Genomic DNA, 112,372 nt, shown 5'->3' with positions numbered 1-112,372 from the left:
CTCGTTGTGCCGCTGCGCGCCCGAAAATAAGCGGATAACGCGGGCGCGCGTGCAACACGCCGAGCGCGACACGCCCGGGTTGCAGCATGCCCGAGAATGTGGCAAACTCGTCTAGTTCAACATTTCACCGCCAGCGTGCGCGTGAATCACTTCCAGGCAGTGCATAGCGGGTCTCCAAGGGGCCGGCGCTAGGCCGCGGGAAGCAGAGCCGAAGTTTCAACCCCTCCCGAAAGTAACGCGTCTAGAACTATGCGCGTGCTCGGGCGAGGTGATGACAGCAACGTTTGACACATAAACAGTGGTGCGACAGCAGAAGTGCTCGAGCTAACACCAGCATCCAATAGCAACTGTGCCTTCGAAAGAAGGCGGAGCGGCCATGATGCATTACAGAGAGAGAGTTCGACATGGCGGGACAGAAGATCCGCATTCGACTTAAGTCGTATGACCACGCAGGTCTCGACGCATCGGCACGCAAGATCGTCGACACGGTAACCCGTGCAGGCGCGACTGTCGTCGGCCCGGTGCCGCTGCCGACCGAGAAGAACGTGGTTGTAGTAATCCGTTCGCCTCACAAGTACAAGGACAGCCGCGAGCACTTCGAGAAGCGCACCCACAAGCGTCTGATCGACATCATCGACCCGACGCCCAAGGCCGTCGACTCGCTTATGCGTCTCGACCTGCCGGCCGACGTCAACATCGAGATCAAGCTCTAGGGAGGCGACTGATGGCAAACAACAACACTTCCACCAAGGGTCTCCTGGGCAAGAAGCTCGGCATGACGCAGGTCTGGGACGAGAACAACAAGCTCATCCCCGTCACCGTCGTTGAGATCACCCCCAACGTCGTCACGCAGGTTCGCTCTCCCGAGGTCGACGGCTACAGCGCCGTGCAGATCGCTTACGGCCAGATCGACCCCCGCAAGGCGAACAAGCCGGCAACCGGCCACTTCGACAAGGCAGGCGTTACGCCTCGCCGTCACCTCACCGAGGTCCGCACCGCGGACGCAGCTGACTACAGCCTCGGCCAGGAGATCGCAGTGGACATCTTCGCCGCAGGCCAGCTTGTCGACGTCGTCGGCACGAGCAAGGGCAAGGGATTCGCCGGTGTTATGAAGCGTCACAACTTCAAGGGTGTCTCCTCCTCGCACGGTTCGCACCGCAACCACCGCAAGCCCGGCTCGATCGGTGCCTCCTCGACCCCCAGCCGTGTCTTCAAGGGCATGCGCATGGCCGGCCGTATGGGTGGCGACCGCGTCACTGTCCTGAACCTCAAGGTTCACGCCGTCGACCTCGAGAAGGGTCTCATCCTGGTCAAGGGTGCAGTTCCCGGTGCTCGTGGCCGCATCGTCTTCGTCCGCAACGCAGTGAAGGGAGCGTAATCCTCATGGCTAACGTCTCACTTGACGTAATCGATGCCTCGGGCAAGAAGGTCGACTCCGTCGAACTTCCCGCCGAGATCTTCGACGTCCAGACCAACGTCCCGCTTATCCACCAGGTCGTCGTCGCGCAGCGCGCAGCGGCTCGCCAGGGTACGCACAACACGCTTCGCCGCGGTGAAGTCTCCGGTGCCGGCCGCAAGCCGTTCAAGCAGAAGGGAACCGGTCGCGCTCGCCAGGGCTCGATCCGCGCTCCCCAGATGAAGGGTGGTGGAATCGTCCATGGACCCCACCCCCGCGACTACTCGCAGCGCACCCCCAAGAAGATGATCGCAGCAGCGCTCCGCGGAGCTCTCTCCGACCGCGCCCGCGGCGAGCGTCTCCACGTCGTCTCGCAGCTCGCCGTCGGCGAGGTGCCCTCGACCAAGGCCATCGCAGCTCTCTTCGCATCGATCTCGCCGAGCAAGAACGTGCTCGTCGTCATCGAGCGCGAAGATGAGATCAGCTACAAGAGCGTTCGTAACCTCAGCACCGTTCACGTGCTGCCCTACGACCAGCTCAACGCCTACGACGTGATCGTCAGCGACGACATCGTGTACACGAAGGGTGCGTTCGACGCATTCGTCGCGTTCAACACGAAGTCGACCAGCAACAAGGAAGAGGTCAGCGCATGACCATCGAAACGAACAAGGACCCGCGGGACATCATCCTCTCGCCCGTCGTCTCCGAGAAGAGCTACAGCCTGATCGATGACGGCAAGTACACCTTCGTTGTGGACCCCCGTGCGAACAAGACGGAGATCAAGCTCGCTATCGAGAAGATCTTCAACGTCAAGGTCGACTCGGTCAACACGCTCAACCGCACGGGCAAGACCCGCCGTACCAAGTTCGGACTCGGAAAGCGCAAGGACACCAAGCGTGCCATTGTGACCCTGAAGTCCGGTTCCATCGACATCTTCACGGCTGTCGGCTAGGGACTCAGGAGATAACTCATGGCTATTCGCAAGTACAAGCCCACAACGCCCGGTCGCCGCGGTTCATCCGTCGCCGACTTCGCAGAGATCACCCGGTCAACGCCGGAGAAGTCGCTGCTGCGTCCGCTGCCCAAGACCGGTGGTCGTAACAACGCCGGTCGCATCACGACCCGTCACATCGGTGGTGGCCACAAGCGCCAGTACCGCATCATTGACTTCAAGCGCAATGACAAAGACGGCGTGAACGCCAAGGTCGCCCACATCGAGTACGACCCCAACCGCACGGCGCGCATCGCGCTGCTGCATTACGTTGACGGTACGAAGCGCTACATCATCGCTCCGAACAAGCTCAACCAGGGCGACATCATCGAGTCGGGTCCCGCGGCTGACATCAAGCCGGGTAACAACCTTCCGCTGAAGAACATCCCGGTCGGAACCGTCATCCACGCGATCGAGCTCCGCCCCGGTGGAGGCGCCAAGATGGCCCGCTCCGCCGGTGCATCGGTTCGTCTCGTCGCCAAGGACGGCCCCTACGCGCAGCTTCGCCTGCCGTCGGGTGAAATCCGCAACGTTGACGTGCGTAACCGCGCGACGATCGGCGAGGTCGGCAACGCCGAGCAGTCGAACATCAACTGGGGTAAGGCCGGCCGCATGCGCTGGAAGGGCGTTCGCCCGACCGTCCGTGGTGTTGCCATGAACCCGGTCGACCACCCCCACGGTGGTGGTGAGGGTAAGACGTCCGGTGGACGTCACCCCGTCAGCCCCTGGGGCCAGAAGGAAGGCCGTACGCGTAAGCGCAACCTTCCCAGCGACAAGCTCATTGTTCGCCGACGCAACGTCGGCAAGAAGCGCAAGTAGGAGACGTAGAGATGCCACGCAGTTTGAAGAAGGGCCCCTTCGTCGACGACCACCTGCTTCAGAAGGTTGTCAAGGCGAACGAGGCCAGCAGCAAGAACGTGATCAAGACCTGGTCGCGCCGTTCGATGATCGTTCCGATCATGCTCGGCCACACCATTGCGGTGCACGACGGCCGCAAGCACATCCCGGTCTTCGTTACCGAATCCATGGTGGGCCACAAGCTCGGCGAGTTCTCGCCCACCCGTACCTTCCGCGGCCACGTGAAGGATGACAAGAAGGGTCGCCGCCGCTAGCGCGGGGCGTAAGGAGGAGAGAGAAATGGTTGAATCCATCGCTCGCGTGAAGCACATTCGCGTCACCGCCACCAAAGCTCGTCGCGTCGTCAACCTGATCCGCGGCAAGCAGGCAATCGAGGCACTGGCAATCCTGAAGTTCGCACCCCAGGGTGCGAGCGAGCCCGTCTACAAGCTCGTCGAAGCAGCAATCGCGAACGCTCGCGTCAAGGCTGATGCTTCGAACAGCTTCTTCGACGAGCAGGACCTGTTCGTTTCGCAGGCATTCGTTGACGAAGGTACGACCCTCAAGCGGTTCCAGCCGCGTGCACAGGGTCGCGCCTTCCAGATCCTCAAGCGCACGAGCCACATCACGATCGTCCTGGCTACGCCGGACGAGTTCGCTGGTGCGGCTTCGGCCGGCGCCAAGAAGGCAGGAAAGAAGTAATGGGCCAGAAAGTAAATCCGTACGGCTTCCGCCTCGGTATCACCACCGACCACGTGTCGCGTTGGTTCTCCGACAGCACGAAGGCCGGCCAGCGTTACAGCGACTACGTCGCCGAGGACATCAAGATCCGTAACCTGCTCAAGACCTCGCTTGACCGCGCTGGTGTTGCACGCATCGAGATCGAGCGCACCCGTGACCGTGTCCGCGTGGACATCCACACGGCGCGTCCCGGAATCGTCATCGGACGCCGTGGAGCAGAGGCCGAGCGCATCCGTGCCGACCTCGAGAAGCTCTCGGGCAAGCAGATCCAGCTCAACATCCTCGAGGTCAAGAACCCCGAGGCTGAGGCTCAGCTCGTTGCCCAGGGCATCGCGGAGCAGCTCTCCGCTCGTGTGGCCTTCCGCCGCGCGATGCGTAAGGGCCTGCAGGGCGCACAGCGCACCGCGAGCGTCAAGGGTGTCCGTATCCAGGTCTCCGGTCGACTGGGTGGCGCAGAAATGAGCCGCTCGGAGTTCTACCGCGAAGGTCGTGTGCCGCTGCACACGCTCCGCGCGAACATCGACTACGGCTTCTACGAAGCCAAGACCACCTTCGGCCGCATCGGCGTGAAGGTCTGGATCTACAAGGGTGACATCACCAACAAGGAGCTTGCTCGCGAGCAGGCCAGCCAGAAGTCGACGCGCCCCGAGCGTCGTGACGACCGCCGTGATGGCGGAGACCGTCGCGACAGCCGTGCGCCCCGCGCTGCAGCAGCCCCCAAGGCTGACGCACCGGTCGCAGCAGCAGGAGTTGAGGCATAACAATGTTGATTCCACGTAAGGTCAAGCACCGCAAGCAGCACCACCCCGGTCGCTCCGGTCACGCCACTGGCGGAACCGTTGTGTCGTTCGGTGAGTACGGCATCCAGGCGCTGACCCCCGCATACGTCACGAACCGCCAGATCGAGGCGGCTCGTATCGCAATGACCCGTCACATCAAGCGTGGTGGAAAGGTGTGGATCAACATCTACCCCGACCGCCCGCTGACCAAGAAGCCCGCCGAAACCCGCATGGGTTCCGGTAAGGGTTCACCCGAGTGGTGGGTCGCGAACGTCAAGCCGGGCCGCGTGCTCTTCGAACTGAGCGGTGTCAATGAGACAGTCGCTCGCGAGGCACTCACCCGAGCAATTCACAAGCTGCCCCTCAAGGCACGCATCATCAAGCGCGAGGAGGGCGACGCATAATGGCGATCGGATCCAAGGAGCTCGCCTCAGTCGAGCTCGACACTTTCGAAGACGCACGCCTGGTCGACGAACTCAAGAAGGCCAAGGAAGAGCTGTTCAACCTGCGCTTCCAGTCGGCAACCGGACAGCTCGAGAGCCACGGCCGCCTGCGCGCCGTGAAGCGCGACATTGCCCGTATCTACACGGTTCTCCGTGAGCGCGAGCTGGGCATTCGTGCCACGCCCGTTGCAGTCGAGGCACCGGCCAAGGCCGCAAAGAAGACCACCAAGAAGGATGCAGCAGCTGCTGAGTCCACCGATGACACGAAGGAGGCGTAAGTCTCATGGCAAAGATTGAAGAGAAGGCCGAGACCGCCGAGCTCGCTCGCGGTTACCGCAAGTCGCGTCGTGGCTACGTCACGAGCGACAAGATGGACAAGACAGTCGTCGTCGAGGTTGAGGACCGCGTCAAGCACCCCCTCTATGGCAAGGTCATCCGTCGCACGTCCAAGGTCAAGGCACACGATGAGGCCAACGCGGCCGGCATCGGCGACCTCGTCCTCATCAGCGAGACTCGTCCGCTCAGCGCCACGAAGCGCTGGCGCATCGTCGAGATCCTCGAGAAGGCCAAGTAGTCGCCCCGGCGTCTACTTAGGAATAAGGACACAGAATGCTTCAGCAGGAATCACGAGTCAAGGTTGCCGACAACACCGGCGCCAAGGAACTCCTCACCATCCGCGTTCTCGGTGGCTCAGGCCGTCGTTACGCGGGACTCGGTGACGTCATCGTCGCGACCGTCAAGGACGCGATCCCCGGTGGAAACGTCAAGAAGGGTGATGTCGTCAAGGCGGTCATCGTCCGAGTCATCAAGCAGACGCGCCGTCCCGACGGCTCGTACATCAAGTTCGACGAGAACGCCGCAGTGATCCTGAAGGCTGACGGAGACCCCCGCGGTACCCGCATCTTCGGACCGGTTGGTCGTGAGCTTCGCGACAAGAAGTTCATGAAGATCATCTCGCTGGCACCGGAGGTCATTTAGTCATGGCAAACATCAAGAAGGGTGACCTGGTTCAGGTCATCACCGGCCGCACCCAGGCCCGTGGCGGAAGCCGCGGCAAGCAGGGTCGTGTCATCGAGGTCTTCGCCGAGAAGAACCGCGTGATCGTGGAGGGTGTCAACTTCGTCACCAAGCACTCTCGCGTCGGCCAGACCCAGCGCGGCACCAAGACCGGCGGCATCGAGACCTTCGAAGCCCCCATCCACGTTTCCAACGTTGCACTCGTCGACCCCGACTCGAAGAAGCCGACCCGCGTCGGTTTCCGCGAAGAGGTCGTCGAGAAGGACGGCGTCAAGCGCACCGTCCGCATCCGTTACGCCAAGAAGTCAGGTAAGGACCTGTAATGACCGACACCGCAGTAGCTGGCAAAATCCAGCCGCGCCTCAAGCAGAAGTACCGCGATGAGATTGCTCCGCAGCTCAAGAAGGACTTCGGCTTCACGAACGTGCACCAGGTTCCCGGACTCGTCAAGGTAGTTGTCAACACCGGTGTCGGTGAGGCAGCCCGCGACGGCAAGATCATCGACGGTGCCATCAAGGACCTCGTTGCGATCACCGGCCAGAAGCCGCAGGTCACCCTTGCCCGCAAGTCCATCGCGCAGTTCAAGCTCCGCGAGGGCCAGGCCATCGGCGCACACGTCACCCTCCGCGGCGACCGTGCGTGGGAGTTCCTCGACCGTCTGATCTCGCTGGCGCTTCCGCGTATCCGCGACTTCCGCGGCCTGAGCCCCAAGCAGTTCGACGGCAACGGCAACTACACGTTCGGCCTCACGGAGCAGTCCATGTTCCACGAGATCGACCAGGACAAGATCGACCGCGTGCGTGGCTTCGACATCACTGTCGTCACCACCGCGAAGAACAACGACGAGGGGCGCGCGCTGCTCAAGGCGCTCGGCTTCCCGTTCGTTACGGAAGACAAGTAACAACCCACCAGTAACACCGATCGACCAGGTCGGCCCTCATGTAATGAGTGTCGAAACCGGGCGAGACTAGGAATATCAACTCATGACAATGACAGATCCGGTAGCAGACCTGCTCACCAGACTGCGCAATGCGAACTCGGCGTACCACGACAGCGTGTCACTGCCGAACAGCAAGCTCAAGGCGCACATCGCCGACATCCTCAAGACCGAGGGTTTCATCACGTCGTGGAAGGTCGAAGACGCTCGCGTCGGACAGACCCTCACCATCGACCTCAAGTACGGCCCCAACCGCGAGCGCTCCATCGTGGGCATCAAGCGCGTGTCCAAGCCCGGTCTTCGCGTCTACGCGAAGTCGACCGAGATCCCTCGTGTTCTCGGCGGACTCGGTGTCGCCATCCTGTCCACCTCCTCCGGTCTGCTCACCGACCGCCAGGCTTCCTCGAAGGGCGTAGGTGGGGAAGTCCTCGCCTACGTGTGGTAATCCGTCATGTCACGTATTGGAAGACTTCCGATCGACGTCCCCGCGGGCGTCGACATCAAGATCGACGGCTCAGCCGTCACCGTCAAGGGCCCGAAGGGTGAGCTTTCGCTCACCGTCGCCAGCCCCATCGAGGTCAAGCTGGAAGACGGACAGGTGCTCGTCACCCGTCCCGACGACGAGCGCGCATCGCGTTCGCTCCACGGCCTGACCCGCACCCTGATCTCGAACCAGATCGTCGGCGTGACCGAGGGTTACTCCAAGGGTCTCGAGGTCGTCGGCACCGGTTACCGTGTCGCCGCCAAGGGTGAGTCCCTCGAGTTCGCACTCGGCTTCTCGCACTCGATCACCGTCGACCCGCCCGCAGGCATCAGCTTCGCGGTCGAGGGAAACACCAAGGTCACGGTTCTCGGCATCGACAAGCAGGCCGTCGGCGAAGTCGCGGCCAACATTCGTAAGTTGCGCAAGCCAGAGCCCTACAAGGGCAAGGGCGTGCGTTACGCAGGCGAGGTAGTCCGCCGCAAGGCCGGAAAGTCAGGTAAGTAATCATGGGTCTCGGAACTAGAGGCAAGAGCAAGTCGGCAGCCAAGGCTCGCCGTCACACGCGACTGCGCAAGAAGGTCGTCGGCACCGAGCTGCGTCCGCGCCTCGTCGTCACGCGCAGCGCCCGTCACGTATTCGTCCAGGTCGTCGACGACAGCAAGGGTTTCACCCTCGCATCGGCATCGACCCTCGAAGCTGACATGCGCACCTTCGACGGCGACAAGACCGCCAAGGCACGCAAGGTCGGCGAACTCGTCGCAGAGCGCGCCAAGGCCGCCGGCGTCGAAGCCGTTGTATTTGACCGTGGCGGCAGCAAGTACGCAGGACGCGTAGCTGCAATCGCCGAGGGAGCTCGAGAGGGTGGATTGAACCTGTGAGCGACGCAACCAACAAGGAGCAGGACGTGACGTCCGAAGTAACCACCGAGGCTGCGGCCACGACCGAGACCGCAGCGGCAACCACCGCTGACGCCCCGGCCACCGACCTCACGAACGAGCCCCGCGAGGCTCGCCGTGGCGGTCGCGAGCGCAACCCCAACCGCGAGCGTGGCAACAGCCGCGACGCCGAGAAGAGCCAGTTCCTGGAGAAGGTTGTCACCATCAACCGCGTCTCCAAAGTCGTCAAGGGTGGTCGTCGCTTCAGCTTCACCGCTCTCGTCGTCGTCGGAGACGGCAACGGCATGGTCGGCGTCGGCTACGGCAAGGCACGCGAAGTCCCCACGGCCATCTCGAAGGGCGTCGAAGAAGCCAAGAAGAACTTCTTCCGCGTTCCCCGCGTCGGTGCGACGATCCCCCACCCCGTCCAGGGTGAGGCCGCCGCAGGCGTTGTCCTCCTTCGTCCGGCTTCCGCCGGTACCGGTGTTATCGCCGGTGGACCGGTCCGCGCCGTACTCGAGTGCGCTGGCATCCATGACGTTCTGAGCAAGTCGCTTGGTTCGTCGAACACGATCAACATCGTGCACGCGACAGTCGCTGCCCTCAAGCAGCTCGAGGAGCCCCGTGCGGTCGCCGCACGTCGTGGCCTCGATGTCGAGCACGTTGTTCCGGCTCGCCTCCTGCGCGCCGAAGCAGAAGCTAAGGCAGGTGTCTGATGGCCGCAAACCTGAAGGTGACCCAGATCAAGTCCAAAATCAGTGAGAAGCAGAACCAGCGCGACACCCTGCGCAGCCTCGGGCTGCACCGCATCGGTGACGTAGTGGTTCGCGAAGACAACAAGCAGAACCGTGGCTATGTCCGCACCGTCGCTCACCTTGTCAAGGTCGAGGAGATTGACTAATGGCTGAAGAAAAGAAGGACGCCCCTAAGAAGGCGCCCGCTGCGAAGGCTGCTGCCGAGAAGGCTCCGGCCAAGGCTGCTGCCCCCAAGAAGGCCGCTGCCGACAAGGCTCCGGCCAAGGCTGCTGCCGACAAGGCACCCGCCACGAAGACGGCTGCTGCCGAGAAGGCTCCCGCCGCAAAGGCCCCCAAGGCTGCCGCTGCGAAGTCCGACGACACGAAGGCTGCCCCCAAGGCCGCTGCCCCTAAGAAGGCCGCTGCTGAGAAGGCTCCCGCCGCGAAGGCTGCCGACAAGGCTCCCGCCGCGAAGGCTGCTCCCAAGGCTGCTGCTGCGAAGTCCGACGACGTCGTTGCCGAGGCTCCCGCCAAGAAGGCTCCTGCCGCCAAGAGCGCCAAGACGCCCAAGGCTGATGTCGCCGTTCGCCCGCAGGTGCTCAAGGTCCACCACCTTCGTCCCGCTGAGGGCGCGAAGAAGGACCGCACCCGCGTTGGACGCGGTGAGGGCTCGAAGGGTAAGACCGCGGGCCGCGGTACCAAGGGAACGAAGGCTCGTTACCAGATGCGTGTCGGTTTCGAGGGTGGTGGCGTCAACTTCGTCATGCGCTCACCGAAGCTGCGCGGGTTCAAGAACCCGTTCCGTGTCGAGTACCAGGTCGTCAACCTCGAGAAGCTCGCCGAGCTCTACCCGAAGGGTGGGGATGTAACCATCCTCGACCTCGTGGCAAAGGGTGCCGTTCGCAAGAACGAGAAGGTCAAGGTTCTTGGCCAGGGTGACATTGCGGTTAAGCTGAACGTTGCAGTCGACAAGGTCTCGAGCTCAGCAGAGCAGAAGATCGTCGCAGCTGGCGGTTCAGTAAAGTAGTACCTGGCGCGTAAGCGCCACTGTGCCGCCCTAGCGGCTGCCAGTTCGGTTTCGAGTGGAGTTCCTGGAGAGATTCGGGAGCTCCACTCGCGCCGCTGGCCCCAATAAACCTGGAGGACCTCGTGTTTAGAGCCGTCGCGCGGATATTCCGCACGCCTGACTTGCGCAGGAAGATCGGGTTCACGCTCGGCATCGTCGCGCTGTTCCGCCTGGGATCCTTCATCCCGGCGCCGTTCGTCGACTTCATCAACGTGCAGGCCTGCCTCGCGGGCAACGCCGGCGCCTCGGGCCTCTACGAGCTCGTCAACCTCTTCAGCGGTGGTGCACTGCTGCAGCTGTCGGTCTTCGCGCTCGGCATCATGCCGTACATCACGGCCTCGATCATCGTGCAGCTGCTGCGCGTGGTCATCCCTCACTTCGACACCCTCTACAAGGAGGGCCAGACCGGCCAGGCGAAGCTGACGCAGTACACGCGTTACCTCACCATCGCGCTCGGCGTCCTGCAGTCGACCACCCTCATCACCGTCGCCCGTAGCGGCGCGCTGTTCCCGAGCAACTCGGGAACCCCCGCCTGCAGCGACCTGATCACCAATGAGGCGTGGTACGCCATCCTGCTCATGGTCATCACGATGACCGCCGGCACCGGCCTCATCATGTGGATGGGCGAGCTCATCACCGAGCGCGGCATCGGCAACGGCATGTCGCTCCTCATCTTCACGTCCATCGCGGCGACCTTCCCGAGCGCACTGTGGAGCATCCAGCTCTCCAAGGGCATCAACACGTTCATCCTCGTCATTGCCGTCGGTTTGGTGATCATGGCGGCCGTCGTCTTCGTCGAGCAATCACAGCGGCGCATCCCCGTGCAGTACGCGAAGCGTATGGTCGGTCGACGCACCTACGGCGGCAACAACACGTACATCCCGATCAAGGTCAACATGGCGGGCGTTGTGCCGGTCATCTTCGCCTCGTCGCTGCTGTACCTGCCCGCCCTCATCGCGCAGTTCAACCAGCCAGCCGTCGCCGGTGAGGCTCCTGCCGCATGGGTCACCTGGATCAACAACAACCTCGTATCGGGTGACAACCCGCTCTACATGGCCGTGTACTTCCTGCTCATCGTCGGCTTCACCTACTTCTACGTCGCTATCACCTTCAACCCCGAAGAGGTCGCCGACAACATGAAGAAGTACGGCGGGTTCATCCCCGGCATCCGTGCGGGTCGCCCGACGGCCGAGTACCTCGACTACGTGCTCACCCGCGTGACACTTCCCGGTTCGCTCTACCTCGGCCTGATCGCGCTCATCCCGCTCATCGCCCTGGCGACGGTCGGTGCCAACCAGAACTTCCCGTTCGGTGGCGCGAGCATCCTGATCATCGTCGGTGTCGGTCTTGAGACCGTCAAGCAGATCGACTCGCAGCTTCAGCAGAGGCACTACGAGGGCCTGCTCCGTTGACCCGGTTTTTGATTGTCGGTCCGCCCGGCGCCGGCAAGGGGACACAGTCCGCTCGCCTGACAGACACCTTCGGTATCCCCGCGATCGCCACGGGTGACATCTTCCGTGCCAACATCAAGAACCAGACGGAGCTCGGCCAGCAGGTCAAGGCCATCATCGACGCCGGGGACTACGTGCCCGACTCGCTGACGAACGACCTCGTGGCCCACCGCCTTCTCGAAGAGGATGCGGTCGACGGCTTCCTGCTCGACGGTTACCCGCGAACCCTCGACCAGTTGGGGTTCCTCGACGGCGTGCTCGCCAAGTCGGACACCGCACTCGACGCCGTGATCCAGCTCGTGGTCGACCCGAACGAGGTCGTCTCGCGACTGCTGAAGCGCGCCCACGAAGAGGGCCGCACCGATGACACCGAAGACACGATCCGCCACCGCCAGTCGCTGTATAAGCGAGAGACCGCGCCGCTGATCGCCGTCTACAAGGATCGCGGCCTGGTCATCGAGATCGATGCCCTCGGCGAGGTCGACGAGGTGGCCTCGCGCATCGCTGCAGCCCTCGCCGATCGCGGCATCGCGCTGCCTGACGCCGCTACCAAGTAGTTCGTGCGCTTCAACATCTACAAGTCACCCGCTGATCTGCGGGCGATGATCGCACCGGGTGTGCTGACCGCACTGGCTCTCGATGCCGTGCGCAGCGAGATCCGGGCCGGGATGACGACCCTCCAGCTCGACGCGATCGCGGAGAGGGTCATCCGCGACGGCGGTGGCGGGCCCAACTTCATGCTGGAACCGGGCTACCGCCACACGATCTGCGCCTCGGTGAACGAGGCGATCGTGCACGGAATCCCGAACGACCGCCCGCTCGAGCCGGGCGATCTGGTCTCGATCGACTGCGGTGCGATCGTCGACGGCTGGAACGGCGACTCTGCGTTCTCGATGGTCGTTCCCGGTGAAGCCGACAGTGAACGGGTCGCTGTGCGGCAGGCGCTGTCGGATGCCACGGAACGCTCTCTCTGGGCCGGCATCGCCGCGCTGGCTCAGGCCAGGCACCTCAACGACATCGGTGGTTTCATCGAAGACGTCATCGTGGATGCGAACCCAGGCTGGGGAATCATCGAGGACTACGTGGGGCACGGCATCGGCCGCTCCATGCACGAAGATCCGCCCGTGTTCAACTACCGGGTTCGCGACAAGGGCCCGAAGGTGAAGCCCGGGCTCGTCGTGGCGATCGAGCCGATGGTGACCGAGGGAACCATCGACTCGCACACCCTCGCCGACGACTGGACGGTCGTCACTGACGACGGTGGCTCCGCGGCGCACTGGGAGCACTCGATTGCCGTGCACGGCGGCGGCATCTGGGTGCTCACCGCGATCGACGGTGGCGCGGCAGGACTCGCGCCGTTCGGCGTTGTGCCGACGCCGGTCGCCTAGGCGTGCTCTATACACCTAAGTTGGCGAAACGCCCGGGAATGACCTAAGCTTGATCTTTGGTGTTTCTGGCCGCCTTTGGCGTGCCTGCGCAGCCTTCCGGCAACGTCGTACGGCGGCGCGAGAACACCACATCCCGCACGACCAGCAAACAACTTTTAGCGACGAAGAGGCAATGGCCAAAAAAGACGGTGTCATCGAAATCGAAGGCGCAGTAGTCGAAGCTCTGCCCAACGCAATGTTCCGCGTTGAGCTGACCAACGGCCACCGCGTTCTTGCCCACATCTCGGGCAAGATGCGCCAGCACTACATCCGCATCCTTCCCGAGGACCGCGTGATCGTGGAGCTGAGCCCGTACGACCTGACCCGCGGCCGGATCGTTTACCGGTACAAGTAACTACGCCGCTACAAGTAAGCCGCAAGGCGCTGCTGGAAAGTAACGGCCCCGGCAAATCGGGGCACGACGACAGCGAATACAAGGAAAACATCATGAAGGTAAACCCCAGCGTCAAGCCGATCTGCGACCACTGCAAGGTGATCCGTCGCAACGGAAACGTCATGGTCATCTGCAAGTCCAACCCGCGTCACAAGCAACGCCAGGGCTAACTCTCGGCTTCGCTCGACCTGGTCTCGACCATCGCAGACTGACAACTGAATAACGAAAACAGCAGTACCAAGAACCCTCCTCGGAGGCGGACACCCTGGGTTGAAGGCCCCGGCACCGGTACTGTCCACACCTTCACTCACTCACAGGAGAAGCCACCATGGCACGTCTAGCCGGCGTCGACATCCCGCGCGACAAGCGCGTAGAGGTCGCACTGACTTACATCTACGGTGTTGGCCGTACGAGGGCCCTCAAAACCCTCGCCGACACCTCAATCAGCGGGGAGATCCGAGTCAAGGATCTGACCGATGACCAGCTCATCGCCCTGCGCGACTACATCGAGCTGAACTTCAAGGTAGAGGGTGACCTCCGCCGTGAGGTCGCCGCCGACATTCGCCGCAAGGTCGAGATCGGCAGCTACCAGGGAATCCGCCACCGTCGCGGCCTGCCTGTCCACGGACAGCGCACCAAGACCAACGCTCGTACCCGCAAGGGCCCGAAGCGCACCGTCGCCGGCAAGAAGAAGGCCCGATAGACGCTGGGCTCACCCCCACGTCGTCGCCATACACGTTTTAGGAGAACACCATGGCAGCACCAAAATCGGCCGCTCGTAAGCCGCGTCGTAAAGAGAAGAAGAACATCGCGATCGGACAGGCTCACATCAAGAGCACGTTCAACAACACGATCGTGACCATCACCGACCCTACCGGCGCCGTCGTCAGCTGGGCCTCGTCGGGAACCGTCGGCTTCAAGGGATCGCGTAAGTCGACCCCCTACGCCGCACAGCTCTCCGCAGAGTCCGCAGCGCGCCAGGCGCAGGAGCACGGCATGAAGAAGGTTGACGTCTTCGTCAAGGGACCGGGATCGGGCCGCGAGACCGCGATCCGTTCACTCCAGGCCGCTGGCCTCGAGGTCGGCTCCATCAGCGACGTCACCCCGCAGGCGCACAACGGATGCCGCCCGCCCAAGCGCCGCCGCGTCTAACGCATCACCTTGATTGAGTGGGCGCGCCACTGGCGCGTCCACTCGACCAGTACAGCTTTTTCCTTCACATAACTCAACAACCGTCGGGCCAGCCACCCGACGCACCCCAGGTGTCATATAGCGGACACCTCGCCGAAAGGAATCACCGTGCTCATTGCACAGCGCCCCACTCTTGCCGAAGAGAACATCTCCGAGTTCCGTTCGCGGTTCGTCATCGAGCCGCTTGAGCCCGGTTTCGGTTACACGCTCGGAAACTCCCTTCGCCGTACCCTCTTGTCATCCATCCCCGGTGCCGCTGTAACCAGCATCCGCATCGATGGTGTGCTGCACGAGTTCAGCACCGTTCCCGGTGTGAAGGAAGACGTCACCGAGGTCATCCTGAACATCAAGGGCCTCGTCGTCTCGAGCGAGCACGACGAGCCGATCACCGCCTACCTGCGCAAGCAGGGTGCCGGCCAGGTCACGGCCGCCGACATCTCCGCACCTGCCGGTGTAGAGATCCACAACCCCGAGCTCGTCATCGCCACCCTGAACGACAAGGCGAAGTTCGAACTCGAGTTGACGATCGAGCGTGGCCGCGGCTACGTCTCGGCGACCCAGAACCGCAGCGAGTTCAGCGAAGCCGGCCAGATCCCGGTCGACTCGATCTACTCGCCCGTGCTCAAGGTGACCTACCGCGTCGAGGCAACTCGTGCCGGTGAGCGCACCGACTTCGACCGCCTTGTCGTCGACGTGGAGACGAAGCCGGCCATCTCGCCGCGCGACGCCATTGCATCGGCCGGTCGCACCCTCACCGAGCTGTTCGGCCTCGCACGCGAGCTGAACACTGCGGCCGAGGGAATCGAGATCGGCCCGGCACCCGTCGACGCCGTGCTCTCGAGCGAGCTCAGCATGCCGATCGAAGACCTCGACCTGTCCGTGCGCAGCTACAACTGCCTCAAGCGCGAGGGCATCAACACCGTGAGCGAACTCGTCGCCCTGTCGGAGACGCAGCTCATGAACATCCGCAACTTCGGACAGAAGTCGGTGGATGAGGTCAAGGACAAGCTCGTCGAGATGGGACTCAGCCTCAAGGATTCGGTTCCCGGATTCGACGGCGCCCACTTCTACGGCGGATACGACGACGAAGAGCCCACTGCCTAGGTCGTCGTTCCCGACAACCTGACTTCTTATCTAAGAGAGAAAAAACAATGCCTACACCCACCAAGGGACCGCGCCTCGGCGGCGGACCGGCGCATGAGCGCCTCATGCTCGCGAACCTCGCAGCTGCCCTGTTCACCCACAAGAGCATCAAGACCACGGAGACGAAGGCCAAGCGCCTGCGTCCCGTCGCGGAGCGCCTCGTGACGTTCGCCAAGAAGGGCGACCTGCACAACCGCCGCCGCGCGCTGTCGATCATCGGTGACAAGAACGTCATCCATGAGCTCTTCACGGAGATCGCGCCGCTCGTTGCGGACCGCGAGGGTGGCTACACGCGCATCACCAAGCTCGGCTTCCGCAAGGGAGACAACGCTTCGATGGTGCAGATCGAGCTCGTTCTCGAGCCCGTTGCTCCCAAGCCGAAGTCGGCCAAGAAGTCCGCAGCGACCGAGAAGGCAGCGCCCGCCGCAGCCGCCCCGGCTCCCGCCGAGGACGAGGCCGTAGCGGACGACGCAGCAGTCGAAGAGACCCCTGCCGAGACCGTGACCGAGTCTGAGGTTGCCGCCGACGAGGCTGTTGCAGCCGACGAGGACGCAGCCAAGTAGTACTGCTTTTCAGGTAAAGCCCCGCTCCCCGGAGCGGGGCTTTACTGTTTAACGCATGACCGAGACACCCCTCAGCTCCCGTGTGACAGCGCCGTCCACCCTCGACCTTCCGGTCAGCAACGGCTACGAGTGGCGGCCCGCGACCAGCGCCGACGTCGACGCGATAACCGACTGCGCGCGGGCGAGCAGCCTCGTCGATCATCCGAACTACATCATTCCCCGCGACGACATCGAGGAGGAGTTCGAGCACAGCTACGTCGATCCCACCGTCGACTCGATCGTGGCCGTCACGCCCGATGGGCGCATCGACGCCTGGGGCTTCGTGACACTCAGCCCCGGGCAGGAGACGCTCGTGCGCTCGATCCTGTTCGGAGGGGTTCGGCCCGAGTCCCGCGGTAACGGGTTGGGCCGACGTCTGGTCGCCTGGCAGGAGGGGCGCGGGATGCAGCAGCTCGCGACGTCCTCAAAGCCACTGCCGGGCTGGCTCATGGCGTACGCCGAGACGCGCGCGCCGTCCGCGATCTCGACCCTCGAGCGCGCTGGATTCGCGATCAGCCGCTACTACCTCGAGCTGCGTCGCGACCTCTCCGAGCCGATCGCCGAACGACCGCTCGCCGAAGGACTCGACCTCACGACCTGGAAGCCCGAGTTCGACGAGGCTGTGCGTGACGCCCGCAACGATTCGTTCCGCGACCACTGGGGCAGCCAGTCCACCAACGAGGAGCAGTGGCGGTCCTATGCGACCAGCCAGCACACGCGACGCGACCTCTCCGTCGTCGCGCTCACGGCCGGGGGTGAGGTGGCCGGCTTCGTGCTGACCTCGGTGACCGAGGAGGACTGGGCCGGCCAGGGCTTCTCCTCCGGCTACATCGGGCTCGTCGGGGTGCGTCGCGCGTGGCGAGGCAAGGGCATCGCTCCGAGCCTGCTTGCCTCGGCGATGGACCTGATGCGGGATGCCGGCCTCGAGATGGCCGTTCTCGACGTCGACGCCGAGAACCCGAGTGGAGCGCTCGGGCTGTACGAGGCCGTCGGTTTCGCCGAGTCGAACCGCAGCGTCAATCTCCTTAAGACGTTCTAGACCAGTTGACCGCTAAGCCGGGCGGGGGGTGAGCCCGTAGTCGTTGGTGCCGAGCAGCGGGGGAAGTTCGGCGAGGCGTTGCAGCGCATCCCGGATCGCGCCCGCGTAGATCTTTCCGCCGGTCGGCCCACCGGGGTGCACCTGGTCCCGGGAGAGCACATCGAGTCGGGGCTGGATGGCGTCGTGCCAGTTCGCGAGCTCCACGGTGCGCTGCTGCTGGGCGTAGCGCGAGACGATCTCGTTGACCTCGGGCACCCAGCCGCGCGGCGCCTGCACGTTCACGAGAACGAGCTGCACCTTGGGGCCGATGATCGACTTGACCTCTTCGATGGTCTTCAGGTCGATCGGCCCATTGGTGCCGAGGCCGAGCACAAGGATCGGACGCATCTTGCCTCGCTTGACCAGGCCGCGCACGATCTCGGGCGCCTGCGACATCTGGCGGGATACGACGGCGTCGATCAGGATTCCCGGGAACGTCTCCTGCACGGTCGGCGTCGCAGCGAGCATCACCGAGTCGCCGACGGCGACGATCTGCTCACCGCCCGGCAGTGCTGCGGGCGCGGGCTCTGTGGCGGGCCCGGTCGGTTCGGGTGTCGGAGTCTCGCCGATGGCCTCCTGTCCGGCCTCGATCTGCGACTGCGCGACACCGGCTGCGGGTGCCGTCACCACGGCGGCGGCGCTCAGGCCTCCGAGCGCGATGGTCAGCACCGCTAAAGCGGAGGCCCCGAGGGCGGCAGGCCGACGGATGCCCAGCGCACCCCGCCACCGTCGCACGGTACCCCGCAGCCCGCCCCTGCGGATCGGGGTTTCGACGTACCGGTAGGAGAGCGTCGCCGCGGCCACGGTGAGCACGAGCGCGATGCCGCCGAGCAGCCAGGCTCCGGCGGGTTCACGCTCCCAGCCCGGGATCGCCGCCGACACGAGAACGAAGACGGGCCAGTGCCAGAGGTAGAGGCCGTAGGAGCGCTCGCCGATCCAGCGCAGGGGACGGGCGTCGAGCAGGCGAGCGAGGGGTGCTCCCGGCACCACGGCTCCCGCGATGGCAACGGCGGTGAGCAGGGCGACGAGGGCGAGTCCGCCGAAGTAGCTGATCGGTTCATCCGCCGACATCAACACCGAGAGCGCGATGAGGGCGAGGATTGCGACCGAGCCGAGAGTGGGCAGCCACAGGCGTGAAGCGCGCGACCACTCGAGCTCGCGCGGCGACCAGGCGGTGTTGAGCAGGGCGAGCAGCGCACCGATCGCGAGACCGAAACTGTGGGTGTCGGTGCCGTAGTAGACCCGCGTCGCGTCGAACGTCGCGCCGAGCACCCCGCTGTGCAGCAAACCCATCGCGAGAGCGGATGCCGCAGCCACCCCGCCCACGATGGCCAGCCTCCAGCGGGGCTTCGCGAGCGCTACCAGCCCGAGCACCACGATCGGCCACAGCAGGTAGAACTGCTCCTCGACCGCGAGAGACCACAGGTTGCGGAACAGCTCGGGCGTCGTCGCGTCGAAGTAGCTCGCGCCGCCGGCGAGAGCGAGCCAGTTGTAGCTGAAGGTTAGGGCGCCCAGCAGTTGCGCGCCAAGGCCCACGAGCACGTCACCCCCGACGAAGAAGGCGGCGCTGCAGCAGACCAGCAGCAGAACCACGAGTGCGGGGAGCAAGCGCCGGGCGCGCCGACGCCAGAAGTCCGACAGGGAGATGCGCCCCGTCGACTCCTTCTCGCGCAGCAGCAGGCCGGTGATGAGGAAGCCGCTGATCACGAAGAAGATGTCGACGCCGATGTAGCCGCCCTCGAGCGCGCCGGGAGTCAGGTGGTAGAGGATCACGAGGGTGACGGCGAGGGCGCGCAGCCCGTCGAGTCCGGGCAGGCGGCTGCTCACGGCGGCGAGCGGCGGGGCAGTTTTCGCAGGCCGTGCTGGGGAGCGGGGCTTGGTCGGTGTCATGGGTCGGTCGTCCCAGCCTAGACTCGCAGCGTGAGTGAGCACGCTACTACCCGCTTGCGGCTGGACATCGCCTACGACGGCACCGACTTCCTCGGCTGGTCGAAGCAGCCGGGGCTGCGCACCGTGCAGGGAGAACTCGAGGCGAACCTCGCGATCCTCCTGCGGCGGTCGGGGCTGAAGCCCGTCATCCACGTCGCCGGGCGCACCGATGCCGGCGTGCACGCGCTTGCCCAGGTCGCCCACGTCGACCTCAACGACGAGCAGCTGCGCAGCCTCGACACGAGGCGCGGCAAGGGCGACCCGGTCGCCGGCGCGAACCTGCTCGCGAAGCGGCTCAACGGCATCGCCGGGCTCGATACCGACGTGCACGTCATCCGGTCGTCTGTCGCGCCCGAGGGGTTCGACGCCCGCTTCTCGGCGACCTGGCGCCGCTACGAGTACCGCATCGCCGACGCGACGGCACCCCGAAACCCGCTGCTGCGCAACCACACGCTCTGGCACCCCTCCGTGCTCGACGTCGACGCGATGGCCGCCGCCGCCGCCTCGCTCACCGGCCTGCACGACTGGGCGAGCTACTGCAAACCGCGCGAGGGCGCGACGACGATCCGCAACCTGCAGGAGTTCACCTGGCGGCGCCTCGACGACGGCCTGATGGTCGCGCACGTGCGGGCGGACGCGTTCTGCCACTCCATGGTGCGCGCCCTCGTCGGGGCGAGCGTCGCCGTGGGGGAGGGCAAGCTACGAATAGAGGATGTCGTCGACCTGCGCGACGCCCACGAACGCACCGCGGCCTTCAAGGTGATGCCCGCGAAGGGACTCGCGCTCGCCGAGGTGGGCTACCCGGCCGACTCTGAGATGGGCGCGCGGGCCGAACTGACCCGCCAGCGCCGGGACCCGGCAGCCCTGCGTTTGACCGAACGGCCGGAAGCCGACTAACATAGACCCTTGGTGTCCACGCCCCTGTGCGCGACATCCGATCATGAGCCCTCCACCGGTTCGATTCTCCCCACATCGTGCGGACAATCTCCACGGAGCGGGATTCACGAACACCTCACTCGATCAAGAAGGCAGTACAACTGTGACTCGTACTTATTCACCCAAGTTGGAAGATGTCCAGCGCGACTGGCTCATCATCGACGCAGAGAACATCGTTCTCGGCCGTCTCGCCAGCCACGTTGCAGCGCTCCTGCGCGGCAAGCACAAGCCGACCTTTGCTCCTCACATGGACATGGGCGACTTCGTCATCATCATCAACGCCGAGAAGGTCGCACTGACCGGCTCCAAGCTGCTGCAGAAGAAGGCGTACCGCCACTCGGGTTACCCGGGCGGACTCACGGCGACGACCTACGCGGAGCTGCTCGAGAAGCACCCGACCCGCGCCGTCGAGAAGGCCGTCCGTGGAATGCTCCCGAAGAACTCGATCGGTCGCGCTCAGCTCACGAAGCTCAAGGTCTACACGGGTACCGAGCACCCTCACGCTGCACAGCAGCCGAAGACGTACACCCTTTCCCAGGTCGCTCAGTAGCGCCGGCTTAGAAACTTTAAGGACTAACTACCGTGGCCCAGATCTCAGACATCATCGAAGAAGCTCCCGAGAGCTACTCGACCGAAACCCCCGCAGAGAGCGCCCCCAAGGCACCCCGCGCGGTTCTCAACGTTCCCGGCGCAGCCGTTGGACGTCGTAAGCAGGCCATCGCCCGCGTGCGCATCAAGCCCGGAGCCGGTTCGTTCACCGTCAACGGCCGCACGCTCGAGGACTACTTCCCCAACAAGCTTCACCAGCAGCTCATCAACGACCCGTTCAAGGTCCTCGACCTGCTCGGCAGCTACGACGTGATCGCCAAGATCACCGGAGGTGGCCCCTCCGGCCAGGCAGGCGCACTGCGTCTCGCCATCGCGCGTTCGCTCAACGAGATCGACCGTGAGAACAACCGCCCGGCACTCAAGAAGGCCGGCTTCCTGACTCGTGACCCCCGTGTCATCGAGCGCAAGAAGGCCGGTCTCAAGAAGGCTCGTAAGGCTTCCCAGTTCTCGAAGCGCTAACCAGCGCTTCTTAGCTGGCAGTCAGGATGCCACGGCTATTCGGCACCGACGGAGTTCGGGGTCTTGCAAACAGCGACCTGACGGTCGAGCTCGCTCTCGGGCTTGCTCAGTCGGCTGCCGTAGTACTCGGCAAAGGACGTCACGCTGACGGTCGGCGCGCCTCGGGGCGCCGACCTGTCGCGGTCCTCGCTCGTGACCCCCGGGTCTCGGGCGAGTTCATTGGCGCGGCGGTCGCTGCCGGCCTCGCAAGCTCCGGCGTGGACATCTACGACGCGGGCGTCATCCCGACTCCCGCTGCTGCGTTCCTCGTCGCGGACTTCAAGGCCGACTTCGGCGTGATGATCTCCGCCTCGCACAATCCGGCGCCCGATAACGGCATCAAGTTCTTCGCCGTCGGCGGCACCAAGCTCCCCGACATCGTCGAGGATCGCATCGAGGCCGCCCTTGCACAGAAGAAGCTCGCGCCCACCGGAGTGGAGGTCGGACGCATCCGTCGCTTCGCCGACGCCGAGGACCGATACGTCGTTCACTTGCTGTCGACGCTCCCTCAGCGCCTCGACGGAATTCACGTCGTGCTCGACTGCGCCCACGGCGCTGCCGCCGGCGTGTCGCCCCAGGTCTTCACCGACGCAGGCGCGACGGTCACGGTCATCGGCGCGGATCCCGACGGCTACAACATCAACGACGGGGTCGGCTCGACCTACCTCGATCAGTTGTCTGCGGCCGTCCTCGAGCACGGGGCCGACGTCGGCATCGCGCACGACGGTGACGCCGACCGCTGCCTCGCCGTCGACCGTGACGGCAATGTCGTCGACGGTGACCAGATCATGGCCATCCTCGCCGTCTCGATGAAGGAACGCGGCCTGCTCGCGCACGACACCCTCGTCGCGACGGTCATGAGCAATCTCGGTCTCAAGCTCGCCATGGCGGAGCACGGCATCTCGCTCGTGCAGACCGCGGTCGGCGACCGCTACGTGCTCGAAGCTCTCAACGAACACGGCTACAGCCTTGGTGGTGAGCAGTCCGGTCACGTCATCATGAGCGACCACGCCACCACGGGTGACGGCATCCTCACCGGCCTGCAGCTGCTCGCCGAGATGGCCCGCACCGGCAAGACCCTCGCCGAGCTCGCCGCGGTGATGACGGTCTTCCCGCAGGTCATGATCAACGTCAAGGGCATCGACCACCACGGCCTGAAAGACAACCAGGTCATCGCCGAGGCGGTGCGTGTTGCCGAGTCTGAACTGGGCGAGACCGGCCGGGTGCTGCTGCGTCCCTCGGGCACCGAGCCGATGGTTCGAGTCATGGTCGAAGCCTCCGACCAGGCGACGGCGGATGCCACGGCGCACCGCCTCGCCGAGATCGTGCGCGAGCAGCTCAAGCACTGATTTCCCGTTTGCCCTAGCGCAACACGCCGGTTCCACTGATACTGGTTTCGGGGTACAACGTTTTTTCGGGGGACAAACTCTTATGCTTTCAGCGCGCGCACGCTCATTCGGGCGTTCCATCGTCACCATTCTCGCCGTCGTCGCGGTCACGGCAGGACTGTCACTGACGGCTCCGGCACAGTCCGCGAGCGCCGCGAGCACGACCCTGTGCACCGGTTACGCCCAGTGCACGGCGCTTGGGATGTCGAACCACGGCTACTCGACCCGCTCGGGCAACTCCTACTGGAGGATGTACGGCGGCCACAACTGCACCAACTACGCCGCCTACATGATGGTGAGCGCGGGCATGGCCAACGTACGCCCCTGGACGAACGCGACCGGCAACGCGAGCGGATGGGGCGTGGGCTACAAGAAGGCGACGAACCAGACGCCGACCGTCGGCTCCATCGCCTGGTGGACGCCCAACTCGGGTCACGTCGCCTACGTCGAGGCGGTCATCTCCCCGACCGAGATCCTCATCTCCGAGGACAGCTGGGGAGGCGACTTCCACTGGCGGCACCTCACCAAGGCGAACGGCGGGTGGCCCGAGGGCTTCATCCACTTCAAGGACGCCTCCGGCGTCGGATCCGTTCCGGAGTTCCGCGGCAAGGCCTCGACGACCACGGTGTACACCGACTCGAGCAAGGCGAATCTCGCGGACACGACGGTGATGAAGCCGGGCACGACCGCATGGGTCGACATGAAGTTCGTCAACACGGGTCGTACGGCCTGGACCGGGCTCTCCCTTGCCACGCAGGCTCCGAACGATCACGACTCCGTGCTCGCACAGGGTTGGACTGCAGCGAATCGGGCCGCCGTGCAGAGCGAGGCGATCGTCAGTCCGGGGCGCACCGCGAGCTTCGGGTTCTCGATCCGCATCCCCACGGGGCTGGCCGATGGCACCCCGGTCGTGGAGAACTTCGCACCCGTGCTCGCCGATGGCACCCGGGTCATCGCTGCGGCAGGCAAGCTGAGCGTCGTGGCGGATTCGCGCAACCTGTTCACCACCAAGCCGACACCGACGATCAGCGGACTGCCCAGGGAGGGCCAGGTGCTGAGCGCAGCCGCGGGAAGCTGGAAGCCGAACGGCGCGACCTACAAGTACACGTGGATGCGTGATGGCGCCGCCATCGCCGGGGCAACCGCCCCCACCTTCGCGCTGAGCGCGACGGATGTCGGACGCAAGATCTCGGTGAAGGTCACCGCCTCCGCCAACCGCTACCTGTCGACGGCGAAGACCTCGGTCAGCACGGCCCCCATCGCCAGCACCCGCCCTGCGACCATCGCGCTCGGTGACCGCTGGAAGGTCAACAGCCAGATCGTCTCGCCCAACGGCCGTTACCGGGTGGTGCTCAGCTCGAAGGGCGTGCTCGTGCTGCAGGACCGCCTCAAGGGAACCAACCTCTGGAAGAGCAAGAGTGCCGGGGTGGGCGCCACCATGCACATGCTGCCCAACGGCACCTTCGCCGCGTACAACAAGAAGGGCAAGCTCGTCTGGAGCACGAAGTCCCACAAGAACGGCGTCACGCAGGGCATCGTCACCGACAACGGGTCCTTCCGCATGATGACCACGCCGGGCAAGTACGTCTGGATCGTTCGCTAGCGTCAACCGCTGCATCCTGACCCGTTCTGAGCAACGATTGCTCAGGCCGGTACTACGCTGTCGCTGCGACGATGAACGCAGGGCCGAACGGTCCGCGGAAGAGGGTGAGCATGAGCATCTACGACCAGGTCGGCGGCCAGGCAGTGGTCAAGTCGGCCGTGACGGTGTTCTACAACCGTGTGCTCGACGACGAGAGTCTCGCGCGGTGGTTCGATGGCGTAGACCTCTCCCGGCTCAAGGCCCACCAGCGCGCCTTCCTCACCGCGGCACTCGACGGACCCGAGATCTTCACGGGGCGCGACCTTGCGACAGCTCACGCACACATGGCGATTACGGATGACGCGTTCAGCACGATCATCGAACATCTCGTCACGGCGCTCACCGACCTCGGTATCGACCAGACCGCCATCGCTGCTGTCGGCGTGCGCCTGCAGGGACTGCGCAGCGCGATCGTCACGGCCTAGAGACCGGTCAGCTCGCTCCGCCGGCGGATGCCGAGCTTCGCGTAACTCGCCTGCAGGTGGTTGTTCACCGTGCGCGGGGAGAGGAAGAGACGTTCCGCGATCTCCACGCTGCTCAGCCCCTGCGCGGCGAGGGCGGCGATCTCCCGCTCGCGCTTGGTGAGCGGTTCGGTCGAGTCGGCGAACTGCAGCAGGGGAGTCGACGCTCCCTCGCACTGGGCGGAGAGGGCATCCGCGCGCTGCTGGAGCGCCGCCGCCTGCCGGGCTGACCCGTCGCGACGGGACGCCGCGGCGGCCGACGCGAAGCATTCTGCGGCGAACAGCAGGTGGCCCGAGGCCTCCCAGGTCTCCCCGGCGGCCTCGAGCATCTCGATGCCCGCCGCCGATTCCGCCGCAGAGTGCGCGTGCTGCGCGCGCACCAGCGGGCTGTCGCCGTTCGCGGCGAGTTCGGCGAGAAGAGGGGTCGCTGCAGCCGCCGCACCGAGCCGGGAGGCGGAGTGGGCGAGAGATGCCGCGAGCACGTAGTGACCGCGAGCCTTCGTCGCCCTGGCTGCGGCGATGAGCCCCGACGCTGCAGTCGCACGGTCGCCCGAGACGGCTTCGAGCCAGAGCATGGCCAGCGTCGCGTTGGAGTGCTTCTCGATGAACTCGGCGGGCAGGGTCGCGAGCACCGCTGCCGCATCGCCCGTGTTGCCCTGCGCGGCGAGGGTCGCGGCGAGCAGGGCACGGGCCTGGTCGCGGTAGGCGATCGGTCCGCGGGCCTGTGCGCCGCTGATCACATCCCGAAGCCAGCGTGCCGCGGTGTCGAGACGGCCGGCCGCCAGGAAACAGCGGCCCAGCATCAGTTCGTTGTAGCGGATGGCGAGCTCGTCGTCGTGGCCGATCGCGTCGTGCAGCGACTCGAGGGTGAGCGACGTCGCCTCGCGCACGTCACCGGTCTGCAGCAGCACGGTGGAGAGCACCATTAGCGCTCGGCGCCGGGCGAACGCCGGGCGCTCGGCCGTCGACGCGTAGTCGACCGCGGCGCGGGCCTGCTCGAGCGCTTCCGCCGAGCGGCCGAGGGCGGAGAGCGGAAGGGCGGTGGAAAGCGCGAGAATCGCGGCGGCCGTCTCCGGCGAATCGCTCGCCGGTGCCGCCTCGACGAGGGTCTCGGCGGCGAGGTCCGCCTCCTCGAGGTTCAGCAGCAGCACGGCGCGGGAGAGCGCGAGCGAGCTCGCGAGCGTCGGGTGCCGCACGATGACCTCGTCGAGCACGGCGAGCCCCAGCGAGTTGCCGAGTGCCTCGCCCGCGTAGGTGCTCGCGCGTGCCGTCGCGATGTGGCCGGTGAGCTGCAGGTCGGTCGGTTCGGCCTGGTCGGCGATCGCCGCGCGTTCGAGCAGCGCGAGGGCCTCGGTGTTGCGGCCGAGGGTCCACATCGCCTCGCCCTGCAGAAACAGCATCTCGGCGGCCGGGGCTCCCGCCGAGACCGCGGCTGCCGCGAGGCGGGCGACGGCCACCTGGTCCTGGGCGATGAGCGCGAGGTGAGCGGCTCGAACGAGCAGCTCGGGCGACGAGGGGGATCCGGCATCGAGCCGCCAGGTGGCGACGCGCAGCTCGTCGTCGGGCGTGAGCGGGCGACGGGACACGATGTCCGCCTGGTCGAGCAGCAGGTCGATGACCCGCAGTCGGGAGAGGGATGCGCGCACCGCGCTCACGTACTGCGGATGCGCGAGGCTGAGCAGCAGGGCGCCTGCGAGCTCCTGCACAACGACGACGCCCGCCCGCTCCAGGCGCACAACGGCGGCTCGAGCGCCATCGCCCTCGAGATCGTTCAGGTGGATCGGCTGGCACACCGCGAGCCGCTCCACGATCTCCGTCTCGGCCGGCTCGAGGTGACGCAGCCGCGACCGGATGAGGTCGTGCAGGGCGGGGGTTCCGATCGGATCCCCGACCAGCTGCCAGATGCCCTCGTTGGGCGCGAGGTGACCGTCGTCGACGGCACCGGTCACGAGTTCGCGCAGGAACAGCGGGTTGCCCGCCGACAGGCGCTGCAGCTCGACGACCGAGCGGTGCGCGACCCGCGCCCCCAGCACCCCGGTCAGCAGCAGCTCGCAGTGCTCGACGCTGAGCGGCGGAACGTCGATGCGCACCGCGGAGGCGCTCGTCCACATCGAGAGGATCGCGTCGGGCAGCGGCTCGCCGCTGCGCACGGTGACGATGAGCTGCAACACCCGGGCGCTCAGGAGCTGGGTGATGAGCCCGATCGAGAGGCTGTCGAGCTGCGGGATGTCGTCGACCACCATGACCGTCCGGCGTCCGGCGGCAATCCGCTCGACGGCCCGCCGCGCCTGCGCGAACAGGGCGAGCGGTTCACTCGCGATCGCACCGAAGTCGGCGAGGTCGGCAGCGAGCAGGGGCGTCAGGGCTCCGAGGGGGATGCCCGCGATGGCCGCGCTTGCGGTGACCGGGAGCACGTGCCATCCCTCGGCCGACAGCGCCGCTGATGCCTCTGCTGCCAGTCGCGACTTGCCGGCGCCGGAGGGTCCCGACAGGATCACCACCGACGAGCCGGCAGAGCGCAGTGACGCGGTCGCACGATGGGCGAGACCGTCGGGGTCGGCAAACTGCCACTGGCGGTGAAGCCCGTCGTTGCCGCGCATTTCGCCCCCGTCCGTGACCGTGATCGAGAGCATATCGGCCCGCGGGGCGCCACGGCCGGGTCACCTGAGTAATTGACACAGCAATGTTGAGTACCGGATGCCCATCCGCCCGCTCCCCGTCGCCGCGAGAGTGAATGCAGCGCCGAAATCCCGGCGCGCTCCCCAACCAGAAAGACACCACCATGAACATCCTCAAGAGCTTCAAGGACATGGGCGCGATGCTGAACGCCGCACCCGACATGATCGACTCCGCCAACCAGATGGCGGCACAGGCCCGCGAGATGCAGGCCCAGGCCGCAGCCGCTCCGGTGCCGGTCGCCGCGGCTCCTGCCGCCGAGAACCTCGCGCCGATCGCCGGTGTCGACATCCAGCTCTACGTCACCATCTCTAAGGGCGTCGCCGTCTACAACTACGACGCCGCGATGCTGCCCTCGATCGCCGCAGCCCACGGTGTGAACGCCGCCGACTGGCAGCTCGCGCAGGACGGCTGGGGCGCGCGACTGCGCACCGACGCCGGCGTCGCCTCCCTCTTCAACTCGCTCTACACGGCGGTCTGATCATGGGACTACTCGACAGCTACCGCCGGCTCACGGCGATGACCAACGAGATGGATGCCACCAACGACGTCTCAGCCCGCCTTGCCGAGGCACAGCAGAAGATGAAGTCGGCGAGCGCCACGATGGCGGCCATGAACGCCCAGCAGGCCGCGGCAGCGGATCCGACCTCGGCTTCGCGCCGGGTGCCGGCGACGGCCATCGTCACCTCGGCGGTAGCCGGCGGGATGCAGGTCAACTCGAGTGTGCTCGTCGAACTCGCACTGCTCGTGATGGTGCCGGGCGGCGCTCCCGTGCCCGCCTCGACCAGCACCCTGGTTCCGCAGCTGCAGCTCGGCCGTCTCGGCCAGGGCGCGAGTGTGAATGTCACCATCGACCCGAGGCACCCCTCGAGTGTGCAGGTGGTGTGGTAATCCCGCTCAGATCTTGCGGAGCAGCACGCTGCTCACCGCGTGGTTCGAGTCCTTGCGCAGCACGAGCGAGGCGCGGGCGCGGGTCGGAAGGATGTTGTTCACGAGGTTCGGCTCGTTGATGCGCTTCCAGATGTCCTGCGCCCTCGCCTCCGCCTCCGCGGTGCTCAGCTCCGCGAAGCGGTGGAAGTAGGAGCGTGGGTTGGTGAACGCGCCCTGCTGCAGACGCAGGAAGCGGTCCGAATACCAGCGGGCGATGTCGGCAGTACGGGCATCCACATAGACGGTGAAATCGAACAGGTCGCTGACCGCCAGTCGGTGGCCCGCCGTCGCCGGCTGCAGAACGTTCAGTCCCTCGACGATGAGCACGTCGGGCTGGCGCACCACGATCTCGGCGTCCTTCACGATGTCGTAGTGCAGGTGCGAGTAGAAGGGGGACCGCACCTCCTTCGCACCGCTCTTCACCTGGCTGACGAAACGCAGCAGCGCACGGCGGTCGTACGACTCCGGAAAGCCCTTGCGTTCCATCAGGCCGCGGCGCTCGAGCTCGGCGTTCGGGTAGAGGAACCCGTCGGTCGTGATGAGCTCGACGCGGGGAGTGTCGTCCCAACGGGCCAGCAGTTCGCGCAGCAGTCGCGCGATCGTCGACTTGCCGACCGCGACGGAGCCCGCGACGCCGATGACAAAGGGTGTGCTGCGGGATGTCGGTTCCACGACCCCCGCCGCGCCGAGGAACTCCGTGGTCGAGCGGTGCAGGTTGCGCGCGCCGGAGGCGTAGAGCGAGAGCAGGCGGCTGAGCGGCAGGTAGACCTCGCTCACCTCGCGAAGGTCGAGCAGGTCGCCGAGACCGCGCAGCTGCACGAGTTCCGTCTCACTGAGCGGCAGTCTCGTCGAGGGCGCGAGAGCGGCCCATTCGCTGCGATCGATCTCGAGGAATGGGGAGGAGAAGCCATTCGACACGGCGGACTCGGACATCCCGACAAGCCTAATGCGCGGCCGTCGTGCGGCAGTGTCACGCAGGGAGCGCCCAGTTACCGTAAAATCATCTCTCATGTGTGGAATTGTGGGATACGTCGGAGATAACAAGAGTCTCGAAGTGCTGCTCGGGGGCCTCAAGCGCCTCGAATACCGTGGCTACGACTCTGCGGGAGTCGCGGTCATCGACCCCGACGGTCATATCGAGACGCGCAAGCGCTCGGGCAAGCTGCAGGTTCTCGTCGACAACCTCGAGTCCGACCCGATCCGCAACGGGTCGACCGGAATCGGCCACACCCGCTGGGCCACCCACGGTGGACCCACCGACCAGAACGCTCACCCGCAGCTCGGTGACAACGGCAAGCTCGCCCTGATCCACAACGGCATCATCGAGAACTTCTGGGCCCTCAAGGAGGAGCTGCTCGCCGAAGGCGAGACCTTCACGAGCGACACCGACTCCGAGGTCGCGGCCCTGCTCGTCGGCCGTGAGTACCGCGAGACCGGTGACCTCACCGAGTCGCTGCGACGCGTAGTCGCCCGTCTGCACGGCGCCTTCACCCTGCTCGTTATGCACGAGGAGCAGCCCGGCGTCGTCGTCGGCGCTCGCCGCAACTCCCCGCTCGTCATCGGACTCGGCGACGGTGAGAACTTCCTCGGCTCCGACGTCGCTGCCTTCGTGGAGTTCACCCGTCGCGCCGTGGCCATCGGCCAGGACCAGATCGTCACGATCCGCCCCGACTCCGTCGTCGTCACCGACTTCGACGGCCAGCCGGTCGAGACCGAGGAGTTCGACATTGCGTGGGACGCCTCCGCCGCGGAGAAGGGTGGCTGGTCGAGCTTCATGGCCAAGGAGATCAGCGAGGAGCCCGAGGCCGTCGCCAAGACCCTGCTCGGCCGCATCACCGACGGCACGGTTCACCTCAGCGAGCTCGACCCGATCGGCGACGAGGTGCTCGCGAACGTCGACCGCATCATCGTCATCGCCTGCGGCACGGCCGCCTACGCCGGAATGCTCGGCAAGTACGCGATCGAGAAGTGGTCGCGCATTCCCGTCGAGGTCGAGCTCTCGCACGAGTTCCGCTACCGCGACCCGATCCTCAACGAACGCACGCTCGTCGTCTCGATCAGCCAGTCCGGCGAGACCATGGACACGCTGATGGCCGTCAAGTACGCGACAGCCGCCAGCGCCCAGGTGCTCTCGATCTGCAACACGCAGGGCGCCACCATCCCGCGCGAGTCGCACGCGGTCATCTACACGCATGCCGGCCCCGAGGTCGCTGTCGCATCGACCAAGGCGTTCGTCGCCCAGGTCACCGCGCTCTACCTGCTCGGCCTGCACCTCGCGAAGTCGCGCGGCACGCTCACCGCCGAGGAGATCGCCGAGAACGCCGCAGAACTGCAGGCGATCCCGGCCAAGATCGACGAGGTGCTCGTCGTCTCCCAGTCGATCAAGCAGCTGGCGCACTGGATGACGGACACGCAGTCCGTGCTCTTCCTGGGCCGAAACGTCGGATACCCGGTTGCCCTCGAGGGTGCACTCAAGCTCAAGGAGCTCGCCTACATCCACGCCGAGGGTTTCGCCGCCGGCGAGCTGAAGCACGGACCGATCGCGCTCATCGAGCCCGGCCAGATCGTCTTCGTCGTGGTGCCGAGCCCGCGCGACCCGAACTCGCTGCACCCCAAGGTCGTCTCCAACATCCAGGAGATCCGCGCCCGCGGCGCTCGCGTCATCGCGATCGCGGAGAAGGGTGACGCCGCCGTGCTGCCCTTCGCCGACGAGGTCATCCCGATCCCGCTCGCGGGTTCGCTGTTCGAGCCCCTGCTCGCGGTCGTGCCGCTGCACATCTTCGGCATGGAGCTCGCTGCCGCCAAGGGCCTCGACGTCGACCAGCCGCGCAACCTGGCCAAGTCCGTCACCGTCGAGTAATTCACTCCCGGTGAACTGGTGATCGTCGGCATCGGCGTTGACGTCGTGGACCTTGCGCGCTTCGAGCGCGCGCTGTCCCGTACGCCGGCTCTGGCGCCACGACTCTTCACCGACGACGAGCGAGACGGTCGCGCCCTGCGCTCCCTCGCGGGCCGCTTCGCCGCCAAGGAGGCCTTTATGAAGGCGCTCGGGGTATCGACGGGTGTGCGCTGGCACGACATGCGCGTCGTCTCCGACGAGCACGGCAACCCCTCGCTGCACCTGTCCGGCGCCGCCGCGACCCTCGCCGAGGAACGCGGCATCACCCGCGTTCACCTCTCCATGTCGCACGACGCCGGGGTGGCCATCGCCTACGTGGTGGCCGAGTCGTGAGCGGGCTGCGCACCGCCCGTATCGACCTCGCCGCGATCAGTCGCAACGTCGAGACCCTGCGCGGCGCGATCGGCACCGCGCACACCATGGTCGTCGTCAAGGCCAACGGTTACGGCCACGGCGCCGTCGAGTCCGCCCGTGCCGCCCTCGATGGCGGCGCCGACTGGTTCGGGGTCGTCGACTTCGACGAGGCGCTCGCCCTGCGCGACGCGGGTATCGACGCTCCACTGCTCGCCTGGCTTCACGGCGGCGAGGCCGACTTCGAATCCGCAATCGCCGAGCGCATCGACATCGGAGTGCACTCGGTCGAGCAGCTCGAGCGGGTGGCCGGGGCATCCGGAACCGCGCACGTGCACATCAAGGTGGATTCCGGGCTCGGCCGGGGCGGCGTGAGCGAGGACGACTGCGGCGAGCTCTTCGCAGCCGCGGTGGCCGCCGAGAAGCGTGGCGACCTGCGGGTGCGTGGCTTCTTCAGCCATCTCGCGGGTGCGGACGACGCGACCCAGGTCGCGCGCTTCGAGCGGATGCTCGGTGCCGCGCGGGCCGCCGGCCTCGACCCCGAGCTCGTCCACCTCGCCGCGACCGGTGGTGCCCTGCACCTGCCGGAGTCCCGCTTCGACATGGTGCGCATCGGCATCGGCGCCTACGGGATCTCCCCGTTCGTGACGCCCGTCGAGCTGCCCCTCACCCCCGCGATGGAGCTGAGCGGTGAGATCGTCTCTGCTAAACGGGTGCCTGCAGGCAGCGGCGTCTCCTACGACCACACCTACGTCACCGACCGCGAGACGACGCTCGTGCTCGTCCCGCTCGGCTACGCCGACGGGGTACCGCGCCACGCGTCGGGTGCCGGCCAGGTGCTTATCAACGGCGCAATCTACCCGGTCGCTGGCCGCGTCGCGATGGACCAGTTCGTGGTCGACGTCGGCGATGCCGCCGTGAAGGCCGGAGACCGTGCCGTGCTGTTCGGTGACCCCGCGACCGGTGCCCCGTCCGTTCAGGCCTGGGCGGATGCCGCGGGCTCGATCGGTTACGAGATCGTCGCGCGCATCGGCTCGCGTGTGCAGCGCGAGTACAGCGCATGACGACCCTGACCATTCCGACCCCGGACGCGATGCGCGAGCTGGGCGCGCTGCTCGCCGCGCAGCTCCGGGCGGGGGATCTCGTGACCCTCAACGGCGAACTCGGCGCGGGCAAGACCACCCTGACGCGCGGCCTCGGTGCGGCGCTCGGCGTGCGCGGCGCCGTGACCAGCCCGACCTTCGTGCTGGCGCGCACCCACCCGCGCGAATCGGGTGCTCCGCTCGTTCACGTTGATGCCTACCGGCTCGCGACGGCCATCGAGCTGGACGACCTCGACATCGACTTCGCCGCCTCTATCGTTGTGGTCGAATGGGGAGCGGGCAAGCTCGACGGCATCACCGACGACTGGCTGCAGCTCGACATCGTGAGACCCATCGGCGGAATCGAATCCGAAGAGGGTGTGGAACCTCGCACGGTCACCATCACAGGCCACGGCGCACGGTGGAGCGATCTAGGCTGGCTCAGTGCTCCTCGCCATTGATACCTCCGCCGGCACCAGCGTCGCGATCGTCGACCGCGATGCCGGGGTGCTCGCCGAACACTCCTCCGACGACACGCGTCGGCACGCCGAGGTCATCGACGGGCTCATCATCGCCTGCCTTGAGCAGTCCGGCATCGCCGTAACCGCCTTGTCCGGTGTCGCGGTCGGTATGGGCCCAGGCCCGTTCACCGGGCTGCGGGTCGGCATCGCCGCCGCGCGGGCCTTCGCTTTCGGGGCGGGCAAACCGGTGGTCCCTGTGGTCAGCCACGACGCCATCGCTTTCGGGATCACCGAGCCCACCCTCGTCGTTACCGACGCGCGCCGCCGCGAGGTGTACTGGAGCGCGTACTCGGGTTCCGATGAACAGGGGCTTCCAATCCGCACCCAGGGGCCTGAGCTCGCTCGCCCCGACGACCTGGCCACGGCCGTCGACGGATTCGCCGGGTACCGACGGCTCGACGCGGCCGTTGTGTCCGGGGCATCCATCGGCCTGCTGGCCGAAGGCCTCTACCTGCACGGACGTCCCTTCGCGGGCAACGAAGCGATGTATCTGCGCTCGCCCGACGTGACGATGTCCGCCGGCCCCAAGCGGGTGACGGCATGAGCTGGGAGCTGCGCCGCGCGAACGCCGACGACCTCGACGCGATCATGGCGATCGAGACCTCGGTCTTCGAGAACGACGCCTGGTCGGCCGAGAACATGGCCGCGGAACTCGCGAGCCGGCACACCTACTACCTCGTCGCGTCGCGGGTGGGTGTCGAGGCGTACGCCGGGCTGTTCGCGCCGCGCGGCAGCGAGCAGGCCGATATCCAGACCATCGCCGTGGGGGAGTCCGCCCGTCGCCAGGGACTCGGACGGGTGCTCATGCAGACCCTCATCGGGGAGGCCCGCGAGCGGGGAGCCACCGAGATGTTCCTCGACGTGCGCGCCGACAACCCCGGTGCCTCGGCGCTCTACGAGTCGCTCGGCTTCGAGCCGATCGCCGTGCGCGCCGGCTACTACCAGCCCGACAACGTCGACGCGGTGGTCATGAGACTGCACATCCCGACCCCTGAGACGGAAACAGCATGAGCGGACCCTTTGTGCTCGACCCGAGAGAAGCAACTCGCATCAGACCGCCTCTCGTGCTCGGGATCGAGACCAGCTGCGACGAGACCGGCATCGGCATCGTGCGCGGCACCGAGCTGCTCGCCAATGTGATCTCCTCCTCGATGGACGAGCACGCCCGCTACGGGGGCGTTGTGCCCGAGGTCGCCGCGCGCGCCCACCTCGAAGCGCTTGTGCCCGCGCTCGAAGCCGCACTCGCCGAGGCGAACGTGACTCTTGAGGAGCTCGACGCGATAGCGGTCACGAGCGGGCCGGGACTCTCCGGTGCGCTGATGGTCGGCGTTGGAGCGGCCAAGGCGCTCGCTGTCTCGCTCGACAAACCGCTCTACGCGGTGAACCACCTGGTCGGTCACGTGGGTGCAGATGCACTCGACGCCGACCCGCTCGACTACCCGACCATCGCCCTGCTCGTCTCGGGCGGGCACACCTCGCTGCTGCTCGTGCGCGACCTGGTCTCCGACGTCGAGCTGCTCGGCGAGACCATCGACGATGCCGCGGGCGAGGCATTCGACAAGGTCGCGCGCCTGCTCGGCCTGCCGTATCCGGGCGGGCCGCAGATCGACCGCGTGGCCGAGGGCGGCAACCCGAAGGCCATCCGATTTCCTCGCGGACTCAGCCACGCCAAAGACATGGACGAGCACCGCTACGACTTCTCCTTCTCGGGGCTGAAGACCGCCGTCGCCCGCTGGGTCGAGCAGAAGCGCGACGCGAACGAAGAAGTGCCGATGGCGGATGTCGCGGCCAGCTTCCGCGAATCCGTAGCCGACATCCTGCTCACCAAGGCCCTCGCGGCCTGCGCGGACTACGGTGTGCCGCGCCTGCTCCTCGGCGGCGGAGTCGTGGCCAACGCGCGGGTGCGGCAACTCGCGACGCAGCGCTGCGACGAGGCCGGGATCGAGCTGCGCATCCCGCCCCTCTCGCTCTGCACCGACAACGGCGCGATGATCGCGGCGCTCGGCGCGCAGCTCATCAGTGCCGGACATGCGCCCTCCGCGCCGGGCTTCGGGGCAGACTCGACACTGCCCGTCACCAGCATTCAGGCCTGACGCGCGGCGCAACACGGGGGCAGGGGACGTTGACTATCCCTCGTCTGGGTGCCACTATTGCACCGCCTATTCATTCGCACATCGAGGAGCATCACACCACATGTCTGACACCACGCCGCCGCCCTACGTTCCGGAGCCCACCCCCTACGCCGCACCGGTTGCCGCAGGAAAGACGAACACGCTCGCGATCGTCTCGCTCGTGACCTCGCTCGTCGGCATCGGCCTCGCCGGCGTCATCACGGGTCACATCTCCCTCGGCCAGATCAAGCGCACCGGTGAGTCGGGCCACGGCCTCGCGCTCGCCGGCCTCATCATCGGCTACATCGGTATCGCCTTCGGCGTTATCCTCACCATCTTCTGGATCGGCCTCTTCATCGCCGCCGCAAACAGCAACAGCTACACCGGTTACTAAACCTCAGGTTGTTTGAACTGTGGACTCACGCGCTAGCGTGAGTCCACAGGCATTTAACGCGAGGAGCAGGCCATGGCAGCGAAGAAGAAGAGCGAAGACGTTCCCCCGATCCCCGTCGCGCCCGATGCGAGCCCCGCGGCCGTAGCGCCCGAGGTGCCTGAAACTCCGGCAGCACCCGTCGTTCCCGAGGCCCCCGAGGCCCCGCAGGTCGCCGCCGGACCGCCACCCGCACCTGCCGCCGTCACCCCGGAGTTCGAGCCGCGCCCGAACCCGTACGCGGCGCCGGCAGCGCCCTACGGTGCTCCCGCCGCACCGCCCTATGGCGCCCCCGCGCAGCCCAACCCCTACGCGGTCACGCAGAACTACGACTACACGACCGGAACCTACGTCACCACGCCGGTGCAGCCGCAGGGCCTGAGCATCGCCTCGATGGTCACCGGCATCGTCGCTGTGCTGCTCACCTTCGCGTCGTTCGGCTTCATTCCCGGTGTTGTGGCCGTTGTGCTCGGCCACCTCGCCCAGAAGCGCCAGCCGCAGGCTCGGGCGATGTGGATCACCGGCCTCATCACCGGTTACATCGCCGCGGGTCTCGGAATCCTCACCGGCCTCTTCTGGCTCGCGATCATCCTGATCATCCCCGGTGCGGCGATGTGGGGCGACTTCTCCTAGAGGCGGTCCGCCAAAATCGCTATCCGCTTGCCCGCCGCGCGGGTGAGGATGAGGGTCGCGGATCCCGCACCCTTGAGCGACAGACGCTTGCGCAGCTGGGCGGGATCCACGTCGATGCCGCGCTTCTTGATCTCAAGGGTGCCGATGCCGCGCGCGCTGAGCAGCTGCTTGAGCCGCCGCTCGTCGTAGGGAAGTGTCTCGGCGACCCGGAAGCCTTGCGCGAACGGCGTGACGTCTGCGGTGTGTGAGGTGATCCAGGCGATCTGGTCGTCGAGCATTCGTGCGCCCAGTGAGCGGGCGAGGTCGCCGATCAGGCGGGCCCGGATGACGGCACCGTCCGGCTCGTAGAGGAACTCGCCGAGGTCCCCGGTGTCCGCGTCGGGCGAGTCACGCTCGGCCGTGAGCTCGGCTGTGCCGTGCGCCCCGATGACGAGGGCCGCCCGACCCACGCCCGGTCGGGCCACGGCGCCGAACCAGACGCCGACCTCGACGACATCCCGATCCACCGACACCCACTGCGCCTCGGTGCCGGGCGGAATGAGGTCGCGGTCAATGCCCGGCCCGAGCTTGACGCCCGCGGGCATCCGCTCTCCCAGTCCGAAGGCGAAGTCGAGGGAGGGCGACCAGTCGGCCGGATTGGATAGCCGCTTGCTGTCGTTGCGGCGCGCGGGGTCGAGGTAGACGCCGTCGAATTCGGCGAGTTCGACCGACTCGGCGTCGCCGTTGACGACCGTCGCGTTCGGCCAGCCGGCCAGGTTGTAGGCGGCGATCGCCGCGGTGACCTCATCCCGCTCGACGGCGGTCACCTCGAGGTCGATGGCGGCGAGCGCGAGGGCGTCTGCGCCGATGCCGCTGCCGAGATCGGCGATGCGGGTGAGGCCGGCATCGCGGAAGCGCCCCGCGTGCATCGCGGCGACGCGCAGCCGCGTTGCCTGCTCGAGCCCGGCCTCGGTGAACAGCATCCTCTCGGCAAATGGGCCGAATTTTGAGGATGCTCGTGCGCGCAGTCGGGCCTGGCTGAGAACGGCGGCCACGAGCCCGGGGGAGTGCCCGGCCTTGCGTAGGTCGGCGACCATTCGCACGACGTCTGCGGTGGTCTCATAGGGCGGCAGCGAGTCGAGCAGCCCGAGGCCCTCGACCGATAACAGTTCGCGTAGCTCCGATGCCTCCATGCCCCCCATTCTCCCGTGTTTCGCCCGCAGCGATCCTCTGGCACTCGGATTGCACGAGTGCTAACCGCCCGGTACAGTTGTTCTGGCACTCTCGTACCGAGTGTGCCAACCAAAGATTTCTAGTTTCAGAAAGAGGTGGACCGTGTCGGTCTCCATCAAGCCGCTCGAGGATCGCATCGTCATCAAGCAGGTCGAGGCAGAAACAACAACTGCTTCCGGACTCGTCATCCCCGACACCGCGAAGGAAAAGCCCCAGGAGGGTGAAGTCGTCGCCGTCGGCCCCGGTCGCATCGACGACAACGGAAACCGCATCCCCCTCGACATCGTCGTGGGCGACAAGGTCATCTACTCCAAGTACGGCGGAACCGAGGTGAAGTACGGCGGAGAAGACCTCCTCGTGCTCTCCGCTCGCGACGTGCTCGCCGTTGTGGTTCGCTAAGCAGCCAACCCGCAACGAATTACTGCCAGAACGCCCGGTGACCTCGGTCACCGGGCGTTCTGCCGTTCGCCGCGGGCCTAGTCTGAAGCGGTGCCCCTGAAACCCGCTCCCTCCAGCATGGGCGCGGGTCTCGCCTACGCGATCGCCGCGTACGGCCTCTGGGGCTTCCTGCCCGTCTTCTTCGTGCTGCTGTCACCTTCGTCCGCCCCCGAGATCGTCGCCTGGCGCATCGTGCTGTCGGTGGTCTTCTGCCTGGTGCTTCTCACTGTGACGAGAGGATGGCCCGCGCTCATCACCATCGTGCGGGACACCCGAACCACGCTCATCCTCGGCGGCGCCGGTGTGCTGATCCTGGTCAACTGGGGCGTGTACGTGTTCGCCACGCTGACCGGGCATGTGGTGGAGGCCGCACTCGGCTACTTCACCAACCCGATCGTGACGGTGCTGCTCGGCGTGTTCGTGCTGCGCGAGAAGCTGCGCCCGCTGCAGTGGGTCTCGATCGGCATCAGCGCCGTCGCCGTGCTCGTGCTCGCCGTGAATTACGGGCAGTTCCCGTGGATCGCGCTCATCCTCGCATTCTCATTCGGCCTGTACGGCCTGGTCAAGAAGCAGGTCGGCGGGCGAGTGGATGCGATCAGCGGGCTCACCATCGAGACGGCCTGGCTCGCGCCGTTCGCCTCGGTCGTGCTCATCGTCATTGCCGCGAACGGCGCGCTCACCACCGGTAACTCGGGAATTCCGCACCTGCTGCTTATGATGAGCGCCGGCGTCATCACCGCCGTTCCCCTGCTGCTCTTCGCGGCAGGTGCCCGGCGACTGCCGCTCAGCTACATGGGGCTGACCCAGTACCTCGCCCCGGTGCTGCAGCTGATCATCGGCGTGTTCGTGCTGCACGAGGACATGCCGTTCGCGCGCTGGCTCGGCTTCGGACTTGTCTGGGTCGCCCTCATCGTGCTCACCATCGACATGTTCACCGCGGGTCGGGGTCCTCGTCGCGCCTCCCTCGAGCGACCCTGACGCGACGGTAGGGTGCCCGGTATGCGGCGATCCCTTGCTCTCGGACTGGTGCTCGCCACAGGCCTTGGCGGCTGCTCGCTGCTCGCCCCCGAGCCCGCGCCGACTCCCGAGCAGACCTTCGCCATCACGGGCGACGGCGTGCTGCGCATCGGCACCCTGTTCGGCCTCACCGGCGCGAATGCCGCAACGGGTGGCGCGATGGTTGCGGGCGTCGAGCTCGCGGTGCGGGACATCAACCTCGCGGGTGGTGTGAACGGCGTGCCGGTCGAACTGTTCCACCGCAACTCGGCGGACGACGCGACCGGCGACCCCGCCGGCGTCTCCTCCGTCTCGCTCGCCGCCCTGCTCGAGCGTGGCGTCGACGTCATCATCGGGCCGTCCTCGGCGGCGGTCGCCACGGCGCTCCTGCCCGCTGCCGGAGACGTCCCCCTCATCTCACCCTCCGCCCAAGTCACCACAGCCGGACTGTTCAGCACTGCGCCCACGTCGGCCGGCGAGGCGAAGACGCTCAGCGTCGCTCTCAAGGATGCGGGGGCAAAGGCGGTTGCCGTTGTCCATCCGCAGGGCGTCGACGGTGTCGCCCTGAAGAAGCCCACCGACGTTCCCTACCCGGCCGGCGCCGTAGACCCGGCAGCGGTCACCGCGGCGATCGCCGATGCTGACGCCGTGGTGCTGTCCGGTGCGCCGGCGGATGTCGCGGCCCTCGCCCCCGCCCTCCTCGCGTCGGGGCTCTCTCCCGCCCAGCTCTGGTTCACTCGCGACTCCGCGGGGTCGTACTCCGACCTCCTCCCTGGCGGAGCGCTCCTCGGCGCGCACGCGATCATCGCCGGCGCCACCCCCGATGCCGCGTTCGTGGCGGCGCTGCGCCAGTCCGACCCTGGCGTCGCGTCGGTGCGGTACGCGGCGGAGGCCTACGACGCCACGGTGCTCGCGGCTCTTGCCGCAGTCGCGGCCGGGGATGACGGTGCGGCAGCCATCGCTCGAGGGCTCCGGCCGGTCTCGAGTGGGGGCATCCCGTGCACCAGTTTCGGCGAGTGCATCGACACGCTCGCCTCCCGCGACGACGTGGACTACAACGGCCTCTCCGGGCGGGTCGGCATCACCGAGAGTGGGGGAGTCGGGGCCGGCACTCACGCACTGTTCGAGTACACCGAGGCCAACAGACTCGTCTCCGCCGCGAAATAGGCAGAAATGCACCCCGTACAGGGGGCACCGGGTGACGCACAAGGTAACGATTGGGGCGCGTTACAGGGCTGTAACACGAACGTATTGTGCAGGAGCCCTTTGGGCCGTAGCTTGACATAACGGCCGTGCGCCAAGCACTGTCGTGTCCCAACACATTCAAGAGAAATGCAAGGAGCAACATGAGCGCATTCGCGAAGGCCCCGGCCTCCCGCTCACGCACCCTGAAGTCAGTCCTCGGCGGCATTGCCGTCGTTGGCGTTAGCGCACTCGTTCTGAGTGGCTGCGCCTCGACTCCTGAAGAGACGACCACCCCCGAAGGTCCCCGCGACCTGACGCTGAAGATCGGTACGGCTCTGCCCGTCACCGGCAACCTCGCATTCCTCGGCCCGCCCGAGATCGCGGGAGTCGGCCTTGCCGCCAAGGAGATCAACGAGGCCAATGTGGGTATCACCATCGAGGTCACCTACGGTGACTCGGGTGACGCTGACAACAAGGCGTACGCGACTGAAGTTCCCCGCCTCCTGAGCGCTGGCGTCTCCGCCATCATCGGTGCGGCATCTTCGGGAACCTCGAAGCTCTTCATCGATGACGTGACCGGCGCTGGAGTCATCCAGTTCTCCCCGGCCAACACCTCCGCAGACTTCACGACCTGGGACGACGACGGCCTCTACTGGCGTACCGCCCCCTCCGACGTGCTGCAGGGTGAAGTCCTCGGTAACCTCATCGCCGAAGACGGCAACGAGACCCTCGGAATCATCTACCTCAACGACTCCTACGGCACCGGCCTGAAGGACTACACGTCAAAGGCGTTCACCGCAGCTGACGGCGAAGTTGTCGCAGAGGCGTCGTACAACACCGGCGACACCTCGTTCGACGCACAGATCAGCGCAGTGACGGCGGCTAACCCCGACGCTATCGCGCTCATCGCGTTCGAAGAGACGAAGACCATCGTTCCGGCTCTCTCGGGCTTCCCGGCCGACAAGCTCTACTTCGTCGACGGAAACCTCTCGGACTACAGCGCCGACTTCGAGCCCGGCACCCTTGAGGGTGCACAGGGAACCCTCCCGGGTCTCGACACCGCCGACCTCGGTGACTTCACCGACCGTCTGCAGGCGTTCGTGAAGGAAGAGGGCGAAGACGAGCTCAAGGACTACAGCTACGCAGCCGAGTCCTACGACGCAGTCATCCTTCTCGCACTCGCCGCGCTCGAGGCCAACTCGGTCGAGGGCAAGGACATCGCTGCGAAGCTCCAGGAAGTCTCTGGCGGTGCCGGTGAAGGCGACAAGGCAACCGACTTCGCGTCGGCAGCCCAGATCATCCTCGATGGTGGAACCGTTGACTACGACGGCAACTCCGGCCCGGTCACGTTCGACGAGAACGGCGACCCGACCGAGGCAACGATCGGTATCTACAAGTACGGCAACGACAACAAGTACGCGCGCACCAACTAGTCACTGGTTGATCCGCCTGTAGTCGAACTGCACGGAAGCCCCCGGCCGCAAGGTCGGGGGCTTTCTGCGTGCCCGGGCTGGTGGCGCGCGCGAATGAGCCGGTTTCGGGCGTTCGAGCCCGCCTTGGCACCCTCATTCGCCCGAAACCTCGTCAGGTGCGGGATGACACTGAGCTCACTCGCGCGTTTTGACTGGGTGTGAGGGCGCTCAGGCAGCCAGAACGCCTCACTCGCGGGTTCGGGGGCGTGAGCCCGCCTTGGAGAGCCCCACAGTCGCGAGTCAGGGGTGGGGAGAGCCGGGGCATCCCGCGCCACATGCCCCGCGAGCCCCGTCAGGCGCCCGAACTACGCACACGCCCCCGGAGACAGCAGAACGGCCCCGGGCGAACCCGAGGCCGTTCAGCGGTGCGTAGAGCGCTTAGGCGGCGTCCTCGCCGAGCGTACCGAGGTACAGCGAGATCACCTTGGGGTCGTTGAGCAGGTCGCGGCCGGGACCGGTGTACGCGTCCTTGCCCTGGTCGAGCACGTAGCCGCGGTCGCAGATCTGCAGGCAGCGGCGAGCGTTCTGCTCCACCATGATGCAGGTCACGCCGGCCTGGTTGATCTCCGAGACGCGGATGAACGCCTCGTCCTGGCGCACCGGCGACAGTCCGGCAGACGGCTCGTCGAGCAGCAGCACCTGAGGGTCCATCATGAGTGCGCGGCCCATGGCGACCATCTGGCGCTCACCACCGGAGAGCGATCCGGCGCGCTGCTTGAGGCGCTTGCCCAGTTCGCTGAAGATGCCGGTCACGAAATCGAGGCGTTCCGCGTAGATCTTGGGGTTCTGGTAGAGCCCCATCTGCAGGTTCTCCTCGATCGACAGGCTCGGGAACACGTTGTTGTTCTGCGGCACGAAGCCGACACCGCGACCGACGAGCTTGTTGGCGGGGAGCCCGGTGATCTCGTCACCGTTCAGCAGAATCTGACCGCCACGGATCTTGACCTGGCCGAAGATGGCCTTGAGCAGCGTCGACTTGCCGGCGCCGTTCGGGCCGATGATGCCGATGAGCTCACCCTTTGCGGCCGTGAGGGAACACTCGTTGAGAATGTTGACTCCCGGCAGGTACCCGGCCGTGATGTTCTTCACATCGACGACGAGGGGGGCTGCTGGTGTGACGATGCTCACTGGTTTGCCTCTTTCTTCGCAGTCCTCTTGGACACCTTGACCTCGGGCTCGACCTCGTCGGCCTCTGCAGCGCCGGCGGCGGTGATCTCCTCGGCGGTGATCGCGGGAGCGTCACCGGTCGCCTTGACGCGACCCGTGACGACACCGAGGTCGGTGTCGATGTGGGCGCCCAGGTAGGCGTCGATCACCGCGGGGTCCTTCATCACGATGTCGGGCGGTCCCTCGGAGACGACGCGACCCTCAGCCATCACGATGACCCAGTCGGCGATGTGGCTGACCATCTGCATGTCATGCTCGACAAACAGTACGGTCATGCCCTGTGTCTTCAGGTCGAGGATGTGGTCGAGCAGGCTCTGGGTGAGCGCGGGGTTCACGCCCGCCATCGGCTCGTCCAGCATCACGAGTGAGGGCTGGCTCATGAGCGCGCGTGCCATCTCGAGCAGCTTGCGCTGTCCACCGGAAAGTCCGGCAGCGAAGTCCTCGCTCTTGGCGTCGAGCTTGAACTTCTCGAGCAGCACGGCGGCGCGTGCCTCGATCTCGCGCTCCTGGCGGCTCCAGAGGAAGGGGAACATGCTCTCGAACAGGTTCTCGCCGAGCTGGCCGGTCGCCCCGAGCTTCATGTTGTCACGCACGGTCAGCAGACCGAGGGCCTTGGTCAGCTGGAAGGTGCGAACCATTCCCCTGCGCGACACCTTGAACGCCGGCACTCCGCCGATGGAGGTGAGCACACGCTCATCCTTCAGCTCGGTATAGACGAGGTCGGCGAGGGCGAAGACGCCGGTTCCTGCGACCTTGTCCGCGACACCGCGCTGCTTGCCCGACTTGTCCCACTGCACCGAGAGGCTGAGCAGGATGTAGGTGATGAGCGTGAAGCCGAGCACCTCGAAGACCAGGAAGCGCAGGATGGCGCGCCCCCAGCCGATCGGGAGACCGGGGTTGGTGGTGACTGAGAGCACCCGAAGGCCGAGCGCGCGCTTGCCGATCGTCTCGCCGCGAGTGGCGACGAGGCTGATCTGGTAGGCGGCGAATCCGAGCACTGCGGCAGCGGAAATCAGCCCGAAGAACGCGATGACGCCGGGAGAGTTCGCCTGCAGTGCGCCGACGAAGATGCCCGACGCGATGCCGACGACCAGGACACCGAGCACGGTGTCGATGAGGCGAGCGAAGAAACGTGTCTGCAGGTCCGCTGGACTAATGGATGAGACATCCACCGTCTTGGGAACCGTCGACAGCGTCCACTCGCCCGTGTTCGGCTTGTCGAAACCGGTGAGGAGGTTGAACAGCGTCGTCTTGCCGGCACCGTTCGGCCCGATGAGCGCGGTGATCGCGCCACGGGGGATCTCAAGGTGCTCGACGTCCACGGCCTTGAGGCCACCGAACGTGCGGGTGATGTTGTTGGCGACGATGATCGGGTCGACCTTCGCCACACCGGGCTTGATCTCGCCCGAGTGGAGTCCGGTCGTCTTGACCGGGGTGCCGGTGCTGGGGAGCGAGTTACTTGACAAAGGTCAGCTCCTTCTTGTTTCCGAAGATGCCCTGGGGCCTGAATATCACGATGAGCATAAGCGCGACCCCGACAAGGATGAAGCGCAGCACCTGCGACTGGATGGTGGTCATGAACGGCAGCGCACCGACCTGCACGAGGGCGGGCAGCACATTCGACAGGAACGCCATGATCACCCAGAAGATGATGGAACCCGCGATCGGGCCGAAGACCGTCGCAGCACCACCCAGCAGGAGGATCGTGTAGAGGAAGAAGGTGAGGCTCGTCACGTAGACGCTCGGCACCACTGCGGAGGGAAGCGCGAGCACCACTCCACCGAGGGCACCCATGGCGCCACCGATGATGAGCGACTGCATCTTGTAGGCGAAGACGTTCTTGCCGAGGGCGCGAACCGCGTCCTCGTCTTCACGGATTCCCTTGATGACGCGACCCCACGGGCTGCGCATAAGCGCGAAGACCACGAGGGCGGCGATGACGACGAGCGCGAAGCCGAAGATGCGCACCCACCACTGGTTCTCGTTGTAGATCCACGGGCCGAAGCCGTAGAGACCATCGGGGATCGGGTTGGCCGCGCGGAAGCTCGCGTGGTAGTTGCCGAGTCCGTCAGCCGAGTTGGTGTACTCGTCGAAGGCCTGCGTTGTGAACAGCAGTCGAACGATTTCCGCAGCGGCGATCGTCACGATGGCGAGGTAGTCGGCGCGCAGTCTCAGCGTCGGGATACCGAGCACGAAGGCGAAGATCACCGAAGCGCCAAGACCGACGAGGATTCCGATCCACCACGGCAGGCCGAAGCTCAGGATCGAGATCGCGTAGCCGTAGGCACCGAGGGCCATGAAGCCGGCCTGACCGAAGTTCAGGAGGCCCGTGTAGCCGAAGTGCACGGCGAGACCCAGGGCAGCCAGCGCGTAGGCGATGGTCTCCGGGCTGATCAGCCAGGCGGCCGTGTTCGAGAGAATTGATACCCAATCCATGTTTCTTGCCTAACCTATTCTCTCGCGGCGACCGAGGATGCCCTGCGGACGCACCAGCAACACGAGGATGAGCACGACGAGTGCGCCCACGTACTTGAGGTCGGACGGAATCCAGAGCGTCGAGATCTCGACGAGCATTCCGACGACGAGGGATCCGACGAGCGCACCGAAGGCCGTGCCGAGTCCGCCGAGGGTGATTGCGGCGAAGATGAGGAGCAGGATGCCCGCACCCATGTCCCACTTGATGCCCGGGCGGAAGTAGGCCCACAGGATTCCGGACAGACCCGCGAGGGCGGATGCCAGGACCCAGACGATACGGATCACGCGGTCGACGTCGATGCCGCTCGCGGCTGCGAGTGACACGTTGTCTGAGATGGCGCGGGTCGCCTTGCCGATGCGGGTGTTGACGAGCCACCAGGCCACGCCGAGCAGCACCACAACGCTGACGACCATGCTCACCATGTCGGTGACGGTCAGTGCGACCGAGCCGAACAGTGTGATCTCAGCGGCCCCGGCTCCGGGGAGCTGGTATGTGCCACCACCGATGAAGTACTGGAACACGTAGCGCAGGGCGAGGGAGAGGCCGATGCTCACGATCATGAGCTGGACTATTCCGACACCCTTTTTGCGCAGGGGTCTCCACAGGCCGGCATCGAGCACCAGTCCGAACAGTCCGCTCAGCACCACCGCCACGGGGATCGCGACGAAGACGGGCCAGCTCCAGAACACGCTGAACAGCAGGGCCATCACGGCACCGAAGGTCACGAGCTCGGCGTGGGCGAAGTTCGACAGTCCGGTAGTACCGAACACGAGCGAGGCGCCGATGGCGGCGAGAGCCAGCATCAGGCCGAAGTTGAGGCCGTTGACCGCGCGGTCGACGAACTGGTCGAAGAAGCTGACGGTGACGCGCACTCCCTCACCGAGGAAGAAGTTGACCGTCTTGTTCTTGGTCAGTCCGAACTCGGCGTCGACAACGGCTTCGCCCTCGACGACGACAACGCCGTCGGGAAGGCTGTCTTCCACGAGGGTGATCTCGTATTCGCCCTTCTCGGGCACGCCGATACGCCACTTGCCGTCTTCATCGGTCACGACTTCGGCGTTGTAGCCGCCGCCTGAGACCTTGATGAGAACGTCGCCGACAGGCTCGCTGTCGTACTTCACGTTGCCGGCGAATATGTAGTCATATTCGTCGGTACCGACCTCGTCGGCATGTGCCGGCGACCCGATCGACGTCAGGGCGAATATGCCAAACAGGGCAGCGAATATGACCACGAGCAGGGTAGACCTGCGCTGGTGAGTCCTTCGAGCGACTTCCACGGAACCTCCAAGACGAGACCAGCCGAGACTTGCTATCTCGCGGGTTCTGGCGCAGCGTCGGCATTGACGATACTGGTGATTTGTGTCACCCATGTTTCGAGCAGCACAAATCCGGTATCGCTAATTATGCGTGCGGAATAGGAGAAGGTCTAACGCGTTAACATGGTGTACCGGTATCCAGTGGCGCATCCGGGTTAAATAGACACTTCTTTTGCCCAGGAGACTCATGGACCAGCCTGACCCTTTCGGTTTCATCGGACTTACCTACGATGACGTGATGCTCCTTCCGGGACACACCGATGTGATTCCCAGCGAGGCCGATACGACCTCGCGCCTGACCCGCCGCATCACGGTCTCCTCCCCTCTCCTGTCCGCGGCGATGGACACGGTCACCGAGTCGCGAATGGCGATCGCGATGGCCCGCAACGGCGGCATCGGCGTTCTGCACCGCAACCTCTCCATCGAGGAGCAGGCGGCGCACGTCGACAAGGTCAAGCGCAGCGAGTCCGGCATGATCACCAACCCCGTCACCACCACCCCCGATGCGACGGTCGCCGAGGTGGACGCGCTCTGCGGCCAGTTCCGCGTCTCCGGCCTCCCGGTCGTCGAGGCAGACGGTCGCCTCGTGGGCATCATCACGAACCGCGACATGCGCTTCGTCTCCGACTTCGAGAAGCACACCACCCTCGTACGTGACGTCATGACGACGAACGGGCTTATCACCGCCCCGGTCGGTGTGGGTTCGGATGTCGCGATCTCCCTGTTCGCCCAGCACAAGATCGAGAAGCTCCCGTTGGTCGACGGCGCAGGTATCCTGCGTGGCCTGATCACCGTCAAGGATTTCGACAAGAGCGAGAAGTATCCGAACGCAACCAAGGACAGCGAGGGCCGCTTGCGCGTCGCTGCAGCCATCGGCTTCTTCGGTGATGCCTGGGATCGCGCGGTTGCGCTCAACGAGGCCGGCGTCGACGCGATCGTCGTCGATACCGCCAACGGCGACTCGGCCGGCGTGCTCGACATGATCCGCCGCATGAAGTCAGAGCCCTCGTTCGCTCACATCGACGTGATCGGCGGCAACGTCGCAACGCGCTCCGGCGCCCAGGCGCTCATCGACGCGGGCGCCGACGCCATCAAGGTGGGCGTAGGCCCCGGCTCGATCTGCACGACCCGGGTTGTGGCCGGTGTCGGTGTTCCCCAGGTGACCGCGGTGTACGAGGCATCCCTCGCCGCACGCGAGGTTGGCGTTCCGGTGATCGCGGACGGCGGCCTGCAGTACTCCGGTGACATCGCCAAGGCGCTCGTCGCCGGCGCGGACACCGTCATGCTGGGGTCACTCCTCGCCGGCTGTGACGAGAGCCCCGGGGACCTCGTCTTCGTCAACGGCAAGCAGTTCAAGAACTACCGCGGAATGGGCTCGCTCGGCGCGCTGCAGACCCGCGGCAAGAAGACGTCGTACTCTCGCGACCGCTATTTCCAGGCGGATGTCCCGTCGGACGAGCAGCTGATCGCCGAAGGCATCGAGGGCCAGGTTCCGTACCGCGGACCGCTCTCCGCCGTCGCGTACCAGCTGCTCGGCGGCCTGCGCCAGTCGATGTTCTACACGGGTGCCCGCACGATCACCGAGCTCAAGAACAAGGGCAAGTTCGTGCGCATCACCGCGGCCGGTCTCAAGGAGAGCCACCCGCACGACATCCAGATGACGGTCGCGGCACCTAACTACTCGCGCTAATTTTGCGTACGGCTTCACCGAGCACATCGGGCGAGCACGCGAGGTTGAGCCGCGCGAAGCCGCTGGCCCCGAAGTCCGGGCCGGAGGCGAGCGCGACACCGCGCTCGAGCGCGAGACGCGCGGGGTCCGCGCCCCACGGGGCCGGGAACCCGAGCCAGGCGAGGTAGCCCGCCGCGGGCGGGCGGAATGTGACATCCGGAAGCTGCTCCGACAGCAGGGTTGCGAGCAGCGCACTGCTGGCCTCGATGGCGGCGATCGTGCCGTCGAGCCACTCGTCACCCTGCTCGAACGCCGCGACGGAGGCGTGCAGGCCGAGGATGCTGGTGCGCCACAGTACCTCCTCGGTCATCGAGTCGAGCAGGGCAAGCGGTCGTAGGCCGTCGGCGACCAGCACGGCACACTTGACCCCGGCGAGGTTGAAGGCCTTGCTCGCGCTCGTGACGGTGATGCCCGTGGCCCGCGCGGCGTCCGACACGTCGAGCCACGGTGTGAAGAGTGCCGTCGAGTGAGTGAGCGGCGCGTGGATCTCGTCGCTGATCACCGTCACGCCGTACTTCGCGGCAAGTTCGGCGACGGCCGCAAGGGTCTCGCGGGAGTGCACGAGGCCGAGCGGGTTGTGCGGATTGCACAGCAGGTAGGCGGTGGCGCCCGCCGCGAACGCGCGGTCGAGGCCGGCGAGGTCGATAGCGTCGCCGCGCAGGGGCACGTCGACGACGACCCCGCCTGCTTCGACCGGCAGCGCGAAGAACGGCGGGTACACGGGGGAGTTGATCACCACCGCTTCGCCGGGGCTGATCGCCTGGCGCAGCGACTCGACGATCGCGACGCTCACGTCGGTGGTCGTGCGTACGTTCGCGGGATCCACCGTCCAGCCCCAGCGGCGGGACGCGAAGCCCGCGAATGCCGCGCCGACGGGGAGCGGCGAGCCGACATATCCCGTGTCGGAGGCTCGGATGCGGTCGATCATCGCCTCGGCCACCACGGGTGCGAGCGGGTAGTCCATCTCGGCGACGAACAGCGGCAGCACGTCGGCGGGGTACGTCGTCCACTTCTCGCTCGTGCGCGTGCGGAGGAGGTCGAGGGAGTCGGCGGAAACGTCCATGACTCCAGCATCGCAGGCCACCGATAGTCTTAGGGGTGTGAGTGATATCGAGATCGGCCGCTCCAAGCGAGCCCGCCGTGCCTACGCCTTCGACGACATCGCGATCGTGCCCAGTCGGCGCACCCGCGACCCGCACGACGTCTCGGTGACCTGGACCATCGACGCATACACCTTCGACATCCCGGTGCTCGCCGCACCGATGGACTCGGTGGTGAGCCCCGCAACGGCGATCACGATGGGCCGCCTCGGCGGACTTGGAGTGCTCGACCTCGAAGGGCTGTGGACGCGCTACGACGACCCCGAGCCGCTGCTCGCCGAGATCCGCGGGCTCGCGCCCGAAGACGCGACCAAGCGCATGCAGCAGATCTACGCCGAGCCGATCAAGCCCGAACTCGTCACCGCCCGCCTCGCCGAGATCCGCGCCTCCGGCGTTCCGGTTGCCGGCGCGCTCAGCCCACAGCGCACGCAGGAGCTCTACAAGACCGTTGTCGACGCCGGAGTCGACCTGTTCGTGATCCGCGGCACCACGGTGAGCGCCGAGCACGTCAGCAAGAACGTGGAACCGCTCAACCTCAAGGAGTTCATCTACGAACTCGACGTTCCCGTCATCGTGGGCGGCGCATCCACCTACACGGCTGCCCTGCACCTCATGCGCACGGGCGCGGCGGGTGTACTGGTGGGCTTCGGCGGCGGTGCCGCATCCACGACCCGCGCCTCGCTCGGCATTCACGCCCCGATGGCAACTGCCGTGGCGGATGTCGCGGGCGCACGTCGCGACTACCTCGACGAGTCCGGCGGCCGCTACGTGCACGTCATCGCCGACGGGGGTCTCGGAACCAGCGGAGACATCGTCAAGGCGATCTCGATGGGCGCAGACGCCGTCATGCTCGGTTCGACCCTCGCCCGCGCGACCGACGCCCCCGGCGGCGGCTGGCACTGGGGTGCCGAAGCGCACCACTCCGAGCTTCCGCGCGGCAACCGGGTCGAGGTCGGCACGCTGGCTCCGCTCGAAGAAATTCTTTTCGGCCCGTCCACAGTTGCAGATGGCAGGGTTAACCTCATCGGCGCACTCCGCCGGTCGATGGCGACAACCGGATACTCAGACCTCAAGGAATTCCAGCGGGTCGAAGTGGTCGTCGCACCGTACAACGGCAGCTAATAGCTAAGGAAGCTCTTATGGCCAGGCTCAAGACAGTCACCCGTTCCTCCAAGCTCGGGCCCGATGAGCGGTCAGCCGCCATCGAGGCGCTCAAGAGCAAAGAGCTCGACATCCTCGTCGTCGGCGGAGGCATCGTCGGCACCGGTTCCGCACTGGATGCCGTGACCCGTGGCCTGTCGGTCGGCATGGTCGAGGCCCGCGACTGGGCCTCGGGCACCTCGAGCCGATCGTCGAAGCTCGTGCACGGCGGCATCCGCTACCTCGAACAGCTCGACTTCCGCCTCGTGCGTGAGGCGCTCATCGAGCGGGGCCTCCTGCTGCAGCGCATCGCGCCGCACTTGGTGAAGCCGGTCAAGTTCCTCTACCCGCTCACCAAGCCGGTCTACGAACGCATGTACATCGGCGCCGGCATGCTCCTCTACGACCTCTTCTCCTACACGGGTGGCCGCCCACCCGGAGTTCCCCACCACCGCCACCTCTCCAAGCGCCAGATGCTGCGCGCCGCCCCCAGCCTCGCCAACGATGCATTCATCGGCGGACTCACCTACTACGACGCACAGGTGGACGATGCACGGTACGTGGCATCCCTCGCCCGCACCGCATCGTTCTACGGTGCGCACGTGGCATCCCGAATTCGTGTCGAAGGGTTCATCAAGGTCGGCCAGCGCGTCGTCGGAGTGAACGCCCACGACCTCGAGACGGGCGAGAAGTTCGAGATCCGCGCGCGCCAGGTCGTCAACGCGACCGGCGTCTGGACCGACGACACCCAGTCCATGGTCGGCGAACGCGGGCAGTTCAAGGTTCGCGCGTCGAAAGGTGTGCACCTCGTGGTGCCGCGCGATCGGTTCCAGTCGAAGCTGGGCCTGCTGCTGCGCACCGAGAAGAGCGTGCTGTTCGTTATCCCGTGGGGTCGCCATTGGCTGATCGGCACGACCGACACCGACTGGAACCTCGACAAGGCGCATCCGGCGGCAACGGCCGCGGACATCGACTACATCCTCGAGCACGTGAACAAGGTGCTCGCCGTCAAGCTGACCCGGGATGACGTCGAAGGCGTATTCGCCGGGTTGCGGCCGCTGCTCTCCGGTGAGTCGGACGAGACCTCCAAGCTCAGCCGGGAGCATATCGTCGCGCACACCGTGCCCGGTCTCGTCGTGGTTGCGGGCGGCAAGTGGACGACGTACCGCATCATGGCCAAGGACGCCATCGATGAGGCAGCCGCCGCGCTCGACGGCAAGGTGCCCGAGAGCGCGACCGAAGACATCGCGCTGCTCGGCGCCGAGGGCTACCAGGCCGCGTGGAACAAGCGGGCCAAGATCGCCCGCGCCTTCGACGTGCACAAGGTGCGCATCGAGCACCTGCTCAATCGCTACGGCGTGATGACGGACGAGCTGCTCGACCTGATCCGCGAGCGCCCCGAACTCAAGGAGCCCCTGCCCGGCGCAGACGACTACATCGGCGCAGAGGTCGTGTACGCGGCGACCCACGAGGGTGCCCTGCACCTTGAGGACGTGCTCGCGCGGCGCACCCGCATCTCAATCGAGGCCTGGGATCGCGGCGTCTCCGCCGCCCCCGTCGCCGCGGCCCTCATGGGTGCGGAACTCGGCTGGGATGCGGCCCGCATCGAGAAAGAGATCAACAACTACCTCAAGCGGGTGGCTGCCGAGCTCGAGAGCCAGACGCAGCCCGACGACGCCTCCGCCGATCGCGTGCGGCTCGAGGCGCCTGACATCGTCGCGACGAAGTAGGGGCTCCCGTTCGAGGCGTCTCGCGGCTTAGGCACCAAGACCAACCCCCACTGACGAGTTTTCGGACAGAAGACCTCCTATCGGAACCGTCATTCGTCCGGAAACTCGTCATCGGGTGAGCCCGTAGCGTCTCAACTCGGCGGCGAGAGCCTGGCGGTCGTTGACGAGCTTCCAACCGAGCCGAACGAAGCCTCGACTTACGCGGCGGAGGCGATCCTCCCTGGCTTTCTCGCGCATGAGGATGTCGCGAAGTGTGAGACCAGTCTGAAAGAGTCGCCGGGCTCCGTATTTCGACACACCGTCAAACTCTCCGATGAGTCCGAGGTCCCTCCAGTAGAAGTCGACGAATCCGATCGACCCCAGCTCGTCAAAGAATTCCACCTGCAGTTCGGGAGCGGGTAAGCGCAGAGCATGGAACTGCACTCGGCCGAGCGACTCGCCGGGCGATCCGGACAGCGCCGTTGAGAACTCGATCGCGCGTCGCGCCTGAACCGCTCCGCGATACGGAAGTAGTTCATCAAGTTCAGTGAGGATCATCGACTGAGCGACGGTCGTCATTCCGAACCGGGGTTCCCCACGAGTGGGAACGCGTTGAGCGCAATCCAGCATTGCAACGGACCTCGCGAAGGGTGATGTGCACGCCATGTCGATGACGGTCCGAGCGAGTGACGTCACAGTGACCTCATTGATGACCGTCGAGTGAGTGTCCAACCCCAGGCCGTGACGCCGGATCGCTCTTCGGGAGTTCCCGCCCGTGGTCGCTCCGATGAGTTCGTGCGCATAGCCTGGCCACGGACCGATCGATGGCAGTCGCCAGAGCGCTGCCGCTGAGTCGTGCGAGAATTGCGCACCCGGTCGCGACCGAAGCGCGTGAGCCCGCACCAGCACTCGATAGCGGTCGTCCAGATCGAGCCCGTCCCACTGCGAACTCAGGATGTAGACCCCTGTCGTAACGCGCCGATACGCGCCGCCATCGCGCGCGCGTCGCAACCGGCGGTCGGACCCGAGCCGTTGCGTTTCGGCATGGGTGAAGAGCGGAGGTAGGGCATCCATGATCCGATCATGCGGAGCGGGGTCCGAGTCTGGAGGGCCGTGGCATCCAAACGTTTAACACTTCTCGTTCGACCCCAATGGGAAGGACATGACGCCGATGACGAGGGTTCGGGCAAAGGACGCGAAACGTACACACTCATTCGTCCGAAAACCGGTCACGCCCGCGCGACGAAACCACAGCGCGAGGCACTGCGCGGCCAGCGAACACGGGAACCCGGCGCTGGGGCGCTCGATAGACTGGATCAATGGTCGACGTACGCAGAGTCAAACTCCCCGGTGTCGGTGTGCTGCACACCTTCGTAACCGATGACGGCGGCAAGGTCGGCGTCATCACCCACCGGTCCGGCCACAGTGACCTGATCTCGTTCTCCGACTCCGAGGACGGCTCCGACGCGAGCAAGGTCAGCCTGCGACTGGACGAGGACGAGGCGCACACCCTCGCCGAACTCCTCGGCGGCACGCGGATCACCGAGTCGCTGAGCAGCCTCGACCAGATCCCCGGACTCACCATCGACTGGTTCACCGTCGACTACGAAGACCACATCGCGGGGCAGCAGCTCGGCAACCTCGCGAGCCGCGGCGTCGTCGGCCTGACCGTCGTCGCCGTTGTGCGCGGCGAGTCCGCGAACCCGGCCCCTGCCGACGACTTCAAGGTCTTCCCGGGCGACACCCTCGTGGTGGCGGGGTCTCCCGAGAAGGTCGCGAAGGCCTTCACGTTCTATCGCACCGGTGAGCTCAAGGCGAAGGCGCCTGTCGATTCCCCGCCGGGAGGTTAGTCGTGCACCTCGGTGAAGAACTCCTCGTTCTTGGCCTTCTGTTCGTCATCGCCTACGTTCTCGGCCGGGTCGGCAAGCTCATCGGTCTGCCCGCTATCCCGATCTACATGCTGGTGGGTCTCGTCGCGAGCCCGAACTCGCAGTTCTTCCCACTCAACTTCGAGTCGGCCGACGTGGAGCTCGTCGCTGTCTTCGGCCTCATCCTGCTGCTGTTCAGCCTCGGCCTCGAGTTCGACCAGGACGAGTTCTACGGCAACGCGGGCGCCCTGTTCGTCTCGGGCGGCACACGCCTGCTGATCAACATGGCGGCCGGCTTCGCGCTCGGGATGTGGATCGGCTGGGGAACACGTGAGGCCCTGATCATCGCGGGCATGACGGCCGCGTCATCCAGTGCCATCATCACGAAGCTGCTGATCGAACTGCGTCGCCTCGCCAACCGCGAGACGCCGACAATCCTGGGCATCATGGTGCTCGAGGACGTCTTCATCGCCGTCTACCTCGCGATCGTGTCCGTCATCCTCAGTGGCGAACAGGATGTCTGGGCCATCGTTCTGCAGCTGGCCATCTCGTTCACCTTCCTCATCGTGATGTTCATGGTCGCGCGCTGGGGAGGCAGGTTTGTCTCGCGTCTGGTCAACACACGTGACGATGAGCTGTTCACGATCCTGTTCTTCGGGCTCGCGGTCGCCTTCGGCGGCATCGGCGAGCTGCTCGGGGTATCCGACGCGATCGGCGCGTTCCTGGTCGGGCTGGTGCTGGGTGCGACGCGCTTCCGGGCGAGGATCGAACAGCTCGCGCTGCCGCTGCGCGACGTGTTCGGCGCGTTCTTCTTCCTCAACTTCGGGCTCGCGCTCGACATCTCCACGTTCGGCTCCGTTCTCGTGCCGGTCGGTGTCGCGGTGCTGATGACCCTGCTCGTGAACACCGCAGGCGGCCAGCTCATCGCCTGGCAGACCAAGCTCACGCGCGCGGAGGGTTTCAACACGAGCGCGATGCTGCAGAACCGCGGCGAGTTCGCGTTGATCCTCGCAACGCTGGCCACCGCCTCGGGGCTCGACCCGAGGCTCACGCCGTTCGCCGGCCTCTATGTGCTCATCATGGCGATCATCGGTCCGATCATCGCCGTCAACTCGAATGCGATCGGCGGGGCGATCTTCCGCACCAAGAAGAAGGTCGCGCGCCCGAGTCGCGAGGCGGACGAGAACATCGCCCTCGTCGAGGCCGCGCTCGCCGGCGAGCCGATAGCGGCGACTGACGACGACCTGTTCGAGCCGCAGCCCGTCGAGCCCGCTCGCGTCGACCCCCTCATCGAGCAGGCCATGCAGCAGTCGGATGAGCTCACCACGCGCAAGAGAGACCCGGAGTACTAGACAGATGTGGCAAGTCGCGCGCAGGCCGCGCTGGATCGGCATGCTGTTCGTGTGCCTCGCGGTAGCGGCCGGGTTCGCGCTGCTCGGGCAGTGGCAGCTGTCGCGCGGCGTCGAGACGGCCACCGTGGTCGAGCGGGAGACTGAGACGACGGTGCCGCTCGAGTCGATCGCCGAGCCCGCGAGCACGATCTCGTCGAGCGCCGCAGGGCAGCGTGTCAGCACGACCGGCGCCCTGGTGCCCGGCGACGGCGTGGTGCTCGAGGGCCGGTTCAACGACGGCGTCGAAGGCTTCTGGGTGACCGGGCACGCACTGACCGAGAGCGGGGTGTCTATCGCCGTTGCACTCGGCTGGGTCGCCGATCGCGCGGACGCGGCATCCGCTCTCAAGGATTTCACCACGAGCGAGCGAGACCTGACCGGCCGCTACGTCGCGACCGAACCGCCCGCCGAAGACGACTTCGAGGCGGGGGAGCAGAAGTCGATGTCGGTGGCCGCCCTCATCAACCAGTGGGCGGACGCGCCGGCTTCCGTCTATGGGGGTTACCTGGTTCTGGATGACGCCCCCGCGGGCCTCGACGCCATCGATTCGCCGGTACCGAGCGCCGAGGTCACGCTGAACTGGCTCAACGTGTTCTACGCGATCGAGTGGGCGGTCTTCGCGGTCTTCGCCGTGTTCCTGTGGTTCCGGCTGGTCAGGGACGAGTGGGAGCGCGAGCAGGAGGACGCGGAGCTCGAACTAAACTAGGACCATGCCCGCAACCCCCCGGCGTTCCGACGCACCGCGCATCCGCTCGGCCCTCAAGCTCTACAAGGTCACCTCGATCATCACGGGCTCGTTCCTGCTGTTGCTTGTCCTCATGATGGTGTTCCGCTACGGGCCGAAGATCTGGGGCGGCATCGGCGTCGACATCGAACTGGGCGGGCCCTACGGCTTCCTTGCCCTTACCCCGCAGGCCCTCATCACCGGGGTGAACCTGTCCACGGTGATCCTCATCGTGCACGGCTGGTTCTACGTGCTCTACCTGTTCAGCGACTTCCGCCTGTGGAGCCTTGCGCGCTGGCCGTTCAGCCGGTTCCTCTTCGTCGCACTCGGCGGGGTCATTCCCTTTTCCTCCTTCTTCATCGAGAAGCGCATCCACGCTCAGACCGTGACGCAACTCGAACAACTCGAGACCCCCAAGCCTGCGGAGGCCACAGCGTGAGCAATGAAACAGCACAGCAGCCCGTTCTCGTCGTCGACTTCGGCGCGCAGTACGCCCAGCTGATCGCGCGTCGCGTGCGCGAGGCGAGCGTCTACTCCGAGATCGTGCCGCACACCATCACCGCGGCCGAGGTGCAGGCGATGAACCCGTCCGGCATCGTGCTGAGCGGTGGCCCGTCCAGCGTGTACGAGACCGGCTCACCGACGCTCGACCCCGGCATCCTTCAGCTCGGCATCCCCGTGCTGGGCATCTGCTACGGCTTCCAGGTCATGGCGCAGCAGCTCGGTGGCGAGGTCAGCAACACCGGCCTCCGCGAATACGGTGCGACGGATGTCACGCTCGCCCCGGGCGACTCGACGCTGCTCAGCGGCCAGCCCGCAGCCCAGACCACCTGGATGAGTCACGGCGACTCGGTCTCCAAAGCTCCCGAAGGGTTCGCGGTGCTCGCCTCGAGTGCCTCGACCCCCGTAGCCGCTTTCGCGAGTGATGAGCGTCGCCTGTACGGGGTGCAGTGGCATCCCGAAGTCAAGCATTCGGAGTTCGGTCAGAACGTGCTCGAGAATTTCCTGCACACCGCGGCCGGGATCCCCGCCGACTGGAACTCGAGCAACGTCATCGAGGAGCAGGTCGCCCGCATCCAGGCACAGGTCGGCACCGGCCGCGTCATCGTCGGCCTCTCCGGTGGCGTCGACTCAGCCGTCGCTGCCGCCATCGTGCACAAGGCCGTCGGTGACCAGCTGACCGCGATCTTCGTCGACCACGGCCTGCTCCGCCAGGACGAACGTCGACAGGTCGAAGAGGATTACGTCGCCTCCACCGGAGTGCGCCTCATCACCGTCGATGCCGTCGACCAGTTCCTCGATGCACTCGCCGGCGTGACCGACCCCGAGCAGAAGCGCAAGATCATCGGCCGCGAGTTCATCCGCAGCTTCGAGGCCGCCGCCGAGGCGCTGGTGCTCGAAGCGCAGGGAGACGGGGCGTCGATCGACTTCCTCGTGCAGGGCACTCTCTACCCCGACGTCGTCGAATCCGGTGGAGGCACCGGCACCGCCAACATCAAGAGCCACCACAACGTGGGCGGCCTGCCCGAAGACCTGCAGTTCACGCTCGTCGAGCCGCTTCGTACGCTCTTCAAGGACGAGGTGCGCGCCATCGGCCGCGAACTCGGACTGCCCGAGGTCATCGTCTCCCGCCAGCCGTTTCCGGGGCCAGGCCTCGGCATCCGCATCGTGGGCGAGGTTACCCGTGAGCGTCTCGAGCTGCTCCGCAAGGCGGACGCGATCGCCCGCGATGAGCTGACCAACGCCGGCCTCGACGGTGAAATCTGGCAGTGCCCCGTCGTGCTGCTCGCCGATGTGCGGTCGGTCGGCGTGCAGGGCGACGGTCGCACCTACGGACACCCCATCGTGCTGCGCCCCGTCTCCAGCGAAGACGCCATGACCGCCGACTGGACGCGCCTGCCCTACGACGTGCTCGCCCGCATCTCCAATCGGATCACCAACGAAGTGGCCGGGGTCAACAGGGTCGTACTCGATGTCACGTCGAAGCCGCCGGGGACTATCGAGTGGGAGTGATCGGATCTGTGCGGTGCTGATTTCCAGCTCAGACATCGAGAGTTCTGACCGGCCGAAAAGCGTGGCCGATCAGAACTCTCGAAACTCGCGAGGAAATCAACACCCCACAGATCCTGTGGGCGCAAGAAATGCGGCCGCAAAAGGTCTTCTCGTGGGGGTGCTGTTCGGCGTCATTCTTGGCGTGGGTGGGGCCGCGCTCGATACGGTTTTTGTGCTTCGCACGGGTCGGCTCTCGATGGGGATGCTTATCGTTGGCGCTGCGTGGTTCCTGCTTAATTCCGGGGTCGTCTGGGGGTTGCTCGCCTTTGTCGCAGGGCGGTTGTCGCGCCGTTCCGGCATCGCTGCGCTCGCCGGTGTCGTCAGCCTTATTGCCGCCGTGGGTTCGTATTACGGGTATGGGCTGACTTTCGGAGATCGGGTCTGGGGGCTGCAGCCGCTGCTTCCCGTCATCACCCGGTGGACACTCGCTGCAGTACTGCTCGGGGCCACTGTCGGGTTTTTAGGGGCGCTGTCACGGCGAGCCGGGAAGCTCGCATACGTCGGGATCGCGACGCCGGTCATCCTCGCCCTCGGTGCCCTGTACCTCGGCTACCGGGACTACGGGCTCAACGGCACGGTCATCGGCGCGAACCTCTTTGTGGTCGCCGCGTGCCTGCTGGCGTGCGGGATCATGATCTGGCGCCGCGAGCGGATCCACTCGATCGTGGAATGACAAACGCCGCGCCCCTCGGGGGACGCGGCGTTTGTGATGAGAAACCTAGCGACGCAGGATTGCGATGAGGCGCAGGATCTCGAGGTACAGCCAGACGACGGTGACCATGATGCCGAAGGCGGCCTGCCATCCGTAGACGCGGGGTGCGCCACGCTCGACACCGGTCTTGATGCTCGTGAAGTCGAGCACGAGCGAGTATGCGGCCATGAACACCACGAGGATGCCGAGCCAGAAGCCGAGTGGCATGCCGAGGAACATGGTGTCGCGCAGGCCGAACTGGCTGTCGGTGACGCCGGTGAGCATCAGCACGAGGTTGACGAGCGAGAACGCCGCGTAGCCGACCATTGCGACCAGGAAGATCTGCGTTGCGCGCTTCGACGCGCGCACCTTGCCGTTCATGAACAGCACCAGCGTCACGCCGACGACGGCGAGCGTGCCGAAGACAGCCTGCACGACGATGCCGTCGTACTGGGTCTCGAAGATGCGCGAGATGCCACCGACGAAGACACCCTCGAAGGCCGCGTAGGCGAGAATGAGGCCGCGCGACGGCTGCTTCTTGAAGATGTTGACGAGGGCGAGCACGAATCCGACGATGGCTGCGGGGATGGCGAGGATCGGCACGATCCAGCCGACCACGGCACCGACCAGCAGGATTCCGAAGGAGATCGCGATCTTGACGATCGTGTCCTCGTAGGTCATGCGGTCGGTCTCGACGGGCGTCGCGGACGGGCGGCCGTACATCTCCGAGATCTCGTCGGGCGTCGGCGGGCGGCGGAGCTCGGCGGCCTTCGTCGGGTTGTTCGAGAATGCGGCTGAGTTGCTGAAGGCGGGGTTCGAGCTGGCGGATGCCATGGTCGCGTACTCCTTGGGTTCGGGGCGCGTTGTGCGTCCACTACCGATTTTAGGGGAGCGGGCGGGCGCACTGCTGGGGGAATGCCGTGGGATAGCCCCCAACCGCTAGCGTTAAGCCGTGAGCACAACGCCCCGCACCCTCGTCATCGCCCACCGCGGCGCGAGTGGGTACCGGCCCGAGCACACGCGCAGCGCCTACGAGCTCGCGTTCACCCTCGGGGCCGACGCAGTCGAACCCGACATCGTTGCGACCCGGGATGGCGTGCTCGTGTTGCGGCACGAGAACGAGATCAGCGGCACAACGAATGTCGCGGCGCATCCCGAATTCGCATCCCGCAAGACCACGAAACACATCGAGGGCGTGAAACTCACGGGCTGGTTCACCGAGGACTTCACCTGGGAGGAACTGCGCACGCTGCGCGCCGTCGAACGCCTGCCCCAGGTGCGCCAGGCCGGCTCGAGCTTCGACGGCACCGAGCGGATCCTGCGCCTCACCGACCTGCTGGCGATCATCGACCGGGCATCGGCGGCGCGCGGCCGCAGCCTCGTGATGGTCGCCGAGATCAAGCACGCCACCTACTTCGAGTCGATCGGGCTGCCGCTCGACGAGCTGTTCGCGCGGGAGATCCGCGGCTGGGCGACCGAGGAGAACCTCATCGTCGAGTGCTTCGAGCAGACGGTGCTCACGAAGATCCGCGAGCGGGGTATCCCGGGCAGGCTCGTCTTTCTCGCCGAAGCAGCCGGAGCGCCCGCGGACCTCGTCGCCCGGGACGGCAAGAAGGCGCGCAGTTACGCCGACCACCTCACCGATGAGGGGCTCGCGCAACTCGCCGAGAGCGTCGACGGCGTCAGCGTGGACAAGAAGCTCGCCTTCTCCCGGGATCACGCCGGCCACGTCACGGGCCCCTCCGACTTTGTCGAGCGCGCCCACGCGGCCGGGTTGCTCGCGTTCTGCTGGACGCTGCGCGCCGAGAACCGTTTTCTCTCCAAGAACTTCCGTCGCGGATCGAACGCCTCCGACTGGGGCAACTGGTCGAAGGAGTTCGAGATCGTGCTGCGCAGCGGCATGGACGGCGTCTTCGCCGACCAGCCCGACCTCGCCCTCGCGGTGCGCAGGCGGGTAGAGGCGCAGCGCCGCAAGGCGGAGAAGGCGGCGCTGGGGACACCAGCGGCGAGCGTCACACCCCCCGCCTAGAATTGGCAGGACATGTCGACAGTTCTGCACCCACTCATTCCCGACGAACCGCCCCGCGACGGCGGGTTCAACGACGCGCTGCTCGACGGGCTCAACCCGCGCCAGCGTGAGGCGGTCGAGTACCGCGGCTCCGCCCTGCTCATCATCGCCGGCGCCGGCTCTGGAAAGACGAGTGTGCTCACGCGCCGCATCGCCGGCCTGCTGCAGAGCCGCGAGGCCTGGCCGAGCCAGATCCTCGCCATTACCTTCACCAACAAGGCGGCGGCGGAGATGCGCGAGCGGGTCGGCGCGCTCGTCGGCCAGCAGGCGGAAGGTATGTGGATCTCGACCTTCCACTCCGCGTGTGTACGCATCCTGCGACGCGAGGCCGAAAACTTCGGCTTCACCAAGAGCTTCACCATTTATGACTCCGCCGACAGCCGCGCGCTCATCAAGCGGATCATCAAGGAGCTCGACGCCGACACGTTCGGGTTCACCGTCAGCCAGGCATCAGGCAAGATCTCGAAACTCAAGAACGAGCTCATGGACGTCGAGAGCTACGCGCGCGGTGCGAACTTCAACGACCCGAACGAGGTGATGTTCCTCGAGATCTTCCGCCGTTACACGCAGGAGCTCGCGCGGGCCAACGCCTTCGACTTCGACGACCTGATCGGGCAGACGGTCTACCTGTTCCGTGCTTTCCCGCAGGTCGCGGCCCTCTACCAGCGCCGCTTCCGTCACCTGCTCGTCGACGAGTACCAGGACACCAACCACGCGCAGTACGCGCTGATCCGCGAGCTCACCAAGCCGGTCAAGCAGGGCGACCTTCCGCTCGACCTGCAGGGCAAGGGCAGCCTCGAGCCCGCGTCGCTGACCGTCGTCGGCGACAGCGACCAGTCGATCTACGCGTTCCGCGGGGCCGATATCCGCAACATCGTGGAATTCGAACGAGACTTTCCCCGCTCGAAGACGATCCTGCTCGAGCAGAACTACCGCTCGACGCAGAACATCCTCGATGCCGCCAATGCCGTCATCTCCAACAACTTCGACCGCAAAGACAAAAAGCTCTTCACCACGATCGGCGCGGGCGAGAAGATCACCGGTTTCACCGGGTACTCCGGTCACGACGAGGCCCAGTTCGTCGCCGACGAGATCACCAAGCTGCGAGATGAAGGCATCGCCTACAAGGACATCGCCGTCTTCTATCGCACCAATGCCCAGACCCGTGCGCTCGAGGAGATCTTCATCCGCTCCGCGCTGCCATACCGGGTGCTCGGCGGAACCAAGTTCTACGAACGCGCTGAGATCAAAGACGCGATGGCCTACCTCATCACGGTTGCCAACCCGGCCGACCCGCTTGCTCTTCGCCGCATCATGAACACCCCGAAGCGTGGCATCGGACCGGCGACCGAGACCGCGCTGCAGTCCTGGGCCGACGACCACGACGTGAGCCTGCGCGAGGCCATGCGGCACGCCGACGAGCTGGGCCTCGGCCCGAAGGTGACCGGGGCGATCCTCGGGTTGACCGCCGCCCTCGACGAGGTGCAGCTGACCGTCGACACGGCCAAGCCGTCCGACATTCTCGCCGAGCTGCTGAAGAAGTCCGGGTATGTGGAGGCGCTGCGCGCATCCCGAGACCCGCAGGATGAAGCGCGCGCCGAGAACGTGGAAGAGCTGCTCGCCGTCACCAAGGAATTCAGCAAGAACAACCCCGAGGGCACCCTGCTCGACTTTCTCACCGAAGTGTCACTGGTAGCGGCCGCCGATGACCTGGACGACACGAGCGGAACCGTCTCGCTCATGACCCTGCACACGGCGAAGGGTCTTGAGTACGAGGCGGTGTTCCTGACCGGCGTCGAAGAAGACCTGTTGCCGCACCGCATGTCGGCGAACGAGCCCGGCGGTCCCGCCGAAGAGCGGCGTCTGTTCTACGTCGGCATCACCCGCGCCCGGCAGCGCCTGTACCTCTCGCTTGCCATGACGCGCGCGCAGTTCGGTGACGTCAACGTCGCCATGCCGAGCCGGTACCTGCAAGAGATCCCGGCAGACCTCATCGACTGGAAGCAGTCGCCCGGCATGGCCAACAGCCGCGGCGGTACCCAGCCGCGCGCGCTCAACGCTCGCCGCGACGGCTCGTCGTGGGGCACGTCACTGCGCGAGGCGGCGGGACTCCCGCCCGCACCGGTGCGTGAGAAAACCGTGTGGGCGAGCGAGGTGACCGGCAAGGTCCGGGATAACGGCGACCTCACACTCGCGGCCGGCGACCGCATCCGGCACACCGACTTCGGTGAGGGCCGCGTGATGGAGGTCACCGGCGAGGGCGCCAAGCGCGTTGCCGCCGTGCAGTTCGACACGGCCGGTCGCAAACGTCTGCTGATCAAGATAGCTCCGATCGAGAAGCTGTAGACAGCTCGGTCTATCGCCTCGTTTGGGGTAAGACGAAATTTGCTCGACCCCGTGGGAGCGCTCCCGCGACTGCTATCTTCTTGGCTACCGGCGACGAGGCCGGGAAAGAGAAGGTGCACTATGGTCGGGGGAGACCACAAGGTAGCCGGTGCGTTCGTTGCACTCGCTCTAGTGACCGTCACGGCGCTCAGCGGTTGCGCTAACGAAGCAGTGGCCAGCGTCAAGGGGGATTTCCCCGATGTGACTCTCGCGGCGAGCAAGTCGCCCGTGCAGTTCCTGCGCAACGATGCGGCGAGCCGCATCCCCACGGCCGTGATCGACAATGTCGAGGAAGCCATCGACGAATCGGTCGCGTGCTTCGACGAGGTGAAGGACCCGCAGGGACTCATCCGCTCCTGGCACTCCTCGGCCCTCGTGACCGTCGAGAGCGGCAGCGCGTGGCGGATCGAGTCGATCGTCGACAACCTGATCGCCTCGTTCACCGAGCAGGAGTGGACTGCCCGCTCGCTCGGCGAGACCGCGGACTTCCGCAGCAGCCTGCTCACGAGCAAAGGATCGATGGCCGAGATCCAGATCATCGGCGAACGGCCCGATCCCGACCAGAGTACGACGTCGACAGCGGAAGTGGTCAAACAGGTCACCGTGGAGATCCAGGTTCATGGACCGTGCGTGCGCACGGAGGGTCCAAAATCCGACGACGTGAAGAAGCTCGAAACGCCCTGACCCCCGCACTGGGGCCGGGTTCTATGTGACGACTCTGTTACGTCCATTCACCCTGCGTTCATCCCCTGATAGCTTCAAATGATCGGGGGGATGCCGCATCGCCCGCCACAGGCGGATAGGATGCGCGCTCGCAACACTGCAGGGGTTACGACATGTCGACTGGCTTCACACAACGGGTATTGGCGGCGCTCGCAACAGTCGCTGTAGCGAGCCTGGCACTGACCGGATGCTCCGACACCGCAGACGGCGAGAAAGCCGAGCTGACGCTTGCGGAGACCAAGTCGCCCGCCCAGCTGCTGCGGAACGAGGCCGCGACCCGCGTGCCCGAGACGGTCATCGACGAGGTTCTGAAGTCGCAGGACTTCTCGTCCGCGTGCCAGACCGCTGAGACCGACCCCGAGGGCCTGCTGCGCCAGTGGGACTCGACGGTGCGTCTCGCCGTCAACGCCGACAACGGCTCCCGCACAAAGGAGATCCTCGACGAGCTCGCCAACTCCTTCGTCGAGCAGGACTGGGAACTCGGCCAGTTCGGCGGCAGTTCGATCCTCGAGCTCACGAGCCCCGACTCTCCCTCTGTTATGCACCTCTCCATGGTTAAGGCCGACGAGGAGACCGGTGAGGGCGGGGTCATCCAGATCACCTCGAGCGGACCGTGCGTCACCACGGGCGGCGAGAACTCGCCCGAGGTCGTCAACCTCGAGGAGCGCGGCTAACCGCGAAGTTCATCCGTCATCCACTGAATGGATGATCGGTTCGGGTGATCGGGCGTTTCACGGCGCCCGTCAACCTGCTAAGTTCGGCACGCAATTAAACACAACACACAGGGGTGAAACATGGTCGGTGGGGACCGAACACGAGCGTTCGCGGGGGTCGCGATCGCAGCAATTTCCATACTTATGCTGGCGGGCTGCGCAGAGAGCTCCGGCGGCAGCGGGTCGAGCATCACGCTCGCCCAGACGAAGTCGCCGACGCAGCTGCTGCGCAATGAGACGGCATCACGCGTGCCGACGGCGGTCATCGCCGAGGTCGCGTCGAGCGAAGACACCTCCATTCGCTGCAAGACCGAGAAGGCCGACCCCAAGGGCCTCATGCGCTCCTGGAAGTCGACGGTCACCATCAACGTCGAGTCGGGCAGCGCCTGGCGTACCAAGGCCGTCGTCGACGAGATGGCAGCATCCCTCGTGACGGACGGGTGGGAGGCCTCGAAGGGCTTCGACTCTGCCGTGCAGGTGACCCTGCTCACCAGCGAGCAGTCGGCGGTCGGTATCGAGCTCGGTGCAAACCAGCCCGAGGAGGGCTCCGACAAGGGCGCGACCATCTACGTCTCCACGACTGGCCCGTGCGTCGCGACGGCCGGTGAGGACTCGACGGAGATCCGCGATCTCGAGGGCCAGGGCGACTAGGCGGGCACTCACCTGCGGCTGCCCCGAAAGGGGGGAGCCGCAAAAACCCTGCCGTTCCCTCGTGGCCACCTCGGGTTCACTCAGCGCACTTAGCCTGCTCCGGGCGCCGTCAGTTAGACGGCACAAGGGGGATAAGTCATGTGGGGTCAACTTCGTACTGTCGCACTGTGGGGCGCGGCAGCGACGGTCATCGCGCTCGCCGGATGCGCGAGCGTGGGGTCGGCCGGCAGCATCGAGGGCGCCAGTGACGATGTGACCCTTGCGCAGTCCAAGTCGCCCGTGCAGCTGTTGCGCAATGAGGCGGCGTCCCGCCTGCCGAGCATCGTGCTTCTGGATGTCGCGGAGACCACCGACACGTCGGTCTCCTGCAGTGACGCCGACGCCGACCCCGATGGTCGCGCGCGCTCCTGGACGAGCGGCCTCACGGTTCACGTCGCGAACTCACGGGCCGCGAGTGTGCCGAATGTCGTCAGTGACCTCACCGACAGCTTCCTCGAGCAGGACTGGACGGTGAGCGAGGAGGGCGAGGGTTCGGTCGTGCTCGCGAACGCGGGTTCCGCCGTGGTCATCGAGCTGGCCACCGCCGCGCGCGAGGGCAACGAGAACGCGACGATCCGCATCACGACCTCCGGCCCGTGTGTGCTGACAGACGGTGCAGAATCCGACGAGGTCAAGGCCCTCGAGGGTGAGCTGTAAGACTGCCCCCGGGCGGAACGGGTAGAGTGTTTGGTGGCCAAAGTCTCTCGATGTCGAACTATCTCGATGTCGAGACAGGATGCCTTCCCCAGCACAACCAACCGTGATTGAGAGAGCCACGTGGATCTTTTCGAGTACCAGGCGAGGGACCTCTTCGAGTCCTACGGAGTTCCTGTACTTGCCGGCCTGATCGCCGACACCCCCGAAGAAGCGAAGGCCGCAGCTGAGAAGCTCGGTGGAACAGTCGTCGTCAAGGCGCAGGTGAAGGTCGGCGGCCGCGGCAAGGCCGGCGGCGTCAAGGTGGTCCACAATCCGGATGACGCGTTCACCGCAGCCGAGGCTATCCTGGGCCTCGACATCAAGGGTCACTTCGTCAAGCGCGTCATGATCGCGGCCGGTGCCCGCATCGCGCAGGAGTTCTACTTCTCCGTGCTGCTCGACCGCTCGAACCGCTCCTTCCTCTCGATGACGTCGGTCGAGGGTGGCATGGAGATCGAGGAGCTCGCCGTCGAACGCCCCGAGGCCCTCGCCCGCATCGAGGTCAACGCCCTCGAGGGCATCACGCTCGAGAAGGCGACCGAGATCGCCATCGCGGCCAGCTTCCCTGAAGAGCTCGTCGGCAAGGTGGCCCCGGTCATCGTCAAGCTGTACGACGTCTTCACGGGTGAGGACGCGACGCTCGTCGAGGTCAACCCGCTTGTGCTCACCGAAGACGGCGAGGTCGTCGCCCTCGACGGCAAGGTCACTCTCGACGAGAACGCCGGCTTCCGTCACGAGAACCACGAGGCACTCGAGGACAAGGCCGGAGCCGACCCGCTCGAGGCCAAGGCCAAGGCGCTCGACCTCAACTACGTGAAGCTCGACGGCGAGGTGGGAATCATCGGCAACGGTGCCGGCCTCGTGATGTCGACACTCGATGTCGTCTCCTACGCCGGTGAGCGTCACGGCGGCGTGAAGCCCGCCAACTTCCTCGACATCGGTGGTGGAGCCTCCGCCGAGGTCATGGCGGCCGGGCTGGACGTCATCCTCAACGACCCTCAGGTCAAGAGTGTGTTCGTCAACGTCTTCGGTGGAATCACTGCGTGTGACGCGGTTGCCAACGGCATCGTCGGGGCGCTCGCCACGCTGGGCGACACGGCGACCAAGCCGCTCGTCGTTCGTCTCGACGGCAACAACGTCGTCGAAGGTCGCCAGATCCTGGCCGACCGCAACCACCCGCTCGTCACCGTCGTCGACACCATGGACGAGGCCGCCGACAAGGCCGCCGAACTCGCCCACGCTGCAGCCTAAGGAAAAGGACCAGAAACATGTCGATCTTCCTCGACGAGAACTCCGTCATCATCGTCCAGGGCCTCACCGGCTCCGAGGGCACCAAGCACGCCGGTCGTATGCTCGCGAGCGGCTCGAAGATCGTCGGCGGTGTCAACCCGCGCAAGGCGGGAACGACCGTCACGATCGAGGGCACCGAGCTGCCGATCTTCGGATCGGTCGCCGACGCCATGGCCGCAACCGGCGCCAACGTCTCCGTCATCTTCGTGCCGCCGGCCTTCGCCAAGGCTGCAGTGCTCGAGGCCGTCGACGCCGAGATCGCCCTCGCCATCGTCATCACCGAAGGCATCCCGATCCACGACTCCGCGGAGTTCTGGGCGTACGCGACCTCGAAGGGCAACACGACCCAGATCATCGGGCCGAACTGCCCCGGCATCATCAGCCCCGGCAAGTCGAACGCGGGAATCATCCCGTCGACGATCACCGAGGCCGGCCCGATCGGCCTCGTCTCCAAGTCGGGCACCCTGACCTACCAGATGATGTTCGAGCTGCGCGACCTCGGCTTCTCGACCGCCATCGGCATCGGCGGCGACCCGATCATCGGCACCACCCACATCGACGCCCTCAGGGCGTTCGAGGCGGACCCCGAGACCAAGGCGATCGTCATGATCGGTGAGATCGGTGGCGACGCTGAGGAGCGCGCGGCCGCTTTCATCCAGGCCAACGTCACCAAGCCGGTCGTCGCCTACGTCGCGGGCTTCACCGCCCCCGAGGGCAAGACCATGGGCCACGCCGGTGCGATCGTCTCCGACGGTGCCGGCACCGCGCAGGGTAAGAAGGAGGCCCTCGAGGCTGCTGGCGTTCGCGTCGGCAAGACCCCGAGCGAGACCGCCTCGATCATGCGTGAGGTCTTCGCTTCTCTGTAACCCGTGTTCGAGAGTGGGGGAGGACTTCGGTCCTCCCCTTCTCCCGTTAACCGGCACAATTGCAGGATGACGCTCCGCCCGGCCCTCGCGACGACTCTCGCCCTCGCCCTCACGGTGACGCTCGCGGGCTGCATCGCCCCCGCCGCGCCAACCCCGGAGCCCGAGGTGAGCGATGGACTCGCGCCCTTCTTCGAGCAGGGGGTCGACTGGACCGAGTGCGGTGAGGGTGTCGACTGCGCAACGATCGTGGCTCCGCTCGACTGGGAACACCCGGCCATGGGCTCCATCGAGCTGGCCGTGTCACGCATCGCGGCGACCGGTACCGCGAGGGGCTCGCTGCTGGTGAACCCGGGCGGCCCCGGGGGATCGGGATTCGATTTCGTTCGGGACAGCATTCGGTACGTGGCATCCGCTGACCTGATGGAGGAGTTCGACCTTGTCGGCTGGGATCCGCGGGGTGTGGGGCGCTCAAGCGCGGTCGAGTGCCTTGACGGCGCAGCGATGGACGAGCTGCTGTTCGGGCAGTGGGACAACGCATACGAAACGAAAGCATGGGTGACCGAGCTGGAGGCGGCGGAGGCCGAGTACGCGGCTGCCTGCGCGCGCAACACCGGACCGCTGCTCGAGTTCGTCGACAGCGGCTCGACGGCCCGCGACATGAACCTGCTGCGCGCGCTGCTCGGCGACGAGAAGCTCAACTACCTGGGCTTCTCCTACGGCACGTTCTTCGGCACGATGTTCGCCGAGCTGTTTCCGGAGCGGGTCGGCCGGCTCGTGCTCGACGGTGCCCTCGACCCGTCTATTGGCGCCCTCGACTGGTTCGCCGTGCAGATGAAGGGCTTCGACGACGCCCTCGTCGCCTACCTCGCCTTCTGCGTCGGGCAGGGAAACTGCCCGCTCGGCGGGACCGAGGCGGCGGCGCGATCCACCTTCACGAACCTGCTCGACACGGTCGACGCGAAGGGCATCGAGTCGGCTGACGGGCGCGCCCTCGACTCGGCGACCCTCGGCTTCGCGATTGCCGCAGCCCTCTACTCGGAGGAGAACTGGCCGGCGCTCACGAGCATGTTCGAGGAGGTCGCCGTGGGGGAGTCGTTCATCGCCTTCCAGTTCGCCGACTCCTACTACGGCCGCGGTGGAACCGCCGAGTACGACAACAACTCCTTCGACGTGTACACCGCGACGCTGTGCCTCGACGACGATTTCCAGGGCGACGAGTACGACGTGCGCTCGGGCCTCGATGCAATCGATGCAGCCGCTCCTCTGGTCGGCGGCTACTTCGCCTTCGACGACTACGCCCATGTCGAGGCGGCGTGTACTGCCTGGCCTTACGCTCCGAAGAAACAGCCCGGAATGTACGACGCAGCGGGTGCCGACCCGATCCTCGTGATCGGCACAACCAACGACCCAGCGACGCCCTACGCGTGGGCGAAGTCACTTGCCGGCCAGCTGGAGAGCGGTGTGCTCGTGACGTTCAACGGCGAGGGCCACACCGCCTACGGCCGCAGCAACGGCTGCATCGTCGAGACGGTCGACGCCTACTTCATCGATGGCACGGTGCCTACAAGCGATCCGAATTGCTGACGTACTCGTAGCGGAAGTCGCCCGTGTACTCGAACCAGTCGCCGAGCACGGGGGAGGAGAGCACGGCCGAGACCCGCTGCCCGTTCTCGACCGATTGTTCGATGAGGCGGATGCGGGCCAGCCGCGGCAGCGCGACCCGCAGCCGACCCAGGTTCAGCCACAGCCGACCCGTGCGCAGGTGCAGCGCCCCCTCGACGACCTCGAGCTCGAGCTGCGCTTCCAGCTCGCTATGGCGGCCGAGGAAGTCGTGCAGCGCGCCGCCGACGATGCGCATCTCGTCCTGCATCACCCGCGTGCGGCCCGGGAAGTCGAAAGTGCGCCAGCCGCGCAGGGCATCACCTGCGGGTGTGTTGGTGACGGTGAACGGAATCCCGCGCCCGAATTCGGGGAACAGGATGCGGCGCCAGGCCAGCACCGCGAGTACCGGCCGCAGCCAGCGCCTGCTCGAGCCGGCCACCTCGTAGACGCCGGTGCCGCGACCCACTGTGCCGGCGGGTGGCAGCGCGAAGTAGGCGCGGAGGCCGGGGGAGAGTCGATCGATATCGTCGCCGAGGGCGCGTTGCCACACGGACTCTTCGGTCATGCGGTCATCATGACACGTGGGGTCAGGCCGAGCCTCGTCCGGCCGCCTTCTCGAGGTCGCGCCGCGAGCGCAGCCCGAGTTTTGCCAGCGAGTTGGCGATGTGGTGCTCGACTGTCTTCACCGAGACGTGCATGGCCGCCGCGATCTCGCGGTTGAGCATGCCCTCCGATGCGAGCAGCGAGGTGTCGTGCTCGCGCGGGGTCAGGGTGCTCCAGCCCTCCAGTGCGGCCACGCCGTCCTCGGTCGGGGCCGCGCCCGTCAGGTACACGGTGGCGCCGAGCCGGGTGAACAGGCGGGTGGCGTCGCGGGCGGCGGCGGTGGCATGCCCACTTTCACCGTTCGCTTCGAGAGCGCCGGCCAGCGACTTCAGGGCGAGGGCGTGCGGGAAGGGGCTCGTCGACTCGTCGCCCGCGGCGAGCGCCGCACGGTAGGCGGCGATGGCCTCGGGCAGGTCGCCCTGCGCCTCGGCGAGCATGCCGTGGAGCCAACCGGTGTAGCCGAAGCTCTTGGAGCCGGGCTCGCTCTCGAGCAGGCGGATCACGGAACTCGCTCGCTCGTAGGAGCCCAGGGAGATGAGCGCCTCGGCGTGCATCGCGCGCCAGCCGGTGTAGCCGGTCGACGTGAGGCCGAGCGCGAGGGAGCCCTCGAGCATGGGGCTCAGGGCGTGCACCACGGCGTGCGGGTGCCCGCCGACGCGCTCCACGACCGCAGCCGCGATGGCCGCCGCGGCGGTGTGCTGCGGAAGGGGTCGTTCGACACCGAGCCGCCGGGCGATGCGCACGGAGCGCTCCGCGAAATCCAGCTCGCCCGAGTGTGCCGACATCATCGCGATGGCGCCGTGAGCGAGCACGTCGTGGTTGCCGTTGCGGCTCGCCGTGGTGTGCGCGAGCACAGCCTGGGCGTCGAGCATCGCGTCATCCCACTGGCCGAGTGCGAAGTTGACGTGCGATCGAAGAGCCAGACCGAGCGGGATGATGTGCAGCGCATTGCTCGACCTCGCGGCCTCGACGGCGGTCGTCACCGTGCGCAGGGCCCGAGCCGTGTCGCCGCGGTAGAACTCCCGCTGGGCGTAGATGGTGAGTGCGTCGGCGCGTTCGGGGCGGGTCGCGGGCAGTGCGAGCACGGACGCGAGTGCGACGTCGGAGTCGTCGACGGCGCCGGCGATCCAGAGCGAGAAGCCGAGGGTGATGCGCAGCCGGGCCTCTGCGGGGGAGGGCACGCCGCCCTCCTCGAGGCCGAGGCGGGAGAGCGCGGTCGCGCTTGTCGTGATCGCGGCGGGAAGGTCGACAGCCGCAAGCTGCAGGCTCGCGACGACTGCGGCGGTGAACAGTCCACCGGTGCCGAGCGCGTCGTCATCGGACGGGTACTCGTCGAGGGCTGCCGTCACGAGCGAGAGGGACTCGGGGAAGTCGCCGAGCAGGTAGCCGATCCCGCCGAGAACCACCTGGCGGGCCAGGCTCGGCGCGCAGCGGGCTACGCTCGGCGCGAGCGTGCTCGCGAGCTCAGCGTCATCCGAATAAAAAGCAAGGACGCACGCGTACAGCAGCCGGCGTTCGCGCTCGGCCGCACCGCTCGTCACGCCGCTTGCGCGACTGAACATGCGTGCCGCCTCGGGATACTGCCCTGCGGCCTCGTGGCGCACGCCCTCTGCCTCGAGTTCGGCGGCGAGGGAATCGTTGGTGTGCTCGGTCGAGGAGAGCAGGTGCTCGAGGCGCCGGGTGCCCGTCATCGACTCGGCGATCGCGGCGTGGAGCCTGCGGGCCTTCGCCGTGTCGAGCGAACGTCGGATGCCCTCGCGCACGCGCACCGACTTCAGAGTCAGTTCGCGCTGGCCCTCCTGGTTGAACACCTCGAGGTGCCCGGATGCCGAGGCGTCATCGAAGGAGAGCTGCACACCCGCGCGCATGGCGATCTCGACCAGCGCGGAGATGGAGATCGGGGTGCCGATCAAGGCGAGGAGCTCGAGCATCGCCCGCCCCTCCTTGCTGACCGTCGCGAGGTCGCGCCTGAGGGCGGGATCGAAGTCGGCAGGAACGGGGAGTGATCGCGGCACCGAGACGTAGAGGCGCTGGCCGAGTTGCTCGAACGCGGCCACGAGGTGCTGGGGGTTGCCGTCGGTGAGTTCGGCGAGCAGGTGCGCGCGGGTGATCTCGAGCGCCGAGATACCGCGTTCGCCGGCGAGCTCGATCACCTGCTGGGTGCCCAACGGTCCGAGGCTGAGCACGCTGCCGCGGTCGGGGCGACTGCTGCCCGGGCTGAGACGCTCGATCAGCCGTGATTCTCCGGTGCGACCGGCGATCACCACGAGCAGCTTCGACGTGCGGAGGGCATCCAGCTGCTTGGCGGTTCGGGTGACGACGGCCGGCTCGAGCCACTGGGCGTCATCGATGACGACGAGGGTCGGCTCGGATGCAAACTTGGGCACGGTGTTGGTGACGGTGAAATCGCGCAGGGCGGCGACCAGTTCGTTGATCAGCCAGGTCTTGCCGATGCCCGGCTCGCCCTCGAGCGTCACGACGGTGGCGTGCCCGGCGCGCGCCCGGTCAGCGGCTGCGGCCAGCGCCGTCCGCTCTCGAAGCCGATCTACCACGTGTTCCCCCTGCGCCCCTCGTCGGGCGCACAAACCCAGACTACCCAGTATCAAAACCCTAGGGTTTTACCCTTAACATTCGGGGTCGCGAGACCTTCAGACTGGTGCCGCACCACCCGAATGTTCCCCGCTCCGCCGGACCCGCCATCCCCCCGTACGCGGAGCTCCGGCGGGGCAGGTGAACTGCGGAGCCGGGCCCCGGTACGCTCGCACGGGTATGAACCGCCCACTCACAGCCCTCTTCGCAGCCTTCGAGGCCTCCCTCGTCGTTGCGATCGGCATCGTCATCCCGCTCGCACCGCTCACGGTGCTCTGGGGTGCGCAATTCGGCTTCGCCGGTGACTGGACGACGTTCTGGCGCGCCTCCGTCGACATCTGGCTGCTCGGCCACGGTGCAGACGTTCGCATGACGCTCGACCCGACCGTGGCGGCGACCCTCGGCCTTGCGGGGGCGGATGCCGCGTTCCCCGTGACCATCGCAATCCTCGGGTTCGGCGGGCTCACGCTGCTGCTCGGCGTGCGCGCCGGTCGCCGCGTGTCAGAGACCCGCTTCCGGCTCCTCGGAGAGCTCGTCGCCGTCGGAACTTTCGCCGGGCTGTCGACGCTCGCGACCCTGAGCGTGCTGCACCCCTTCGCCCGCCCGTCGATCGTGCAGGGAATCCTTCTGCCCACCGCCGTGTTCGGGGTCGGGATCCTCATCGGGTCACTGCGCACCCAGCGCGCGGCCGGCGACGACTCCGGCAGCTCGATCAGGGACTGGGTGAACGACTGGCACCCGACTGTGCGCTCCGTGGTCGAGGTCGGCCTGCGCGGGGGAGTGGCTGCCGTCGCCGCCGTCATCGCGGTCGCGAGTCTCGCGGTCGCCGTGCTGCTCGCGGCCAACTACGCCGGGATCGTCGCCCTCTACGAGAGCCTGCACAGTGAGGTGCTCGGCGGTATCGCGCTTACCGGCGCACAGCTCGCGTTCCTGCCCAACGTCGTCATTTGGGCCGCGTCCTGGTTCGTCGGGCCCGGCTTCGCGATCGGCGCCGGATCGGCCGTGAGCCCGCTCGGCACCACCCTCGGGCCGCTGCCGGTGATCCCCATGCTCGGTGCCCTGCCCGCGGGCGACCTCGCCTACGGGTTCCTCGGACTGCTTGTGCCGATCGTGGCCGGGTTCTTGGCGGGAGCCCTTCTCCGGCCTCGGCTCTTCCGCACCGACTGGCGCTCGAGCCTCGCCGCCGGCGCGAGCATCGGCGTTGTCGCCGGTGTGCTGCTCGGCCTTCTCGCGTGGTTCTCCTCGGGCGCGGCGGGACCGGGGCGGCTCGCTGTCGTGGGGCCGGATCCTCTCGCCGTCGGCCTGTGGGCTGCGCTCGAGGTGGGCATCGCGGCGACCATCGGCCTATTCGCCGCCAGCCACCTGAAGTCACCTGTCGCCGAGAAGGCGGAACGCGCCGACCGGTAGGCTTGCACCCGTGCTTTCGGTGGTTGTTCTGATCTCTGGCGGTGGGTCGAACCTCCGCGCTCTCCTCGACGCCTCGCAGGATGCCGAGTTCCCCGCCCGCATCGTCGCCATCGGCGCCGACCGCGACGCAACCGGCTTCGCCCACGCCGAGGCGTACGGCATTCCGACCTTCTCGGTCGCCCTGTCGAACTACCAGAATCGGGATGAGTGGGGCGATGCCCTCGTCGAGCAGATCCAGGTCTGGCAGCCCGACCTCGTGGTGCTGAGCGGGTTCATGAAGCTCCTGCCGCCGCGCGCGGTCAACGCACTCGCTCCCGCCCTGCTGAACACGCACCCCGCGTACCTGCCCGAGTTTCCCGGAGCGCACGGTGTGCGCGACGCCATCGAAGCCGGTGCGAGCCAGACCGGCGCGAGCGTCATCATCGTCGACAACGGCGTGGACAGCGGCCCCATCCTCGCGCAGGAGCGCATCCCCGTGCGTGTGGACGACACCGAAGCGACGCTGCACGAGCGCATCAAGCCGGTCGAGCGCCGGCTCCTCATCCAGACCATTCTCGACATCGCGAATGGACACATCGATCTCAAGGAGTTCGCAACCGCATGAGCGGCCCCACCCACGACCCAGCCCTGTACCGCCCGCGCGACGTCGTCACCATCCGGCGCGCGCTCGTCTCCGTGAGTGACAAGACCGGGCTCATCGAGCTCGCGACGGCGCTCGCCGAGGCCGGCGTCGAGATCGTCTCCACCGGTGGATCGGCCGCGGCCATCGCGGCAGCCGGCATCCCGGTTGTGCAGGTTGGTGACGTCACCGGCTACCCGGAGTCGCTCGACGGTCGTGTGCGCACCCTGCACCCCGTGATCCACTCCGGACTGCTTGCCGACCTGCGCCTCGAGTCGCACCAGACCGAGCTTGCCGCTCAGGGCATCAAGCCGTTCGAGCTCGTCGTCTCGAACCTGTATCCCTTCGTCGAGACGATCGCCGCGGGCGTCACCGGTGACGACGCGATCGAGCAGATCGACATCGGGGGACCGGCCATGGTGCGCGCCTCGGCCAAGAACCACGCGAATGTCGCGATCGTGACATCCCCCGCTTCATACCCCCAGATTCTCAAGGCGCTCTCGATCGGCGGCACCACGCTCAAGCAGCGTCGCCGTCTCGCGGCCGAGGCCTTCGCGCACACGGCGGCCTACGACGCGGCGGTGGCGGCGTGGTTCTCTGATTCGGTGGTCGAGCCTGCCGAGACCGGGTCGAGCGAAGCCGAGGCATTCTCCGTCTCCGCAACCCTCAAGAACGTGCTGCGCTACGGCGAGAACTCGCACCAGACGGCTGCTCTCTACGTGCGCGACAACGCCGCGGGCATCGCCCAGGCCGAGCAGTTGCACGGCAAGGAGATGTCGTACAACAACTTCGTCGATGCGGACGCCGCCGTGCGCGCCGCCTACGACTTCGACGAGCCCGCCGTTGCGATTATCAAGCACGCGAACCCGTGCGGCATCGCCGTCGCGCGTGGTGCGGGTGACGCGATCCTCTCCGCCCACGCCCGCGCTCACGCGTGCGACCCGGTCTCGGCGTTCGGAGGAGTGATCGCCGCGAACCGCCCCATCACGCTGGCCGCCGCAGAGTCGATCAAGGACATCTTCACCGAGGTCGTTGTCGCCCCCGGCTTCGATCCGGATGCCCTCGCGCTGCTCTCGACGAAGAAGAACCTGCGCTTGCTGACGCTTCCCGAGGGCTTCACGCGCGAGACGCAGGAGTTCAAGCAGATCTCCGGTGGTGTGCTCGTGCAGTCGGTCGACACCTATGACGAGTTCGACTCGTCCACCTGGACGCTCGCGACCGGCGAGGAGGCGGACGCCGCCACCCGCGCCGACCTCGAGTTCGCCTGGCGTGCCGTGCGCGCGGTCAAGTCGAACGCGATCCTGCTCGCCCACGACGGCGCCTCGGTCGGCGTCGGCATGGGCCAGGTCAACCGCGTGGACTCCTGCCACCTCGCCGTTACGCGCGCGGGCGACCGTGCTGCGGGCAGCGTTGCCGCCTCGGACGCGTTCTTCCCGTTCGCCGATGGCCTCGAGATCCTGCTGGCCGCGGGCGTCAAGGCCGTGGTTCAGCCCGGCGGCTCCGTGCGCGACCAGGAAGTCATCGACGCGGCGAAGGCCGCGGGCGTCACGATGTACTTCACGGGCGAGCGCCACTTCTTCCACTGATCGGAGGTCGGGGACACACGGCCCCGACCCCTCTACTCGATCAGCTCGGATTCCTCATCCAGCGCGCCGCCGGCAAACTGCGACATGTAGAGCTTGTAGAAGGCACCCTTTCGGGCGAGCAGCTGCTCGTGGTCGCCCTGCTCGACGATGCGTCCCTCCTCCATCACGAGGATGGTGTGGGCGTCCTTGATGGTCGACAGACGGTGCGCGATCACGAACGACGTACGATCGGTGCGGAGCGCCGCCATGGCGTGCTGCACCAGCAGCTCGGTGCGGGTGTCGACCGATGAGGTCGCCTCGTCGAGGATGAGCAGCGAGGGGTTCGCGATGAACGCGCGCGCGATAGTGATGAGCTGGCGTTCGCCGGCCGACACGCTTCCGCCGTCCGCATCGAGCACGGTGTCGTAGCCTTCGGGCAGCTGGCGCACGAAGCGATCGACCATGGTGGCCTGGGCCGCTGCGATGACCTCGTCGTCCGTTGCATCCAGTCGCCCGTAGCGGATGTTCTCGCGGATGGTGCCCTCGAACAGCACGGCATCCTGCAGCACCATGCCGACCTGCGACCGCAGCTCGGCGCGCGACAGCGAGGTGGTGCTCACACCATCGAGCAGGATGCGCCCACCGGTCAGCTCGTAGAACCGCATCACGAGGTTGACGAGGGTGGTCTTGCCGGCGCCGGTCGGGCCGACGATCGCGACCGTGTGCCCGGGCTCGGCCGAGAACGACAGGTTCTGGATCAGCGGCACATCTTCGCTGTAGCTGAAGGACACGTTCTCGAACTCGACGTGGCCGTTGGTGCGCTCGGGAAGGTGGGTGCCCGTCTCCTCGGCGAGTTCCTCCTCCGCGTCGAGCAGCTCGAAGGTGCGCTCGGCGGACGCCACGCCCGACTGCAGCATGTTCGCGAGCCCGGCGATCTGCGTGATCGGCTGGGTGAACTCGCGCGAGTACTGGATGAACGCCGTCGCGTCACCGAGGGTCAGCTGTCCGGATGCCACGCGCAGGCCGCCGACGACGGCGATCAGCACGTACGACAGGTACGAGACGAACGTCATCGCCGGCATGATCGTGCCCGACATGAACTGCGCGCCGAACGAGGCGTCGTACAGCTTGTCGTTGCGGGCGTCGAACTCCTCGAGCATCTCCTTGTCGCGGCCGAAGACGCGCACGATCTCCTGGCCGGAGAAGGTCTCCTCGATGTGGCCGTTGAGTGATCCGGTGTTCTTCCACTGCGCGGCGAACAGCTTCTGCGAACGCACACCGATGAACCCTGCGATCGCGCCGGAGAGCGGCAGCGCGATGAGGGCGATGAGGGCGAGCTGCCACGAGACGATGAACATCATCGCCGTGATGCCGATGACGGTCAGCAGCGACTGCACGATCTGCGAGAAGGCCTGCTGCAGCGCGGCCTGCACGTTGTCGACGTCGTTGGTGACGCGCGACATGACGTCACCGCGCTGGCGGGTGTCGAAGTAGCGCAGCGGCAAGCGGTTCAGCTTCTCTTCGATGTCCTGGCGCAGGTTGAACACGATGCGCATGACCAGCCCGTTGAGGATGAAGCCCTGCCACCACATGAGCACCGAGGCAACGGTGTACATGCCGAGCACCACGAGGATTAGGCCACCCAGCGCCATGAAGTCGATGCCCTGCCCGGGTACGACATTGGTGCCCTCGAGCAGGTCGGCGAACTGGTCGTTGCCCTGCGCACGAGCGCCCGAGATGACCTCGGCGAGCGTGACCCCGGCCGGCAGCTGCGCACCGAGCACACCGTTGAAGATCACGTCCATGGCCTGGCCGAGGATCTTCGGCGCGATGACGGTGAGAATGACCGAGAGGATGACGAGAAGCACGACAAACCCGAACTTCGCCCTCTCCGGTCGCAGCAGCCCGAAGAGGCGCTTGGCCGACGGCCAGAAGTGCTGGGCCTTCTTCGCGGGCGGGCCGTCGCCGAACATACCGCCGTCGGCCTCGGTGGGCTCGTAGGCGACCTCGAGTTCGTCGACCTCCTCGACTACTGGGGTGTTCTTCTTCGCCATGATCAGACCGCCTCTACCGTCAACTGGGATTCCACGATCTCGCGGTAGGTCTCGCTGCTCTCGAGGAGCTCGTCGTGGGTGCCTGAGCCGACCAGTACTCCGTCGTCGAGCACGAGGATCTGGTCCGCATCACGGATGGTGGACACCCGCTGCGCGACGATGATCACCGTGGCGTCACCGGTTGCCTCGCTGAGCCCGGCACGCAGCCGGGCGTCGGTTGCGACATCCAGTGCAGAGAAGGAATCGTCGAACAGGTAGATGCGGGGCTGGGCCACGAGTGCCCGCGCGATGCACAGGCGCTGGCGCTGGCCACCGGACACGTTGGTGCCGCCCTGCGCGATCGGATCGAGCAGCTGTTTCGTCTTCTCGCGCACGAAGTCCTCGCCCTGAGCGACCCGCAGGAAGTGCCAGAGCTCCTCGTCGCTCGCCTCCTCGCGACCGAAGCGCAGGTTGGAGGCGATGGTGCCGGAGAACAGGTACGGCTTCTGGGAGACGAGACCCACGACGCTCGAGACCTGCGCGCGGGTGAGGGCGGAGACCGGAACGCCGTCGATGGTCACCGAGCCCTGCTGCGGGTCGTAGAGGCGGGGGATGAGGTTCACGAGAGAGGTCTTGCCGGCACCGGTCGAACCCACGATGGCCGTCGTCGTTCCGGGCAGCGCGGTGAACGACACGTTGTCGAGTACGGGACGCTCTGCCCCGGGGTAGCCGAAGGTGACGTTCGAGAACTCGAGGCGGCCGGCGGTCGGGGTCTTGACGGTCGGCTCGTCGGTGACCTTCTGACTCGACTCGGTGGTGAGCACCTCGTCGATGCGTTCGGCGCAGACAATGGCGCGCGGGATCATCATCACCATAAACACGCCCATCATGACCGCGGACAGGATCTGCAGGAGGTACTGCAGGAACGCGGTGAGTGAGCCGATCTGGATATCGCCCTGGTCGACCCGGTGACCGCCGAACCAGAGCACGGCGGCTGTGGCGAGGTGCAGGATCATCATGATCAGCGGGAACATCAGCACGAACAAATTGCCGACCTTGACGCTCGTCTCGGTGAGCCGCTCGTTGGCCGTGCGGTAGCGCTGGGATTCGAACGGCTCGCGAACGAACGCGCGCACGACTCGGATGCCGAGGATCTGCTCGCGCAGCACGCCGTTGATGCCGTCGATGCGCTCCTGCATAAGGCGGAACAGCGGCATCAGCAGGAATACGAGGAAGCCGACCACGGCGAACAGCACCGGTACGGATACCCAGACCAGCCAGGACAGACCCGCGTCTTCGCGCAACGCCATGATGATGCCGCCGATGCACATGATCGGGGTGGAGACCATGAAGTTGAGGGCCATCAGCACGAGCATCTGCACCTGCTGCACGTCATTCGTGCCGCGCGTGATCAGGGTTGCCGTGCCGAACCGGCCGAGCTCGAGGGCGCCGAGCGAGTCGACCCGGCGGTAGATCTCGCGGCGCAGGTCGCGGCCGACCGCCATGGCCGTGCGCGCGCCGAAGTAGATGCCGCCGATCGCCGTCACCACCTGGATGACGCAGACGCCGAGCATCATGCCGCCGATACTCCAGATGAGGTCGGTGTTGCCGGTCGAGACGCCCTCGTCGATGATGCGGGCGTTGAGGCTGGGCAGGTAGAGCGCGGCCATCGTGGAGACGAGCTGCAGCACGAAGACTCCGACGATCCAACCCGTATACGGGCGGGTGTGCCGGAAGATGAGAGAGGCCAGGATCATGTTGAGTTCCCCACGAGCAGATGTGGACATCGTTTACATCCACGAGTATGCCACCTGCCACCGACGGAGGCACCTGCCCGGGTTACGCACGACCCGCCTGTAATAGGGTCGCAGCATGACAACACAGCTCACCCTGCTCCGCCGCTTCGTCGCGTCGCTCCTCACGGCACTCGTTGTGGCGGTCACGGCGCACGTCGGCACGCTGTTCGCCTACTCGGTCGCGGGCAGCTTCGGCGCCGAGGCCCTCGGACAGGCGCACGACTACTTCCTTCCGGCCAGCATCTTCGTCTTCCTGCTCACCTTCATCCTCGCCGCCGTCGGTGCGTTCCGGTTCTGGTACACGAAGCTCGCCGCCGCGCTCGCCGTCGCCGTGGTCGCGCCGATCGCCGGCACGCTCGTGACGGCGGCCCTTATCGGGTCGCCCGTCGTGGCCGAGCAGTTCGAGGCACTCTTCGGCACCCTCGGCGGTCTCAACCTCGCCCTCGCCCTGTTCTCCGCGATCGCGGTCTTCACCCTCGGCGGCCGCACCTGGGACGCGGTCGTCGGCGCGCGTTCGACCCTCGAGAAGACCGAACGCCGCACCGTGCTGGTGCGCCTGCCCTCCCCATCCCTCGCCGAGGGCCTCGTGACCCACATCGAGCGCACCCCCGTCGACACCGACCTCGCCGACGCGCAGTGGGACGCCTACGTCGGCGCCCTCGCCGACAACGGCTTCGAGGCCGTCGAAGTGGACTCGACCGGCGACTTCGCCGATGGCGTCTTCGTCGAGGACACCGTGGTGGTCTTCGGCAACACCGCCGTCATCACCAACCCGGGCGCGGAGAGCCGCACCGGCGAGATCGAGGCGACCGAAGAGGCCGTGCGCGCCCTGCGCCTCGACGTCGCCCACATCGAGGCACCCGGCACCCTCGAGGGCGGCGACGTCCTCAAGGTCGGCACGACCGTCTACGTCGGGCGCGGTGGTCGCACCAACGCCGAAGGCATCCGGCAGCTGCGCGTCATCCTCTCGCCCCTCGGTTACTCGGTCGTCGCAGTGCCCGTCACGAAGGCCCTGCACCTGAAGACCGCGGTGACTGCGCTTCCGGATGGCACGGTCATCGGCTTCCCGCCGCTGGTCGACGATCCCACACTCTTCGACCGCTTCCTCGCGGTGCCGGAAGCCCACGGCACGGCGGTCGTCGTGCTCGGGCCGGACGCGGTACTCATGTCGGCCGCGGCTCCCAAGACCGCAGCGCTGCTCGAGGACCTCGGGTATCGCGTGGTCACCGTCGACATCAGCGAGTTCGAGAAGCTCGAGGGCTGCGTCACCTGCCTGTCGGTGCGGCTTCGCTAGTAGTAGAACCGACTTCGCAGGCTCAGTCGGCGCTGGGGTCGCATAATCGCTGGCGCGATTGTTCATAGCTCCACCGCGCTCAATCAGCAAAGATGTTCATCGTTGCCGAACGCTCAGCATTCGGTCTAGTCTGGAAGGCTGCCCCGGCACCGGCACTCCCGCCCTCCATTTCGGTCGTCCCGAACGATCGCGCTCCACCACATTGGATTCACGCATGTCTTCAGCGTCGACCACAGCAGGTCGCAAAAAGCCCAAGGGTCCCGGAACCATTTCCGCGATCGCCCGCCTCTACCCCTACGCAAAACCGGCCATGCCGCGCATCTACCTCGGCATGGTCTCCGCGCTGCTCGCCGGCATCGTCGCGCTGCTCATTCCGCAGGTGCTTCGCCAGCTCGTCGACGGTCCGCTGCAGACGGGTGACTCGAGCCAGATCTGGCCGGCCTTCGCCATCGTGCTCGGCCTCGGTGTGCTCGAGGCGATCATGATCGCCCTGCGTCGCTGGTTCGTGCTGACCCCGGGCACCCACATCGAGGCACGTATGCGCAACGCGCTGTACGCGAAGCTGCAGGACCTCCCGGTGAGCTTCCACGACCGCTGGCCGAGTGGCCAGCTGCTGTCCCGCGCTGTGAGCGACCTCAACCTCATCCGGCGCTGGATCTCGTTCGGCCTCGTTCTGCTCATCGTCAACGTGGTCACGATCCTCGTGGGCTTCGTCTTCCTGATCAACATCTCGTGGATCCTCGGCGTCGTCTTCATGATCTGCTCGATCCCGCTCTGGATCTACGGCTACGTCTTCGAGAACAAGTACTCGGTCGTCGCCCGCCGCAGCCAGGACCAGGCCGGCGACCTCGCCACCACGGTCGAGGAGTCGGTGCACGGCATCCGCGTGCTCAAGGCCTTCGGTCGCGGCAAGCATGCCCTGCGCGGCTTCTCGCGCCAGGCCGAAGACCTGCGCGGCACCGAGATCGAGAAGGCCCGCGCGATCGCGGGCATCTGGCTCTGGCTACTGCTTGTTCCGGATGTCACGTTCGCCCTGTCCCTCCTCGGCGGTGTCTGGCTGGCCGTCGACGGGCAGATCTCGGTCGGCGAGCTCGTCGCGTTCTTCGCGACCGCTACGGTGCTGCGGTTCCCGGTCGAGTCGATCGGCTTCCTGCTCTCGATGACCTTCGACACCCGCACCGCGGCCGACCGGTTCTTCGAGGTCATGGACAGCGAGAACACGATCACCGACCCGGAGAACCCGAAGACCGTCACCCACGCCGAGGGCCGCCTGGTCTTCGACAACGTGCACTTCCGCTACCAGGACGCCTCGGCCGAATACGCCGACCTGCTCGACGGCATCGAGCTCGAGCTCGAGCCCGGCGAGACGATGGCGATCGTCGGTCTCACCGGCTCCGGCAAGTCCACGCTCACCGCGCTCACCACTCGCCTGTACGACGTCACGGGCGGATCGATTCGCATCGACGGTGTCGACGTGCGCGACCTGACCCGGGCCGAGCTGCGAACGCACCTCGCGATGGCGTTCGAAGACGCGACCCTGTTCTCGGCGTCGGTGCGGGATAACGTTCTGCTCGGACGACCCGAGTCGACCGAGGAGGAGCTCATCGAGGCACTGAGCATCGCGCAGGCCGATTTCGTGTACGACCTGCCCGAAGGACTCGACACCAAGGTCGGCGAGGAGGGGCTCAGCCTCTCCGGTGGCCAGCGCCAACGGCTCGCCCTCGCGCGCGCCGTCGCCGCGAAGCCGTCGGTCCTTGTGCTCGACGACCCGCTCTCGGCGCTCGACGTCGACACGGAGGCACTCGTCGAAGCGGCCCTGCGCAAGGTTCTCGCCTCGACGACGGCGCTGATCGTGGCGCACCGGCCATCCACCGTCATGCTGGCGGATCGGGTCGCGCTGCTCGAGAACGGCCGCATCACCGCGGTCGGCAAGCACTCCGAGCTGCTCACCTCGAGCGAGCACTACAGGTTCGTGATCTCGAGCCTCGAAGACGAAGTCAAACGCGAAGATCGTGAACGGGAGGTGGGAGCGTGAGCGTCACAGGAGTAGAGGGTGAAGAGCGCAACGACTTCAACAAGGCGGAGAGCAAGCAGATTCGGGAGCGGTCGCTGCGCCTGCTCGGTTCGTTGCTGAGCCCGGTGCGCGCGCAGGTCATCCTGACCCTCGTTGTCGTCATCGTGAGCACCGCCGCACAGGTCGCCGGCCCCGCGTTGATTGCGATCGGCATCGACCAGGGACTGCCTGCGCTGCGCGACGAGCTCGACTGGATGCCGCTCGGCGTCACGGTCGCGCTATTCCTGATCGCGGGTATCGCGGGAGCCGGGCTCATCGCGTGGTACACCGTGCTGACCGCCAAGATCAGCCAGGCGATTTTGCTCGACCTGCGCAAGCGGGTGTTCCTGCACACGCAGCGACTGAGCCTCGAGTTCCACGAGAGCTACACGTCGGGCCGTATCATCGCGCGCCAGACGAGTGACCTCGACGCGATCCGCGAACTGCTCGACTCGGGTGTCAACCAGCTCGTGCAGGGCGCGCTCTACATGCTGTTCATCGGCATCGCGATGTTCTCCGTCGACTGGGTGAGCGGTCTTGTGCTGTTCGGCGCGCTGATCCCGCTTGCCGTGCTCACGCGTTGGTTCCAGCTGCGCTCGCAGACGCTGTTCCGCAAGACACGCGTCGCCTCGGCACGCCTTATCGTGCAGTTCGTGGAGACCATGACCGGCATCCGCGCCGTCAAGGCGTTCCGCAAGGAGAAGCGCAACGAAGACGAATTCGGCGACCTGGTCGAGGACTACCGCTTCGTCAACGCGCGTGTGATCCAGCTGTTCGGGATCTTCGACCCCGGGCTCGTGCTGATCGGAAACGTCGCGCTCGCCGTGGTGCTGCTCGTCGGCGGCCTGCGGGTCGCCGACAACGGTCTCGCGATCGGCGCGCTGCTCGCCGCGCTGCTGTACACGCGCCAGTTCTTCGCCCCCGCGCAGGAGATGGCCATGTTCTACAACTCGTACCAGTCGGCCGCGGCCGCGCTCGAGAAGATCTCGGGCGTGCTCGAGGAGATGCCGAGCGTTCCCGACCCGACCGATCCGATCGACCTGTGGGAGGCGAAGGGTGCCGTGCGCTTCGACGGTGTCGAGTTCGCGTACAAGAAGGACCGGGTGATCCTGCCCGAGTTCGACCTCGACATCCCATCCGGGCAGACGATCGCGCTCGTCGGGTCCACGGGAGCCGGCAAGTCGACACTCGCGAAACTCGTCTCGCGGTTCTACGACCCGAGCCAGGGCGCCGTGACCCTCGATGGCATCGACCTGCGGCAGTTGCATCCCAAGGATCTGCGTCGTGCCATCGTGATGGTGACTCAGGAGGCATACCTGTTCTCGGGCACGGTCGCCGAGAACATCGCGCTCGGCAACCCGGACGCGTCGCGCGAGGAGATCGTCGCGGCGGCCAAGGCGGTCGGCGCGCACGAGTTCATCGAGTCGCTGCCCGGCGGGTACGACACCGACGTGAACAAGCGCGGCGGGCGGGTCTCGGCCGGCCAGCGCCAGCTGCTGTCATTCGCGCGTGCGTTCCTCGCCGACCCGGTCGTTCTGATTCTGGATGAGGCCACCGCCTCGCTCGATATCCCCTCGGAACGACTCGTGCAGGAGGGTCTCACGACCCTGCTCGCCGACCGCACGGCGATCATCATCGCGCACCGTCTCTCGACGGTTGCGATCGCCGACCGCGTGCTCGTAATGGAGCACGGGATCATCGTGGAAGACGGAACCCCCCGCGACCTCATCGCCGGCACCGGCCGCTTCGCGCAGCTGCACGCCGCGTGGCGCGAGTCACTCGTCTAGTTCGTCACTTGCCGCAAACGGCCCGTGTGCTCTCCAGCGCACGGGCCGTTTGTGGCAAATCGGGGCGATTCGAGTCAGACCCGGAACCCGTACGTCACGCCGTCGACCTCGAAGACCTGGAAGTCGGGGGCGCAGACGAGTCCGTCGGTCGGAATCTCCTCGGGCCACCACTCGGTGTCCATGGGCGGCGTGCCGGAGAGCACCCCCGGCGTGCACAGCTCGGTGTCGAGCGGCGTCTCCGCCTCGAACGCGTAGAGCTTGCCGGTGCTGCTCGTCTGGGTGCGAATGTGCAGGTCGGTCGCATCGTGCGGGATGAAGTCAGCCGGCACAAAGGCGAGGTCGCCCCTGGCGGGCGCGTCGGCCCAGCTGTCGTAGCTGAGCTCCTTCTCGTGGGTGGCCAGCTCCTCGACGAACGAGCAGCCGGAGAGCGACACGGTGAGAACGGCGGCGGCGCCGAGGGCGAGTGCGGTCCTCACGAGAGGAGTGATCCGATGGCGGTGATGATGACGAGTGCGAGTCCGAGCAGGGGAGCCGAGACGAGTACGGGAGTGCTGAAGGTGTCCATGTACCCATTCCAGCGACCCGACCGCGTGCCGTCGTCGGCCCCGAGGCTTGCGGGGATACCTCAGACGGATGATTCGCTGTGGAGGAGAGGATGACGCCGAGCTATGGCGTGTGCCGCGCCGCAGCGAGATCCACGCGGAAGACGTCACCCGACCAGCGCAACGGCGTGCCCTCTGCCCGGAAGTGCTCGAGGGCGCGAGCCTCATGATCCGCGGCGGGATGGCCGGAGGCGCGCACGACCCGCCACCACGGGACATCGGCCCCGTAGTACGCCATGACCTGCCCCACCGCGCGCGCCGCGCGGGAGCCGAGGGCGGACGCCACGTCGCCGTACGTCATGACCGCGCCATCCGGAATCGACTCGACAACCTCGAGCACACGGGACACGAAGTCCTCGGAAGGCCCGGGAGGCATCAGAGCTCGAGCGCGCCGATGCTCTCGCCGTACTGGGTCTCACCGATGACCTTGAAGCCGACGCGCAAAAAGAAGTCTTCCGGGCCGTCTTCGCCGGGCTCCCAGATCACGGTGAGCTGCGTGAAGCCGCGCGAACGGGCCTCGTCGGCCAGCGCCCAGATGGCGAACTTGCCGATGCCCATGCCCTGGGCATCGGCCGCGACGTTGACGCGCCAGACGCAGCTGCGGAACTCGGGCTGCGCGTTCTCGGGGTCGAAATTGCCGCGGATGAAGCCCACGACCTCATCACCGTCGAGCACCACGCGCGGCCACGACGTGAGCGGATTGATGTACGCATCCGCAATCGCGTAGGAGGTCGGTGTGACGAACGCTTCCTGGCCGGGGCGGAGCGTGAGGCCGTTGGCCGCCACGATCGTGCTCGCCGACAGCTCTTCCAGCCTGAGTTCACCCATGTCGAACAGGCTAACCCGCTCGGGCGGCACGGGGGTAGTCGGAGAGGACTACCCGAGAGCGAACTCTCTCGATGTCAAGATACTTTCGTCACGCGGTAAGCTGTCCGTGGCCAATCGGGCCGTCGAATGGAGAGACAGTTGTCGAAGATCAAGGTTGAAGGAACGGTCGTCGAACTCGACGGCGACGAGATGACGCGCATCATCTGGCAGAAGATCAAGGACACCCTGATCCACCCCTATCTCGACATCAACCTCGAGTACTACGACCTCGGCATCGAGCACCGCGACGCGACCGATGACCAGGTCACGATCGACGCAGCGCACGCCATTCAGAAGCACGGCGTCGGCGTCAAGTGCGCGACCATCACCCCCGACGAGGCACGCGTGGAGGAGTTCGGCCTCAAGAAGATGTGGAAGAGCCCGAACGGCACGATCCGCAACATCCTCGGCGGCGTGATCTTCCGCGAGCCGATCATCATCTCGAACATCCCGCGCCTCGTGCCGGGCTGGAACAAGCCGATCATCATCGGCCGCCACGCCTTCGGCGACCAGTACCGCGCCACCGACTTCCGCTTTGCCGGCAAGGGAAAGCTGACTGTCGAATTCACGCCTGAGGATGGGTCTGAGCCCCTCAAGTTCGAGGTTTACGATGCTCCCGGCGACGGCATCGCGCAGGTGCAGTACAACCTTGACGAGTCCATCATCGACTTCGCGCGCGCCTCGCTCAACTACGGCCTCTCACGCAACTACCCCGTGTACCTCTCGACGAAGAACACGATCCTCAAGGCCTACGACGGTCGCTTCAAGGACATCTTCGAGGAGGTCTTCCAGGCCGAGTTCAAGGAGAAGTTCGATGCTGCCGGACTCACCTACGAGCACCGTCTCATCGACGACATGGTCGCCTCGGCCATGAAGTGGGAGGGCGGCTACGTCTGGGCCTGCAAGAACTACGACGGGGACGTGCAGTCCGACACCGTGGCGCAGGGCTTCGGCTCGCTCGGCCTGATGACGTCGGTGCTGTCCGTTCCGGACGGCTCGGTTGTCGAGGCCGAGGCAGCGCACGGTACGGTCACGCGCCACTACCGCCAGCACCAGGCCGGCAAGCCCACGTCGACCAACCCGATCGCCTCGATCTACGCCTGGACCCGCGGTCTCGCGCACCGCGCGAAGCTCGACGACAACCCGGCGCTCGCCGAATTCGCGAACACCCTCGAAGACGTCGTCATCAAGTCGGTCGAGGCCGGCCACATGACGAAGGACCTCGCGCTCCTGGTCGGTCCCGACCAGAAGTGGGAGACCACGGAGGAGTTCCTTGACACGCTCGACAAGAAACTCGCGTCGCGTCTCGCGTAAGCAGGACACATAACGAAGGCCCCGGTGGATTCCACCGGGGCCTTCGTCGTAGGTGCGGAGACTACGCGGAGCAGGTGGTCTGCAGCGGCGTCACGGCGTCGGCGACGGCTGCTGCCGAGTCGGAGACGGCGTTGATGTCAGCGTTCTCGGGGTCGGCCGCGTACTCGCCGATCGCGTCGCTGAAGTCGGTGATGGATCCGGCCGCGGCGTCTGCCGGGCCCTTGACGTCGGAGTTGGTGATCTTGGCGACGGCGGTCTCGAAGTCGTCAGCGGCGGACTTCATGCCATCGGCTGCTGCTTCCGGGTCGGCCTGCAGGTCGCCGACGCTGTCGGAGAGTGCCGTGTTGACCTCGAGCAGACCGTCCTTGAGAATCGTGCAGGCTTCGAGCTTGCTCTGGCCGCCGGCACAGCCGGTGAGGAGCATCAGTGAAATGGCGGCGCCAGCGATTACGGACGACGTGCGAGCTGTGAGCTTCAAGAGGACTCCCTGTTTTGTGAGTAGAACTTCCCAAATCTATCGGAACTAGACCGTGCGGTCTGCCGTCGCCGGTGAACTTTTCGCATCGATTGTGCGGAGGCCGGGTCATCCATCGTTTATAACGAATCGATAACATTGCCCCCCACTCGGGGGTCAGTTCGGCTCCGGACGGTGGAAGTTAGAGATCGTGTGCAGCCCGAACTGCCGAGCAGAGTCCGTCCGAACCCAAAAGGAACACCTGTGAAAAGTAGTCACGGCCGCACAACGGCCCGTTCGTTTCTCGCAACAATCAGCGCCGCAGCCCTCGTGGCCAGCGCTCTCGTCGTCGGCTCCGCATCGCTAGCGAGCGCCGCCCCGACCGCCCCGGGCCAGATCGGCCAGACCAGCTTCAAGCCGGGTCGCTACATCGTGACCCTCGCCGACAGTTCAGTCGCCACCTACGACGGTGGCATCCAGGGCTACTCCGCGACGAAGCCCGACGAGGGCGACCAGCTCAACGCGCGCAAGGCCCCGGTCACCAAGTACAAGGACTACCTCGCCGACCAGCAGAAGGCTGTGGCCAAGTCCGCGGGCGTCACCATCGACGCGTCATACACGATGGCGTTCAACGGATTCTCTGCAGACCTCACCGCGGCGCAGGCCGCCGAGCTCGTCGCGAACCGCAACGTGCTCACCATTTCGCCCGACGAGATCAAGCAGGTGACCACGACCTCGACCGCCTTCCTCGGCCTCGAGGGTGAGGGCGGCGTCTGGGAGAGCATCGGAGGAGCCGAGAAGGCCGGGGAGGGAGTGGTTCTCGGTGTCCTCGACACCGGTATCGCCCCCGAGAACCCCGCGTTCTCGGGATCCCCGCTCGGCACCACTGCTGGAACGGAGCCGTACCTCTCCGGCGCGAACACGATCTCGTACAAGCGCGGCGACGGCGGAACCTTCACCGGCACCTGCCAGACCGGAACACAGTTCACGGCCGCCGACTGCTCGACCAAGATCATCAGCGCGCGGTACTTCGTCGAAGGCTTTACGACCGCCCGCCTCGGCGACGAGACCACCGGCACAGGCGAGTTCGTCTCCCCACGTGACGGCGACGGCCACGGTTCGCACACCGCGAGCACCGCGGCCGGCAACGTCGACACCGCCGCGACCGTCGACGGCGTCGACTTCGGCAACATCACCGGCGTGGCCCCCGCTACCAAGATCGCTGTCTACAAGGTCTGCTGGTCGGGCAAGGACCCGGCCGTGCGCACGGATGACGGTTGCACGACGACCGACCTCCTCGCCGGCATCGACCAGGCCGTCACCGACGGCGTCGACGTCATCAACTACTCGATCGGTGGGGGAGCCGCCGAGACCACCTACTCCGCAACCGACGACGCGTTCCTCGGAGCGGCAGCAGCCGGCATCTTCGTGGCGGCCTCGGCCGGCAACGACGGCCCCGACGCCTCCACCCTCGACAACGCGTCGCCGTGGATCACCACGGTTGCCGCGTCGACGATCCCCGGCTACGAGGCCACGGCTACGCTCGGCGACGGTCAGGCCTTCGCCGGTGCATCCATCTCGGTCGATCTCGACCCGGCTGCCGCACCCGTGGAGGGCGCGCTCATCAACTCGACGAGCATCGCCGCCGCAGGCACGGCCGGAGCCCAGGCCAACCTGTGTGGTCCGGGCACGCTCGACGCGACACTCACCGAGCCCACGATCGTGGTCTGTGAGCGCGGCGTCTTCGACCGGGTCGCCAAGTCGGCCGAGGTGAAGCGCGTCGGCGGCATCGGAATGATCCTGGTGAACATCACGCCCGGTTCGATCGATTCGGATGTGCACTCCGTGCCGACCGTTCACCTCGACGCGATGTACCACGACCAGGTTGTCGCCTACGCGGCCACCGAGGGCGCAACGGCATCGCTCAAGACGGGCAACTCGACGGCCTACACGCCGCCGGTTCCCGTCGTCGCCGGATTCTCCTCGCGGGGACCCGTGCTCGCCGACGGCAGCGACCTGCTCAAGCCGGACATCTCGGCTCCGGGCGTCGCGATCCTCGCGGCCGGACCCAACCAGGAGACGACCGACCCGAGCTACGAGTTCCTCAGCGGAACCTCGATGGCGGCACCGCACATCGCCGGACTCGCGGCCCTCTACCTCGGGGAGCGTCCGAACGCGACGCCCGCCGAGATCAAGTCGGCCATGATGACGACCGCGTACAACACGGTCGACGCCGATGGGGAGCCGGTCACTGACCCATTCGCCCAGGGTGCCGGTCACGTGGATCCGACGAAGTTCTTCAACCCGGGACTGCTCTACCTCAACGATGTCTATGACTGGGCCGCATACCTGCAGGCACTCGGTTACGACTTCGGGGTGGATCCGGTGGACCCGAGCAACCTGAACCTCGCCTCGATCGCCATCGGTGCCCTCACAGCGCCGGAGAAGATCACCCGCACGGTGACCGCGACGACCGCGGGAACCTACACGGCAGCGATCCAGGGCCTCGAGGGCGTGAACGCCGTCGTCGAACCGGCCACGTTCACCGTGGCGGCTGGTGAAGAGAAGGAGTTCACCGTCACGTTCACGCGAACGGATGCTGCTCTCGACGCGTTCGCCACCGGTTCGCTGACCTGGACGAGCGGCAGCACGGTAGTGCGCAGCCCGATCGCGGTGCAGCCCGTGACGATCGTCGCCCCCTCCGACGTCGAGGGAACCGGCGTGACCGGCTCCGTCGATGTGACGGTGACCCCGGGTGGCAACGGGGACATCCCGCTCAGCACAACGGGTCTCTCGCAGGGTGTGCTTGCGCCGGACGCAACCGGAACCGACCCCGAGCACTCGGGAACCGGTGACCCGGTCTCCGTTCCGGAGCCGGTCGAATACGAGGTCAGCGTTCCGGCCGGAGCCGAGCTCGCTCGCTTCGACCTCGACGCGATCACCGACACCGCCGACCTCGACCTGGTGGTGTACCTGCTGAACGCTGCGGGGGCTCCCGTGGCGGGCTGGCAGTCGGCGACCGGGTCTGCGGACGAGCGAGTGGACATCCCGTCACCGACCGCAGGCAACTACCTCGTGCTCGTGGACGTCTACGCGGGAACCACCGCATGGGATCTCGTGACGACCTCGATTGTGCCCGGCGGCGCACCGCTCGCCCTCGAGCCGGCGGTTCTCGCCGGCCAGCAGGGAGTGCCGGTCACCTACACGGCCTCGTGGGCCGACCTCAACGAGTTCTCGTACTACCTCGGACTCGTCGAGTACGGCGACACCGGTGCCTACACCGTGGTCGACGTGACGACCGGTGAGGACATCGAGCCCGGCACACCGATCAACACGGCACCGCCGACGATCACCGGAACCCCCGAGGTGGGTAAGAAGCTCACCGCGACACCGGGTAGCTGGGACACCGAGGGGCTCACCTTCGCGTACCAGTGGCAGGCGGACGGCGTGAACATCGCCAAGGCGACCAAGGCGACCTACACGGTCAAGAAGGCCGACCAGGGCAAGACGCTCACCGTCGTGGTCACCGCCACGAAGGGGGACCTGCCCCCGGGCAGCGCGACCTCCGCTGGAGTGACGGTCAAGTTCGTCTCCACGACCAAGCTGAGCGTCACGAAGAACGTGCTCTTCTCCTGGCAGCGCACCACGGCGAAGATCACCGTGAAGGCCGGGGATGCCCCTGCCACCGGTGCCGTGAGCCTCACGGTCAACGGCAAGCCGGTCGCGGCGACGCTCAACCTGGCCGCGAACGGCACGGTCAGCTACGAGCTGCCGAAGCTCAAGGCCGGTGTCTACCTCCTCAAGGCGAGCTTCGCCGGCTCGGACACGGTAGCGGGATCGTCAAGCTCGACCCAGGTGGTGTGGGTGGTCTTCTAACCTCCCTCCCCACCGAACGACGGATGACGGCGGCGCTCTGCGCGCGCCGTCATTCGTCGTGTCCGCAACCGATAATTACGCGATTCACCAGCATATTTCGGGTTTGTTAATGATCCTGCCTAACTCCTTGACGTAGGCGGCACTACGCACGTAGATTCCCCTTCAACCCCGAACCGACCCACTCCCTGTATCGCCGGTTCGAGGACAGGCACCCCGCGCGATCTGGAAAGCGCGGGGCGCTCGCCCGAGCCGGCCACCGCCGCCTCGGTTACAAAAATCGGGAATGGACAATCATGAAGAGATCAACACGACTCGGCGCGGTGATCGCGACGGCGGCCGTCGCATCCCTCACTCTCGCGTCCTGCGGCTTCGGCAACACCGGCGGAGCATCGGGTGACGGTGAGAGCATCGACCTGCTCGTCCCCTCCTACTCGGACGGCACTCAGGCGCTCTGGGAGAAGGTCATCGACGGCTTCGAGGATGCCAACCCCGGCATCACCGTCAACCTCGAGGTGCAGTCCTGGGACAACCTCAATGACGTGGTCACCACGAAGGTGCAGGGCGGCAAGGCCCCCGACATCATGAACGGCGGACCGTTCGCGGGCTTCGCAGCCGACGGCCTGCTCTACCCGGCCGAAGACGTGGTCTCGGCAGACACGCTCGCCGATTTCCAGGAGTCGTTCTCCGACAACGCCTCCGTCGACGGCGTGCAGTACGGCCTACCGCTCATCGCTTCGGCCCGCACACTGTTCGTCAACAACGCCCTGCTCGAAGAGGCCGGGGTCAGCAACCCGCCCACCACCTGGGACGAGCTGCTCGACGCGGCGACCAAGGTCTCCGACATCGGGGGAGGCGTGTACGGCTACGGCCTGCCGCTCGGCTCCGAGGAGGCCCAGGCCGAGAGCGCCATCTGGTTCTACGGCGGTGGCGGCGGATTCGGTGACGAGAAGGACATCACCATCGACACCCCCGAGAACCTCGAGGCTGCCGAATTCATCCAGAAGATGGTGGATGCGGGCGCCACCCAGCCCGACGCCGGTGCGACCGACCGCACCCCGCTGATCGATGTCTTCGTGCAGGGCAAGATCGGCATGATCGAGGCCCTTCCGCCCACCGTCGCGCAGATCGAGGCCGACAACCCCGACCTCGACTACTCGCTCGTGCCCATCCCGACAAAGGACGGCGAGCCCTTCACGCTCGGCGTCGCGGACCACATGATGGCATTCGACAATGGCGACGACAAGCAGGAGGCGATCACCGCTTTCCTCGACTACCTGTTCTCGACCGACGTCTACGTCGACTGGGTCACAACCGAGAAGTTCCTGCCCACGACGGTCTCCGGTGGTGAGGCGCTCGCCGCCGACGAGGCTCTCGCCCCGTTCCTCGAGGCACTGCCGAACGCGGCCTTCTACCCGAGCACCAACCCGAAGTGGTCGGCGACCGACGGCGCGTTCAAGAGCCTCGTCGGGCAGCTCGCCCAGGGCAAGGACGCGAAAGCCGTTCTGGCCGAGATCCAGGCCAAGGTCGACGAGGGATAGTGACGGCGTCCCCTGTGGGACGCACCTCCCCGGCGGGAGCGACGGCTGACCGTCGCCCCCGCCGCAGGGAGGGCACGTCCCTGCGCGACCTCGCGATCGCGCTTCCCTGGATCGCCCCGGCGCTCCTGCTCATCCTCGGCGTCGTCATCTTCCCGGCAGGGGTGATGTTCTACAACTCGACGCGGGACATCAGCCAGTCCGGCGTCGACCGCGGCGGCGTCGGCTTCGAGAACTTTCAGTCGCTACTCGACTTCGCCCCGATCTGGGGCGTGCTCGCGCGCACCCTGCTCTGGGTCGTGGTCGTCGTGACGCTCACGGTGCTGCTCTCGCTCGCCCTCGCGCAACTGCTCGACAAGGCCTTCCCCGGCCGGCAGCTTGTGCGCATGGCGGTCATCATCCCGTGGGCGGCCAGCGTGGTGATGACGACGCTGGTGGTCTACTACGGGCTCGACCCGTTCTACGGAATCATCAACGAAGTGCTGGTCAATATCGGTGTGCTCGACGCCCCCTACGGCTGGACGAAGAACGCGCCATCCGCCTTCGCCTGGTCGATAGCGATCGCCGTGTTCGTCTCGCTGCCGTTCACCACCTACACGATCCTCGCCGGGCTCCAGACGGTTCCCGCCGATGTGCTCGAAGCTGCCCGAATGGATGGCGCGGGCCGCACGCGCACGTACTTCTCGGTCATCCTGCCTCAGCTTCGCTCCGCGCTCGCCGTCGCCATCCTCATCAACATCATCAACGTGTTCAACTCGCTCCCGATCCTCAAGGTGATGACCGGCTCCATCCCCGGCTATGAGGCGGACACGATCATGACGCTGATCTTCAAGTACATCCAGACCGACCATCGCATCGACGTCGCGAGCGCGCTCAGCGTCGTCGGATTCCTCATAGTGCTCGCGATCGTCGCCGTCTATGTGCGTGTGGTCAAGCCGATGCGGGAGGTGTGACCGTGAGCACAGCGAGAGTTCGCAGGTACACGGCCGACCAGGTGCCGATCGGCACGGTCATCCTGCGTATGGTCGTCGGCCTGCTGGTGCTGCTGTTCTTCGTCGCCCCGTACGTGGTGATGCTGGTCAGTTCGCTCAAATCGAAGCGCGAGATTCTGCAGGTGCCGCCGACGTTCCTGCCCGAGGAATGGCACCCCGAGAACTACCTCACGATGTGGTCGACGCCCGAGACGCCGCTCGTGCAGAACCTCATCTCGACGATCATCATCGCGGTCAGTGCGACGCTGCTCGTGCTCGCCGTCGCGCTGCCGGCGGCGTACTACACGGCGCGGTTCCGGTTTCCCGGACGCATGGTGTTCCTGTTCCTGGTGATCGTGACGCAGATGCTGCAGCCGGCGGTGCTGACGTCGGGTCTGTTCCGGGAGTTCCAGTTCCTCGGCATCAGCGACACCTGGTTCGCGATGATCCTCATCAATGCGGCCTTCAACCTCTCGTTCGCCGTGTGGATCATGCACAGCTTCTTCGCGGGTGTGCCCAAAGAGGTGGATGAGGCCGCGCAGCTCGACGGCGCCGGACGCTGGACGGTCCTCACGAGAATCAACCTGCCGCTCGTCTGGCCCGGAATCGTCACGGCGATCGTGTTCACCTTCGTCTCCTGCTGGAACGAGTTCGCCGCCTCGCTCGTCATCCTCTCCACTGCTGGAAACCAGCCGCTGTCCGTCGCCCTCACCAAGTTCGTCGGGCAGTACGCCACCAGCTGGCACTACGTGTTCGGGGTGTCGATTGTCGCGATCGTGCCGGTCGTTGTGCTGTTCATGCTGATCGAGAAGCGGCTGGTCGGCGGGCTCACTGCCGGCAGCGTGAAATAGCGCGCGGGCTAGTAGCCGCTGAAGTAGTCGGTGGTTACGCGTCGGGCCTTCTCCGTGCGGAGGGCCTGGCGCACTCCCGTGACGAGCGCGGGCGGGCCGGAGACGAAGGCGTGGCGGTCGGCGAGATCCGGCACCGCCTCGCGCAGCAGGTCGGCGTCGATGCGGCGGCTGCCGAGGTACTCCCAGCCCTCAGGCAGCGCGACGGGAGGTTCGGGGCACACGACGAGCACGCGCGCGCCGCTCGCGGTGAGCTGCTCGGCGTAGACGAGTTCTTCGCCCGCAGCCACGGCGTAGATGACCACGATGTCGCGCTGCTCACCGGCCGAGGTCGCGTGCGCGAGCTGGCTCGCGAACGGCGTGACGCCGATGCCGCCCGCGACGAGGAGCACGGGCACGGCGGGGTCGCTCGGGAGCAGGAAGTCCCCGCCGACCGAGGTCGCGTAGACGCGTTCGCCGGGTTCGAGAGCGAGCATCGCCGTCTTGAAACTGCTCGAGCGCGGGCTCACCTTGATGGCGATGCTCACGGGAGCGCCCTCGCCCGGCGCGGAGGAGATGCTGAAGATGCGACGCTGGCCGCGGATGTCGGCGCTCGCGTGCGGGATCCCGAGCTCCATGTACTGTCCCGGGTGGAAGAACACGGGCCGCGACGGCTGGAAGCTGAACTCCCACGAGGTCGGGGTGAGCTGGGTCTTCTCGAGCAGGATGAGCCGCAGGCCGCGGCGCTGGCCGACGAGGAACGCGAAGAGGTTGCCGATCACGAGGGCGAGCTGCGGGCTGGAGTAGACGGCGAGCAGGTTGAACGGCACCGCGAACAGCAGCGCGACGATGACGGCGAGGGCGAGCTGCTGCATCCTGCGCGGCGGAAGGGTCAGGGGCTCGCTCAGCATAAAGCCCGCGAAGAACACGGTCGACGTACCCAGGATGGCGAGGCTCAGCCCGTCGGGAACGGTGAGGCCGCGGGTCAGCGACAGCACCACGTCGATGACGAGCACCGTGCCGATGAAGGTCAGCCCCATCGCCAAGCGGCGGGTGCGATAGAGGATGAGCAAGGCGCCGATCGCGACGAGGGGGAGCATCGCCGGGCTGCTCACCCACCATCCGCTGAAGGTGAGGCCCGTGGCGGTCACGAGCACGGCGCCGATGGCAGCGGGGTTGAAGATGTGGCGTCCGCGCACCGCGAGCAGGTACTTGGAGGCGCTCGCGAGGAACGCGGCCAGGGCGAGGATCAGGAGGCTCTCGACGGAGAGCTCCGGGCGCAGGATGAACAGCAGCAGCAGGCCGGTGATGGCCGCCGACTCGAGATGCGCTTTGGCGCCGAACGCCCGGCCGAATGCCCAGCTCGACCCCACGCTCACGCCGACCGAGACGGCCCAGCTGGCGAGGATCGCGAGCGGCGCATATGGCAGCACCCCGAGAAGAGACAGCACGAGCGAGAGCGCGAAAAGTGCGATGAGCAGCCCCAGCACCAGCTTGTACATGGTGACGGCGCCGAGGAATCCGCTGGCTTTTCTCATAGGAACAATTCTCCCTGCAGGTGGGGCGAGTGCTCGACTCGACCGGTCGAGAACATCCGAACCCACTCGAACGGCCCCAGGGCCGAGAAGGAGTCCGCCGGGGCGAAGAACAGGCCGGTCGCGAGACCGTCGGCGAGCAGCCCGGTCGGAGCGACGACCCAGGTCGCGATGACGTTGCTGGTCGGAAGCCCGGTCGTCGCGTCGATCACGTGGTGCAGCCCGTCTCCCCACGCTCGGCGGTTCGAGGCCGAGGCGGCGAGAGCCTGGTTGCCGACGAGGGCGATCCCGATCGCCTTTGTGGCGTCAAGAGGATGTTCCAGCCCGACCCGGGTGTGTTCCGAGCCCGCGTGCGCGAGGTCGCCGCTCGCGTCCACCACGAACTCGGTGTGGCCGGCCTCGCGCAGGAGGGCGGCAACGAGATCCACGAGGTAGCCCTTGCCTGCGGCGCCGACGTCGAGCGTGACGGGTCGGAGTGCGCTGAGGGACTCGCCGTCCCAGGCGAGCGCTGAGCTCCACTCGGGGGCGGGGCCGCGCTCGCCGCTGTCACGGAGGGTGTACGCGCTGTTGTACCCGAGCCGCTCGAGTGATCGACCGACGAGCGGGCTGACCGCGCCATCCGTCGCCTCATACAGCGCACGATAGACGTCGAGCAGCGCACCCGCCTCGGGCGGCAGCCGGTAGACGCCCGGCTCGCGCGCGATGCGGGAGACGAGTGAGTCGTCACGGAACCGCGACCAGGTGCGATCGAAGCTCTCGATGCGTGCGTCGATGGCCGCCGCGAGCTCAGGGTCGACGGGTTCGGCCGTCTCGATGCTCCACGGCGCCCCGATGGCCTCGAAGGCCAGCCGGTGGGGGAGCCTAGGCGAGGGCGTCAGCCTTGATCGCATCGAGGGCCTTCATAAAGCCGCCGCTGGTGAGGGATGACCCGGCCACGCGGTCGACGGAGATCTCATCGATGTCCTTGCCCACGACCTCGGCCGCAATGCCGTCGATGAACTGTCCCTGGTACTCGCGGGACTCGGGTGCCTGGCCGTGGCCGACGACCTGAACGTCGGTGACGGTGTCGTCCGCGAGGGTGATGGTGACATCGACGGTCTCGATGCCGTTGGGGGACTGGTAGTCGCCCGAGGCCTCGTACGTGCCGTCGGCGTAGGGGGCGTCGCTCGCGCTGCCGGTGTCGGTGCCCGCGTCGGAGCCGGTGTCGGTGGGGGTCGCGGCGGCGGCGCAACCGGTCACCGTGCCGAGGAGGGAGACGGCGGCCAGAACGGCGAACGTGGTCTTTTTCGTCGAGGTCTTCATGGGGTCGCTTCCTGTTGCGGGAGTGATGGGTGACTTGTCACCAAGCATGCCCGACCCGCGAAGAATTAGCTTTGGTTCCCCTGTGAGAGACCTGTGGATGCGCGGCCCCTGCCCCGGAATCCCGGGTGAGTGGCCGCTCGAGATGAAGGTTTCCTAATGTCGAGCCGGGGTAGACAGGGGTGGTCGGCACGGATTTCGGATGCGTTTCGTCATGTAACGAGTATGTAAAGCGTCCAAACAAACCTTGCGGTAAAGTTTGTTCGTAAGGTTTACTAACAAACATGACTGCATCGGAAGTGCAGCGAAGCGCTTCCGTCGGAACTCCGGTGAACCCACCGGCAGCCCCGGCGAACGGCTTCGCGACAAGCGCAACGGCTAGCTACGCCGCGGGGAGAGCCCGAGGGTACTCGACGGGCCGCGCTCTGCGCCCCAGCACCAAGGTGCTTCCCGAACACGCTCGTGGCCACAACCGGGCCCTCGTGCTGCAGACTCTGTACGCCGAAGGCCAGCAGAGCCGCGCCGACATCGCCCGCGAGACCGGCCTCACTCGCGTCACCATCTCCGACCTGGTCGCCGACCTCATCCTCGAGGGCCTCGTCGTCGAGACCGGCCAGCGTGAAGACGCCCGCCCCGGCAAGCCGGCCACCCTCCTCGACCTCAACCGCGAGGCGTTCCAGATCATCGGCATCGACCTGAGCGCCTACGAGACGTTCCGCGGTGCGGTGCTCGACCTCGACGGGCAGATCCTCGAGCGCGCCGAACTTCCCCTCGCCGGTGCGACGGGCGAGGATGCAACAGCAACCGTCATCGCACTCGTCGAGTCCCTCGTGGCCCGGGCTACCCTCCCCGTGCTGGGTGTGGGTGTCGGGTCGCCCGGTGTTGTGGATCTCGCGGGCGTAGTGCTCAGCGCCCCTAACCTCGGCTGGAGCGACGAACCCCTGCAGCAGATCCTCGCCGCACGGTTCGGTGTGCCGGTGCTTGTGAGCAACGATGCCAACGCCGCAGCCCTCGCTGAGCACTCCTTCGGTGACGCCAATGCGGACATGATGCTCATCAAGGTCGGCCACGGTGTCGGAGCCGGACTGCTTCTCGACGGCACACCGCTGTTCGGCAGCCGCTTCGCCGCGGGCGAGATCGGGCACGTCGTCGTCGGAACTGACGGCGGCGCCGAATGCGTGTGCGGCAAGCACGGCTGCCTCGAGACGTGGCTGGCAACGCCGCGGCTGCGCGCGGCGCTCGCCGCGGCATCCTCAGAGACAGAACAGAACACGATTCTTCGGGAAGCGGGGCAGCGCCTCGGCATTGCCCTCGCACCCGTGGTCGGAGCGCTCAACCTCGCAGAGGTTGTGCTCAGCGGTCCGACCGAACTACTTGATGGCCCGCTTGCAGAGGCGACTATCGAGACACTCCGCGCGAGGACGATGGCCGAGTTCCATGGCGATCTCACTCTTCGGATGACAACGCTCGGTGAGGACATAGTCATGCGCGGCGCAGCCGTCATGGTCCTCTCCGGTCAACTCGGGGTCTCCTGACCCCAGCACCAAGGGGTGTCCGACACGAGTCGCGGCACCATCGCCCTAGGAAAGGAATGCAACAAGATGAGGAAACTCAGCTTCGCAGCACTCGGTGTCGTCGCTGCCATCGCTCTCGCTGGTTGTGCCGGCGGAGGAGCTCCGGCAGAGTCGGAGACCGGTGACATTCGCGTCTGGCTCGTCGGAACCGACACGCCGCAGGATGCCCGCGACTACCTGAAGACCACGTTCGAGAAGGAGAACCCCGGTTCGACCCTCACGATCGAGGAGCAGGCCTGGCCCGGACTCGTCGACCTTCTGACCACGAACCTCTCGGGTAGCGACAGCCCCGACGTGGTCGAGGTCGGAAACACGCAGGCGGCGGCGTTCACGTCGGCCGGCGCGTTCCTCGACCTGACCGACGACTACGAAGACCTCGGCGGCGACGACCTGCTGCCCGGCTTCGTCGAGGCCGGCTCGTACGACGGAAAGTTCTACGCGGCACCGCTGTACTCCGGCGCTCGCCTGGTCTTCTACAAGAAGGATGCGCTCGCAGCCGCCGGTCTTGAGGTGCCGACGACGCTCGACGAGTACATCTCCAACGGTGAGACGCTCGCCACCAAGAACCCGGGCAAGTCCGGAATCTGGTGGCCCGGACAGGACTGGTACAACGCCCTCCCGTACATCTGGGAGAACGGTGGCGACATCGCCACGTTCAAGGATGGCGAATGGACAGCCGGCTTCTCCTCCGAGGGATCCATCAAGGGTCTCGAGCAGGTTCAGGAAGTCATGATCAAGGCCTCGAAGGCTGCGAAGGATGGCAAGGAGGACAACCCCCAGGTCGACTTCTGTGAGGGCAAGTCCATCCAGCTCTCCGCGCCGTCGTGGGTCAAGTGGTCGATTCTCGCTCCTGCTGACGCAGAAGCACCCGGCTGCCCCGACCAGGAGAAGAACCTCGGCGTCTACGCCCTCCCGGGCGTCGACGGAGGAGCCGCACAGGTCTTCGCCGGTGGATCGAACATCGCCGTCTCGGCCAAGTCGGCTCACCCGACCCTCGCCAAGAAGGCACTTGCCATCATCCTGAGCGACGAGTTCCAGACGATCTACGGCAAGGGCGGACTCGTTCCGGCCAAGCTGTCGCTCGCCGACACCCTCGGCACCGACGAGGTCGCCCAGGCGATCTCGGCCGCCGCCGGCAACGCTCGCCTCACCCCGGCTTCGCCGAAGTGGGCTGAGGTCGAGGCATCCGGAGTCCTGACCGACTTCTTCGTGCAGATCGCTCAGGGCGGAGACGTCAAGGAGCTCGCCGAGGGACTCGACAAGAGCATCAACGAGATCCTCAACGGCTAATAACAGCCAGTGAGAAACAGGGTGCCCGGCGTGACCGTGCATGGTCGCGCCGGGCACCCTGCTCTTTGCCCATCGCCCTAGGAAAGAACTCGGGGCACCCCCAATCTTAACGGAGCACACCATGACCACGATCGGCAAGACAGCGGTGACTGTGCCGAGCGGAGTCGACGGAGAGCACATCGTTGCCCCGACTCCCACGCCGGCCCCGGCGAACCGCCGACGCCGTCGCCAGGGGCGACTCACCCCCTACATGCTGCTGGTTCCGTCGCTCGTCATCCTCGCGGTGGTCGTCGGCTGGCCGCTCATCCAGCTCTTCATCATGTCGTTCCAGGAGTACGGGCGCGCCCAGGTCTTCGGCGCTCCCGCCCCGTTCGTCGGCTTCGACAACTACGTCGAGATTCTGAACGACGGCAAGTTCTGGAACGTGCTCATCCGCAGCCTGCTGTTCTGCCTCGTGGCAGTCACACTGACCATGGTGCTCGGAACGCTCATCGCGCTGCTCATGACGAAGCTCAGCAAGTTCTTCCGCCTGCTCGTCTCGGTCGGGCTCCTGCTCGCCTGGGCCATGCCCGCCCTCACCGCGACCATCGTCTGGGGCTGGATGTTCGACACCAGCCACGGCGTCGTCAACTACGTCTTTACCGAACTGCTGGGGCTCGACTACATCGGGCACTCCTGGCTCATCGATCCGCTCAGCTTCTACCTCGTGCTCACGATCATCGTCGTCTGGGGAGCCGTGCCCTTCGTGGCGCTCACCGTCTACGCCGGCCTGACCCAGGTGCCCGAGGAGGTCATCGAGGCCGCGCAGCTGGACGGCGCGAGCGGCTTCAAGCGCTTCACCCTCATCGTGTTCCCCTACCTCCGCTCGATCTTCCTCGTGGTCTTCATCCTCCAGGTGATCTGGGACCTGCGCGTCTTCACCCAGGTGTTCGCGCTGCAGGGCATCGGCGGCATCCGGGAACAGACCTCGACACTCGGTGTGTACATCTACCAGACCTCGCTCGCCAACGGTGAGTACGGCACGGGTGGCGCCATCGCCGTCATCACGGTGATCATCCTCATGGCGATCTCCTTCTACTACGTCCGTCAGACCATCAAGGAGGAAGTGTGAGCGCCACCACCGCCACCCCCGCCCGCGTCATCAGCCGCAAGCGCGTCGTCAGCGCCCCCAAGCGCGTTCTCTCCACGGTTCTCAGCACCGCTGCGGTGGGCATCTTCATCCTCTCGGTGTTCCCCGTCTACTGGATGGTGCAGACGTCGTTCCAGCCGACGAGCGACATCATCGGCTCTCGCGTGCAGTTCTGGCCCGAGAACTTCACGCTGCGCAACTACAACACCGTGCTGTTCGACACCACGCGCTCGGAGTTTCTGCCGGCGCTCGGCAACTCGCTGATGGTCACGATCATCGTGGTCATCGTTGCGCTGATCTTCGCGTTCCTCGCGTCGCTGGCCGTCACGCGCTTCCGGTTCAAGAGCCGTAAGGGCTTCATCCTCGCGATCCTGATCGTTCAGATGATCCCCGGTGAGGCAATGATCGTCGCCACCTACCGCCTGCTCGACGGCTGGTCACTGCTCAACACGATCGCCGGTCTCTCGATCGTTTACATCGCGACCGTGCTGCCGTTCACCATCTGGACCCTGCGCGGCTTCGTCGACGGCGTTCCGATCGACCTCGAGGAAGCCGGCATGATCGACGGCCTCTCCCGCGCCGGCGCCTTCTGGAAGATCACCTTCCCGCTGCTCGCCCCCGGGCTCGTCGCGACCGGTGTGTTCGCCTTCATCCAGGCCTGGAACGAGTTCCTGCTCGCGCTCGTCGTGAACTCGAGACCCGAGATGATGACCCTGCCGGTCTGGCTGCGCACGTTCCAGATCGCGAACGGCACCACCAACTGGGGCGGCATCATGGCCGGCTCCACGCTCATGGCGATCCCCGTGATCATCTTCTTCCTCATCGTGCAGGGGCGAATGAGCTCGGGCCTCGTGAGCGGGGCGGTGAAGGGATGACCCCTTCGACAAACGCTGCCGCGGTCCTGCTCCCCGGCTTCGTCGGCACGGAGCTTCCCGAATGGCTGGCTGCGCGACTGCGCAACGGCCTAGCCGGAGTGTGCATCTTCGGCAACAATATTGAGTCGCGCGAGCAATTGCGCGAGCTCACCGGAGCGATCCGCGAGGCGAATCCAGATTCCCTCATCGCGATCGACGAGGAGGGCGGTGATGTAACCCGGCTGTACTACGACCAGGGATCTCCGTACCCGGGCAACGCCCTCCTCGGTCGCATCAACGACCTCGACTACACCGAGCAGGTGGCCCGCCAGGTCGGCTGGGAACTGCGTCTCGCCGGTGTGAACCTCAATTTTGCTCCGGATGTCGACATCAACTCGAACGCGGACAATCCGGTCATCGGGGTGCGCAGCTTCGGCAGCGACGCGGCCCTCGTCGCGGCCCACAGCGCCGCATGGGTGCGTGGGCACGAGTCGACGGGTGTCGCAGTGAGCGCAAAGCACTTCCCGGGCCACGGCGACACAGCCCAGGACTCGCACCTCGCCCTGCCCGTCGTCGACCTGCCGCTGTCTGCCCTTCGAGAGCGCGAACTCGCGCCCTTCGAGGCGGTCGTCGCGGCCGGTGCGCGCACCGTCATGACCTCGCACATCCTTCTTCCACAGGTCGATCCGAGCGGCCCCGCGACCTTCTCGCGCATCGTCCTCGAAGACCTCCTGCGCCGCGACCTCGGCTTCGACGGCGTGATCGTGAGCGACGCCCTCGACATGGCGGGGGCGAGCGGCGAGGTCGGTATCCCTGAGGCCGCCGTGCTCGCGATCGCCGCGGGTTGCGACCTGCTCTGCATCGGCACGGACAACACCGACGAGCAGCTCGACGCGATCGAACACGCGCTGCAGACGGCGGTGAGCACGGGTCGCCTGACGTCCGCGCGGCTTGAGGATGCAGCTTCCCGCAACATCGCCCTCGCGCGCGAGCTCGCGGCTCAGGCCGACGCGCTCCCGATCCCTGCGACCACCGCCGACGAGCCCAGCTTCGACCTCGAGCGCAGCGCCGCCGCGTTCGACGTGCGCGCGGGAGTGAGCGTTGAACACGACCGCACTCTCGTCGCCCTGCAGACCGTCGCCAACATCGCGATCGGGGTCGCGCCGTGGGGTCCGCGCTTCGATGCGCGCACCGGCTCGGGCGAGGAGCTGGCCGCGACCGGCGGACAACTCGTGCTCGTCGGCAAGGACAACCACCGGCACGCCTGGGTGCGCGACCTCATCGACCGCGAGCGGCAAGCGAACCCGTCAGTGCTCGTCGTCGACATGGGCTGGCCCGACGACTCCCGCGCCTACGCCGACGTCGCCACCTTCGGAGCGTCGCGGCACGCGGGCGCAGCCCTCGAGGCCTGGCTGGAAAGGGAAGCGCGGTGAGGGTCGGCATCGACATCGGCGGCACCAAGACGGAGGCCGTGCTGCTCGCGGATGACGGCAGCATCGCCCAGAAGCTGCGGCTGCCGACCGGTTGGGGTCCCGCAGCTGTGCTCGAGAGCACGGTCGAGGCTGTCACCGGGTTGGTGTCGGCGGCGGGCATCCGGTTCGAACACCTGTCGACCGTGGGGGTCGGCATTCCCGGCGCCGTCGACTCGCGCGCCGGGCGCGTGACGCACGCCCTCAACCTCGGGGTCGAGCACCTCGACCTCGGCGCTGAGCTGTCGCACCGCTTCGCCACCCCCGTGCGCGTCGAGAATGACGTGAATGCTGCCGCGCTCGGTGCGTTCCACCTGCTCGACCTGCCCGCCGATTCGTCGATGGGCTACCTCAATCTCGGCACCGGTCTCGCCGCGGGGCTGGTGCTCGGCGGTTCCCTCTGGCGCGGTTCGCGTGGTGCGGCCGGCGAGATCGGCCACATCCTCGTCGACCCCCTCGGCCCGCTCGACCTGGACGGCCAGCCCGGCGGGCTCGAGGTCATGGCCTCGGGTTCGGGCATCGCCCGGCAGTGGGCGACCGGCGAGGACAACGCGGTCAGTGCGGTGCTGGATGCCGCGGACGCCGGTGACGCGCGAGCGCTCGAGATCCGCCGCCGCCTGTTCGAGGGTGTCGCGACCTCGGTGCGGATCCTTGTGCTGACCGTGGATGTGGAACTCGTGGTCATCGGCGGCGGTATCAGCCACCTGGGCGACCGCGTGCTGGGCGGCGTCACGGCGATCCTCGACACGTGGGCCGCCAGCTCGCCGTTCATCGATTCGCTCGGGCTGCCCGAGCGCCTGCGCCGCCTGCCCGAGGGCTCGCCGGTTGCGGCGCTCGGTGCCGCCTATCTGGGAGCTCCTCGTGGCTGAAGTCGTCATCGTTCCGTCCGCTGCGGAGGCCGGCGAGATCGCCGCAGACGCGATCGCGGCACAGGTCTCGTCCCGTGCCGATTCCGTGCTGGGGCTGGCCACCGGCTCGACACCGCTCACCACGTGGAAGGCGCTCGCGGCCCTCTCTCTGGACCTCTCTCGCGTGCGCGGCTTCGCGCTCGACGAGTATGTCGGGCTGCCGGCGGGTCATCCCGAAAACTATCGCTCGGTCATCACGCGCGAGGTGGTGGAGCCGCTCGGCCTCACGCCGTCGCTCGTACGGGTGCCCGGCGATGACGGCCCGGCGCAGGGCGCGGGGGAGCGCTACGAGGACGCGATCGTGGCGGCCGGCGGCGTCGACCTGCAGATCCTGGGGATCGGTCGCACCGGCCACATCGGCTTCAACGAGCCCGGGTCGTCCCTCGCGTCGCTGACGCGCGTGAAGACTCTCACCCAGCAGACCCGCATCGACAACGCGCGATTCTTTCCTTCTCTTGAGGATGTCCCGACCCACTGCATCACGCAGGGACTCGGCACCATCCTGCGCGCCCGGCACCTCGTGCTGCTCGCGTTCGGCTCGGCGAAGGCCGCGGCCGTAGCGGCTGCCCTCGAGGGTGCGGTCTCGGCGGGCACGCCGGGCTCTGTGGTGCAGCTGCACCCGCGGGTCACGGTGATCCTGGACGAGGATGCCGCGGCCGACCTCGAGCACGCCGACTACTACCGCTACGCCTGGGACAACCGGTTCGACTGGGAGCGCTGGAGCTAGGAGAATCGCGCCGCCGCCAAGACCACGCCGAGGAGGCTAGAGCCGCGACCCCGCCACCCAGACCTCGTCGACGGCCAGGTCGTCAGAGAGCACCACGAAGTCCGCGGGGTAGTCGGCGGCGAGCATCCCGAACCGGTCGGAGAGGCCGATGGCGCGAGCCGGTGTCGAGCTGAGGGCCGCGACGACCGCAGCCGGGGCGATGCTGGTGCGGTCGAGGGCGATGCGCAGTGCTGCATCCTGCGTGAGCGTCGAACCGGCGATCGTCGAGGTGCCGCGCAACACCGCGAGCCCGTTCACGACACTGACGGTGAGGGAGCCGAGGGTGTAGTCGCCATCCGTCGAGCCGGCCGCTGCCATCGCGTCGGTGACCAGCGCGATGCGGCCAGGGGCGGCGGTGAACGCCAATGCAGCGACATCGGGATGCACGTGCTGCCCGTCCAGGATGATCTCGAGCGTCACCCGCTCATCCTCGAACGCGGCCACGACCGGTCCGGGCGCGCGGTGGTGGATGCCCGGCATGGCGTTGAACGCGTGCGTGAGCATCGACGCGCCGCGGTCGAACGCTTCGCGAGCGAGGTCGTATGAGGCTTCGGTGTGCCCGATCGCAACGGTGACTCCGGCCGCGACGAACGCGTCGATGGCCTCCATCGCACCCGGCAGCTCCGGGGCGAGTGTCACCAGACGGAGGGTGCCGTCGGCTGCAGCCAGCAGGTCATCGATGTCGGAGAGCGAAGGGTCGCGCAGGAAGTCGAGGTTGTGGGCGCCACGGCGATCCGCGGCGAGGAACGGCCCCTCGAGGTGCGAGCCGAGCACGGTCGGATCAGTCCTGCTCAGCTCGGCGATGGTCGCGAGCGAGGTGCGCAGGGTCGCGAGCGGGTTCGCCACGAGGCTCACGAGCGAGCGGGTCGTGCCGTGCGCGCGGTGGACGGCGACGCCCGCACGCATCTCGTCCGGTCCACTGTCGTAGCCGTGACCGCCCGCGCCGTGCGCGTGCAGGTCGATGAAGCCGGGGGTGACGACTCGGCCACCGAGGTCGACGCGAGCTGTGGCATCCGGAGCATCACCGGAGCCGGTGGACACAAAGTGCCCCGCGTCGACGAGCAGCCAGAGGGGCTCGCCGTAGATCGTCCGGGCGTTCTCGAACAGTACAGTCACGTGCCCAGCGTAGTGACGCCGGGCACGCAAATCGCGAAGGCTATCCGCGCTGGAACAGGCTGTACCACTGGTGAGCGACGCCGCCGCTCGAGGCGGTGACGTCGCAATACACAACGATGCTCCAACCGTGGTTCGTGTACCACTCGGCCGAGGTCACGCACTTCGCCTTCGACGTGTAGTACTCGTTGGTGTGCACGACCGCGGAGGCGGGCATGGCCACGGAGACCGCGAGGGCCGTTCCGAAGACGAGAGCGGTGGCGGTGCGGACGAGGGAGCGCTTAACCTGAGTCATACCCAGTACCCTACTGGGTCTACCCCTGTACGGGGGTCACAGGGTTAGCGCAGGGAGACCTCGGCACCCACGTTCGCATTGAAGACGAGTACGGCGATGAGGCAGAACGGGTAGAGCCACATCACGAACGGGGTCGCCCTGAAGACGGCCCGCTCCATCGCGCCCGAGCCGGGAGCGATGTTCCACTCCCGGTAGAAGCGCAGGCCGAATGCCCATGCCGTCGTCACGAGTGCCGCGACCACGACGACGAACGTCGCGTGAACCGACGCATCGAAGACTGTCGACGCCAGGGCGTTGTCGCCGAGGATGACGCCCAGCTGCTCCACGAACTCGTTGTGGGCGCGATTTGACCCACGACGGGGTGGGCGATTGAGGAAGACCGCTACGACCATTCCCGCGACCGCGAGCATCAACAGGACAGTCGACCACCATCGTCGCGCGAACAGGTGCAGCACGAGCGCTCCCGCGAAGACGACGAGCGTGGCCGTTTCGGCCAGGAACACCAGTCGGTAGACCAGCGCGTGGTCGGTCGTCCCACCCAGCAGGGTCTGGAAGATGACGTACCGGTGGGCCGTCGTGGCAATGCCCACCCCGACGTAGGCGAGAAGCATGAGCACCGTGCCGACGACGGCACGACGCGAGGGTGCGCCCCGACTCACTTGAAGATGATGGTGCGCGCACTGTCGAGCAGCACGCGATCCTCCGAGAACCACTTGACGGCCTGCGTGAGTGTGCGGCTTTCCTCGTCCTGGCCGATCGCCACGAGCTCGGCGGGCGTGCGCGAATGGTCGACACGAACGACGTTCTGCTCGATGATCGGACCCTCGTCGAGGTCGCTCGTCACAAAGTGCGCCGTCGCGCCGATGAGCTTCACGCCGCGCGCATGCGCCTGCTTGTAGGGGTTCGCGCCCTTGAAGCCGGGCAGGAAGGAGTGATGGATGTTGATGATCTTCCCCGACAGTGCGGCACACAGTTCGGGTGACAGAATCTGCATGTAGCGCGCGAGCACCACGAGCTCGATGTCGTGCTCCTCGACCACCTCGAGCACCCGCTGCTCGAAGGCGAGCTTCTGCCCCGCGGAGACAACGGGGTGGTGCTCGAACGGAACGTCGTAGAACGCGGCAAGCGAGCCGAGGTCGCCATGGTTGCTGAGCACGAGCGGTACCTCCACGGTGAGCTGCCCGGCGCGCTGCCGGTAGAGCAGGTCGTTGAGGCAGTGCCCGGCCTTGGAGACCAGCACGAGCGTGCGCAACGGGCGGCCGACCACGTCGAGAGTCCAGTCCATTCCGTAGCGCTCGATCACCGGGGCGAGCGCCGCCTCGAAGTCGGTTCGGGATACCCCGGACTCGACCTGCAGGCGCATGAAGAAGGTGCCGGTGTCGTCACTGGAGAACTGCTGCGACTCGGTGATGTTGCCACCGGCCTCGACGATCGCGCCGCTGATGGCGTGGACGATGCCCGACCGGTCTTCGCAGACGAGGGTGAGGATCCAGTGCGTTGAGTTCTCGGACACGATTCCAGAGTAGTGGGCGGCGGCTACGCTGGAATGATGTCGAAGACGCAGGCAGAGCAGCCGTTCCCCTGGGTGGGACTGCTGACTCTCGCCGGCGCCATCTTCGTCTCGGTCACCAGCGAGTTCCTGCCCACCGGCCTGCTGCCCGAGATGGCGGAAGAGCTCGACGTGAGCCTCTCGACGGTCGGCTACCTGGTCACGATCTTCGCCGCGACCGTTGTGATCGCCACAACGCCTCTCGCCGCGCTGACCCGCCGCTACTCGCGCAAGTCGCTCGTGGTCGTTGTGCTGCTGGTCATCGCCCTCGCCAACACGCTCGCCGCGGTGGCACCCAGCTACGAGATCCTCGTCGGTGCGCGCATCCTCGGTGGGCTCGCGCACGGCCTGTTCTGGGCGGTCGTCGCCGCCTACTCGGCGCACCTCGTGCCGAAGCACCAGCTAGGCCGTGCCGTCGCGATCACGGCGGGCGGCGGATCCGCGGCCTTTGTACTGGGTGTTCCGGTCGGCACCGCGCTCGGTCACGCCCTCGGCTGGCGGGCGGCGTTCCTGATCATCGCGGGCGTCGTCGCCGTGCTCGCGATCGTCGTGATCCGCTACCTGCCACCGGTAAACCACCATGTTCCGCTGCGCACCGGGGAGATCGCGCTGCCGCTGCGCAAGGACAAGAGCCTCGGCGGGGTGCTCGTGCTGTGCGTCGTCATCCTCTTCATTCTGGGCGGACAGAACCTGTTCTCGACCTACATCGCACCGTGGCTGATCGACGTGGGCGGGTTCGAGCCCGACGTTGTGCCGTTTATGCTCTTCCTCTTCGGTGGTGCCGGAGCCGTCGGCCTCGTGCTGGCGGGCCTCGTGACCGACCGCTACCCGCGCCGGGGACTCGTGGGTGCTGGCATCCTGGTGATGATCTCGGTTCTGGTGCTCGCCCTCGCCTCCGCCAACCAGGTGGTCGTCGTCGCGGCATTCATCGTCTGGGGCGTGTCGTTCGGCGGTCTGCCGGCGATGCTGCAGACCCGGATGCTGCACACCGCCTCGTTCCGCATGCGCGACCTCGCCGCCGCCCTGCAGACCACGGCCTTCAACTTCGGGATCGGCGCGGGTGCGCTCGTCGGCGGACTGGTGCTCGAGGGCGTCGGACTCGCGACGCTTCCCCTGTTCGAGATCGCGCTCCTGCTCGCCGGGGTTGTGGTGTTCCTCGGCTTCGACGCGCTGCGGGCCGCACGGGCGAGGCGGGCCACCCCGGCCTGATCCGGCGCGGTCGGGTACTCTGGAAAGGTTGCCGGAGCGGCAACCCGCGGACGGCGATACGTTCCCACCCAAGCATCGAACGGAGATCGTCCCTCATGGGCGTCCCCACCTCTACTCCCTTCAAGTTCCCCTACGCCGGCCTCTTCACCCTCGCCGTCGCCATCTTCCTGAGTGTCACGATCGAGATGCTGCCTACCGGGCTCCTGCCCGAGATGAGCCGCGAACTCGGCGTGAGCGAGTCGCTTATCGGCCTCACCGTCACGGTGTTCGCCTTCACGGTCGTGCTCACGAGCACCTCCCTCGTCGCCCTCACCCGGCGCTTCTCACGGCACACCCTCGTGATCGCGGTGCTCGTGGTGCTGGCGGTGAGCGCGGTGTTCACGGCTGTCGCTCCGAGTTACGAATGGCTCGTTGCATCCAGAATTCTGGGCGGATTGGCGCACGGGCTGTTCTGGTCGGTCGTCGGGGCGTACTCCGCGTACCTCGTGCCGACCGAGTACATCGGCCGCGCGGTCTCGATCACCCTGGGCGGCGGATCCCTCGCGTTCGTGCTCGGCGTTCCGCTCGGCACGGCTCTCGGTCACGCGTTCGGCTGGCGGCTGTCGTTCGGCATCCTCGCCGCGCTCATCGTGGTGGGGGCCGCGTTCGTCTACGTCTTCCTGCCGCGGGTCGACAACGCAACGGCCAGCGGTCGGGTCAGCACAGCTACCGGGGGCATCGAGGTCCTGACCAAGGAACACCGCCTCGCGGCCCCGCCCCGTCGAGACCACTCGGTGCTCGCGGTCGTCTTCGTGTGCATCATCACGGCG

General features: G+C 66.6%; 115 protein-coding genes and 3 pseudogenes (2 of these 118 cut by a window edge). 90 read left to right on the top strand and 28 right to left on the bottom strand.

Annotated elements, in window-relative coordinates; translation table 11 throughout:
- The 31 genes from EYE40_RS10770 to EYE40_RS10620 all read left to right on the top strand — a co-directional run.
- A protein-coding gene (locus EYE40_RS10770; protein WP_130981942.1) for a heme ABC transporter ATP-binding protein crosses the window boundary here: on the top strand, positions 1 to 30 show its 3' portion. 783 nt of this gene lie to the left of the window's left edge; the window shows 30 of its 813 coding nt (coding positions 784-813); its start codon lies beyond the left edge, outside the window; it ends in the stop codon at positions 28 to 30.
- Between the two features lie 374 nt (positions 31 to 404).
- Positions 405 to 713: a 30S ribosomal protein S10 gene (gene rpsJ, locus EYE40_RS10765; RefSeq protein WP_120761912.1), complete on the top strand. Its 309-nt coding sequence runs from the start codon at positions 405 to 407 to the stop codon at positions 711 to 713.
- Between the two features lie 11 nt (positions 714 to 724).
- Positions 725 to 1,378 carry a 50S ribosomal protein L3 gene (gene rplC / locus EYE40_RS10760; RefSeq protein ID WP_130981941.1) on the top strand — a complete coding sequence of 218 codons (654 nt, stop codon included), beginning with the start codon at positions 725 to 727 and terminating at the stop codon, positions 1,376 to 1,378.
- A 5-nt stretch (positions 1,379 to 1,383) separates the two neighbouring features.
- A complete protein-coding gene (gene rplD / locus EYE40_RS10755; RefSeq protein WP_193554505.1) occupies positions 1,384 to 2,049 on the top strand; it encodes a 50S ribosomal protein L4 in 666 nt (221 codons plus the stop codon).
- Positions 2,046 to 2,348: a 50S ribosomal protein L23 gene (gene rplW / locus EYE40_RS10750; RefSeq protein WP_130981939.1), complete on the top strand. Its 303-nt coding sequence runs from the start codon at positions 2,046 to 2,048 to the stop codon at positions 2,346 to 2,348. Before rplD ends, rplW begins: the two co-directional genes overlap by 4 nt.
- Before the next feature lie 18 nt (positions 2,349 to 2,366).
- The gene (gene rplB / locus EYE40_RS10745; RefSeq protein ID WP_130981938.1) at positions 2,367 to 3,206 is read left to right on the top strand and encodes a 50S ribosomal protein L2; all 840 of its coding nucleotides are present in this window, start codon (positions 2,367 to 2,369) and stop codon (positions 3,204 to 3,206) included.
- Between the two features lie 11 nt (positions 3,207 to 3,217).
- Positions 3,218 to 3,499 (top strand): 30S ribosomal protein S19, encoded by a 282-nt coding sequence (rpsS, locus tag EYE40_RS10740; protein WP_130981937.1) that lies wholly within the window; start codon positions 3,218 to 3,220, stop codon positions 3,497 to 3,499.
- 25 nt (positions 3,500 to 3,524) lie between these two features.
- Positions 3,525 to 3,926: a 50S ribosomal protein L22 gene (gene rplV / locus EYE40_RS10735; RefSeq protein WP_130981936.1), complete on the top strand. Its 402-nt coding sequence runs from the start codon at positions 3,525 to 3,527 to the stop codon at positions 3,924 to 3,926.
- The gene (rpsC, locus tag EYE40_RS10730; RefSeq protein ID WP_130981935.1) at positions 3,926 to 4,726 is read left to right on the top strand and encodes a 30S ribosomal protein S3; all 801 of its coding nucleotides are present in this window, start codon (positions 3,926 to 3,928) and stop codon (positions 4,724 to 4,726) included. The genes rplV and rpsC overlap by 1 nt, the downstream gene beginning before the upstream one ends.
- A gap of 2 nt (positions 4,727 to 4,728) precedes the next feature.
- The gene (gene rplP, locus EYE40_RS10725; RefSeq protein WP_130981934.1) at positions 4,729 to 5,148 is read left to right on the top strand and encodes a 50S ribosomal protein L16; all 420 of its coding nucleotides are present in this window, start codon (positions 4,729 to 4,731) and stop codon (positions 5,146 to 5,148) included.
- The gene (gene rpmC / locus EYE40_RS15735; RefSeq protein ID WP_130981933.1) at positions 5,148 to 5,465 is read left to right on the top strand and encodes a 50S ribosomal protein L29; all 318 of its coding nucleotides are present in this window, start codon (positions 5,148 to 5,150) and stop codon (positions 5,463 to 5,465) included. Before rplP ends, rpmC begins: the two co-directional genes overlap by 1 nt.
- A 5-nt stretch (positions 5,466 to 5,470) precedes the next feature.
- The gene (gene rpsQ / locus EYE40_RS10715; protein WP_130981932.1) at positions 5,471 to 5,761 is read left to right on the top strand and encodes a 30S ribosomal protein S17; all 291 of its coding nucleotides are present in this window, start codon (positions 5,471 to 5,473) and stop codon (positions 5,759 to 5,761) included.
- A 35-nt stretch (positions 5,762 to 5,796) separates the two neighbouring features.
- Positions 5,797 to 6,165 carry a 50S ribosomal protein L14 gene (gene rplN, locus EYE40_RS10710; RefSeq protein ID WP_130981931.1) on the top strand — a complete coding sequence of 123 codons (369 nt, stop codon included), beginning with the start codon at positions 5,797 to 5,799 and terminating at the stop codon, positions 6,163 to 6,165.
- A gap of 2 nt (positions 6,166 to 6,167) precedes the next feature.
- On the top strand, positions 6,168 to 6,527 hold the full coding sequence (gene rplX, locus EYE40_RS10705; protein ID WP_130981930.1) for a 50S ribosomal protein L24: 360 nt from the start codon (positions 6,168 to 6,170) through the stop codon (positions 6,525 to 6,527).
- Positions 6,527 to 7,105 carry a 50S ribosomal protein L5 gene (gene rplE / locus EYE40_RS10700; RefSeq protein WP_130981929.1) on the top strand — a complete coding sequence of 193 codons (579 nt, stop codon included), beginning with the start codon at positions 6,527 to 6,529 and terminating at the stop codon, positions 7,103 to 7,105. The genes rplX and rplE overlap by 1 nt, the downstream gene beginning before the upstream one ends.
- Before the next feature lie 82 nt (positions 7,106 to 7,187).
- A complete protein-coding gene (gene rpsH / locus EYE40_RS10695) occupies positions 7,188 to 7,586 on the top strand; it encodes a 30S ribosomal protein S8 (protein ID WP_130981928.1) in 399 nt (132 codons plus the stop codon).
- A gap of 6 nt (positions 7,587 to 7,592) precedes the next feature.
- The gene (gene rplF / locus EYE40_RS10690) at positions 7,593 to 8,129 is read left to right on the top strand and encodes a 50S ribosomal protein L6 (RefSeq protein ID WP_130981927.1); all 537 of its coding nucleotides are present in this window, start codon (positions 7,593 to 7,595) and stop codon (positions 8,127 to 8,129) included.
- Between the two features lie 2 nt (positions 8,130 to 8,131).
- Positions 8,132 to 8,503: a 50S ribosomal protein L18 gene (gene rplR / locus EYE40_RS10685; protein WP_130981926.1), complete on the top strand. Its 372-nt coding sequence runs from the start codon at positions 8,132 to 8,134 to the stop codon at positions 8,501 to 8,503.
- Positions 8,500 to 9,216: a 30S ribosomal protein S5 gene (gene rpsE, locus EYE40_RS10680; RefSeq protein WP_130981925.1), complete on the top strand. Its 717-nt coding sequence runs from the start codon at positions 8,500 to 8,502 to the stop codon at positions 9,214 to 9,216. The genes rplR and rpsE overlap by 4 nt, the downstream gene beginning before the upstream one ends.
- A complete protein-coding gene (rpmD, locus tag EYE40_RS10675) occupies positions 9,216 to 9,401 on the top strand; it encodes a 50S ribosomal protein L30 (protein ID WP_130981924.1) in 186 nt (61 codons plus the stop codon). The genes rpsE and rpmD overlap by 1 nt, the downstream gene beginning before the upstream one ends.
- Entirely contained in the window at positions 9,401 to 10,261 is an 861-nt protein-coding gene (gene rplO, locus EYE40_RS15650) for a 50S ribosomal protein L15 (protein WP_130981923.1), read from the top strand. The genes rpmD and rplO overlap by 1 nt, the downstream gene beginning before the upstream one ends.
- A gap of 122 nt (positions 10,262 to 10,383) precedes the next feature.
- Positions 10,384 to 11,712: a preprotein translocase subunit SecY gene (secY, locus tag EYE40_RS10665; RefSeq protein ID WP_130981922.1), complete on the top strand. Its 1,329-nt coding sequence runs from the start codon at positions 10,384 to 10,386 to the stop codon at positions 11,710 to 11,712.
- The gene (locus tag EYE40_RS10660; protein ID WP_130981921.1) at positions 11,709 to 12,308 is read left to right on the top strand and encodes an adenylate kinase; all 600 of its coding nucleotides are present in this window, start codon (positions 11,709 to 11,711) and stop codon (positions 12,306 to 12,308) included. The genes secY and EYE40_RS10660 overlap by 4 nt, the downstream gene beginning before the upstream one ends.
- Before the next feature lie 3 nt (positions 12,309 to 12,311).
- Positions 12,312 to 13,139, top strand: a complete 828-nt coding sequence (gene map / locus EYE40_RS10655; RefSeq protein WP_275669401.1) for a type I methionyl aminopeptidase — start codon at positions 12,312 to 12,314, stop codon at positions 13,137 to 13,139.
- Between the two features lie 172 nt (positions 13,140 to 13,311).
- Positions 13,312 to 13,533, top strand: coding sequence for a translation initiation factor IF-1 (gene infA / locus EYE40_RS10650; RefSeq protein WP_055811571.1), 222 nt, complete (start codon positions 13,312 to 13,314; stop codon positions 13,531 to 13,533).
- 92 nt (positions 13,534 to 13,625) lie between these two features.
- Positions 13,626 to 13,742, top strand: a complete 117-nt coding sequence (gene rpmJ, locus EYE40_RS10645; protein ID WP_130981920.1) for a 50S ribosomal protein L36 — start codon at positions 13,626 to 13,628, stop codon at positions 13,740 to 13,742.
- 158 nt (positions 13,743 to 13,900) lie between these two features.
- The gene (rpsM, locus tag EYE40_RS10640; protein ID WP_130981919.1) at positions 13,901 to 14,275 is read left to right on the top strand and encodes a 30S ribosomal protein S13; all 375 of its coding nucleotides are present in this window, start codon (positions 13,901 to 13,903) and stop codon (positions 14,273 to 14,275) included.
- Between the two features lie 50 nt (positions 14,276 to 14,325).
- Positions 14,326 to 14,724, top strand: coding sequence for a 30S ribosomal protein S11 (gene rpsK, locus EYE40_RS10635; RefSeq protein WP_130981918.1), 399 nt, complete (start codon positions 14,326 to 14,328; stop codon positions 14,722 to 14,724).
- A gap of 147 nt (positions 14,725 to 14,871) precedes the next feature.
- Entirely contained in the window at positions 14,872 to 15,867 is a 996-nt protein-coding gene (locus EYE40_RS10630) for a DNA-directed RNA polymerase subunit alpha (protein WP_130981917.1), read from the top strand.
- A gap of 47 nt (positions 15,868 to 15,914) precedes the next feature.
- Positions 15,915 to 16,469, top strand: coding sequence for a 50S ribosomal protein L17 (gene rplQ, locus EYE40_RS10625; RefSeq protein WP_130981916.1), 555 nt, complete (start codon positions 15,915 to 15,917; stop codon positions 16,467 to 16,469).
- Between the two features lie 55 nt (positions 16,470 to 16,524).
- Positions 16,525 to 17,547 carry a GNAT family N-acetyltransferase gene (locus EYE40_RS10620; RefSeq protein WP_130981915.1) on the top strand — a complete coding sequence of 341 codons (1,023 nt, stop codon included), beginning with the start codon at positions 16,525 to 16,527 and terminating at the stop codon, positions 17,545 to 17,547.
- 12 nt (positions 17,548 to 17,559) lie between these two features.
- On the opposite strand, the gene EYE40_RS10615 is transcribed toward EYE40_RS10620, so the two are convergent.
- Entirely contained in the window at positions 17,560 to 19,476 is a 1,917-nt protein-coding gene (locus EYE40_RS10615; RefSeq protein ID WP_130981914.1) for an acyltransferase family protein, read from the bottom strand.
- Positions 19,477 to 19,506: 30 nt separating this feature from the next.
- Here EYE40_RS10615 and truA point away from each other — a divergent pair, with 30 nt between their 5' ends.
- The 6 genes from truA to EYE40_RS10585 all read left to right on the top strand — a co-directional run bounded on the left by truA (position 19,507) and on the right by EYE40_RS10585 (position 25,013).
- Positions 19,507 to 20,412: a tRNA pseudouridine(38-40) synthase TruA gene (gene truA / locus EYE40_RS10610; RefSeq protein WP_130981913.1), complete on the top strand. Its 906-nt coding sequence runs from the start codon at positions 19,507 to 19,509 to the stop codon at positions 20,410 to 20,412.
- A 142-nt stretch (positions 20,413 to 20,554) separates the two neighbouring features.
- Positions 20,555 to 21,001 carry a 50S ribosomal protein L13 gene (gene rplM / locus EYE40_RS10605; protein ID WP_130981912.1) on the top strand — a complete coding sequence of 149 codons (447 nt, stop codon included), beginning with the start codon at positions 20,555 to 20,557 and terminating at the stop codon, positions 20,999 to 21,001.
- Positions 21,002 to 21,033: 32 nt separating this feature from the next.
- Positions 21,034 to 21,519, top strand: a complete 486-nt coding sequence (gene rpsI / locus EYE40_RS10600) for a 30S ribosomal protein S9 (RefSeq protein ID WP_130981911.1) — start codon at positions 21,034 to 21,036, stop codon at positions 21,517 to 21,519.
- Between the two features lie 26 nt (positions 21,520 to 21,545).
- Positions 21,546 to 22,907, top strand: a complete 1,362-nt coding sequence (gene glmM, locus EYE40_RS10595) for a phosphoglucosamine mutase (RefSeq protein WP_130981910.1) — start codon at positions 21,546 to 21,548, stop codon at positions 22,905 to 22,907.
- Between the two features lie 82 nt (positions 22,908 to 22,989).
- Positions 22,990 to 24,549, top strand: coding sequence for a CHAP domain-containing protein (locus tag EYE40_RS10590; protein ID WP_161972378.1), 1,560 nt, complete (start codon positions 22,990 to 22,992; stop codon positions 24,547 to 24,549).
- 110 nt (positions 24,550 to 24,659) lie between these two features.
- Positions 24,660 to 25,013, top strand: a complete 354-nt coding sequence (locus tag EYE40_RS10585; protein ID WP_161972377.1) for a group I truncated hemoglobin — start codon at positions 24,660 to 24,662, stop codon at positions 25,011 to 25,013.
- Here EYE40_RS10585 and EYE40_RS10580 read toward each other — a convergent pair.
- Positions 25,010 to 27,649, bottom strand: a complete 2,640-nt coding sequence (locus EYE40_RS10580) for a helix-turn-helix transcriptional regulator (protein ID WP_161972376.1) — start codon at positions 27,647 to 27,649, stop codon at positions 25,010 to 25,012. The genes EYE40_RS10585 and EYE40_RS10580 overlap by 4 nt on opposite strands.
- A 182-nt stretch (positions 27,650 to 27,831) precedes the next feature.
- Here EYE40_RS10580 and EYE40_RS10575 point away from each other — a divergent pair, with 182 nt between their 5' ends.
- Positions 27,832 to 28,206, top strand: coding sequence for a hypothetical protein (locus EYE40_RS10575; RefSeq protein WP_130981906.1), 375 nt, complete (start codon positions 27,832 to 27,834; stop codon positions 28,204 to 28,206).
- A gap of 2 nt (positions 28,207 to 28,208) precedes the next feature.
- A complete protein-coding gene (locus EYE40_RS10570) occupies positions 28,209 to 28,616 on the top strand; it encodes a hypothetical protein (RefSeq protein WP_130981905.1) in 408 nt (135 codons plus the stop codon).
- Between the two features lie 6 nt (positions 28,617 to 28,622).
- On the opposite strand, the gene coaA is transcribed toward EYE40_RS10570, so the two are convergent.
- The gene (gene coaA, locus EYE40_RS10565) at positions 28,623 to 29,588 is read right to left on the bottom strand and encodes a type I pantothenate kinase (RefSeq protein WP_130981904.1); all 966 of its coding nucleotides are present in this window, start codon (positions 29,586 to 29,588) and stop codon (positions 28,623 to 28,625) included.
- 76 nt (positions 29,589 to 29,664) lie between these two features.
- On the opposite strand from coaA, the gene glmS reads away from it, so the two are divergent.
- From glmS to EYE40_RS10520, 9 genes are all read left to right on the top strand, one after another.
- Complete coding sequence (gene glmS, locus EYE40_RS10560; RefSeq protein ID WP_130981903.1) at positions 29,665 to 31,515, top strand: glutamine--fructose-6-phosphate transaminase (isomerizing); 1,851 nt, start codon at positions 29,665 to 29,667, stop codon at positions 31,513 to 31,515.
- Between the two features lie 18 nt (positions 31,516 to 31,533).
- The gene (locus EYE40_RS10555; RefSeq protein WP_130981902.1) at positions 31,534 to 31,887 is read left to right on the top strand and encodes a holo-ACP synthase; all 354 of its coding nucleotides are present in this window, start codon (positions 31,534 to 31,536) and stop codon (positions 31,885 to 31,887) included.
- Positions 31,884 to 32,969 (top strand): alanine racemase, encoded by a 1,086-nt coding sequence (gene alr, locus EYE40_RS10550; RefSeq protein ID WP_130981901.1) that lies wholly within the window; start codon positions 31,884 to 31,886, stop codon positions 32,967 to 32,969. Before EYE40_RS10555 ends, alr begins: the two co-directional genes overlap by 4 nt.
- On the top strand, positions 32,966 to 33,448 hold the full coding sequence (gene tsaE / locus EYE40_RS10545; protein ID WP_204742239.1) for a tRNA (adenosine(37)-N6)-threonylcarbamoyltransferase complex ATPase subunit type 1 TsaE: 483 nt from the start codon (positions 32,966 to 32,968) through the stop codon (positions 33,446 to 33,448). The genes alr and tsaE overlap by 4 nt, the downstream gene beginning before the upstream one ends.
- A complete protein-coding gene (tsaB, locus tag EYE40_RS10540; protein WP_130981900.1) occupies positions 33,432 to 34,052 on the top strand; it encodes a tRNA (adenosine(37)-N6)-threonylcarbamoyltransferase complex dimerization subunit type 1 TsaB in 621 nt (206 codons plus the stop codon). The genes tsaE and tsaB overlap by 17 nt, the downstream gene beginning before the upstream one ends.
- Positions 34,049 to 34,519, top strand: coding sequence for a ribosomal protein S18-alanine N-acetyltransferase (gene rimI, locus EYE40_RS10535; protein ID WP_130981899.1), 471 nt, complete (start codon positions 34,049 to 34,051; stop codon positions 34,517 to 34,519). The genes tsaB and rimI overlap by 4 nt, the downstream gene beginning before the upstream one ends.
- Entirely contained in the window at positions 34,516 to 35,601 is a 1,086-nt protein-coding gene (gene tsaD / locus EYE40_RS10530; protein WP_130981898.1) for a tRNA (adenosine(37)-N6)-threonylcarbamoyltransferase complex transferase subunit TsaD, read from the top strand. Before rimI ends, tsaD begins: the two co-directional genes overlap by 4 nt.
- A 100-nt stretch (positions 35,602 to 35,701) precedes the next feature.
- Positions 35,702 to 36,013, top strand: a complete 312-nt coding sequence (locus EYE40_RS10525; RefSeq protein WP_130981897.1) for a DUF4190 domain-containing protein — start codon at positions 35,702 to 35,704, stop codon at positions 36,011 to 36,013.
- A 72-nt stretch (positions 36,014 to 36,085) separates the two neighbouring features.
- On the top strand, positions 36,086 to 36,682 hold the full coding sequence (locus tag EYE40_RS10520) for a DUF4190 domain-containing protein (protein ID WP_130981896.1): 597 nt from the start codon (positions 36,086 to 36,088) through the stop codon (positions 36,680 to 36,682).
- Here EYE40_RS10520 and EYE40_RS10515 read toward each other — a convergent pair.
- Positions 36,679 to 37,854 carry a THUMP-like domain-containing protein gene (locus EYE40_RS10515; RefSeq protein WP_130981895.1) on the bottom strand — a complete coding sequence of 392 codons (1,176 nt, stop codon included), beginning with the start codon at positions 37,852 to 37,854 and terminating at the stop codon, positions 36,679 to 36,681. The two genes, EYE40_RS10520 and EYE40_RS10515, sit on opposite strands and share 4 nt — an antisense overlap.
- Before the next feature lie 142 nt (positions 37,855 to 37,996).
- Between EYE40_RS10515 and groES the strand changes: the two genes are divergently transcribed.
- The 4 genes from groES to EYE40_RS10495 all read left to right on the top strand — a co-directional run bounded on the left by groES (position 37,997) and on the right by EYE40_RS10495 (position 41,946).
- Positions 37,997 to 38,293 (top strand): co-chaperone GroES, encoded by a 297-nt coding sequence (groES, locus tag EYE40_RS10510; RefSeq protein ID WP_130981894.1) that lies wholly within the window; start codon positions 37,997 to 37,999, stop codon positions 38,291 to 38,293.
- A gap of 96 nt (positions 38,294 to 38,389) precedes the next feature.
- Complete coding sequence (gene rarD / locus EYE40_RS10505) at positions 38,390 to 39,310, top strand: EamA family transporter RarD (RefSeq protein WP_420810069.1); 921 nt, start codon at positions 38,390 to 38,392, stop codon at positions 39,308 to 39,310.
- A gap of 21 nt (positions 39,311 to 39,331) precedes the next feature.
- A complete protein-coding gene (locus EYE40_RS10500; RefSeq protein WP_130981893.1) occupies positions 39,332 to 40,495 on the top strand; it encodes an ABC transporter substrate-binding protein in 1,164 nt (387 codons plus the stop codon).
- A 179-nt stretch (positions 40,496 to 40,674) separates the two neighbouring features.
- Positions 40,675 to 41,946 carry an ABC transporter substrate-binding protein gene (locus tag EYE40_RS10495; RefSeq protein ID WP_130981892.1) on the top strand — a complete coding sequence of 424 codons (1,272 nt, stop codon included), beginning with the start codon at positions 40,675 to 40,677 and terminating at the stop codon, positions 41,944 to 41,946.
- 417 nt (positions 41,947 to 42,363) lie between these two features.
- On the opposite strand, the gene EYE40_RS10490 is transcribed toward EYE40_RS10495, so the two are convergent.
- From EYE40_RS10490 to EYE40_RS10470, 6 genes and pseudogenes are all read right to left on the bottom strand, one after another.
- On the bottom strand, positions 42,364 to 43,113 hold the full coding sequence (locus EYE40_RS10490; protein WP_240034794.1) for an ABC transporter ATP-binding protein: 750 nt from the start codon (positions 43,111 to 43,113) through the stop codon (positions 42,364 to 42,366).
- Positions 43,110 to 43,832 (bottom strand): annotated as a pseudogene (locus EYE40_RS15645) (ABC transporter ATP-binding protein); the annotation flags it as partial. The gene EYE40_RS10490 and the pseudogene EYE40_RS15645, both read right to left, overlap by 4 nt.
- 75 nt (positions 43,833 to 43,907) lie before the next feature.
- Positions 43,908 to 44,324, bottom strand: a pseudogene (locus tag EYE40_RS15640) (RDD family protein); the annotation flags it as partial.
- Positions 44,325 to 44,345: 21 nt separating this feature from the next.
- Positions 44,346 to 44,552, bottom strand: a pseudogene (locus EYE40_RS15635) (ATP-binding cassette domain-containing protein); the annotation flags it as partial.
- A 55-nt stretch (positions 44,553 to 44,607) separates the two neighbouring features.
- Positions 44,608 to 45,588 (bottom strand): branched-chain amino acid ABC transporter permease, encoded by a 981-nt coding sequence (locus EYE40_RS10475; protein ID WP_130981891.1) that lies wholly within the window; start codon positions 45,586 to 45,588, stop codon positions 44,608 to 44,610.
- 9 nt (positions 45,589 to 45,597) lie between these two features.
- On the bottom strand, positions 45,598 to 46,866 hold the full coding sequence (locus EYE40_RS10470; protein WP_420810068.1) for a branched-chain amino acid ABC transporter permease: 1,269 nt from the start codon (positions 46,864 to 46,866) through the stop codon (positions 45,598 to 45,600).
- Positions 46,867 to 47,131: 265 nt separating this feature from the next.
- On the opposite strand from EYE40_RS10470, the gene guaB reads away from it, so the two are divergent.
- Positions 47,132 to 48,634 (top strand): IMP dehydrogenase, encoded by a 1,503-nt coding sequence (gene guaB, locus EYE40_RS10465; protein WP_130981889.1) that lies wholly within the window; start codon positions 47,132 to 47,134, stop codon positions 48,632 to 48,634.
- On the opposite strand, the gene EYE40_RS10460 is transcribed toward guaB, so the two are convergent.
- Positions 48,618 to 49,736 (bottom strand): MalY/PatB family protein, encoded by a 1,119-nt coding sequence (locus EYE40_RS10460; protein WP_130981888.1) that lies wholly within the window; start codon positions 49,734 to 49,736, stop codon positions 48,618 to 48,620. The genes guaB and EYE40_RS10460 overlap by 17 nt on opposite strands.
- Before the next feature lie 37 nt (positions 49,737 to 49,773).
- On the opposite strand from EYE40_RS10460, the gene EYE40_RS10455 reads away from it, so the two are divergent.
- Together EYE40_RS10455 and EYE40_RS10450 are read left to right on the top strand one after the other, a co-directional pair.
- Positions 49,774 to 50,895 (top strand): GuaB3 family IMP dehydrogenase-related protein, encoded by a 1,122-nt coding sequence (locus EYE40_RS10455; RefSeq protein WP_240034793.1) that lies wholly within the window; start codon positions 49,774 to 49,776, stop codon positions 50,893 to 50,895.
- A gap of 17 nt (positions 50,896 to 50,912) precedes the next feature.
- On the top strand, positions 50,913 to 52,643 hold the full coding sequence (locus tag EYE40_RS10450) for a glycerol-3-phosphate dehydrogenase/oxidase (RefSeq protein WP_130981886.1): 1,731 nt from the start codon (positions 50,913 to 50,915) through the stop codon (positions 52,641 to 52,643).
- A gap of 108 nt (positions 52,644 to 52,751) precedes the next feature.
- On the opposite strand, the gene EYE40_RS10445 is transcribed toward EYE40_RS10450, so the two are convergent.
- Positions 52,752 to 53,201: a hypothetical protein gene (locus tag EYE40_RS10445; protein ID WP_130981885.1), complete on the bottom strand. Its 450-nt coding sequence runs from the start codon at positions 53,199 to 53,201 to the stop codon at positions 52,752 to 52,754.
- A gap of 740 nt (positions 53,202 to 53,941) precedes the next feature.
- Between EYE40_RS10445 and EYE40_RS10440 the strand changes: the two genes are divergently transcribed.
- From EYE40_RS10440 to EYE40_RS10415, 6 genes are all read left to right on the top strand, one after another.
- Positions 53,942 to 54,472 carry a cation:proton antiporter regulatory subunit gene (locus EYE40_RS10440; protein ID WP_130981884.1) on the top strand — a complete coding sequence of 177 codons (531 nt, stop codon included), beginning with the start codon at positions 53,942 to 53,944 and terminating at the stop codon, positions 54,470 to 54,472.
- A 2-nt stretch (positions 54,473 to 54,474) separates the two neighbouring features.
- On the top strand, positions 54,475 to 55,842 hold the full coding sequence (locus EYE40_RS10435; protein WP_130981883.1) for a cation:proton antiporter: 1,368 nt from the start codon (positions 54,475 to 54,477) through the stop codon (positions 55,840 to 55,842).
- A gap of 4 nt (positions 55,843 to 55,846) precedes the next feature.
- Complete coding sequence (locus EYE40_RS10430; RefSeq protein ID WP_130981882.1) at positions 55,847 to 56,587, top strand: SURF1 family protein; 741 nt, start codon at positions 55,847 to 55,849, stop codon at positions 56,585 to 56,587.
- A gap of 4 nt (positions 56,588 to 56,591) precedes the next feature.
- On the top strand, positions 56,592 to 57,044 hold the full coding sequence (locus EYE40_RS10425) for a DUF3817 domain-containing protein (protein ID WP_130981881.1): 453 nt from the start codon (positions 56,592 to 56,594) through the stop codon (positions 57,042 to 57,044).
- A complete protein-coding gene (guaA, locus tag EYE40_RS10420) occupies positions 57,041 to 58,618 on the top strand; it encodes a glutamine-hydrolyzing GMP synthase (protein WP_130981880.1) in 1,578 nt (525 codons plus the stop codon). Before EYE40_RS10425 ends, guaA begins: the two co-directional genes overlap by 4 nt.
- A 151-nt stretch (positions 58,619 to 58,769) precedes the next feature.
- Positions 58,770 to 59,330, top strand: coding sequence for a DUF6518 family protein (locus EYE40_RS10415; RefSeq protein ID WP_130981879.1), 561 nt, complete (start codon positions 58,770 to 58,772; stop codon positions 59,328 to 59,330).
- 45 nt (positions 59,331 to 59,375) lie between these two features.
- Here the strand turns inward: EYE40_RS10415 and EYE40_RS10410 are convergent, their stop codons facing one another.
- On the bottom strand, positions 59,376 to 60,182 hold the full coding sequence (locus EYE40_RS10410) for a Bax inhibitor-1/YccA family protein (RefSeq protein WP_130981878.1): 807 nt from the start codon (positions 60,180 to 60,182) through the stop codon (positions 59,376 to 59,378).
- Between the two features lie 118 nt (positions 60,183 to 60,300).
- Here EYE40_RS10410 and EYE40_RS10405 point away from each other — a divergent pair, with 118 nt between their 5' ends.
- From EYE40_RS10405 to EYE40_RS10365, 9 genes are all read left to right on the top strand, one after another.
- The gene (locus tag EYE40_RS10405; RefSeq protein ID WP_130981877.1) at positions 60,301 to 61,377 is read left to right on the top strand and encodes a glycerophosphodiester phosphodiesterase family protein; all 1,077 of its coding nucleotides are present in this window, start codon (positions 60,301 to 60,303) and stop codon (positions 61,375 to 61,377) included.
- Between the two features lie 12 nt (positions 61,378 to 61,389).
- Positions 61,390 to 63,762, top strand: coding sequence for an ATP-dependent helicase (locus EYE40_RS10400; RefSeq protein WP_130981876.1), 2,373 nt, complete (start codon positions 61,390 to 61,392; stop codon positions 63,760 to 63,762).
- A gap of 120 nt (positions 63,763 to 63,882) precedes the next feature.
- The gene (locus EYE40_RS10395) at positions 63,883 to 64,485 is read left to right on the top strand and encodes a hypothetical protein (protein WP_130981875.1); all 603 of its coding nucleotides are present in this window, start codon (positions 63,883 to 63,885) and stop codon (positions 64,483 to 64,485) included.
- 152 nt (positions 64,486 to 64,637) lie between these two features.
- Entirely contained in the window at positions 64,638 to 65,198 is a 561-nt protein-coding gene (locus EYE40_RS10390) for a hypothetical protein (RefSeq protein WP_130981874.1), read from the top strand.
- Between the two features lie 120 nt (positions 65,199 to 65,318).
- Positions 65,319 to 65,888 carry a hypothetical protein gene (locus EYE40_RS10385; protein WP_130981873.1) on the top strand — a complete coding sequence of 190 codons (570 nt, stop codon included), beginning with the start codon at positions 65,319 to 65,321 and terminating at the stop codon, positions 65,886 to 65,888.
- Positions 65,889 to 66,026: 138 nt separating this feature from the next.
- Positions 66,027 to 66,584, top strand: a complete 558-nt coding sequence (locus EYE40_RS10380) for a hypothetical protein (protein ID WP_130981872.1) — start codon at positions 66,027 to 66,029, stop codon at positions 66,582 to 66,584.
- A gap of 120 nt (positions 66,585 to 66,704) precedes the next feature.
- Positions 66,705 to 67,874 carry an ADP-forming succinate--CoA ligase subunit beta gene (gene sucC, locus EYE40_RS10375; protein WP_130981871.1) on the top strand — a complete coding sequence of 390 codons (1,170 nt, stop codon included), beginning with the start codon at positions 66,705 to 66,707 and terminating at the stop codon, positions 67,872 to 67,874.
- Positions 67,875 to 67,891: 17 nt separating this feature from the next.
- Positions 67,892 to 68,779 (top strand): succinate--CoA ligase subunit alpha, encoded by an 888-nt coding sequence (gene sucD / locus EYE40_RS10370; protein WP_130981870.1) that lies wholly within the window; start codon positions 67,892 to 67,894, stop codon positions 68,777 to 68,779.
- A gap of 66 nt (positions 68,780 to 68,845) precedes the next feature.
- Positions 68,846 to 70,363, top strand: coding sequence for an alpha/beta hydrolase (locus EYE40_RS10365; protein ID WP_130981869.1), 1,518 nt, complete (start codon positions 68,846 to 68,848; stop codon positions 70,361 to 70,363).
- Here the strand turns inward: EYE40_RS10365 and EYE40_RS10360 are convergent.
- Both EYE40_RS10360 and EYE40_RS10355 read right to left on the bottom strand, forming a co-directional pair.
- The gene (locus EYE40_RS10360; RefSeq protein WP_130981868.1) at positions 70,341 to 70,946 is read right to left on the bottom strand and encodes a DUF4166 domain-containing protein; all 606 of its coding nucleotides are present in this window, start codon (positions 70,944 to 70,946) and stop codon (positions 70,341 to 70,343) included. The two genes, EYE40_RS10365 and EYE40_RS10360, sit on opposite strands and share 23 nt — an antisense overlap.
- 22 nt (positions 70,947 to 70,968) lie before the next feature.
- Positions 70,969 to 73,536 carry a helix-turn-helix transcriptional regulator gene (locus tag EYE40_RS10355; RefSeq protein ID WP_130981867.1) on the bottom strand — a complete coding sequence of 856 codons (2,568 nt, stop codon included), beginning with the start codon at positions 73,534 to 73,536 and terminating at the stop codon, positions 70,969 to 70,971.
- Positions 73,537 to 73,753: 217 nt separating this feature from the next.
- Between EYE40_RS10355 and EYE40_RS10350 the strand changes: the two genes are divergently transcribed.
- From EYE40_RS10350 to purH, 3 genes are read left to right on the top strand one after another with little or no spacing between them, the layout of a single operon-like run.
- On the top strand, positions 73,754 to 74,980 hold the full coding sequence (locus EYE40_RS10350; protein WP_130981866.1) for a cell division protein PerM: 1,227 nt from the start codon (positions 73,754 to 73,756) through the stop codon (positions 74,978 to 74,980).
- Between the two features lie 10 nt (positions 74,981 to 74,990).
- Positions 74,991 to 75,584, top strand: a complete 594-nt coding sequence (purN, locus tag EYE40_RS10345) for a phosphoribosylglycinamide formyltransferase (protein WP_130981865.1) — start codon at positions 74,991 to 74,993, stop codon at positions 75,582 to 75,584.
- Complete coding sequence (gene purH, locus EYE40_RS10340) at positions 75,581 to 77,185, top strand: bifunctional phosphoribosylaminoimidazolecarboxamide formyltransferase/IMP cyclohydrolase (protein ID WP_130981864.1); 1,605 nt, start codon at positions 75,581 to 75,583, stop codon at positions 77,183 to 77,185. The genes purN and purH overlap by 4 nt, the downstream gene beginning before the upstream one ends.
- A gap of 32 nt (positions 77,186 to 77,217) precedes the next feature.
- On the opposite strand, the gene EYE40_RS10335 is transcribed toward purH, so the two are convergent.
- A complete protein-coding gene (locus EYE40_RS10335; protein WP_130981863.1) occupies positions 77,218 to 79,218 on the bottom strand; it encodes an ABC transporter ATP-binding protein in 2,001 nt (666 codons plus the stop codon).
- A gap of 2 nt (positions 79,219 to 79,220) precedes the next feature.
- Complete coding sequence (locus EYE40_RS10330; RefSeq protein WP_130981862.1) at positions 79,221 to 80,954, bottom strand: ABC transporter ATP-binding protein; 1,734 nt, start codon at positions 80,952 to 80,954, stop codon at positions 79,221 to 79,223.
- 115 nt (positions 80,955 to 81,069) lie between these two features.
- Between EYE40_RS10330 and ddaH the strand changes: the two genes are divergently transcribed.
- The 3 genes from ddaH (at position 81,070) to EYE40_RS10315 (ending at position 86,127) form a co-directional block, all read left to right on the top strand.
- On the top strand, positions 81,070 to 82,287 hold the full coding sequence (gene ddaH, locus EYE40_RS15770) for a dimethylargininase (RefSeq protein WP_130981861.1): 1,218 nt from the start codon (positions 81,070 to 81,072) through the stop codon (positions 82,285 to 82,287).
- Between the two features lie 214 nt (positions 82,288 to 82,501).
- Positions 82,502 to 84,322, top strand: a complete 1,821-nt coding sequence (locus tag EYE40_RS10320; protein ID WP_130981860.1) for an ABC transporter ATP-binding protein — start codon at positions 82,502 to 82,504, stop codon at positions 84,320 to 84,322.
- Positions 84,319 to 86,127 carry an ABC transporter ATP-binding protein gene (locus EYE40_RS10315; protein ID WP_130981859.1) on the top strand — a complete coding sequence of 603 codons (1,809 nt, stop codon included), beginning with the start codon at positions 84,319 to 84,321 and terminating at the stop codon, positions 86,125 to 86,127. Before EYE40_RS10320 ends, EYE40_RS10315 begins: the two co-directional genes overlap by 4 nt.
- A 74-nt stretch (positions 86,128 to 86,201) precedes the next feature.
- On the opposite strand, the gene EYE40_RS10310 is transcribed toward EYE40_RS10315, so the two are convergent.
- From EYE40_RS10310 to EYE40_RS10300, 3 genes are all read right to left on the bottom strand, one after another.
- Positions 86,202 to 86,603 carry a hypothetical protein gene (locus EYE40_RS10310; RefSeq protein WP_130981858.1) on the bottom strand — a complete coding sequence of 134 codons (402 nt, stop codon included), beginning with the start codon at positions 86,601 to 86,603 and terminating at the stop codon, positions 86,202 to 86,204.
- A 190-nt stretch (positions 86,604 to 86,793) separates the two neighbouring features.
- Entirely contained in the window at positions 86,794 to 87,105 is a 312-nt protein-coding gene (locus EYE40_RS10305; RefSeq protein ID WP_130981857.1) for an MGMT family protein, read from the bottom strand.
- Positions 87,105 to 87,557 (bottom strand): GNAT family N-acetyltransferase, encoded by a 453-nt coding sequence (locus tag EYE40_RS10300; protein WP_130981856.1) that lies wholly within the window; start codon positions 87,555 to 87,557, stop codon positions 87,105 to 87,107. Before EYE40_RS10300 ends, EYE40_RS10305 begins: the two co-directional genes overlap by 1 nt.
- 138 nt (positions 87,558 to 87,695) lie before the next feature.
- On the opposite strand from EYE40_RS10300, the gene EYE40_RS10295 reads away from it, so the two are divergent.
- The gene (locus tag EYE40_RS10295) at positions 87,696 to 88,910 is read left to right on the top strand and encodes an NADP-dependent isocitrate dehydrogenase (RefSeq protein ID WP_130981855.1); all 1,215 of its coding nucleotides are present in this window, start codon (positions 87,696 to 87,698) and stop codon (positions 88,908 to 88,910) included.
- Positions 88,911 to 88,971: 61 nt separating this feature from the next.
- On the opposite strand, the gene EYE40_RS10290 is transcribed toward EYE40_RS10295, so the two are convergent.
- Entirely contained in the window at positions 88,972 to 89,388 is a 417-nt protein-coding gene (locus tag EYE40_RS10290; RefSeq protein ID WP_130981854.1) for a hypothetical protein, read from the bottom strand.
- 240 nt (positions 89,389 to 89,628) lie between these two features.
- Here EYE40_RS10290 and EYE40_RS10285 point away from each other — a divergent pair, with 240 nt between their 5' ends.
- The 4 genes from EYE40_RS10285 (at position 89,629) to EYE40_RS10270 (ending at position 96,597) form a co-directional block, all read left to right on the top strand.
- Positions 89,629 to 93,240: a S8 family serine peptidase gene (locus tag EYE40_RS10285; RefSeq protein WP_240034792.1), complete on the top strand. Its 3,612-nt coding sequence runs from the start codon at positions 89,629 to 89,631 to the stop codon at positions 93,238 to 93,240.
- A 293-nt stretch (positions 93,241 to 93,533) separates the two neighbouring features.
- Positions 93,534 to 94,778 carry an extracellular solute-binding protein gene (locus EYE40_RS10280; RefSeq protein WP_130981853.1) on the top strand — a complete coding sequence of 415 codons (1,245 nt, stop codon included), beginning with the start codon at positions 93,534 to 93,536 and terminating at the stop codon, positions 94,776 to 94,778.
- Entirely contained in the window at positions 94,778 to 95,728 is a 951-nt protein-coding gene (locus EYE40_RS10275; RefSeq protein WP_240034791.1) for a carbohydrate ABC transporter permease, read from the top strand. The genes EYE40_RS10280 and EYE40_RS10275 overlap by 1 nt, the downstream gene beginning before the upstream one ends.
- A 2-nt stretch (positions 95,729 to 95,730) precedes the next feature.
- The gene (locus tag EYE40_RS10270; protein WP_240034790.1) at positions 95,731 to 96,597 is read left to right on the top strand and encodes a carbohydrate ABC transporter permease; all 867 of its coding nucleotides are present in this window, start codon (positions 95,731 to 95,733) and stop codon (positions 96,595 to 96,597) included.
- Between the two features lie 8 nt (positions 96,598 to 96,605).
- On the opposite strand, the gene EYE40_RS10265 is transcribed toward EYE40_RS10270, so the two are convergent.
- The 3 genes from EYE40_RS10265 to EYE40_RS10255 are packed head-to-tail and all read right to left on the bottom strand — an operon-like array spanning position 96,606 to position 99,410.
- Positions 96,606 to 98,111: an FAD-dependent oxidoreductase gene (locus EYE40_RS10265; protein WP_130981852.1), complete on the bottom strand. Its 1,506-nt coding sequence runs from the start codon at positions 98,109 to 98,111 to the stop codon at positions 96,606 to 96,608.
- Positions 98,108 to 98,998, bottom strand: coding sequence for an FAD:protein FMN transferase (locus EYE40_RS10260; protein ID WP_130981851.1), 891 nt, complete (start codon positions 98,996 to 98,998; stop codon positions 98,108 to 98,110). The genes EYE40_RS10265 and EYE40_RS10260 overlap by 4 nt, the downstream gene beginning before the upstream one ends.
- On the bottom strand, positions 98,970 to 99,410 hold the full coding sequence (locus tag EYE40_RS10255) for an FMN-binding protein (protein ID WP_130981850.1): 441 nt from the start codon (positions 99,408 to 99,410) through the stop codon (positions 98,970 to 98,972). Before EYE40_RS10255 ends, EYE40_RS10260 begins: the two co-directional genes overlap by 29 nt.
- Before the next feature lie 281 nt (positions 99,411 to 99,691).
- On the opposite strand from EYE40_RS10255, the gene EYE40_RS10250 reads away from it, so the two are divergent.
- The 7 genes from EYE40_RS10250 (at position 99,692) to EYE40_RS10220 (ending at position 107,358) form a co-directional block, all read left to right on the top strand.
- Positions 99,692 to 100,942, top strand: a complete 1,251-nt coding sequence (locus EYE40_RS10250; RefSeq protein WP_130981849.1) for an ROK family transcriptional regulator — start codon at positions 99,692 to 99,694, stop codon at positions 100,940 to 100,942.
- A gap of 66 nt (positions 100,943 to 101,008) precedes the next feature.
- Entirely contained in the window at positions 101,009 to 102,271 is a 1,263-nt protein-coding gene (locus EYE40_RS10245; protein WP_130981848.1) for an extracellular solute-binding protein, read from the top strand.
- A gap of 121 nt (positions 102,272 to 102,392) precedes the next feature.
- Positions 102,393 to 103,382, top strand: coding sequence for a carbohydrate ABC transporter permease (locus EYE40_RS10240; protein ID WP_130981847.1), 990 nt, complete (start codon positions 102,393 to 102,395; stop codon positions 103,380 to 103,382).
- On the top strand, positions 103,379 to 104,275 hold the full coding sequence (locus EYE40_RS10235; RefSeq protein ID WP_130981846.1) for a carbohydrate ABC transporter permease: 897 nt from the start codon (positions 103,379 to 103,381) through the stop codon (positions 104,273 to 104,275). The genes EYE40_RS10240 and EYE40_RS10235 overlap by 4 nt, the downstream gene beginning before the upstream one ends.
- Positions 104,272 to 105,687, top strand: a complete 1,416-nt coding sequence (gene nagZ / locus EYE40_RS10230; protein WP_130981845.1) for a beta-N-acetylhexosaminidase — start codon at positions 104,272 to 104,274, stop codon at positions 105,685 to 105,687. Before EYE40_RS10235 ends, nagZ begins: the two co-directional genes overlap by 4 nt.
- Positions 105,684 to 106,592, top strand: coding sequence for an ROK family protein (locus EYE40_RS10225; RefSeq protein ID WP_130981844.1), 909 nt, complete (start codon positions 105,684 to 105,686; stop codon positions 106,590 to 106,592). Before nagZ ends, EYE40_RS10225 begins: the two co-directional genes overlap by 4 nt.
- Entirely contained in the window at positions 106,585 to 107,358 is a 774-nt protein-coding gene (locus tag EYE40_RS10220) for a glucosamine-6-phosphate deaminase (protein WP_130981843.1), read from the top strand. The genes EYE40_RS10225 and EYE40_RS10220 overlap by 8 nt, the downstream gene beginning before the upstream one ends.
- Before the next feature lie 36 nt (positions 107,359 to 107,394).
- Here the strand turns inward: EYE40_RS10220 and nagA are convergent, their stop codons facing one another.
- The 4 genes from nagA to purU are packed head-to-tail and all read right to left on the bottom strand — an operon-like array spanning position 107,395 to position 110,318.
- The gene (gene nagA / locus EYE40_RS10215; RefSeq protein WP_240034789.1) at positions 107,395 to 108,513 is read right to left on the bottom strand and encodes an N-acetylglucosamine-6-phosphate deacetylase; all 1,119 of its coding nucleotides are present in this window, start codon (positions 108,511 to 108,513) and stop codon (positions 107,395 to 107,397) included.
- A gap of 40 nt (positions 108,514 to 108,553) precedes the next feature.
- Positions 108,554 to 108,805 carry a hypothetical protein gene (locus tag EYE40_RS10210; protein WP_130981841.1) on the bottom strand — a complete coding sequence of 84 codons (252 nt, stop codon included), beginning with the start codon at positions 108,803 to 108,805 and terminating at the stop codon, positions 108,554 to 108,556.
- Between the two features lie 44 nt (positions 108,806 to 108,849).
- A complete protein-coding gene (locus tag EYE40_RS10205; RefSeq protein ID WP_130981840.1) occupies positions 108,850 to 109,464 on the bottom strand; it encodes a hypothetical protein in 615 nt (204 codons plus the stop codon).
- Positions 109,461 to 110,318: a formyltetrahydrofolate deformylase gene (gene purU, locus EYE40_RS10200; RefSeq protein WP_130981839.1), complete on the bottom strand. Its 858-nt coding sequence runs from the start codon at positions 110,316 to 110,318 to the stop codon at positions 109,461 to 109,463. The genes EYE40_RS10205 and purU overlap by 4 nt, the downstream gene beginning before the upstream one ends.
- A 36-nt stretch (positions 110,319 to 110,354) precedes the next feature.
- Here purU and EYE40_RS10195 point away from each other — a divergent pair, with 36 nt between their 5' ends.
- Both EYE40_RS10195 and EYE40_RS10190 read left to right on the top strand, forming a co-directional pair.
- Positions 110,355 to 111,563 carry an MFS transporter gene (locus EYE40_RS10195; protein ID WP_240034788.1) on the top strand — a complete coding sequence of 403 codons (1,209 nt, stop codon included), beginning with the start codon at positions 110,355 to 110,357 and terminating at the stop codon, positions 111,561 to 111,563.
- A gap of 95 nt (positions 111,564 to 111,658) precedes the next feature.
- Positions 111,659 to 112,372: the 5' portion of an MFS transporter gene (locus EYE40_RS10190; protein WP_130981837.1), read on the top strand. It continues 534 nt past the right edge of the window; only the first 714 of its 1,248 coding nucleotides appear in the window; the start codon lies at positions 111,659 to 111,661; its stop codon lies off the right edge, out of view.

This window comes from Glaciihabitans arcticus, assembly GCF_004310685.1.
GTDB lineage: Bacteria > Actinomycetota > Actinomycetes > Actinomycetales > Microbacteriaceae > Conyzicola > Conyzicola arctica.
This window is presented reverse-complemented; position numbering and strand designations above follow the sequence as displayed.

What these genes read in the sequence shown, in the direction of transcription:
- rpsJ (WP_120761912.1), top strand. Translation starts at nt 405, where the DNA reads ATGGCGGGACAGAAGATCCGCATTCGACTTAAGTCGTATGACCACGCA.
- rplC (WP_130981941.1), top strand. Translation starts at nt 725, where the DNA reads ATGGCAAACAACAACACTTCCACCAAGGGTCTCCTGGGCAAGAAGCTC.
- rplD (WP_193554505.1), top strand. Translation starts at nt 1,384, where the DNA reads ATGGCTAACGTCTCACTTGACGTAATCGATGCCTCGGGCAAGAAGGTC.
- rplW (WP_130981939.1), top strand. Translation starts at nt 2,046, where the DNA reads ATGACCATCGAAACGAACAAGGACCCGCGGGACATCATCCTCTCGCCC.
- rplB (WP_130981938.1), top strand. Translation starts at nt 2,367, where the DNA reads ATGGCTATTCGCAAGTACAAGCCCACAACGCCCGGTCGCCGCGGTTCA.
- rpsS (WP_130981937.1), top strand. Translation starts at nt 3,218, where the DNA reads ATGCCACGCAGTTTGAAGAAGGGCCCCTTCGTCGACGACCACCTGCTT.
- rplV (WP_130981936.1), top strand. Translation starts at nt 3,525, where the DNA reads ATGGTTGAATCCATCGCTCGCGTGAAGCACATTCGCGTCACCGCCACC.
- rpsC (WP_130981935.1), top strand. Translation starts at nt 3,926, where the DNA reads ATGGGCCAGAAAGTAAATCCGTACGGCTTCCGCCTCGGTATCACCACC.
- rplP (WP_130981934.1), top strand. Translation starts at nt 4,729, where the DNA reads ATGTTGATTCCACGTAAGGTCAAGCACCGCAAGCAGCACCACCCCGGT.
- rpmC (WP_130981933.1), top strand. Translation starts at nt 5,148, where the DNA reads ATGGCGATCGGATCCAAGGAGCTCGCCTCAGTCGAGCTCGACACTTTC.
- rpsQ (WP_130981932.1), top strand. Translation starts at nt 5,471, where the DNA reads ATGGCAAAGATTGAAGAGAAGGCCGAGACCGCCGAGCTCGCTCGCGGT.
- rplN (WP_130981931.1), top strand. Translation starts at nt 5,797, where the DNA reads ATGCTTCAGCAGGAATCACGAGTCAAGGTTGCCGACAACACCGGCGCC.
- rplX (WP_130981930.1), top strand. Translation starts at nt 6,168, where the DNA reads ATGGCAAACATCAAGAAGGGTGACCTGGTTCAGGTCATCACCGGCCGC.
- rplE (WP_130981929.1), top strand. Translation starts at nt 6,527, where the DNA reads ATGACCGACACCGCAGTAGCTGGCAAAATCCAGCCGCGCCTCAAGCAG.
- rpsH (WP_130981928.1), top strand. Translation starts at nt 7,188, where the DNA reads ATGACAATGACAGATCCGGTAGCAGACCTGCTCACCAGACTGCGCAAT.
- rplF (WP_130981927.1), top strand. Translation starts at nt 7,593, where the DNA reads ATGTCACGTATTGGAAGACTTCCGATCGACGTCCCCGCGGGCGTCGAC.
- rplR (WP_130981926.1), top strand. Translation starts at nt 8,132, where the DNA reads ATGGGTCTCGGAACTAGAGGCAAGAGCAAGTCGGCAGCCAAGGCTCGC.
- rpmD (WP_130981924.1), top strand. Translation starts at nt 9,216, where the DNA reads ATGGCCGCAAACCTGAAGGTGACCCAGATCAAGTCCAAAATCAGTGAG.
- rplO (WP_130981923.1), top strand. Translation starts at nt 9,401, where the DNA reads ATGGCTGAAGAAAAGAAGGACGCCCCTAAGAAGGCGCCCGCTGCGAAG.
- infA (WP_055811571.1), top strand. Translation starts at nt 13,312, where the DNA reads ATGGCCAAAAAAGACGGTGTCATCGAAATCGAAGGCGCAGTAGTCGAA.
- rpmJ (WP_130981920.1), top strand. Translation starts at nt 13,626, where the DNA reads ATGAAGGTAAACCCCAGCGTCAAGCCGATCTGCGACCACTGCAAGGTG.
- rpsM (WP_130981919.1), top strand. Translation starts at nt 13,901, where the DNA reads ATGGCACGTCTAGCCGGCGTCGACATCCCGCGCGACAAGCGCGTAGAG.
- rpsK (WP_130981918.1), top strand. Translation starts at nt 14,326, where the DNA reads ATGGCAGCACCAAAATCGGCCGCTCGTAAGCCGCGTCGTAAAGAGAAG.
- rplQ (WP_130981916.1), top strand. Translation starts at nt 15,915, where the DNA reads ATGCCTACACCCACCAAGGGACCGCGCCTCGGCGGCGGACCGGCGCAT.
- EYE40_RS10620 (WP_130981915.1), top strand. Translation starts at nt 16,525, where the DNA reads ATGACCGAGACACCCCTCAGCTCCCGTGTGACAGCGCCGTCCACCCTC.
- EYE40_RS10615 (WP_130981914.1), bottom strand. Translation starts at nt 19,476, where the DNA reads ATGACACCGACCAAGCCCCGCTCCCCAGCACGGCCTGCGAAAACTGCC.
- glmM (WP_130981910.1), top strand. Translation starts at nt 21,546, where the DNA reads ATGCCACGGCTATTCGGCACCGACGGAGTTCGGGGTCTTGCAAACAGC.
- EYE40_RS10590 (WP_161972378.1), top strand. Translation starts at nt 22,990, where the DNA reads ATGCTTTCAGCGCGCGCACGCTCATTCGGGCGTTCCATCGTCACCATT.
- EYE40_RS10585 (WP_161972377.1), top strand. Translation starts at nt 24,660, where the DNA reads ATGAGCATCTACGACCAGGTCGGCGGCCAGGCAGTGGTCAAGTCGGCC.
- EYE40_RS10580 (WP_161972376.1), bottom strand. Translation starts at nt 27,649, where the DNA reads ATGCGCGGCAACGACGGGCTTCACCGCCAGTGGCAGTTTGCCGACCCC.
- EYE40_RS10575 (WP_130981906.1), top strand. Translation starts at nt 27,832, where the DNA reads ATGAACATCCTCAAGAGCTTCAAGGACATGGGCGCGATGCTGAACGCC.
- EYE40_RS10570 (WP_130981905.1), top strand. Translation starts at nt 28,209, where the DNA reads ATGGGACTACTCGACAGCTACCGCCGGCTCACGGCGATGACCAACGAG.
- coaA (WP_130981904.1), bottom strand. Translation starts at nt 29,588, where the DNA reads ATGTCCGAGTCCGCCGTGTCGAATGGCTTCTCCTCCCCATTCCTCGAG.
- glmS (WP_130981903.1), top strand. Translation starts at nt 29,665, where the DNA reads ATGTGTGGAATTGTGGGATACGTCGGAGATAACAAGAGTCTCGAAGTG.
- tsaE (WP_204742239.1), top strand. Translation starts at nt 32,966, where the DNA reads ATGACGACCCTGACCATTCCGACCCCGGACGCGATGCGCGAGCTGGGC.
- rimI (WP_130981899.1), top strand. Translation starts at nt 34,049, where the DNA reads ATGAGCTGGGAGCTGCGCCGCGCGAACGCCGACGACCTCGACGCGATC.
- tsaD (WP_130981898.1), top strand. Translation starts at nt 34,516, where the DNA reads ATGAGCGGACCCTTTGTGCTCGACCCGAGAGAAGCAACTCGCATCAGA.
- EYE40_RS10525 (WP_130981897.1), top strand. Translation starts at nt 35,702, where the DNA reads ATGTCTGACACCACGCCGCCGCCCTACGTTCCGGAGCCCACCCCCTAC.
- EYE40_RS10520 (WP_130981896.1), top strand. Translation starts at nt 36,086, where the DNA reads ATGGCAGCGAAGAAGAAGAGCGAAGACGTTCCCCCGATCCCCGTCGCG.
- EYE40_RS10515 (WP_130981895.1), bottom strand. Translation starts at nt 37,854, where the DNA reads ATGGAGGCATCGGAGCTACGCGAACTGTTATCGGTCGAGGGCCTCGGG.
- EYE40_RS10500 (WP_130981893.1), top strand. Translation starts at nt 39,332, where the DNA reads ATGCGGCGATCCCTTGCTCTCGGACTGGTGCTCGCCACAGGCCTTGGC.
- EYE40_RS10495 (WP_130981892.1), top strand. Translation starts at nt 40,675, where the DNA reads ATGAGCGCATTCGCGAAGGCCCCGGCCTCCCGCTCACGCACCCTGAAG.
- EYE40_RS10475 (WP_130981891.1), bottom strand. Translation starts at nt 45,588, where the DNA reads ATGGATTGGGTATCAATTCTCTCGAACACGGCCGCCTGGCTGATCAGC.
- guaB (WP_130981889.1), top strand. Translation starts at nt 47,132, where the DNA reads ATGGACCAGCCTGACCCTTTCGGTTTCATCGGACTTACCTACGATGAC.
- EYE40_RS10460 (WP_130981888.1), bottom strand. Translation starts at nt 49,736, where the DNA reads ATGGACGTTTCCGCCGACTCCCTCGACCTCCTCCGCACGCGCACGAGC.
- EYE40_RS10450 (WP_130981886.1), top strand. Translation starts at nt 50,913, where the DNA reads ATGGCCAGGCTCAAGACAGTCACCCGTTCCTCCAAGCTCGGGCCCGAT.
- EYE40_RS10445 (WP_130981885.1), bottom strand. Translation starts at nt 53,201, where the DNA reads ATGACGACCGTCGCTCAGTCGATGATCCTCACTGAACTTGATGAACTA.
- EYE40_RS10440 (WP_130981884.1), top strand. Translation starts at nt 53,942, where the DNA reads ATGGTCGACGTACGCAGAGTCAAACTCCCCGGTGTCGGTGTGCTGCAC.
- EYE40_RS10430 (WP_130981882.1), top strand. Translation starts at nt 55,847, where the DNA reads ATGTGGCAAGTCGCGCGCAGGCCGCGCTGGATCGGCATGCTGTTCGTG.
- EYE40_RS10425 (WP_130981881.1), top strand. Translation starts at nt 56,592, where the DNA reads ATGCCCGCAACCCCCCGGCGTTCCGACGCACCGCGCATCCGCTCGGCC.
- EYE40_RS10410 (WP_130981878.1), bottom strand. Translation starts at nt 60,182, where the DNA reads ATGGCATCCGCCAGCTCGAACCCCGCCTTCAGCAACTCAGCCGCATTC.
- EYE40_RS10400 (WP_130981876.1), top strand. Translation starts at nt 61,390, where the DNA reads ATGTCGACAGTTCTGCACCCACTCATTCCCGACGAACCGCCCCGCGAC.
- EYE40_RS10395 (WP_130981875.1), top strand. Translation starts at nt 63,883, where the DNA reads ATGGTCGGGGGAGACCACAAGGTAGCCGGTGCGTTCGTTGCACTCGCT.
- EYE40_RS10390 (WP_130981874.1), top strand. Translation starts at nt 64,638, where the DNA reads ATGTCGACTGGCTTCACACAACGGGTATTGGCGGCGCTCGCAACAGTC.
- EYE40_RS10385 (WP_130981873.1), top strand. Translation starts at nt 65,319, where the DNA reads ATGGTCGGTGGGGACCGAACACGAGCGTTCGCGGGGGTCGCGATCGCA.
- EYE40_RS10380 (WP_130981872.1), top strand. Translation starts at nt 66,027, where the DNA reads ATGTGGGGTCAACTTCGTACTGTCGCACTGTGGGGCGCGGCAGCGACG.
- sucD (WP_130981870.1), top strand. Translation starts at nt 67,892, where the DNA reads ATGTCGATCTTCCTCGACGAGAACTCCGTCATCATCGTCCAGGGCCTC.
- EYE40_RS10365 (WP_130981869.1), top strand. Translation starts at nt 68,846, where the DNA reads ATGACGCTCCGCCCGGCCCTCGCGACGACTCTCGCCCTCGCCCTCACG.
- EYE40_RS10360 (WP_130981868.1), bottom strand. Translation starts at nt 70,946, where the DNA reads ATGACCGAAGAGTCCGTGTGGCAACGCGCCCTCGGCGACGATATCGAT.
- EYE40_RS10350 (WP_130981866.1), top strand. Translation starts at nt 73,754, where the DNA reads ATGAACCGCCCACTCACAGCCCTCTTCGCAGCCTTCGAGGCCTCCCTC.
- purH (WP_130981864.1), top strand. Translation starts at nt 75,581, where the DNA reads ATGAGCGGCCCCACCCACGACCCAGCCCTGTACCGCCCGCGCGACGTC.
- EYE40_RS10335 (WP_130981863.1), bottom strand. Translation starts at nt 79,218, where the DNA reads ATGGCGAAGAAGAACACCCCAGTAGTCGAGGAGGTCGACGAACTCGAG.
- EYE40_RS10330 (WP_130981862.1), bottom strand. Translation starts at nt 80,954, where the DNA reads ATGATCCTGGCCTCTCTCATCTTCCGGCACACCCGCCCGTATACGGGT.
- ddaH (WP_130981861.1), top strand. Translation starts at nt 81,070, where the DNA reads ATGACAACACAGCTCACCCTGCTCCGCCGCTTCGTCGCGTCGCTCCTC.
- EYE40_RS10320 (WP_130981860.1), top strand. Translation starts at nt 82,502, where the DNA reads ATGTCTTCAGCGTCGACCACAGCAGGTCGCAAAAAGCCCAAGGGTCCC.
- EYE40_RS10305 (WP_130981857.1), bottom strand. Translation starts at nt 87,105, where the DNA reads ATGCCTCCCGGGCCTTCCGAGGACTTCGTGTCCCGTGTGCTCGAGGTT.
- EYE40_RS10300 (WP_130981856.1), bottom strand. Translation starts at nt 87,557, where the DNA reads ATGGGTGAACTCAGGCTGGAAGAGCTGTCGGCGAGCACGATCGTGGCG.
- EYE40_RS10280 (WP_130981853.1), top strand. Translation starts at nt 93,534, where the DNA reads ATGAAGAGATCAACACGACTCGGCGCGGTGATCGCGACGGCGGCCGTC.
- EYE40_RS10265 (WP_130981852.1), bottom strand. Translation starts at nt 98,111, where the DNA reads ATGAGAAAAGCCAGCGGATTCCTCGGCGCCGTCACCATGTACAAGCTG.
- EYE40_RS10260 (WP_130981851.1), bottom strand. Translation starts at nt 98,998, where the DNA reads ATGCGATCAAGGCTGACGCCCTCGCCTAGGCTCCCCCACCGGCTGGCC.
- EYE40_RS10255 (WP_130981850.1), bottom strand. Translation starts at nt 99,410, where the DNA reads ATGAAGACCTCGACGAAAAAGACCACGTTCGCCGTTCTGGCCGCCGTC.
- EYE40_RS10250 (WP_130981849.1), top strand. Translation starts at nt 99,692, where the DNA reads ATGACTGCATCGGAAGTGCAGCGAAGCGCTTCCGTCGGAACTCCGGTG.
- EYE40_RS10245 (WP_130981848.1), top strand. Translation starts at nt 101,009, where the DNA reads ATGAGGAAACTCAGCTTCGCAGCACTCGGTGTCGTCGCTGCCATCGCT.
- EYE40_RS10240 (WP_130981847.1), top strand. Translation starts at nt 102,393, where the DNA reads ATGACCACGATCGGCAAGACAGCGGTGACTGTGCCGAGCGGAGTCGAC.
- nagZ (WP_130981845.1), top strand. Translation starts at nt 104,272, where the DNA reads ATGACCCCTTCGACAAACGCTGCCGCGGTCCTGCTCCCCGGCTTCGTC.
- EYE40_RS10210 (WP_130981841.1), bottom strand. Translation starts at nt 108,805, where the DNA reads ATGACTCAGGTTAAGCGCTCCCTCGTCCGCACCGCCACCGCTCTCGTC.
- EYE40_RS10195 (WP_240034788.1), top strand. Translation starts at nt 110,355, where the DNA reads ATGTCGAAGACGCAGGCAGAGCAGCCGTTCCCCTGGGTGGGACTGCTG.